General features: G+C 47.1%; 111 protein-coding genes, 1 tRNA gene, 4 pseudogenes and 1 other annotated feature (1 of these 117 running past the window's edge). Of the genes and pseudogenes, 30 read left to right on the top strand and 86 right to left on the bottom strand.

From position 1 onward, the window contains the following. Positions 1-31 precede the first annotated feature (31 nt). Entirely contained in the window at positions 32-565 is a 534-nt protein-coding gene (locus AC1RRX_RS02030; RefSeq protein WP_003151660.1) for a GbsR/MarR family transcriptional regulator, read from the top strand. A 33-nt stretch (positions 566-598) separates the two neighbouring features. Here the strand turns inward: AC1RRX_RS02030 and opuCD are convergent, their stop codons facing one another. The 4 genes from opuCD to opuCA are packed head-to-tail and all read right to left on the bottom strand — an operon-like array spanning position 599 to position 4,035. Continuing rightward, positions 599-1,273: a glycine betaine/carnitine/choline/choline sulfate ABC transporter permease OpuCD gene (gene opuCD / locus AC1RRX_RS02025; protein ID WP_012118473.1), complete on the bottom strand. Its 675-nt coding sequence runs from the start codon at positions 1,271-1,273 to the stop codon at positions 599-601. Positions 1,274-1,290: 17 nt separating this feature from the next. Next, positions 1,291-2,184, bottom strand: a complete 894-nt coding sequence (gene opuCC / locus AC1RRX_RS02020; RefSeq protein WP_088005516.1) for an osmoprotectant ABC transporter substrate-binding lipoprotein OpuCC — start codon at positions 2,182-2,184, stop codon at positions 1,291-1,293. Positions 2,185-2,221: 37 nt separating this feature from the next. Next, entirely contained in the window at positions 2,222-2,875 is a 654-nt protein-coding gene (locus AC1RRX_RS02015; protein ID WP_003151654.1) for an ABC transporter permease, read from the bottom strand. A gap of 20 nt (positions 2,876-2,895) precedes the next feature. Beyond that, positions 2,896-4,035, bottom strand: a complete 1,140-nt coding sequence (opuCA, locus tag AC1RRX_RS02010) for an osmoprotectant ABC transporter ATP-binding protein OpuCA (protein ID WP_003151651.1) — start codon at positions 4,033-4,035, stop codon at positions 2,896-2,898. A 260-nt stretch (positions 4,036-4,295) separates the two neighbouring features. Between opuCA and AC1RRX_RS02005 the strand changes: the two genes are divergently transcribed. Next, positions 4,296-4,853 carry a GbsR/MarR family transcriptional regulator gene (locus AC1RRX_RS02005; RefSeq protein WP_007409974.1) on the top strand — a complete coding sequence of 186 codons (558 nt, stop codon included), beginning with the start codon at positions 4,296-4,298 and terminating at the stop codon, positions 4,851-4,853. 20 nt (positions 4,854-4,873) lie between these two features. Here AC1RRX_RS02005 and AC1RRX_RS02000 read toward each other — a convergent pair whose 3' ends face one another. Beyond that, on the bottom strand, positions 4,874-5,506 hold the full coding sequence (locus AC1RRX_RS02000; protein WP_007409973.1) for an NAAT family transporter: 633 nt from the start codon (positions 5,504-5,506) through the stop codon (positions 4,874-4,876). A gap of 438 nt (positions 5,507-5,944) precedes the next feature. Here AC1RRX_RS02000 and AC1RRX_RS01995 point away from each other — a divergent pair, with 438 nt between their 5' ends. Next, the gene (locus AC1RRX_RS01995; protein WP_032869650.1) at positions 5,945-6,655 is read left to right on the top strand and encodes a hypothetical protein; all 711 of its coding nucleotides are present in this window, start codon (positions 5,945-5,947) and stop codon (positions 6,653-6,655) included. Positions 6,656-6,695: 40 nt separating this feature from the next. Here the strand turns inward: AC1RRX_RS01995 and AC1RRX_RS01990 are convergent, their stop codons facing one another. Beyond that, positions 6,696-8,486, bottom strand: coding sequence for a zinc ribbon domain-containing protein (locus tag AC1RRX_RS01990; RefSeq protein ID WP_144463897.1), 1,791 nt, complete (start codon positions 8,484-8,486; stop codon positions 6,696-6,698). A 131-nt stretch (positions 8,487-8,617) separates the two neighbouring features. Between AC1RRX_RS01990 and AC1RRX_RS01985 the strand changes: the two genes are divergently transcribed. Next, the gene (locus tag AC1RRX_RS01985; RefSeq protein WP_007409969.1) at positions 8,618-9,079 is read left to right on the top strand and encodes a GNAT family N-acetyltransferase; all 462 of its coding nucleotides are present in this window, start codon (positions 8,618-8,620) and stop codon (positions 9,077-9,079) included. A gap of 43 nt (positions 9,080-9,122) precedes the next feature. Here the strand turns inward: AC1RRX_RS01985 and AC1RRX_RS01980 are convergent, their stop codons facing one another. The 17 genes from AC1RRX_RS01980 to araE form a co-directional block, all read right to left on the bottom strand. Next, entirely contained in the window at positions 9,123-10,358 is a 1,236-nt protein-coding gene (locus AC1RRX_RS01980) for an MFS transporter (protein ID WP_144463896.1), read from the bottom strand. Then, positions 10,333-11,253 (bottom strand): sugar phosphate isomerase/epimerase family protein, encoded by a 921-nt coding sequence (locus AC1RRX_RS01975; RefSeq protein WP_053104518.1) that lies wholly within the window; start codon positions 11,251-11,253, stop codon positions 10,333-10,335. The genes AC1RRX_RS01980 and AC1RRX_RS01975 overlap by 26 nt, the downstream gene beginning before the upstream one ends. Before the next feature lie 7 nt (positions 11,254-11,260). Beyond that, on the bottom strand, positions 11,261-11,938 hold the full coding sequence (locus AC1RRX_RS01970; protein WP_053104519.1) for a PIG-L deacetylase family protein: 678 nt from the start codon (positions 11,936-11,938) through the stop codon (positions 11,261-11,263). Beyond that, positions 11,901-12,659: a WbqC family protein gene (locus tag AC1RRX_RS01965; RefSeq protein WP_007409964.1), complete on the bottom strand. Its 759-nt coding sequence runs from the start codon at positions 12,657-12,659 to the stop codon at positions 11,901-11,903. Before AC1RRX_RS01965 ends, AC1RRX_RS01970 begins: the two co-directional genes overlap by 38 nt. Further along, positions 12,632-13,513: a GNAT family N-acetyltransferase gene (locus AC1RRX_RS01960; protein WP_032867000.1), complete on the bottom strand. Its 882-nt coding sequence runs from the start codon at positions 13,511-13,513 to the stop codon at positions 12,632-12,634. Before AC1RRX_RS01960 ends, AC1RRX_RS01965 begins: the two co-directional genes overlap by 28 nt. Positions 13,514-13,524: 11 nt before the next feature. Continuing rightward, positions 13,525-14,781, bottom strand: a complete 1,257-nt coding sequence (locus AC1RRX_RS01955) for an aminotransferase class V-fold PLP-dependent enzyme (protein ID WP_144463895.1) — start codon at positions 14,779-14,781, stop codon at positions 13,525-13,527. Next, positions 14,747-15,676, bottom strand: coding sequence for an NAD-dependent epimerase/dehydratase family protein (locus AC1RRX_RS01950; protein WP_032867004.1), 930 nt, complete (start codon positions 15,674-15,676; stop codon positions 14,747-14,749). The genes AC1RRX_RS01955 and AC1RRX_RS01950 overlap by 35 nt, the downstream gene beginning before the upstream one ends. Beyond that, positions 15,673-16,803, bottom strand: a complete 1,131-nt coding sequence (locus tag AC1RRX_RS01945; protein WP_061581415.1) for a DegT/DnrJ/EryC1/StrS family aminotransferase — start codon at positions 16,801-16,803, stop codon at positions 15,673-15,675. The genes AC1RRX_RS01950 and AC1RRX_RS01945 overlap by 4 nt, the downstream gene beginning before the upstream one ends. A 48-nt stretch (positions 16,804-16,851) precedes the next feature. After that, complete coding sequence (locus AC1RRX_RS01940) at positions 16,852-18,186, bottom strand: nucleotide sugar dehydrogenase (RefSeq protein ID WP_144463894.1); 1,335 nt, start codon at positions 18,184-18,186, stop codon at positions 16,852-16,854. Between the two features lie 265 nt (positions 18,187-18,451). Further along, positions 18,452-19,732, bottom strand: coding sequence for a M20/M25/M40 family metallo-hydrolase (locus AC1RRX_RS01935; protein ID WP_144463893.1), 1,281 nt, complete (start codon positions 19,730-19,732; stop codon positions 18,452-18,454). A gap of 168 nt (positions 19,733-19,900) precedes the next feature. Further along, a complete protein-coding gene (gene eno / locus AC1RRX_RS01930; RefSeq protein ID WP_007409956.1) occupies positions 19,901-21,193 on the bottom strand; it encodes a phosphopyruvate hydratase in 1,293 nt (430 codons plus the stop codon). Positions 21,194-21,220: 27 nt separating this feature from the next. Then, a complete protein-coding gene (gpmI, locus tag AC1RRX_RS01925; RefSeq protein WP_144463892.1) occupies positions 21,221-22,756 on the bottom strand; it encodes a 2,3-bisphosphoglycerate-independent phosphoglycerate mutase in 1,536 nt (511 codons plus the stop codon). Then, complete coding sequence (gene tpiA / locus AC1RRX_RS01920; protein ID WP_003151618.1) at positions 22,749-23,510, bottom strand: triose-phosphate isomerase; 762 nt, start codon at positions 23,508-23,510, stop codon at positions 22,749-22,751. Before tpiA ends, gpmI begins: the two co-directional genes overlap by 8 nt. Before the next feature lie 25 nt (positions 23,511-23,535). Then, on the bottom strand, positions 23,536-24,720 hold the full coding sequence (locus AC1RRX_RS01915; RefSeq protein WP_003151616.1) for a phosphoglycerate kinase: 1,185 nt from the start codon (positions 24,718-24,720) through the stop codon (positions 23,536-23,538). Positions 24,721-25,041: 321 nt separating this feature from the next. Then, the gene (gap, locus tag AC1RRX_RS01910) at positions 25,042-26,049 is read right to left on the bottom strand and encodes a type I glyceraldehyde-3-phosphate dehydrogenase (RefSeq protein ID WP_003151611.1); all 1,008 of its coding nucleotides are present in this window, start codon (positions 26,047-26,049) and stop codon (positions 25,042-25,044) included. 33 nt (positions 26,050-26,082) lie between these two features. Next, the gene (cggR, locus tag AC1RRX_RS01905; protein ID WP_003151607.1) at positions 26,083-27,117 is read right to left on the bottom strand and encodes a gapA transcriptional regulator CggR; all 1,035 of its coding nucleotides are present in this window, start codon (positions 27,115-27,117) and stop codon (positions 26,083-26,085) included. A 264-nt stretch (positions 27,118-27,381) separates the two neighbouring features. Beyond that, positions 27,382-28,776 carry an arabinose-proton symporter AraE gene (gene araE / locus AC1RRX_RS01900; RefSeq protein ID WP_003151605.1) on the bottom strand — a complete coding sequence of 465 codons (1,395 nt, stop codon included), beginning with the start codon at positions 28,774-28,776 and terminating at the stop codon, positions 27,382-27,384. Between the two features lie 256 nt (positions 28,777-29,032). Here araE and araR point away from each other — a divergent pair, with 256 nt between their 5' ends. Next, on the top strand, positions 29,033-30,121 hold the full coding sequence (araR, locus tag AC1RRX_RS01895; RefSeq protein ID WP_007409953.1) for an arabinose utilization transcriptional regulator AraR: 1,089 nt from the start codon (positions 29,033-29,035) through the stop codon (positions 30,119-30,121). A 35-nt stretch (positions 30,122-30,156) separates the two neighbouring features. On the opposite strand, the gene AC1RRX_RS01890 is transcribed toward araR, so the two are convergent. Further along, positions 30,157-31,164, bottom strand: a complete 1,008-nt coding sequence (locus AC1RRX_RS01890) for an LLM class flavin-dependent oxidoreductase (RefSeq protein WP_007613877.1) — start codon at positions 31,162-31,164, stop codon at positions 30,157-30,159. Positions 31,165-31,439: 275 nt separating this feature from the next. On the opposite strand from AC1RRX_RS01890, the gene AC1RRX_RS01885 reads away from it, so the two are divergent. Beyond that, a complete protein-coding gene (locus AC1RRX_RS01885; protein WP_003151600.1) occupies positions 31,440-31,847 on the top strand; it encodes a hypothetical protein in 408 nt (135 codons plus the stop codon). A gap of 33 nt (positions 31,848-31,880) precedes the next feature. Here AC1RRX_RS01885 and AC1RRX_RS01880 read toward each other — a convergent pair whose 3' ends face one another. Further along, entirely contained in the window at positions 31,881-32,759 is an 879-nt protein-coding gene (locus AC1RRX_RS01880) for a LysR family transcriptional regulator (RefSeq protein ID WP_007613879.1), read from the bottom strand. A gap of 97 nt (positions 32,760-32,856) precedes the next feature. On the opposite strand from AC1RRX_RS01880, the gene AC1RRX_RS01875 reads away from it, so the two are divergent. Continuing rightward, positions 32,857-33,774 (top strand): DMT family transporter, encoded by a 918-nt coding sequence (locus AC1RRX_RS01875; protein ID WP_003151595.1) that lies wholly within the window; start codon positions 32,857-32,859, stop codon positions 33,772-33,774. A 33-nt stretch (positions 33,775-33,807) separates the two neighbouring features. Here AC1RRX_RS01875 and AC1RRX_RS01870 read toward each other — a convergent pair whose 3' ends face one another. Next, a complete protein-coding gene (locus AC1RRX_RS01870; protein ID WP_007407366.1) occupies positions 33,808-35,148 on the bottom strand; it encodes an amino acid permease in 1,341 nt (446 codons plus the stop codon). Between the two features lie 61 nt (positions 35,149-35,209). Further along, positions 35,210-35,449 (bottom strand) — a binding site (T-box leader). Between the two features lie 683 nt (positions 35,450-36,132). Here AC1RRX_RS01870 and AC1RRX_RS01865 point away from each other — a divergent pair. Continuing rightward, positions 36,133-37,440 (top strand): amidohydrolase family protein, encoded by a 1,308-nt coding sequence (locus AC1RRX_RS01865; protein WP_032869630.1) that lies wholly within the window; start codon positions 36,133-36,135, stop codon positions 37,438-37,440. A 29-nt stretch (positions 37,441-37,469) separates the two neighbouring features. Here AC1RRX_RS01865 and AC1RRX_RS01860 read toward each other — a convergent pair whose 3' ends face one another. From AC1RRX_RS01860 to AC1RRX_RS01850, 3 genes are all read right to left on the bottom strand, one after another. Further along, the gene (locus AC1RRX_RS01860; protein WP_007407368.1) at positions 37,470-38,444 is read right to left on the bottom strand and encodes a LacI family DNA-binding transcriptional regulator; all 975 of its coding nucleotides are present in this window, start codon (positions 38,442-38,444) and stop codon (positions 37,470-37,472) included. A 68-nt stretch (positions 38,445-38,512) separates the two neighbouring features. Then, positions 38,513-39,181, bottom strand: a complete 669-nt coding sequence (locus AC1RRX_RS01855) for a YczE/YyaS/YitT family protein (protein WP_012118492.1) — start codon at positions 39,179-39,181, stop codon at positions 38,513-38,515. Next, positions 39,178-40,065 (bottom strand): Cof-type HAD-IIB family hydrolase, encoded by an 888-nt coding sequence (locus tag AC1RRX_RS01850; RefSeq protein ID WP_032867017.1) that lies wholly within the window; start codon positions 40,063-40,065, stop codon positions 39,178-39,180. The genes AC1RRX_RS01855 and AC1RRX_RS01850 overlap by 4 nt, the downstream gene beginning before the upstream one ends. 502 nt (positions 40,066-40,567) lie before the next feature. On the opposite strand from AC1RRX_RS01850, the gene AC1RRX_RS01845 reads away from it, so the two are divergent. From AC1RRX_RS01845 to AC1RRX_RS01835, 3 genes are all read left to right on the top strand, one after another. After that, positions 40,568-41,425 (top strand): MurR/RpiR family transcriptional regulator, encoded by an 858-nt coding sequence (locus tag AC1RRX_RS01845; protein ID WP_094032507.1) that lies wholly within the window; start codon positions 40,568-40,570, stop codon positions 41,423-41,425. A 172-nt stretch (positions 41,426-41,597) separates the two neighbouring features. Beyond that, on the top strand, positions 41,598-43,142 hold the full coding sequence (gene gntK / locus AC1RRX_RS01840; RefSeq protein ID WP_007407372.1) for a gluconokinase: 1,545 nt from the start codon (positions 41,598-41,600) through the stop codon (positions 43,140-43,142). 26 nt (positions 43,143-43,168) lie between these two features. Continuing rightward, positions 43,169-44,497, top strand: coding sequence for a GntP family permease (locus AC1RRX_RS01835; RefSeq protein ID WP_007407373.1), 1,329 nt, complete (start codon positions 43,169-43,171; stop codon positions 44,495-44,497). A 35-nt stretch (positions 44,498-44,532) separates the two neighbouring features. On the opposite strand, the gene AC1RRX_RS01830 is transcribed toward AC1RRX_RS01835, so the two are convergent. The 5 genes from AC1RRX_RS01830 to lutR form a co-directional block, all read right to left on the bottom strand. After that, on the bottom strand, positions 44,533-45,255 hold the full coding sequence (locus AC1RRX_RS01830) for a LutC/YkgG family protein (protein ID WP_032869628.1): 723 nt from the start codon (positions 45,253-45,255) through the stop codon (positions 44,533-44,535). Beyond that, positions 45,255-46,685 carry a LutB/LldF family L-lactate oxidation iron-sulfur protein gene (locus AC1RRX_RS01825; protein WP_007407375.1) on the bottom strand — a complete coding sequence of 477 codons (1,431 nt, stop codon included), beginning with the start codon at positions 46,683-46,685 and terminating at the stop codon, positions 45,255-45,257. The genes AC1RRX_RS01830 and AC1RRX_RS01825 overlap by 1 nt, the downstream gene beginning before the upstream one ends. 27 nt (positions 46,686-46,712) lie before the next feature. Next, a complete protein-coding gene (locus AC1RRX_RS01820; RefSeq protein WP_007613889.1) occupies positions 46,713-47,429 on the bottom strand; it encodes a (Fe-S)-binding protein in 717 nt (238 codons plus the stop codon). Between the two features lie 181 nt (positions 47,430-47,610). After that, positions 47,611-48,801, bottom strand: a complete 1,191-nt coding sequence (locus tag AC1RRX_RS01815) for an aminotransferase-like domain-containing protein (protein WP_032867023.1) — start codon at positions 48,799-48,801, stop codon at positions 47,611-47,613. Positions 48,802-48,831: 30 nt separating this feature from the next. Further along, positions 48,832-49,551 carry an L-lactate utilization/bacilysin biosynthesis transcriptional regulator LutR gene (lutR, locus tag AC1RRX_RS01810; protein WP_007407377.1) on the bottom strand — a complete coding sequence of 240 codons (720 nt, stop codon included), beginning with the start codon at positions 49,549-49,551 and terminating at the stop codon, positions 48,832-48,834. Between the two features lie 206 nt (positions 49,552-49,757). Between lutR and lutP the strand changes: the two genes are divergently transcribed. Further along, on the top strand, positions 49,758-51,434 hold the full coding sequence (gene lutP / locus AC1RRX_RS01805) for an L-lactate permease LutP (RefSeq protein ID WP_144463891.1): 1,677 nt from the start codon (positions 49,758-49,760) through the stop codon (positions 51,432-51,434). A gap of 37 nt (positions 51,435-51,471) precedes the next feature. On the opposite strand, the gene rpoN is transcribed toward lutP, so the two are convergent. Then, the gene (rpoN, locus tag AC1RRX_RS01800) at positions 51,472-52,782 is read right to left on the bottom strand and encodes an RNA polymerase factor sigma-54 (RefSeq protein WP_015240629.1); all 1,311 of its coding nucleotides are present in this window, start codon (positions 52,780-52,782) and stop codon (positions 51,472-51,474) included. A gap of 77 nt (positions 52,783-52,859) precedes the next feature. On the opposite strand from rpoN, the gene yvfG reads away from it, so the two are divergent. Continuing rightward, a complete protein-coding gene (gene yvfG / locus AC1RRX_RS01795) occupies positions 52,860-53,078 on the top strand; it encodes a protein YvfG (RefSeq protein ID WP_003151570.1) in 219 nt (72 codons plus the stop codon). 13 nt (positions 53,079-53,091) lie between these two features. Here yvfG and AC1RRX_RS01790 read toward each other — a convergent pair whose 3' ends face one another. The 15 genes from AC1RRX_RS01790 to AC1RRX_RS01720 all read right to left on the bottom strand — a co-directional run bounded on the left by AC1RRX_RS01790 (position 53,092) and on the right by AC1RRX_RS01720 (position 68,806). Then, positions 53,092-54,057, bottom strand: a complete 966-nt coding sequence (locus AC1RRX_RS01790; RefSeq protein WP_032867025.1) for a polysaccharide pyruvyl transferase family protein — start codon at positions 54,055-54,057, stop codon at positions 53,092-53,094. Further along, positions 54,036-55,208: a DegT/DnrJ/EryC1/StrS family aminotransferase gene (locus tag AC1RRX_RS01785; RefSeq protein WP_106079946.1), complete on the bottom strand. Its 1,173-nt coding sequence runs from the start codon at positions 55,206-55,208 to the stop codon at positions 54,036-54,038. The genes AC1RRX_RS01790 and AC1RRX_RS01785 overlap by 22 nt, the downstream gene beginning before the upstream one ends. Positions 55,209-55,212: 4 nt before the next feature. Next, positions 55,213-55,860 carry an acetyltransferase gene (locus AC1RRX_RS01780; protein WP_007407382.1) on the bottom strand — a complete coding sequence of 216 codons (648 nt, stop codon included), beginning with the start codon at positions 55,858-55,860 and terminating at the stop codon, positions 55,213-55,215. Beyond that, positions 55,857-56,465: a sugar transferase gene (locus tag AC1RRX_RS01775; protein WP_007407383.1), complete on the bottom strand. Its 609-nt coding sequence runs from the start codon at positions 56,463-56,465 to the stop codon at positions 55,857-55,859. The genes AC1RRX_RS01780 and AC1RRX_RS01775 overlap by 4 nt, the downstream gene beginning before the upstream one ends. Next, complete coding sequence (locus tag AC1RRX_RS01770; protein ID WP_031378306.1) at positions 56,462-57,979, bottom strand: MATE family efflux transporter; 1,518 nt, start codon at positions 57,977-57,979, stop codon at positions 56,462-56,464. The genes AC1RRX_RS01775 and AC1RRX_RS01770 overlap by 4 nt, the downstream gene beginning before the upstream one ends. Further along, positions 57,976-59,010 (bottom strand): glycosyltransferase, encoded by a 1,035-nt coding sequence (locus AC1RRX_RS01765; RefSeq protein ID WP_108724721.1) that lies wholly within the window; start codon positions 59,008-59,010, stop codon positions 57,976-57,978. Before AC1RRX_RS01765 ends, AC1RRX_RS01770 begins: the two co-directional genes overlap by 4 nt. Continuing rightward, the gene (locus AC1RRX_RS01760; RefSeq protein WP_032867031.1) at positions 59,007-60,083 is read right to left on the bottom strand and encodes a polysaccharide pyruvyl transferase family protein; all 1,077 of its coding nucleotides are present in this window, start codon (positions 60,081-60,083) and stop codon (positions 59,007-59,009) included. The genes AC1RRX_RS01765 and AC1RRX_RS01760 overlap by 4 nt, the downstream gene beginning before the upstream one ends. A gap of 4 nt (positions 60,084-60,087) precedes the next feature. Next, positions 60,088-61,125, bottom strand: a complete 1,038-nt coding sequence (locus tag AC1RRX_RS01755; protein WP_032867033.1) for a glycosyltransferase family 2 protein — start codon at positions 61,123-61,125, stop codon at positions 60,088-60,090. Between the two features lie 18 nt (positions 61,126-61,143). Next, positions 61,144-62,247, bottom strand: coding sequence for a biofilm exopolysaccharide biosynthesis protein EpsG (gene epsG / locus AC1RRX_RS01750; protein ID WP_032867035.1), 1,104 nt, complete (start codon positions 62,245-62,247; stop codon positions 61,144-61,146). A gap of 3 nt (positions 62,248-62,250) precedes the next feature. Continuing rightward, positions 62,251-63,387, bottom strand: coding sequence for a glycosyltransferase family 1 protein (locus AC1RRX_RS01745; RefSeq protein WP_144463890.1), 1,137 nt, complete (start codon positions 63,385-63,387; stop codon positions 62,251-62,253). Further along, the gene (gene epsE, locus AC1RRX_RS01740; protein ID WP_012118512.1) at positions 63,380-64,222 is read right to left on the bottom strand and encodes a glycosyltransferase EpsE; all 843 of its coding nucleotides are present in this window, start codon (positions 64,220-64,222) and stop codon (positions 63,380-63,382) included. The genes AC1RRX_RS01745 and epsE overlap by 8 nt, the downstream gene beginning before the upstream one ends. After that, entirely contained in the window at positions 64,219-65,358 is a 1,140-nt protein-coding gene (locus tag AC1RRX_RS01735; protein WP_136396634.1) for a glycosyltransferase family 4 protein, read from the bottom strand. The genes epsE and AC1RRX_RS01735 overlap by 4 nt, the downstream gene beginning before the upstream one ends. Positions 65,359-65,373: 15 nt before the next feature. Further along, entirely contained in the window at positions 65,374-67,191 is a 1,818-nt protein-coding gene (locus tag AC1RRX_RS01730; protein WP_172587004.1) for a polysaccharide biosynthesis protein, read from the bottom strand. A gap of 221 nt (positions 67,192-67,412) precedes the next feature. After that, positions 67,413-68,093, bottom strand: coding sequence for a protein tyrosine kinase EpsB (epsB, locus tag AC1RRX_RS01725; RefSeq protein WP_007407393.1), 681 nt, complete (start codon positions 68,091-68,093; stop codon positions 67,413-67,415). Positions 68,094-68,098: 5 nt separating this feature from the next. Next, positions 68,099-68,806: a YveK family protein gene (locus AC1RRX_RS01720; protein WP_007407394.1), complete on the bottom strand. Its 708-nt coding sequence runs from the start codon at positions 68,804-68,806 to the stop codon at positions 68,099-68,101. Positions 68,807-69,050: 244 nt separating this feature from the next. On the opposite strand from AC1RRX_RS01720, the gene slrR reads away from it, so the two are divergent. Both slrR and AC1RRX_RS01710 read left to right on the top strand, forming a co-directional pair. Next, positions 69,051-69,506 carry an HTH-type transcriptional regulator SlrR gene (slrR, locus tag AC1RRX_RS01715; protein ID WP_003151541.1) on the top strand — a complete coding sequence of 152 codons (456 nt, stop codon included), beginning with the start codon at positions 69,051-69,053 and terminating at the stop codon, positions 69,504-69,506. 80 nt (positions 69,507-69,586) lie between these two features. Further along, on the top strand, positions 69,587-71,035 hold the full coding sequence (locus tag AC1RRX_RS01710) for a carboxylesterase/lipase family protein (protein WP_136803279.1): 1,449 nt from the start codon (positions 69,587-69,589) through the stop codon (positions 71,033-71,035). 38 nt (positions 71,036-71,073) lie between these two features. On the opposite strand, the gene AC1RRX_RS01705 is transcribed toward AC1RRX_RS01710, so the two are convergent. Beyond that, positions 71,074-71,604, bottom strand: a complete 531-nt coding sequence (locus tag AC1RRX_RS01705; RefSeq protein ID WP_007407397.1) for a dihydrofolate reductase family protein — start codon at positions 71,602-71,604, stop codon at positions 71,074-71,076. A gap of 78 nt (positions 71,605-71,682) precedes the next feature. After that, positions 71,683-72,312: a YczE/YyaS/YitT family protein gene (locus AC1RRX_RS01700; RefSeq protein ID WP_144463889.1), complete on the bottom strand. Its 630-nt coding sequence runs from the start codon at positions 72,310-72,312 to the stop codon at positions 71,683-71,685. A gap of 133 nt (positions 72,313-72,445) precedes the next feature. On the opposite strand from AC1RRX_RS01700, the gene paiA reads away from it, so the two are divergent. Continuing rightward, positions 72,446-72,964 carry a spermidine/spermine N(1)-acetyltransferase gene (gene paiA / locus AC1RRX_RS01695; protein ID WP_007407399.1) on the top strand — a complete coding sequence of 173 codons (519 nt, stop codon included), beginning with the start codon at positions 72,446-72,448 and terminating at the stop codon, positions 72,962-72,964. Positions 72,965-73,005: 41 nt separating this feature from the next. Here paiA and padC read toward each other — a convergent pair whose 3' ends face one another. From padC to AC1RRX_RS01675, 4 genes are all read right to left on the bottom strand, one after another. Continuing rightward, on the bottom strand, positions 73,006-73,494 hold the full coding sequence (padC, locus tag AC1RRX_RS01690; RefSeq protein ID WP_007407400.1) for a phenolic acid decarboxylase: 489 nt from the start codon (positions 73,492-73,494) through the stop codon (positions 73,006-73,008). 21 nt (positions 73,495-73,515) lie between these two features. Next, entirely contained in the window at positions 73,516-73,971 is a 456-nt protein-coding gene (locus tag AC1RRX_RS01685) for a DUF3237 domain-containing protein (protein WP_144463888.1), read from the bottom strand. 217 nt (positions 73,972-74,188) lie between these two features. Next, positions 74,189-74,473 (bottom strand): DUF1433 domain-containing protein, encoded by a 285-nt coding sequence (locus tag AC1RRX_RS01680; RefSeq protein ID WP_144463887.1) that lies wholly within the window; start codon positions 74,471-74,473, stop codon positions 74,189-74,191. Between the two features lie 135 nt (positions 74,474-74,608). Beyond that, complete coding sequence (locus tag AC1RRX_RS01675) at positions 74,609-74,923, bottom strand: DUF1433 domain-containing protein (protein ID WP_098081785.1); 315 nt, start codon at positions 74,921-74,923, stop codon at positions 74,609-74,611. Between the two features lie 55 nt (positions 74,924-74,978). Here AC1RRX_RS01675 and AC1RRX_RS01670 point away from each other — a divergent pair. Continuing rightward, positions 74,979-75,383: pseudogene (locus tag AC1RRX_RS01670) on the top strand (lipase); the annotation flags it as partial. A gap of 97 nt (positions 75,384-75,480) precedes the next feature. Further along, positions 75,481-75,591 (top strand): annotated as a pseudogene (locus AC1RRX_RS01665) (sporulation transcription factor Spo0A); the annotation flags it as partial. Between the two features lie 187 nt (positions 75,592-75,778). Here the strand turns inward: AC1RRX_RS01665 and AC1RRX_RS01660 are convergent. Further along, positions 75,779-76,093, bottom strand: coding sequence for a DUF1433 domain-containing protein (locus AC1RRX_RS01660; protein ID WP_014305887.1), 315 nt, complete (start codon positions 76,091-76,093; stop codon positions 75,779-75,781). 51 nt (positions 76,094-76,144) lie between these two features. Here AC1RRX_RS01660 and AC1RRX_RS01655 point away from each other — a divergent pair. The 4 genes and pseudogenes from AC1RRX_RS01655 (at position 76,145) to AC1RRX_RS01640 (ending at position 79,010) form a co-directional block, all read left to right on the top strand. Continuing rightward, positions 76,145-77,573 (top strand): annotated as a pseudogene (locus AC1RRX_RS01655) (lipase). 16 nt (positions 77,574-77,589) lie between these two features. Continuing rightward, positions 77,590-77,901: a hypothetical protein gene (locus AC1RRX_RS01650; protein WP_144463886.1), complete on the top strand. Its 312-nt coding sequence runs from the start codon at positions 77,590-77,592 to the stop codon at positions 77,899-77,901. 5 nt (positions 77,902-77,906) lie between these two features. Next, a pseudogene (locus AC1RRX_RS01645) lies at positions 77,907-78,063 on the top strand (DUF6262 family protein); the annotation flags it as partial. A gap of 95 nt (positions 78,064-78,158) precedes the next feature. Next, positions 78,159-79,010, top strand: a complete 852-nt coding sequence (locus AC1RRX_RS01640; protein ID WP_015240651.1) for a pentapeptide repeat-containing protein — start codon at positions 78,159-78,161, stop codon at positions 79,008-79,010. A gap of 105 nt (positions 79,011-79,115) precedes the next feature. Here the strand turns inward: AC1RRX_RS01640 and AC1RRX_RS01635 are convergent, their stop codons facing one another. From AC1RRX_RS01635 to AC1RRX_RS01620, 4 genes are all read right to left on the bottom strand, one after another. Further along, positions 79,116-80,159: a tyrosine-type recombinase/integrase gene (locus AC1RRX_RS01635; protein WP_144463885.1), complete on the bottom strand. Its 1,044-nt coding sequence runs from the start codon at positions 80,157-80,159 to the stop codon at positions 79,116-79,118. Between the two features lie 200 nt (positions 80,160-80,359). Continuing rightward, positions 80,360-80,435: transfer RNA gene (locus AC1RRX_RS01630), tRNA-Arg, on the bottom strand. 215 nt (positions 80,436-80,650) lie between these two features. Continuing rightward, positions 80,651-82,120: a glycoside hydrolase family 32 protein gene (locus tag AC1RRX_RS01625; protein WP_144463884.1), complete on the bottom strand. Its 1,470-nt coding sequence runs from the start codon at positions 82,118-82,120 to the stop codon at positions 80,651-80,653. Between the two features lie 14 nt (positions 82,121-82,134). After that, positions 82,135-83,367 (bottom strand): MFS transporter, encoded by a 1,233-nt coding sequence (locus AC1RRX_RS01620; protein WP_144463883.1) that lies wholly within the window; start codon positions 83,365-83,367, stop codon positions 82,135-82,137. 390 nt (positions 83,368-83,757) lie between these two features. Between AC1RRX_RS01620 and AC1RRX_RS01615 the strand changes: the two genes are divergently transcribed. Together AC1RRX_RS01615 and clpP are read left to right on the top strand one after the other, a co-directional pair. Next, the gene (locus AC1RRX_RS01615; RefSeq protein ID WP_095352627.1) at positions 83,758-84,732 is read left to right on the top strand and encodes a LacI family DNA-binding transcriptional regulator; all 975 of its coding nucleotides are present in this window, start codon (positions 83,758-83,760) and stop codon (positions 84,730-84,732) included. 247 nt (positions 84,733-84,979) lie between these two features. Beyond that, a complete protein-coding gene (gene clpP / locus AC1RRX_RS01610) occupies positions 84,980-85,576 on the top strand; it encodes an ATP-dependent Clp endopeptidase proteolytic subunit ClpP (RefSeq protein ID WP_003151513.1) in 597 nt (198 codons plus the stop codon). A gap of 41 nt (positions 85,577-85,617) precedes the next feature. Here the strand turns inward: clpP and AC1RRX_RS01605 are convergent, their stop codons facing one another. Beyond that, the gene (locus AC1RRX_RS01605; RefSeq protein ID WP_144463882.1) at positions 85,618-86,478 is read right to left on the bottom strand and encodes a LysR family transcriptional regulator; all 861 of its coding nucleotides are present in this window, start codon (positions 86,476-86,478) and stop codon (positions 85,618-85,620) included. 173 nt (positions 86,479-86,651) lie between these two features. Here AC1RRX_RS01605 and AC1RRX_RS01600 point away from each other — a divergent pair, with 173 nt between their 5' ends. Both AC1RRX_RS01600 and AC1RRX_RS01595 read left to right on the top strand, forming a co-directional pair. Continuing rightward, positions 86,652-87,782: a 2-methylaconitate cis-trans isomerase PrpF family protein gene (locus tag AC1RRX_RS01600; RefSeq protein ID WP_007407413.1), complete on the top strand. Its 1,131-nt coding sequence runs from the start codon at positions 86,652-86,654 to the stop codon at positions 87,780-87,782. 43 nt (positions 87,783-87,825) lie between these two features. Beyond that, positions 87,826-89,199, top strand: coding sequence for an MFS transporter (locus AC1RRX_RS01595; protein ID WP_144463881.1), 1,374 nt, complete (start codon positions 87,826-87,828; stop codon positions 89,197-89,199). A 243-nt stretch (positions 89,200-89,442) separates the two neighbouring features. Here AC1RRX_RS01595 and AC1RRX_RS01590 read toward each other — a convergent pair whose 3' ends face one another. After that, positions 89,443-90,018, bottom strand: coding sequence for an LOG family protein (locus tag AC1RRX_RS01590; protein ID WP_007407415.1), 576 nt, complete (start codon positions 90,016-90,018; stop codon positions 89,443-89,445). A gap of 115 nt (positions 90,019-90,133) precedes the next feature. Between AC1RRX_RS01590 and AC1RRX_RS01585 the strand changes: the two genes are divergently transcribed. Beyond that, positions 90,134-90,454 (top strand): MazG nucleotide pyrophosphohydrolase domain-containing protein, encoded by a 321-nt coding sequence (locus AC1RRX_RS01585; RefSeq protein ID WP_003151506.1) that lies wholly within the window; start codon positions 90,134-90,136, stop codon positions 90,452-90,454. 44 nt (positions 90,455-90,498) lie between these two features. On the opposite strand, the gene AC1RRX_RS01580 is transcribed toward AC1RRX_RS01585, so the two are convergent. Further along, positions 90,499-92,088, bottom strand: a complete 1,590-nt coding sequence (locus tag AC1RRX_RS01580; RefSeq protein WP_060562581.1) for a SulP family inorganic anion transporter — start codon at positions 92,086-92,088, stop codon at positions 90,499-90,501. A gap of 2 nt (positions 92,089-92,090) precedes the next feature. Then, a complete protein-coding gene (locus tag AC1RRX_RS01575) occupies positions 92,091-92,672 on the bottom strand; it encodes a beta-class carbonic anhydrase (RefSeq protein ID WP_003151503.1) in 582 nt (193 codons plus the stop codon). A gap of 400 nt (positions 92,673-93,072) precedes the next feature. Between AC1RRX_RS01575 and AC1RRX_RS01570 the strand changes: the two genes are divergently transcribed. After that, a complete protein-coding gene (locus AC1RRX_RS01570; RefSeq protein WP_007407418.1) occupies positions 93,073-94,038 on the top strand; it encodes a 2-hydroxyacid dehydrogenase in 966 nt (321 codons plus the stop codon). Positions 94,039-94,242: 204 nt separating this feature from the next. Beyond that, entirely contained in the window at positions 94,243-94,632 is a 390-nt protein-coding gene (locus AC1RRX_RS01565) for a ribonuclease (RefSeq protein WP_223151841.1), read from the top strand. A gap of 60 nt (positions 94,633-94,692) precedes the next feature. Here AC1RRX_RS01565 and AC1RRX_RS01560 read toward each other — a convergent pair whose 3' ends face one another. The 20 genes from AC1RRX_RS01560 to AC1RRX_RS01465 all read right to left on the bottom strand — a co-directional run bounded on the left by AC1RRX_RS01560 (position 94,693) and on the right by AC1RRX_RS01465 (position 114,192). After that, positions 94,693-95,439: an arylamine N-acetyltransferase family protein gene (locus tag AC1RRX_RS01560; RefSeq protein WP_007613997.1), complete on the bottom strand. Its 747-nt coding sequence runs from the start codon at positions 95,437-95,439 to the stop codon at positions 94,693-94,695. 24 nt (positions 95,440-95,463) lie between these two features. After that, on the bottom strand, positions 95,464-95,721 hold the full coding sequence (locus AC1RRX_RS01555) for an HPr family phosphocarrier protein (RefSeq protein ID WP_003151495.1): 258 nt from the start codon (positions 95,719-95,721) through the stop codon (positions 95,464-95,466). Between the two features lie 23 nt (positions 95,722-95,744). Next, positions 95,745-96,695 carry a DNA-binding protein WhiA gene (whiA, locus tag AC1RRX_RS01550; protein WP_007407421.1) on the bottom strand — a complete coding sequence of 317 codons (951 nt, stop codon included), beginning with the start codon at positions 96,693-96,695 and terminating at the stop codon, positions 95,745-95,747. 26 nt (positions 96,696-96,721) lie between these two features. Then, positions 96,722-97,675: a gluconeogenesis factor YvcK family protein gene (locus tag AC1RRX_RS01545; RefSeq protein ID WP_020956396.1), complete on the bottom strand. Its 954-nt coding sequence runs from the start codon at positions 97,673-97,675 to the stop codon at positions 96,722-96,724. Continuing rightward, positions 97,672-98,559 carry an RNase adapter RapZ gene (gene rapZ / locus AC1RRX_RS01540; protein WP_012118535.1) on the bottom strand — a complete coding sequence of 296 codons (888 nt, stop codon included), beginning with the start codon at positions 98,557-98,559 and terminating at the stop codon, positions 97,672-97,674. Before rapZ ends, AC1RRX_RS01545 begins: the two co-directional genes overlap by 4 nt. A 25-nt stretch (positions 98,560-98,584) precedes the next feature. Next, entirely contained in the window at positions 98,585-99,052 is a 468-nt protein-coding gene (locus tag AC1RRX_RS01535; RefSeq protein ID WP_136803276.1) for an 8-oxo-dGTP diphosphatase, read from the bottom strand. A gap of 273 nt (positions 99,053-99,325) precedes the next feature. After that, positions 99,326-100,276 carry a thioredoxin-disulfide reductase gene (trxB, locus tag AC1RRX_RS01530; protein WP_094032595.1) on the bottom strand — a complete coding sequence of 317 codons (951 nt, stop codon included), beginning with the start codon at positions 100,274-100,276 and terminating at the stop codon, positions 99,326-99,328. Between the two features lie 207 nt (positions 100,277-100,483). After that, positions 100,484-101,896: a peptidoglycan DL-endopeptidase CwlO gene (cwlO, locus tag AC1RRX_RS01525; RefSeq protein ID WP_007407424.1), complete on the bottom strand. Its 1,413-nt coding sequence runs from the start codon at positions 101,894-101,896 to the stop codon at positions 100,484-100,486. 396 nt (positions 101,897-102,292) lie between these two features. Then, positions 102,293-103,747, bottom strand: coding sequence for a tetratricopeptide repeat protein (locus AC1RRX_RS01520; RefSeq protein WP_108725287.1), 1,455 nt, complete (start codon positions 103,745-103,747; stop codon positions 102,293-102,295). Between the two features lie 115 nt (positions 103,748-103,862). Continuing rightward, the gene (locus AC1RRX_RS01515; protein ID WP_007614006.1) at positions 103,863-104,924 is read right to left on the bottom strand and encodes a sensor histidine kinase; all 1,062 of its coding nucleotides are present in this window, start codon (positions 104,922-104,924) and stop codon (positions 103,863-103,865) included. After that, positions 104,921-105,598, bottom strand: a complete 678-nt coding sequence (locus AC1RRX_RS01510) for a response regulator transcription factor (protein ID WP_012118540.1) — start codon at positions 105,596-105,598, stop codon at positions 104,921-104,923. The genes AC1RRX_RS01515 and AC1RRX_RS01510 overlap by 4 nt, the downstream gene beginning before the upstream one ends. 201 nt (positions 105,599-105,799) lie before the next feature. Then, a complete protein-coding gene (locus AC1RRX_RS01505) occupies positions 105,800-107,569 on the bottom strand; it encodes an ABC transporter ATP-binding protein (protein ID WP_012118541.1) in 1,770 nt (589 codons plus the stop codon). A 211-nt stretch (positions 107,570-107,780) separates the two neighbouring features. Further along, on the bottom strand, positions 107,781-108,401 hold the full coding sequence (hisIE, locus tag AC1RRX_RS01500; protein WP_007407429.1) for a bifunctional phosphoribosyl-AMP cyclohydrolase/phosphoribosyl-ATP diphosphatase HisIE: 621 nt from the start codon (positions 108,399-108,401) through the stop codon (positions 107,781-107,783). Further along, positions 108,398-109,156: an imidazole glycerol phosphate synthase subunit HisF gene (gene hisF, locus AC1RRX_RS01495; protein ID WP_014418971.1), complete on the bottom strand. Its 759-nt coding sequence runs from the start codon at positions 109,154-109,156 to the stop codon at positions 108,398-108,400. Before hisF ends, hisIE begins: the two co-directional genes overlap by 4 nt. Further along, positions 109,153-109,890, bottom strand: a complete 738-nt coding sequence (gene hisA, locus AC1RRX_RS01490) for a 1-(5-phosphoribosyl)-5-[(5-phosphoribosylamino)methylideneamino]imidazole-4-carboxamide isomerase (RefSeq protein ID WP_144463880.1) — start codon at positions 109,888-109,890, stop codon at positions 109,153-109,155. Before hisA ends, hisF begins: the two co-directional genes overlap by 4 nt. Next, a complete protein-coding gene (gene hisH / locus AC1RRX_RS01485) occupies positions 109,887-110,525 on the bottom strand; it encodes an imidazole glycerol phosphate synthase subunit HisH (RefSeq protein WP_033575197.1) in 639 nt (212 codons plus the stop codon). The genes hisA and hisH overlap by 4 nt, the downstream gene beginning before the upstream one ends. Beyond that, positions 110,526-111,110 carry an imidazoleglycerol-phosphate dehydratase HisB gene (gene hisB / locus AC1RRX_RS01480; RefSeq protein WP_015240671.1) on the bottom strand — a complete coding sequence of 195 codons (585 nt, stop codon included), beginning with the start codon at positions 111,108-111,110 and terminating at the stop codon, positions 110,526-110,528. It abuts the gene before it with no gap. After that, positions 111,076-112,389: a histidinol dehydrogenase gene (gene hisD / locus AC1RRX_RS01475; RefSeq protein ID WP_119026897.1), complete on the bottom strand. Its 1,314-nt coding sequence runs from the start codon at positions 112,387-112,389 to the stop codon at positions 111,076-111,078. Before hisD ends, hisB begins: the two co-directional genes overlap by 35 nt. Beyond that, the gene (gene hisG, locus AC1RRX_RS01470; protein WP_007407435.1) at positions 112,386-113,027 is read right to left on the bottom strand and encodes an ATP phosphoribosyltransferase; all 642 of its coding nucleotides are present in this window, start codon (positions 113,025-113,027) and stop codon (positions 112,386-112,388) included. The genes hisD and hisG overlap by 4 nt, the downstream gene beginning before the upstream one ends. Beyond that, complete coding sequence (locus AC1RRX_RS01465; protein WP_144463879.1) at positions 113,020-114,192, bottom strand: ATP phosphoribosyltransferase regulatory subunit; 1,173 nt, start codon at positions 114,190-114,192, stop codon at positions 113,020-113,022. The genes hisG and AC1RRX_RS01465 overlap by 8 nt, the downstream gene beginning before the upstream one ends. 241 nt (positions 114,193-114,433) lie before the next feature. Between AC1RRX_RS01465 and AC1RRX_RS01460 the strand changes: the two genes are divergently transcribed. Then, entirely contained in the window at positions 114,434-115,159 is a 726-nt protein-coding gene (locus AC1RRX_RS01460) for a C39 family peptidase (RefSeq protein WP_144463878.1), read from the top strand. Positions 115,160-115,179: 20 nt separating this feature from the next. Here AC1RRX_RS01460 and AC1RRX_RS01455 read toward each other — a convergent pair whose 3' ends face one another. Then, on the bottom strand, positions 115,180-115,343 hold the 3' portion of the coding sequence (locus AC1RRX_RS01455; protein ID WP_012118549.1) for an acyltransferase. The gene runs 352 nt beyond the window's last position; only the last 164 of its 516 coding nucleotides appear in the window; the start codon falls outside the window, past its right edge; its stop codon occupies positions 115,180-115,182.

Below are 115,343 nucleotides of genomic sequence, written 5' to 3'. Positions count from 1 at the left end.
TCGGAATTGCTGACTGAAAGGATTGAAACTGTTGGAGAAAGATCCGTTACACGTAATCGAACAAGCTGAAGATCATTTGATAGAACGAATCGCTGAAAATATGCATACATTCGGAATGCCCGCGACGGTGGGGCGCATTTTAGGCATTATTTATATGAACCGCAAGCCGATGACCTTAACTGAATTATCAGAAGCGACCGGCATGAGCAAGACGAGAATGAGTCAGGCGGTCCGTGAAATGCTTGACGTCAATCTGGCGGAAAAAGTGTTTGAAAAAGGCGTCCGCAAAGATTTATACGACGTCGAGCAGGATTATTACCAAACCTTTATTACGCTGTTTACGGCCACATGGAGCAAGGTCGTCAGCAAAAATAAAATGATGCATAAAAAGCTGAACCGCGAACTGACAGCCGTCCTTGAAAACGGCGTGCCGGAAGAAGCTGAGGAAAAAATCAACGAACTGCTGAAAGAATTAAAGGATTGGCTAGATTACTACAATTGGATCAGCCGTCTGATCGAGTTTTTTGAAAGCGAAGAAATTTTCAAGCATGTTCCGAAGCCATAAGAAAAAAACGCCCTGACCCGCAAGGCGTTTTTTTCATGCCGCATTCGGCGCTTTGGTTCGTTTTTTCTTTCTCACCGGACTCAGCGCCCGCTCCAGCCATGCCATCACAAGATCTGCGATAACGGCCATCAGCGCTGTCGGAATGGCGCCGGCCAAAATAATCGCGGTTCCGTTCGTGGCGTTTGAGCCCCTGACAATAATGTCACCGAGTCCGCCCGCGCCGACAAACGTACCGATTGCCGTAATGCCGATCGCGATGACGAGCGCCGTCCGCAGCCCCGCCATGATGACGGAAAGCGCAAGCGGCAGCTCCACCATGCGGAGCACCTGAAATTTGGTCATGCCCATCGCTTTTCCCGATTCAAGATAAGCGTGTTCAATGCTGGCGATGCCCGTGTACGTATTCCGGATGATCGGAAGAAGCGAATATAAAAACAGCGACAATATCACCGTATTGGCGCCGAGCCCCATGACGAGCATCAGCACCGCAAGCATCGCAAGCGCCGGCACGGTCTGAATCACGTTTGTCACCGCGAATACCCAGCCGCTTAATGTTCTGTGCCTGGCAATGAAGATGCCGAGCGGAACCCCGACGATCGCCGCAAATAAAACGCCGTATACCGACATGAGAAAATGGCGGTAAAACTCCTGAAGCACATAGGCGCCGTTTTGAGAATAATAAGTGCCGAGCTGCTGCAGCACTTCCATTTGCCCCACCTCATTTCTTATTCAAAATAATGATGTTTCTCCAAAAATTCTTTAGCGACGACGGACGGTTCTTTCAGCTTGCCGTCCACCTCGTAATTCAATTCCTGCATCGTTTCCGTATCGATTTTGCCGATCAGTTTATTCACAATGCCCTTCAGTTCAGGATGCTGCTTCAGCACGCTGTCGGGAATGACCGGCGAACAGTCATACGGCGGGAAAAACTGCTTGTCGTCTTTTAAAATTTTCAGATCGTACGCTTTAATCCGTCCGTCCGTTGAATAAGCGAGGACGGCGTCCATTTTCCCGTTTTTCACGGCATCGTATACAAGTCCGATCTGCATCGGATAGGTTGTGCCGAATTCAAAGCCGTACGTGTCGGTAAAGCCCTTATAGCCGTCACCTTTTCTTTTCAGCCACGCATTGTCTACACCGAGCTTAAATTGATCCGCATGCTTCTTAATATCGGACACTTTGTCTAAATGGTCTTTTTCCGCAAGCTCTTTCGTGACGGTAAAAGCGTATGTGTTCTCAAATCCGTATGAATCAAACCATTTGTAATGGAAGCGTTTCTCAAATTCTTTCTGTACGATGGATAATGCTTTTTTCGGGTCTTTTTCCGCTTCCATGCCGAGGGTGCTCGTTAAATCCGTTCCCGAGTAGCGCGTCGCGGCGATATCGATTTCACCGCCGAGCATCGCTTGCTGCTGGACATAGTTCGATCCGAGGTTTTTAATTAATGCCGTATTCAAGTCTGTATTGTGCTCAATCATCTGTGCGAGCATATTGGCGATAATTTCTGATTCCGTCATGCTTTGCGCCCCGATTTTGATCGTATCATCGGAAGCCCCGCTCAGGCCGGGAAGGGAACAGCCGCCTAGAAGCAGAGCAGCTGACAGCGCCAGTGCGCACATCCATCTCTTTTGGTTTCTTTTCAAAACAGCCAACTCCTTATGATACTTCCTTCAGTCCTTTCAGCCCTTTCGGCGTCACCTTCCGTTCCGTCGCCGCCAGCAGATAATCAATGATAATGGCTAAAATGGTGACCGGCACGGCGCCGCCGATAATATATTCAGGCTGATAGAGATTCAGGCCGATAAAAATATAGTCTCCGAGCCCGCCGCCCCCGATAAAGGAAGCAAGCGTCGCCCAGCCGATCAGATAAATGGTGGATGTGCGGATGCCCGCCATGATCACCGGAACCGCAAGCGGCAGTTCCACAAGCCTGATCTGCTCCCAGACCGTCATGCCGATGCCTTTTCCCGATTCCAGCAGATTTTTGTTTACGCCTTGAATGCCGGTATACGTGTTCCGGAGAATCGGCAGCACCGAATAGAAAAACAGCGCGACGATCGCGGGCACCTTTCCCACGCCTAACAGCGGGATAAAAAACGCCAGTATCGCGAGACTCGGCAAGGTCTGCACAATGTTGACGGCGCCGATGACGGCGCCTGCGCCCTTTTTCATTCTCGTCAGCGCCACTCCGAGCGGAACGGCGACGACAATGCCTAATATGACGGCGATGATCGAAATGTATAAATGCTCCCACGTTTTATATAACAGTTCTCCGCCGTTCGTCTGCAAAAACTTGATCATTTCATTCATTGTAAGCGTTCCTCCCCTTGTCAGCCTGTCACCAGCTGGTCTTCCTCACCCCAGATTGAATCGTAAACGATGTCGACAAGGCTCGCTCTCGTGACAATTCCGACTAAATGCCTTTGTTCATCAACGACGGGTACATATTTCATTCCGCGCTTTAAAATTTTGCGTACGGTATCGCGCAGCAGTGTCCCCTGCTCGACTGTATACAGATCAGAGCGGAGCACGTCGCCGACAAGGCTCGCTTTTTTCCGGTTCTGATCAATGATTTCGACATCAACATATCCTTGCAGCACATTCAGGTCATCAACGACAAGCAGGGAATCGACACGGTGTTCCCGCATCACCTGTATCGCCTGCGAAAGCGTTTTGTCCGCCGTAACGGTGACAGGCTTTTTATTCATCATCTGCTCGACGCGTTCAATATCCGGTCTTGATTGCAATAACCGTTCTTTGCCGATAAATTCTTCGACAAACTCATTAGCCGGATTCCGGAGGATGTCATCAGGAGTGCCGGCCTGAACGATCTCTCCCGCTTTTAAAATGACGATCCGGTCAGCCAGCTTAATGGCTTCATCCATATCGTGTGTTACAAACACAATCGTTTTATTCAATGTTCTTTGCAGTTTTTTGAATTCTTCCTGAAGGGAATCCCGCGTAATCGGGTCAAGCGCTCCGAACGGTTCATCCATGAGAATAAGGGGAGGTTCCGCTGCAAGGGCGCGCAGCACGCCGATTCTCTGCTGCTGTCCCCCGCTCAGCTCGTGAGGATAGCGGTCTAAATATTCCGGGCCCATATCGACGAGCTTCAAAAGCTCCCGCGCCCGTTCCTTCCGCTTTTGTTCCGGCCATTTCAGCAGTTTCGGCACGAGGGAAATGTTCTGCTGAATGGTCATATGAGGGAAAAGTCCGATCTGCTGAATGACGTAGCCGATTTTCCGTCTCAGCTCCACCGGGTCCTGCTCCATAATGTTTTCGCCATCGATAAAAATCTTTCCGGATGACGGCTCAATCAGTCTGTTAATCATTTTCATCGTCGTCGTTTTTCCGCAGCCGCTCGGCCCGATAAAACAAATAAATTCGCCTTTTTCGATATTTAAATCAATGCTGTTGACAGCTTTTTTTCCGCCTTTATAGACTTTTGATACATTTTCTAATCTCAGCAATCCGTGCACCTCCGAAGGGTTCCGTTATTTTTCTGAAAAGTATAATCTTTATTATAAGATGAAATTTGTAAAATAAAAAGTTTACAATGTGTTGAAATTATATACAATATACGTATTTTTTCATGTTATCCCGCTGACAATGCGGATGTTCTTACAATCGCTCCTGATAGCTCGCATATCCTGCCGCATCATCTTTTTCATCAACTGTAAAAAATATGATATATTGTCAGCATGAAAAGCCAGTGAAGGGATGATCAGCCGTGGAAAAAAACGCTCTTGATATCATCGGGCATGCTGAAGAGCATCTCATTGAGAGAATCGCCGAGAATATGCATACATTCGGAATGCCGGCCACACTGGGACGTGTGCTCGGTATTATTTATATGAACCGCAAGCCGATGACGTTAAATGAGCTGTCAGAGGCGACCGGGATGAGCAAAACGAGGATGAGCCAGGTGGTCCGCGAAATGACCGATGTCAATCTGGCTGAAAAAGTGTTTGAAAAAGGCGTTCGGAAAGACCTTTATGACGTGGAGCGTGATTATTACCAGACGTTTATCTCCCTGTTTACGGCAAATTGGACAAAGGCGGTCAGCAAAAACAAAATGCTCTATAAAAAGCTGAACCGCGAGCTGACTGAGCTTCTGGAATCGGAAAATCTCAGTCCCGATATTGAAGAAAAAGCCCGTCAGCTTTTGGATGAACTGACGGATTGGCTCCATTATTATGACTGGCTGAGCCGTTTGATAGAATTTTTTGAGAGTGAAGAAGTGTTTCAGCATGTGCCGAAAATAGAAAAAAGCAGCACCCGAAGATAACCGGGCGCTGCTTTTTTAAGTCAGGAAACCAATATCGGGAACATGCCTTTCAGACCGGCGCCGATCATGCCGATGGCCACCACCGCCAAAATCAGCCCCATCAGTCGGGTAATGACGTTCATTTCGGTTTTCCCGAGCTTATTGCTGATGAAAGATGAATAGTGAAAGAAGATGAACGTCATCGCGATGACGGCCGCAATGCCGATAAGCACGCTGATGTAATGGAAGATGCCGCCATGGCCGGCCGACAGACTCATCACCGTCGCGATCGTACCGGGTCCGGCGATAATCGGAATCGACAAAGGCGTCACAGATATATCGGCTTTCTCCTTGCTCTCCCCTTTCTCTTCATGATGGAGAGACTGTACATGAGATTTCTTCGCGTTCAGAAGATTATAAGCGATGCCGAAAATAAAAATGCCGCCCGCGATACGTAAGGCATGAATGTTAATGTCAAACAGTTTAAAGATCAGATGGCCGAAGATTAAAAAAGCCGCCAAGATGATAAACGACAGCACGGAAGCCTTGCGCGCGATCGCTGTCCGTTCTTTCTCCGAGTACCCTTCCGTCAGTGAAAGGAAAATCGGCACGTTTCCGATGGGATTGGAGACTGCAAACAGTGAAATGAAGACATGAATGATGAATGAAAACATGCGTACCTCCTTATGACTTGCCGTTATTGAGTTATGTTTTGTTCTCCGCTGTTTCTTATGCATGGTTTTTACCCCGGGGTCTGCTTTTTATAACCTCAGCCGGACGATCCGGAAACAGAAAAAAACCGTCCTTGTAAGGACGGTTTTTTCTGTTTGCTATCTCCATAAGCCTTTTCCGAATTTTAACAGCCGATAAAGCATTTTCAATTTTTTTAGCATGCGTTAATTTCCTTTTTCACTCTGAATCAATGCGCCGAGAGACATGATATCTATCAGCTCCAATAAAATTCTACCATAAAGGGTACTTTTTCTCTATTATCAATTCATAGAGAAGGTGATTTGTATATCTTTAGAAAACTCCGTTACATCCGTCCTATTTTCTTTTATAATGTAAATATTGAACAAAATCCCTATATTACTTGTAAAAGGAGTTTTAGAATGTATTGTTCTCAATGCGGCCATCATACTGATGGCGGAAAATTTTGTGAAAAGTGCGGGGCGCCCCAGCCCGGGCAGGGAGGCGCAGGTCAAACGCAAGGCCAGGCCGCTCAGGCCGGCGCCGCGGCTAAGCAGGCTTCAAAGCAATTTGCCTTATTCGTGCTTGATGTGTTAAAGCGACCGTATCAAACATGTAAAACGACAGGCGGCGAACAGCTTGTCAGCAGCATCATCAACATGGTGCTTTTCTGCCTGGTGACGCCGGTTATGTTTTATATTCTCTTATCAGACGGCTTTCGTGACGTCAGTTTTACCGCGGTTGTGATCAAGCCGGCGCTTACCTTTGCATTATGCGTTTTTTGCCTGTATCTCTTGATTTTTATCGCTTTGAAGGCCGGCGGCGCCCAGGTGTCATTTAAAGATTCGCTGTCCAGATTCGGGGCATTTTTGATTCCGTTTACAGCTATTTTGCTTCTTGCCCTCATTTTTATGCTGCTTCATACAACCGTTTGCTTCACCATTCTGGCTGTCGGTCTTTTAGGAGCGGCGTTTGCCGTGCCTCCGCTCATGCTGGCGAGCTATCAGCATCAGCTCACTACTAAGGCGGATATCATTTATTCTGTTATCGTCATCTATTTGATCATTTGCGTAACGTTTCAATTCACGATCAAGCATTATATAAAAGAACTCATGAATTATTTCTTCTTTTAAAAACGGAAACCCCCGCCGCCTGATTGGCGCGGGGGTTTTTTTATTGAATGGATGTTAAATAAATTCTTCCGTCTTTAACAACGCCGCCATACGTCCAATTGTATGTTCTGAGCTTCGGACTGCCGCCGGCTTTCGTAATATAAAACTCCTCGTACGTGTGAATCGTCAGATGAGAGCCTTTCTGTGAAAAGCTTTTGACATTCACTTCATTAAATACTTCGGTCGTCCCCTCGCTGTGCAGTTTTTTGACCAGTTTCTGCTGATCAGCATACAAAGGGCTTCCCTCTTCTAAATTACCCGCCATGATGGCAAAATTGTTAAGGCTGACGGCGCTTGATTGATTTGTCAGGTAATCAGTCATAAACGATGTGACTTGCTCGTTTGTCACGCTGCCTGAAGCTGTGTTTCCTTTGGAAGATGCCCATGCGGATGTATAGGTTTTCGGCTGGTCGTTTTTTATTTTTTTTACATTTGTCCCAGAAGAATCTGAGGCAGGGTCAGCTTTTTCGAAAACCCATTTTTTATGTTTTGTATCATATGAGAGTACATAGTGAAAGCTCGGCTCAGCCTCTTCCATATCAGGCTTCGTATTCCCGTCGAAATAAGCAGACTCATGAAGCTCTTTACCCGTAACAGTTACTTGCCAGCGGCCGTTCTCTTGAGAAATCGCAAATGAATCCAGATCAAAGCTTGTCTCTTTATACTGATCCTTCAAAAAGGTGCCGGAACTCTTCATGCCGGATACCACTTCTTTCGTCTGCTCTTTCCAGGCGGAACCAGCCTCGGTCATCTGATCGGTATTTCCGTCTGCCATCGCTTTTGTATACTGCTTCGTTGTTTTGACAATCGTGTCCATGATTGTTTGTTGTGTATCTTGATCCGGGATAAGCGTTAAGTCCACATCAGTACTGTTGATCGGGACATCGGCAGTTTTCATTTTCCCCCAAGGAAAATCAGCCTCCACGGCGGCTGTCATGGAACCGTCAGTTAAGAGCGGACCATATGTAACGGATGTAAACGGATCTTTATGGACGGACTTGCCGTTTATCAGCAGATCGCCTTTCGCGCTTTTGAAGCTGTCTGCTTGAGTGAATGTCACATCCTCGGCGTCTAACGGCAGGTCAAACTCAACATTCCGGCTTCCGGCCGCCTCTGCCTCTTGCTTTTTGACAACGTCAACCGTCTCATTTTTAAGCTTGGCTTCCGCCGTGTAGACACCGGGTGCATACGGGCCGAAGATTTGGATTTCATCGGCTTTTTTGACCGTACCTGTTTTCTCGCTGTTGATATAAAGATCGGCGCCTTTATAATTGCTTGTGACGCGGAAATAAACCGGATCGACTTTCAGTTCGTAATGGTCAAACAAAAGAAGGGTTTTTCCCTCTTTTTTAACGTATACCGCATCTGTTTCTGATGAATTGCCGCGAAGCGCTGCCAGCAGTTCATCGTGTTTCTTTGCGTATGCAAGGAGCGGTTTGACATTGGTCTCATTCAGCTTCAGTTTTTTGTCTGAAGGAGTGAGCAGGGCTGCGAGCTTTTTCGTGTCCCCGTCATGAACCGCCTGTTCGAATTGATCCGTGAGCCTTTTTTCAGATGTCAGCCAGGCTCCGGTTTTATATGCGGCAATCAATAAGATCAGCGCTGCGGCAATGCCGCCCCACATGAAGAGCGTTTTTTTAGGGATCGGCTTTCTCATTTGTGAAGCAGGTTCAGCCGCTTTTACAGCCGCCTGCCGCTCCAGCCGGCTTCCTTTCCCGATCGGTTTTCCGCATTCTTTACAGAAATGCGCTTCTTCATTGTTCTGCTGGCCGCAATGCTTACAAAAAAACATGACTTTCCTCCTATTCAATCTGCAAAACTTGTATAACTTTTCCTATGTTTCATATTTTATAATAAAGTAGAATGATTTTGGAGTTATTTTCAAAAATAGCTGTCGATCATAACGGAGGAGGAGAAACGGACATGCAAAAACTGAGCATCCGAAAAGCCGCGGAGCCGGATGAAGCGCTGTATGAACTATTGCTGCTGGCCGATCCGTCGAAAGAGATTGTCGATGATTATCTTGTAAGAGGAGAATGCTATACGGCTTGGACGTCAGACGAGCTTGCAGGGGTTTACGTTTTATTGCAAACAAGGCCTAAAACGATAGAAATCGTAAACATCGCGGTAAAAGAATCGCTGCAGAACAGGGGATTCGGAAAACAGCTGGTGCGGGATGCCATTGAAAAAGCGAGACAATCGGGAGCTGACACGATTGAAATCGGCACCGGAAATTCCAGTATTCATCAGCTGTCACTCTATCAAAAATGCGGATTCCGCATTCAGGCTGTCGACCATGATTTTTTTATCAGACATTATGATGAAGACATTTTTGAAAACGGCATTCAATGCCGGGATATGATACGGCTTTATTTGGATTTATGATAAAAAGGGCGCCGGCTGACATCGGCGCCCCTTCGTTTACCATTCAGACGGATTGATCCGCTTGTTTCTCTGTATTTCTTTGACTCCCTTGTCTGACTGAAAAAATAGCAAAAACGATCGTAAGGGTCAGTCCGACCGCCGCGAAAATATAATCCGCATTCATCAACAGCAGAAGCCCTGTGTAGACAGCGGCCGACAGCGGTTCACCCATTTTGACAATGGAAAAAATCAGTGCAAAGACCCTTCCGAAATATGCGGCCGGAACCGTCTTTTGGAAATACAGCACCGTTTGCACATCAATATACGAGATGATGATGCCAAGCACCAGGAAGATGATGCACTCAAACCCATGAAGGGGAAAAAACAGCAGCATAATGAGCAGTCCCGCTACCGTTAACGTCCGCGGGTACAGCCGGTTCAAGCGTTTTGTATTCCATTTGAAAAATACGGCCAAATTGCCCAAAAGCATCCCCGCCTGAAACATTGAATACATGACGGCAAACCATACAGAATAGTTCTGCTGAAAACGCTCCACAGCAAGAATCGGCCCCATTACTGAAATAAGGCCGGCAATGACGAGATTTACGACGAAAAAGTATCCGACCGATGTCAGCCATGCCGCATTTCCTTTCAGCATTCTGTAACCGGCTTTTACATCTTCAGTTCCGTTGCTTTTTTCATTGGGCTGTTCTGAAATACGAATGAACGCGATAAATGCCGCAGAGATCAAAAAAGCAGTGCCGTTTAGGGCAAACAGCATCCCGAACGGAATAGCCGCAATCATGATCCCGCTGATCAATTTTCCGACGATGAGTCCGATCAAGTCACTCGTATTGATCAGAGATGTCGCCTGATCAAGATGCTGTTTGCGGACGAGCAGCGGAATGATCGCGACTTTCGCCGGCGCAAACAGCATCGATTGCAGAGATAGACAAAAGGCGCACACCCCGGCTATCCACACGGTTAATAAATCGTTCGCGCTGAGCACCGCCAAGAGGATCATAATGGCGGCCCGGCCCGTATTGCACAAATACAAGATCGACTTTTTTCGGAATAAATCAATCAGCGGCCCCGCCAGCACGCCAAATGTCAACGGCACGAGTTCGATAAAAGAAATAACGCCGACTAGAATTTTGCTGCCGGTCAATTCTAACACTAACAGCGGCAAAGCAATGAGCCAGACCCCATCCGCTGCTGAAGAAAACACCTGTGCACACCAAAGCTTTGCATAGTTCGGTGTTCGATATGTCATATCAGACCCTTTTTTGATCCTCGTCATCAGAAACACCGCCGAACCATTCCAGCGTTCTCCATGATTCCCGTCTTTCCGTATAATCCTCTTCCATCACCTCAAATACAATGCCGGTATCTTGAGTCCGATAAAGCTCCTGCAAAGTATCTGCAGCACGTCTCAGCAGCTCCTCAGCGATTGTCCCTTCACTCGGATGGCGGCCCTCAAAACAGCGGACGCCGCCATGCGGGAACGCAAGCTGGCGAAATGAGCTGAAGTGATAATGCTTAATGCTCTCTTTTATCGAAAGAAACTGAAAGAAATCGGGATATTTCAGCTGATCATTTCTGAACATAAGGGCGGAAGACAAGTGAGTCTGATAGGTAATCGCCCAATGGCACAGATCCCACGTAATACCGACATGCTTCAGATCCAGCTCCACCAGCTCTGTAAAATCCTCAGGATAAATGAAAATCGGATCAAAATCCTCTCCCAGATTCCCGATGATCGGAAGGTTTTCCACACCGATCCAAATGTCTGTCCCTTTCAGCCGCTCATCAAACTCCGCGAAAAACTCAACGATTTTTTTACGGTTTCCTTCCAGGTCATAGACTTGAAATTCCTCAACCGTCATAAATTGATTCGCATGAACGGTTATGCCTTTGGCGCCGTATTTCACAGCTAGCTCCGCAAAGTGATAAAGCTGTTTTTTGATGTGATCTTCATGCACATAATCGGCATGATCTGTCGGGAAATGCAGCGTCAATAATGAAGGATCAAGCTGTTTCGCATATTCCAGCGTCTGATTGAATGTTTTGAGATAATCCGTTTCCCCAAAGGAATGGCCGTCAAAAATATTCGCTTCCAGACCGTATCCCGCTTCCACCCATTTCTCATCGATTTGCTTCGGATCAAGTCCGAAAAACGGAATTTGAGCAATCATAGGACAGTCACCATGTTCCTCTCACAAGCATAAACGCTTCCGCAGCCGAAAAACCCGCTTTTGCTCCCCACACACGGGCATTATGTTCGATCGCCTGCAAAGAGCGGGGATGAGGGAAGTCTCTGAGCTCGGAACCGTAACACGCCATCGATTTCAATTTCGTTTCAAGCTCGTTTTCAATATTAACGAAGAAATTGGCATGAAACTGATCCTTCTGACAGTAATTCCATTCCGTCGAAGACAATGTTTCATAGGCAAAAACCCGTTTTACCGTATGACCGGGAAGCGGACGGGTTGCCGTCATGACCGCTCTGAATACGACGGAGTGGTCAATATTAATGTCACCGCCGTACTGGGTATACACAATGTCAGGCTGAAAACGATTGATTTGTTTCTCCGCTTCCTTCACGACATCCAGCAAATCCATTGAATCCATTCTGTTATCAGGAAGGTTCAGCCTGACAAAATCATGGATGCCCAAAGTGCTGAGCGCCTGCTCCGTTTCTTGATTAGAATGCTCCATAACGGAATCTTCAGGCTTTTTGTAATCCGTTTTTCTTGATGACTTGCCTTCCGCCATAATGACTGCCGACACGCTGTCACCTTGGCGGACATGTTTGGCGAGCGTGCCGCCGACGCCGATAATTTCATCGTCGGGATGCGCTGCAAATACCATTACTTTCATCATATTGCCCTCCTTTAACTAACATTTCAGCTGTATCCGCTCCGCAGTTCATCAGCATATCGAGCATGGAGAGGTGAGGGATATGCTCCCCGAATAATTGAGGATAGCCAAAATGTCGGATCTGCTGATACTCAATGACAATTCCGTTTCTTTCAAAATCGCTTTCTATTAAATAGTCGGAACCCTGACTGCCTGAATAATAACGGTCCGCCCCCAGCTCCTGACAAAGCGCTAAAACAAAATCGCTTTTTTTCTCCTTCCGGCATTCAAGCTCAGAGACATAACAGAGCGGCGTTTCAATTCGGAGCTCTTTTCGGAAAAATTCAATGATGTGCATATTCAAATCATGGAGATATTCCCACTCCCGCTGATAGACATCTTGAAAAAAATGCTGGTATCGCTCAAAATAGGGAGCTTTCGCATAGTTCATTTTAATCGCCATCCAATGTTTTTTCCGCCAATCCTGTGTCTGGTCGATTTTCATATGCCGAAGCTCTATGTCTTTATATTGTTTCATCTGCAAAGGCACTGTCAGCCATCTGGGGCCTTGCGGCGTTTTGATTCTGTTGCGGTTGAGGAATCCTTTTTTCTCAAATTGGGCTGTGTCATGAATGGCAAACAGATCCGACTTATACATTTTTTCAAAAAAACCGTACCACGGCAGATAACTGGATTGATGGCCGCTTATTGTTTTCATTCCGGTTTCGTAAAAAGTCGGCATTGTTTTTCTTCAGCTCCCCAATATCGTTTCGGTCTCGCGATTTCTTTACTGTGTGAATAGCCAAAATCAGCCCATTGAAGCTTGCGGCAAATGGCGAATTGCAGGGCGTCACGCATCAATAAGTAAGAGGCCTGCGCTTTTTTTCCCGCCAGGCTGTTTACATTCTGCCAATAATAGAAATGAGAGCGGTCATAGAGAAAAATACTGCTGCTGATCAGCGTCTCATCCTGATATGCTCCGATCCAAAACATCCGGTCCGCAAACGTGTCAAGCAGCTTTTGGAAAAAGCCCTGGCTCAGCACATAAGCTGCGCCGATTGACGCTGTATGCTCTTTGTAGAGGTCATAAAACGCGCCAAGTTCTTTTCGCCCGATCAGCCGGGTGACAATATTCTCTTTTTCAGCGTATCTGACTGCCGTCCGGGCTTTTCCGGAAATGCCCGTCCAAAGCTCGTCAAACGTGTCCGGAAGCGAAAGAATCCGCGTTGCCTTTTCCGTCCATCCTTCCCTGATTTCTTCTGTAAAAGAAGTCTGACCGTACGGCAGCAGCATCCGGGATATGTTCCGACCGAATATGGCCTGGATTTCACTTTGAAGCCATTCAAATGAGATGGGGCGATCTGAAATAACGCCGCCGTATCCGATCATGTTGCCGGATAATACGCCCTTCTGTTCAAAAAGCGGAAGATAGATGACCTGTCCTCCGTCCGTTGTCAGTCTGACAGGGTGAAATGACGTGCCGGGAAGCTCTTCCATGAGGATTCCCCAATCATAGCTTTGAAACAACCCCGCCTGATACATGTCAGCGGCCCGATCCCATGCCTGGCGGGTCGTGCATACTGCTGTTTTTTGCATAGTTATCACCACTATTCAGTCTTATTCTTTTGCTCATAATATGATAAAACGGATTCGGCTATATATCTGACTTGCTCCTTTTGAAGAGGAGGTTTAAAAGGCAGAGAAAGAACTCTCTTCCAAAGCGGGTCTTCCCCGCCTTCCCCCGCGTATGTTTCATAAATCGGAATACGTCCGAGGGGAAGATAGTTCCAGCATGTTTGGATGCCTCTTTCGGCTAAATAAACGGAACACCCGTACCGCTCTTCATCCCGGGGAAATACAATTGTTAAATAATTCAGATGTTCTCCTTCTTGGGGCTGGATCATTCTTATGCCGTTTGTTTCTTCCGCCTTTGCAAAGATTTCTCCCGCCGTCTCTAAGTTTCGAAGCGAAGCTGTTACAAGCTGATCCATACGTGAAAGCTGATCATCAATAATGGCTTCCCTTGCCGGATGCATGCGAAGCACGGGTACAACAGCCGGTTTATCCGGCAGAGCTTCGAGCTTTGTGGCTTTCATGGAAGGCATGGCGCCCGCTTTTATAAACATATATGAAATAGGATGATGCCGTTTCCGTTTCATTACAGCTTGGATTCTTTGATTTCTGATATAGATTCGATAGTCAGCTGCCACTTGGCTGCGCTGTTCCATCGGGAGATTTGCTTTTTGCCGAAGCCATTCTTTCGGCGCGATTAACGCGCCGCCTCCGATACTCGCAAGCGGCTTTGAGGGGCCGAAGCTTAAAATGCCGAAATCGCCCAAACCGCCGGCAAATGTATCCGCTTGTTTTGTAAACATGGCTTGAGCGGCATCATCAATGACAGCAATTCCGTTTTCCTTCGCCCAGTCAATGATGGCGGTATTTTCTCTCCGGCCGTATACATGTGTGAGGATAACCGCACACGTCTGCCTCGTCGCTTTTTTTTTGACATCCTCAAAAGATAAGGATAGATGCTCATCCAGCTGCGCAAACACAGGCGCCGCACCGGATTGAAGCACGGCATCAATGACATTCGGGCAGCTGAAGGATGAGAAAATCACTTCTTTCCCCGGCCCGGCTCCCGAATAAGTTAATGCGAGCACCAGTGCCGCACTGCCGCTGGATGTCAGCACAACCCCTTTTCCGTAACGTTTTTCCAGTTTTTCAGTCAGTCCGCTTTGTCCGGCAGTAAGCAAGTGTTTCACTGCGCGCAGACGGCCGCTGACGGAAAACTGTCCGGGATAAACGGGATATTTGACCACTTCCGGGTTTTTAGGAAAGTGAAAGTTTGTGCTTTTGTCTTTCATCTTTTATGATCTCCAGGCCTTCATTCAGACTTACTTTCGGAGCGTAACCGAGCAAACGTTTCGCCTTCTCGATTGACGGCGCCCGTTTAAAAATCTCGATGTCTTTTCCCCTCACGCCGTCTTCGCCCAGCTTTTTAAACAGATAGTTATCCTTCTCTCTGCCTGAGAGCACATTGACTTTTTCAGCCAGTTCTTTTATCGTGATCGGCTGGTCGTTCCCGATATTGAAGTCTTCAAAGACGGCTCCTTCATGAATGAGAGCGAGATAAGTTCCGGTGACGATATCACTGATGTAGCTGAAGCAGCGTATTTGTCCGCCGTCCCCGTAAAGAGGCAGCTCAGAGCCATTCTCGGCCAGGCTGAAAAACTTGTTGATGACAAAATCCTCGCGCTGTTTCGGCCCGTATACATTAAAGTACCGGACGACCCGAATATGAAGTTCGTCGGAAGCCTGTTCTCTCAAATATTCCTCTGATTGCAGTTTGGCTTTTCCGTAAGCTGATTTCGGAAGCTTTCTGCTTGTCTCGGTATAAGGAAAATCCGGTGAATCTCCGAACACTTCTGAACTCGATGAGAAAAGAAGTGTGCTGATTCCCAATTCACCGCATACCTCAGTGACATTTTTTGTTCCTTCAAAATTGACCCGTATGACGTCTTCTTCATTGCTTCGGCAGCTGTCCACTCCGACCATTGCCGCCAAATGGACAACCGCATCCGCTCCCCGCAGTGATTCGCGGAGGGACGTCCGGTCAAGGATATCCGTTTGGCGGTATTCAGTGTCAAAAGCCGGCTTCTTCTGGTCTGCAATGATGGTGTGATAACCTTTAGCCTGTAATAATGCCGCCAGTTCGCTTCCGATAAAACCGGCCCCTCCGATAATCGCAATGTGTTTCATGATCCTACCTCCTGGCTGATAGTCAAAACTTCTTTTATAGACTTGACAATATAGCTGCAATCCTCATCTGATAACTGGCTGTAAAGAGGCAGTGATACGATCTCCCGGAAAACACGTTCAGTTACCGGAAGCTCGGCAGGAAAATGTTTTTTATAGTAAGGATGCAAATGCACGGGAATAAAGTGCACGCTCAGCCCGATTTGTTTTTCTTTCATTTTCTCAATAAACAGATCTCTGTCCATACCGCCGTTTTCTCGAATCCGCAAAATAAATAAATGCCATGAGTGCGTTATGCCGCTTGGAATGTCAGAAAGCGGAAGCGCCGCTTTGTCAGATTGACCTGACAGTTCACGTACATAAAATTGAGCGATCTGTTCCCGTTTTTCTTGAATGTCGTTTGCGCGCTTCAATTGAACCAGACCGAGCGCGGCCTGAATATCCGTCATATTATATTTAAAGCCCGGCAGTAAAACGTCGTATCTCCAGCTGCCTTTTTCACCGTACCGGTTCCAGGCATTTTTTGTGATGCCGTGCCAGCCGTACAGCCTCGCTCTTTCTGCGGCCTGTTCGTCTTTCATAACGAGGGCTCCGCCTTCCCCCGTTGTAATATTTTTGGTGGCATAAAAGCTGAAGCACACGGCATCGCCGTGAGTGCCGATCATGCTTCCGTTATATTTTGTACCGAGCGCATGAGCGGCGTCTTCAATCAGATACAATCCGTTTTCTTTACAAATGGATTGCAAGTTTTCCAGATCAGCCGGATAGCCGGCAAAATGAACCGCAATTACCGCTTTTGTGCGCGGCGTTATTTTCTTCCTGACATCTTCAGGATCGGCACATAGACTTTTCTCGCATATATCCGCAAACACCGGAACGGCTCCGGCGTGCAGGATGACATTGACACTGGAACAGAACGTAAAGCTCGGCACGATGACTTCATCGCCTTCTCCCACACCTAGCGCCAATAAAGCCATATGTAATGCAGCGGTGCCTGAATTACAGCTGATGACGTGTTCGGCTCCTATACATTCACCCAGCTTTTTTTCAAAATTGATTACCTTCGGACCTTTCGAAATCCAGCCCGATTGAATCGTTTCGGTTACGCTTGCGATTTCTTCGTTTGTCATATCAGGTCTGTGAAAAGAGATAAATCGATTACTAATGACCGTTCCCTCCTATAAAGTGACAACTCTGCAATTGTCGGCTGATTTTTCCTTGCATACATTTCTTGTGTCAAAGATAATCGGTGAGGCATCCTTCAAAATACTGTAGTCGATTACATCGTGATCTGTATGAATGATGATGACGTCGTACTGATTGATTTGTTCTTTTGTGAAAGGGACAGATTGTTTGCGGCTTCCGTCATTCAAGCGGATCTCGCTGATAAACGGATCATGATAATCAATCGCGCATCCCTTGTCCATCAATTCTTCCATTATCGTAAACACTGAGGATTCACGCGGGTCATTTGTATTTTTTTTATAAGCTGCCCCTATTATTAAGATGCTGCATTTGTCTTTGCCCGCCAGTTTCAAAGCATACTCAGAGACAGAAATCGGCATGTTGGAATTGATTTCGTCCGCGAGATCAATTAATTTTGTCTGCAGCCCTTTTTCATTCGCGATCCATTTGAAGTAAAAAGGATCAATCGGGATACAATGGCCTCCGACTCCGGGGCCCGGGATAAATTTTTGAAAGCCGAACGGCTTCGTGTCCGCCGCGCAGATGACTTCCCATATATCAATATCAAGTTCACGGCAATTAAGCGCCATTTCATTGATAAGAGCTATATTGACATAACGATAAGTATTCTCTAGGAGTTTAGCTGTTTCAGCTACTTCGGGTGAGGTGACCGGGTGAATGCTTGTAACAATGGTGCTGTAAAACGCTGAGGCAAGTTCTGTGCAAGTCTGTGTGGTTCCGCCGACTACTTTAGGAATATCTGAAACTTCATATTGCCTGTTGCCCGGATCGATTCTTTCCGGAGAATAAGCCGTAAAAAAGTCTGTTCCTATTTTCATGCCGCGGCTTGCTGCCATTCTGTCGGCAATCTTTTTTTTCGTTGTTCCGGGATAGGTGGTGCTTTCTAAAATTAAAAGCTGATGCTGCCTTCCATAAGCAATCATGCTGTCAACTGCACTGTCGATGTAGGTTAAATCGGGGATCTTGTCTTTTTTGTTCAGGGGTGTCGGCACACATATCACAATGATGTCGCATTTTTGGATGAGCGACATGTCGGCGCTGATTTGAAAGCGTTTTGTTTGTAAAGCCGAGTTCAGTCTGTCGTCCTCTATATCTTGAATATGGCTGCTTCCGGCGGCTAACAAGGAAACCTTTTCACTGTTTTTGTCGAATCCGATAACATTGTATCCTTTATCGACACATTCCAGCGCAAGAGGGAATCCCACATATCCCATGCCTAACACGCCTACAATCGCCTGCTTCGTTTCAATCAGATGTAACAGCCGTTTTTGACCAAGGTTGCTGGCTTCTTTTGTGACAGTATTCATTTTTCGCCCCCTAATAGATAGAAAAGAGTATTGTTTTTTACAATTTAAAACAAATATCGATCGATATCGCAATTATAACAAAAGTTAAAATTTGATAAATGAGTTTTACATCCTTTTATAAATTAGGTATTATCTATTTATTTTTCTTTTATTTGTAAAATAAAATCCTGTCAAATGGTATATATCTGGTAACGAGTGAGAAAATCTCCCTCAATTGAGAGAATATACAGAAAACAATATAAAAAAACAGGCCGAAGCCTGTCTTTTATTCTTTCACTGCCTCAGTTACAGCCGCGGAAACGAGTGCTCCCGCTTTCTCTAATCGTTCTTTGCTGATGTGTTTCATATTATCATTCTCGGTGTGATACCAAGGCCCCGGCTCCTGTGTATCGGGGCTGAGCCAAATCCAGTTAGCCGACGGAATCCCTGCTTCATAAAAAGAGACATGGTCTGAGTAACCGAGCTGAATCAGGTTTGGCTTGACCAAGCGGGATTTTTCAGCGGCTTTTTCAGCATACCGGACGCTCGGGTTTTCCTTGCCGTCAGGAGTCGTGACACACATTTGACTCGCTTCTTCCCAGTCAGTCGCAATCATATCGGCATTAAAATTGGCCTGGCTGTGCTTTCTTTCATTGTTCGTGAGTGTACTGACGTAATAAGATGAACCCGCAGACCATAATTCTTCTGCACCGAACAGGATAAAGCGGATCTCTTTGTCTTTCGGTATGTGTTTGAGTTGCTTGCTGATTTCCAGAACGGCAGATGTGCCTGAGGCGTTGTCATCCGCTCCGGGTGCGCCTTTTACGCTGTCATAATGCGCTGTGACATAAATAATATCAGCATCAGAAGAGTTGGCCTGTGCTGCTTTGCGCGTTCCTATAATATTTTGTGAGGTGCGGTTTTTATAGTTTTTAAATTGAATGACTGCCTGCTTTTCCTTCAGCAATGCTTCACCGTCTTCTTTTTTCATACCCGCCGCCGGTATTGTGATTCCTTTATCGGTATGCGGACGGACGGCGAGCGGTTTTGTTGTCTGATTATAAATAATGACTGCTTTGGCTCCCGCTTGTTCGGCATGTTTGATCTTTTGAGAAACGGGGATCTTTCCTTCGCGTATCACTGCAATCTTTCCTTTGGCTCCTGTTACGTCATCGCGTGATCCGCAGCCGCCGTCAAAAATCCCTCCCTCAATTCTCAGCTCTTTTTCAACAGCGGATTGATCAGCGGAGCGGAGCGGAAATTCATGATCTCCCGCTGTGACTGAACCTGAAAAGTACTTTTTCAATGGAAATGACTGTACTTTGACACTGGCGCCCTGAGCCCGCAGGCGATTCGATATGTATTCAGCCGCTTCCTTTTCTTTCGCAGTTCCGGTTTCCCGCGGTCCGATGGTTTCACTCAGATCATGCATCGTGTCCAATGCCTCATCAGCATCAAAAACCGGCGCGGTCACGGCTGAATAAGCATGAGTTTCGGACAGCGGCCCGGCAGACGCGCCCCATATGACGCTTGCTGCCACCGCGGCTGACATAAATGAAAATTTCATCATAATCCCTCCTCTTATTAACACCTCTTCCCTTTCGATTGAAGAACACTGATTCCTTTAAAAAGGGGAAAAATGAATATTATTGACCAAATGAAAATGATGAAAAAGGAGGGAAAAGCCCGGGAGCATAAAAAAACGCCGGGAGAATATCTCCCGGCGTCCATTCCATTACTTATTCAAGTTATAGAAAGAGTTGATACCGTGGTATTGAGCAGTTTCAGCCAACTGATCTTCGATGCGAAGAAGCTGGTTGTATTTCGCAACACGGTCCGTACGGGACGGAGCACCTGTTTTGATTTGTCCTGCATTAGTTGCCACAGCGATGTCAGCGATTGTGCTGTCTTCAGTTTCACCTGAACGGTGAGAGATAACAGCAGTGTAGCCCGCGCGTTTCGCCATTTCGATCGCATCGAATGTTTCAGTCAATGTACCGATTTGGTTTACTTTGATCAGGATAGAGTTGCCTACGCCGTTTTTGATACCTTCAGCAAGCTTTTTCGTGTTTGTAACGAAAAGGTCGTCTCCGACAAGCTGAACTTTTTTGCCAAGACGCTCTGTAAGAAGTTTGTGGCCTTCCCAGTCGTTCTCGTCAAGTCCGTCTTCGATAGAGATGATTGGGTATTTAGAAACCATTTCTTCGTACCAGTCAACCATTTCAGCAGATGTTTTCACAACGCCTTCGCCAGACAGATGGTATTTGCCGTCTTCTTTGTTGTAGAACTCAGAAGATGCAGCATCCATCGCAAGTTTCACTTCTTCGCCAGGTTTGAAGCCGGCTTTTTCGATCGCTTCAACGATTGTTTGAAGCGCTTCTTCGTTAGAACCAAGGTTCGGAGCGAATCCGCCTTCGTCACCTACAGCTGTGTTCATTCCTTTAGCAGAAAGAACTGATTTCAGGCTGTGGAAGATTTGAGCGCCCATGCGAAGCGCTTCACGGAAGTTAGGCGCGCCTACAGGCATGATCATGAATTCTTGAATGTCTACGTTGTTGTCAGCATGCTCTCCGCCGTTTACGATGTTCATCATCGGTACAGGAAGCGTTTTTGAGTTGAATCCTCCAAGGTATTGGTAAAGAGGAATCTGTAAGAAATCAGCAGCTGCGCGCGCACAAGCCATAGATACGCCAAGGATTGCGTTCGCACCGAGTTTGCCTTTGTTTTCAGTTCCGTCAAGCTCGATTAAAAGCTGATCGATTGCGTTTTGTTCAGTTACGTCAAAGCCGAGAAGCTCTGGAGAAATGATTTCGTTTACGTTGTTAACAGCAGTTAACACGCCTTTTCCAAGGTAACGGTCTTTGTCGCCGTCACGAAGCTCAACCGCTTCGTATTCACCTGTAGAAGCTCCGCTTGGCACTAATGCGCGGCCGAAAGCTCCTGTTTCTGTATATACTTCAACTTCAACTGTTGGGTTGCCGCGGGAGTCAAGGACTTCGCGTGCATAAACATCAACAATGTATGGCATGAGTTTGTCTCTCCTTTTGATTTACGCTTATTTTTGAATTAAAGATGTTCCGGTCATTTCTTTCGGTTTTTCAACACCGAGAAGGTCTAATAACGTTGGTGCGAGGTCGCCTAGGATTCCGCCTTCGCGCAGCGTCACGCCTTCTTTCGTCACAATGACAGGGACTGGGTTTGTCGTATGGGCAGTGTGCGGTTCGCCTGTTTCTGTAATCAGAATGTCTGCATTACCGTGATCAGCGGTAATGATGGCATGTCCGCCTTTAGCGATGATGGCGTCAACCACTTCGCCTAAGCATTCGTCCACTGCTTCAATTGCTTTAATCGTCGGTTCGACCATTCCGGAGTGGCCGACCATGTCAGGGTTTGCAAAATTCAGGATGATCGCGTCGTGCTTGTCAGCCGCGATTTCTTTTACAAGAGCATCCTTCACTTCATACGCGCTCATTTCAGGCTTCAGGTCATATGTCGCGACCTTCGGCGAGTTAATGAGGATGCGCTCTTCGCCCGGGAATTCTTCTTCGCGGCCGCCGCTCATAAAGAACGTAACGTGCGGATACTTTTCAGTTTCTGCAATGCGAAGCTGTTTTAACCCGTGCTGTGCCAATACTTCACCGACTGTATTGTCAAGGTTTACCGGTTTAAAAGCCACATATCCGTCAACAGATTCACTGAAGTGAGTCAGGCAGACGAAATACAGGTTTTTCGGATGATTTTCACCGCGGTCGAAATCGCGGAAATCTTTGTTGGTAAACGTGTTTGAAATCTGGATGGCGCGGTCTGGTCTGAAATTATAGAAAATCACAGAATCGCCGTCATGAATTTTCGCAACGGGTTCACCGTTTTCTTTTGTGATGACGGACGGAATGACGAATTCATCATGAATGCCGTTCGCATAAGAATCGTCGACTACATCCATCGCGCTGCGGTAAGACGGGCCTTCGCCGTAAGCCATTGCGCGGTACGCTTTTTCCACACGGTCCCAGCGTTTGTCGCGGTCCATGGAGTAGTAGCGTCCGGAAATGCTGGCGATTTCGCCGACACCGATTTCTTCGATTTGCTCATTCAGCTGCAGAATGTAAGTTTTCGCCGTTTGCGGACCTACATCGCGGCCGTCGAGGAAACCGTGAATATACACCTTCGTCAGTCCTTCACTTTTCGCAAGCTTCAGCAGCGCGAATAAATGATTGATATGACTGTGTACGCCTCCGTCAGAAAGAAGGCCGAACAGGTGCAGCGCTCTGTCGTTGTCTTTCGCGTTTTTGATGGCGTCAAGGAACGTTTGATTGCGTTCGAATTCGCCTTCGCGGATGGCAACGTTCACGCGTGTTAAGCTTTGGTACACAATACGTCCTGCGCCGATATTCAAATGACCGACTTCAGAGTTCCCCATCTGTCCTTCAGGCAGTCCGACTGCTTCGCCTGATGCCGTCAGCGTCTGATGAGGGTATTGGTTCCAATAACGGTCGAAATTCGGTTTTTTCGCTTGTGCGACTGCGTTTCCGACTGTTTCATTGCGTAATCCGAACCCATCAAGAATGATGAGTGCAGCTGGTTTTTTACTCATATTGACCTTCCTCCAATAATTGAACGAATGACTGCGGTTCAAGGCTTGCGCCGCCGACCAAAGCACCGTCAATATCGGACTCTGCCATATATTCTTTAATATTTGCAGGTTTTACGCTGCCGCCGTATTGAATGCGGAGCTTGTCAGCAGTTTCCTGGCTGAAGCTTTCAGCAACGACTTTACGGATATGCGCGCAGACGTCGTTAGCATCTTTCGCTGTAGAAGATTTGCCTGTTCCGATTGCCCAGATTGGCTCGTACGCAATAACAGAAGCAGCAACTTGCTCTTCAGAAAGACCCGCAAGACCTTTTTTCACTTGATCGGCAACAAGATCATTTGTTTTTCCGGCTTCGCGCTCTTCAAGCGTTTCACCTACGCAAATGATCGGCACAATGCCGTGTTTGAAAGCGGCATGCGCTTTTTTGTTAACTGTTTCATCAGTTTCAGCGAACATTTCACGGCGCTCAGAGTGGCCGATGACGCAGTAATCCACGCCAAGGTCTTTCAGAGCGACCGGGCTGATTTCACCTGTGAACGCACCGTTTTCTTCAAAATGCATGTTTTGGGCGCCGACTTTCAGGTCAGTTCCTTTAACAGCAGAAGTCAGCTTTTCTAAGAAAAGAGCTGGTGCGCAAACAACGGCTTCCGCTTTGTCTGCTGCTGGAATGGAAGATTTCACTTCTTCAACGAAGCTGACAGCTTCGCCGAGTGTTTTGTTCATTTTCCAGTTACCGGCTATAATTGGTTTTCTCATCTGTTCCACTTCCTTATAGCAGTTTTTATTTATCGTTCAGCGCAGCTACACCTGGAAGCTCTTTGCCTTCCATGAATTCAAGGGATGCGCCGCCGCCTGTTGAGATATGGCTCATTTTGTCAGCAAGGCCGAATTTTTCAACGGCTGCCGCAGAGTCTCCTCCGCCGATGACAGAGTATGTATCGTTTGCCTCTGCCAATGCTTCAGCCACTGCTTTTGTGCCTTGAGCGAACAAGTCGATTTCGAATACGCCCATCGGTCCGTTCCATACGACAAGTTTGCTGTTTTTGATAACTTCAGCGTACGTTTCGCGGGTTTTCGTTCCGATGTCGATCGCTTCTAAATCACTTGGGATCTCAGAGATCGGCACGATTTGGACGTTTGCATCGTTAGAGAAATCATCAGCAACGAGAACGTCTTCCGGCATATAGAATTTAACGCCTTTTTCTTTCGCGCGGTCCATGAATGATTTTGCAAGTTCGATTTTATCTTCTTCAAGAAGAGATTTACCGACTTCATAACCAAGCGCTTTTACGAATGTGTAAGCAAGACCTCCGCCGATGATCAAGTTGTCCACTTTATCAAGCAGACTTTCGATTACGCCGATTTTGTCTTTTACTTTCGCGCCGCCGATGATTGCCGTAAACGGGCGCTCAGGATTTGTCACGGCTTTGCCGAGAACGTCAAGCTCTTTTTCCATCAGGAATCCTGCAACCGCCGGCAGATGCTCGGCAATTCCGGCTGTAGATGCGTGAGCACGGTGGGCAGCACCGAATGCGTCATTGACATATACATCCGCAAGCTCAGCAAATGCTTTAGCAAGCTCAGGATCGTTTTTCTCTTCACCAGGGTAGAAACGTACGTTTTCCAATACAAGAACGTCTCCGTCCTTCATATCAGAAATTTGTGCTTTTACAGCATCGCCGTAAGCTTCATCCGCTTTTTTCACTTCTTTGCCGAGCAGTTCGCCTAAGCGTGCAGCGACAGGAGTTAAACGAAGCTCCTCAACCACTTCGCCTTTCGGGCGGCCTAAGTGGCTCGCAAGAAGGACTTTCGCGCCTTGGTCTGCAAGGTGTTTGATTGTTGGAAGCGCAGCGCGGATACGAGTATCGTCTGTTACTTCCCCGTCTTTCATTGGAACGTTAAAGTCAACGCGGCAGAATACGACTTTGCCTTTTACGTCGATGTCTTTTACTGTTTTTTTATTCATGCCTTAGGAGATCCTCCTTCAAAATGGTTTGCATAGCACGAAAAACGTGAAACGTGAAACCGCCTCATGATGCTTCCGCCGCGGGGCAGATTGCAGCTTCCGGGCACGGGGCAGATCGTCTTCTGAGCCAGGGCAGGCGGCTCAGAAAACGAAAGTGCCGCGGAAACTTCAAAACGCGGACGTTCTGCAGCAATCCGGCGCTTTCTGAAAGCCGGTTCTCATGGAAAAAGGGAAAGGGAGTCCGTCCCCTTCCCTTGTCCGCTTTCATTATAGCGTTTCTGTCCGAAAGAACCAAGTCCGGCCCTTTCCGGGAGCTATGAATTAAAGACCTTGTTTTGCGATGTAAGCTGCAAGGTCAACAACGCGGTTAGAGTAGCCGCTTTCGTTATCGTACCAAGAGATTACTTTTACCATGCTGCCTTCCATAACCATTGTAGAAAGAGCATCGATTGTAGAAGAGTTAGCATTGCCGTTGTAGTCTCCGGATACTAATGGCTCTTCGCTGTAGCCAAGGATTCCTTTAAGATCGCCTTCAGCCGCTTCTTTAAGAGCTGCGTTTACATCTTCAGCCGTTACGTCTTTGTTCAGTTCAGCAACTAGGTCAACAAGAGAAACGTTTGGAGTCGGCACACGCATAGCTCCGCCGTTCAGTTTGCCTTTCAGTTCAGGAAGAACAAGGGAAACTGCTTTAGCAGCACCAGTTGATGTAGGAATGATGTTTTCAGCTGCTGCACGCGCACGACGGTAGTCTTTGTGCGGAAGATCAAGAATTTGCTGATCGTTTGTGTAAGAGTGAACAGTTGTCATCATACCGCGTTTGATGCCGAATTTGTCGTTAAGTACTTTTGCAAACGGCGCAAGGCAGTTTGTTGTGCAAGATGCGTTAGAGATAACATGGTGGTTAGCCGCATCGTATTTGTCTTCGTTAACACCCATAACGATTGTGATATCTTCTTCGTTAGCAGGTGCAGAGATGATAACTTTTTTCGCGCCTGCTTCTAAATGTTTCGCAGCGTCTGCGCGTTTTGTGAAGAAACCAGTAGATTCAACTACGATTTCAACGCCTTGTTTGCCCCAGCTGAGTTTCGCAGGATCGCGCTCAGCAGAAACTTCGATTGTTTTGCCGTTAACAACAAGGTTGCTGCCGTCAACTTTAACTTCTGCATCTAATTTTCCGTGTACGGAATCATATTGTAAAAGATGAGCAAGCATGTTAGCGTCTGTTAAATCGTTAACCGCTACTACCTCAACTTCAGGATTGTTTAATGCTGCGCGGAATACGTTACGTCCAATACGACCAAAACCGTTAATACCGACTTTTACTGCCATGATTATTTCCTCCTTTAAATAAGTGAGAGATATTTATATTGAGGGACTGTTATCCCTTAATAACTTCTTTGCGGCTCCTTCGTCCGTGACGAGAACCGTGTTTCGCTGCTTTTTAAAATAAGCTTCGATTGCTTCTGCTTTTGATGATCCGCCCGCTACCGCGATAATGTCGGGAATGGCATCGAGGTCATCAAGCTGCATTCCGACTGAATGCACCTTGTGAACGACTTCTCCGTCCGCATTAAAGTAGTAGCCGAATGCCTCTGTCACCGCATGATTGTCATCTATTTTCTTCAAATCTTCCAAAGGCGTGTTTCTTCGCTCCGCCATTGTTCTAGCTTCGCCGATTCCGTGAACGAGCATACTCGCTGATTTAATCGTGTGAAGCACCTCTTTTACGGAAGGTTCTTCAATAATAGATGAGTAGGCGCCTTGTGACAGCTGTCCGGGAACGAACAAAAGCCGATAAGTGCCTGAAGCCTTTTCCGCCATATGCGCGCATATGGTGTTCGCCTGGTTTTTCACATCTTCGCCTAAACCGCCTCTTGCGGGCACAAACAGGAGCTCGCGGTTTTTTGAATCCGGCGTCATCATATCGGCGACGGCTTCAATTGTCGTACCGCCGGTTACAGCGACGATATTTTTGCCTGAAAATCTCTTTTTCATACATGCAACGGCCGCTCTCCCTAATTCTTTTTTGACCCAAGGAGATTGATCGCTGTCACCGGAAACGATAATGGCGTCTTTCAGATTAAGCCGCTCTTTTAATGTCTTTTCCAAAAGCGTCAACCCTAAAACATCCTTCATCGTATCTTCCAGAATCGAAAGCAGTGAATAGCCCTCTTCCGTCATTGTCATGCCGTTTGTTTTAATATCGATGAGATTCTGTTCTTTCAAAAACTGAACCTCGCTTCTGAGAACGCGCTCGGTCAATCCGAGACTGGCTGCAAGACTTCTGCGGCCGATCGGTTCGGTAAGCCTGATATACTGCAAGATTTCAAATCTTTTCTGCATCACAAGCAAAAGATCAGGCAATAATTTTTTTTGAGCTTGTATTAACTGGTTCATGACTCAAACGTTCCTTCCTATTCATACTGGACAGAAAATGTCCCGCTATGACAAAAAACGTCCCATCATAGCCAAAAAAAATTATGTCTGCTTTCTTTAATTATTTTAACAGGATGACATTGTTAATTCAACTGTTAAAGGTCAATTCCTCGACATTCTTCGCAGGATTTCCCAGTATCTCCTTGATACAGTCATTATATACAGAAACGGAATGAAGGTGACAGACAAAAGCCCGCCGGAGCGGACTTTTGTCGTAAAACGCTTTCATTTTATCCAGAGTTTTTCTATTTCTTCTAATGATTTATTTTTCGTCTCAGGGCAGATCGTCACGACAAACAAGAAACAGAGAATATTAATGACGGCGAATATCCAGAAGGTGTACGCGAGCCCTAACCCGCTGATCATCATCGGCACGAACTGGCCGATCGCCCAGTTCGCCCCCCACAGGAATATCGTCGCGATACCGGCGGCGCGTGCGCGGAGGTGGTTCGGAAAGATTTCTGAAATCATGATCCACGTAATCGGCCCGACTGAAACGCAGAAAGCGGCGACGAATCCCAATATAATGACGACTAAAGCCGGCCCGCTTGCAAGCTGAAAATAAAAGGATGCCCCGATTAAGATCATGAACAGCGCCATAAAGGCAGATCCGACCCCCATCAGCTTTTTCCGGCCTACCTTATCGACCAAAAGAACCGCGATAATGGTGAAAATCACTTCGACGACACCGACGATGCATGTCGTGATAAACCCCGCATTCTGTCCGAAGCCCATCATTTTGAAAATTTCCGGCCCGTAATACGTAATTGCGTTCATGCCGATGACCTGATTGAATAAAGCCAGCAGAATCCCGATCACAAGCGCTTTTCTCAGCCCCGGCTTAAACAGCTGAGACAATGAACCCATTTTTTCTAATTGTAAAGACGTTTCGATTTGTTTGATTTCTTCTTTCGCGGTCTGCTCGCCGTTAATGCGCGTCAGCACGGCGAGGGCTTCATTCCGGCGCCCCGCTTTCGCAAGCCAGCGCGGACTTTCCGGCACGATAAGCAGCACGATAAAAAAGATGACGGACGGAATCATGCCGTAAGCGAGCATCCACCGCCAGCCGGTGTGCACTCCCCATTCATATGAGCCGGATTGCTGGACGGCGAGGTTAATAAAATAAGTGCCGGAAATCCCTAATATCGTAAACAGCTGATACAGTGAAGACAGACTGCCGCGTATGGCCGGCGGAGCGGCTTCGGTAATATACGTGACAGAAAGCGAGGAGCCCATGCCGATTCCCAGACCGCCGATGACTCTGGCGATCACTAAGGAAGACACACTTTGAGAAAGCGCAGAGACAACCGCTGACACCGCAAACAACAGCGCCGCTGCCATCAAAATCTTTCTCCGTCCGAAACGGTCACTCAAAAATCCGGAAATCCCGACGCCGAAAACACCGCCGATCATAATGCTTGAAATCACGAGCCCTTCCATAAAAGGACTTAAGCGGTACAAATCTTTCAGGAAACCGATGGCGCCGGAAATCACCGCCGTGTCATAACCGTACAAAAGCCCTCCCAGTCCGGCCGCGCATGAGATGAGAATGACAAACCACTTGGAATGCTGCCGAGTGACAGGAACATTTGAGCCAATTGGTGCCGGGTGATTCTTCATGAATTTTACCCTCCCGCGAATAATAGAATAAAAACGCTTACAAATCTGAGTGCGGCGCTTGATGTTGCTTTGTTTTCTTCAGAACCGCCACATTTGTACGTACTTATAAAGAATTTTATCTAAAAATAAGGGAAATTAGTACGTACAAATAAAGAATAAGCAGTTTTTCATAATCTGTCAATTATTTTTACAGCTTGATGAAAGGGCTTACTATGTTATACTGGAATTTGTCCGTATACATTTTGGAGGAATTGATATGCTACCGAAATATGCTCAAGTAAAAGAAGAAATTTGTTCATGGCTGAATCAAGGAAAAATACAGCCGGACGAAAAGCTGCCTACGGAAAATGAGCTGATGCAGCAGTTCGGCGTCAGCCGCCATACCATCAGAAAGGCGATCGGAGATTTGGTCTCGCAGGGGCTGCTGTACAGCGTTCAGGGCGGAGGCACCTTTGTCGCTTCACGCACGGCGAAATCAGCCATGCATTCAAACAAAACGATCGGCGTCATTACAACGTACATATCAGACTATATTTTTCCGAGCATCATCAGGGGAATCGAATCTTATTTAAGCGAACAGGGCTATTCCATGCTGCTGACGAGCACCAACAACAATACAGAAAGTGAACGGCGCGGTCTTGAAAACCTGCTGTCCAAAAATATAGACGGGCTGATTGTCGAGCCTACGAAAAGCGCGCTGCAGACGCCCAACATCGGCTACTATCTCAATCTGGAGAAAAACGGCATTCCGTTTGCCATGATTAACGCCTCTTATGCGGAGCTGGCCGCACCAAGCTTTTCCGTCAATGATGTCAAAGGCGGCATGATGGCTTGCGAATACGTCATGTCCCTCGGCCACACGCACATTATGGGAATCTTTAAAGCGGATGACACGCAGGGCGTCAAACGGATGAACGGCTATCTGCAGGCGCATCGGGAGCGCGGGATTTTCCCGTCTCCGGACATGATCGTCACTTACACGACTGAAGAAAAAGAAACCGTGCTTCTCCAAAAAATTAAGCATACCCTTGAGCAAAACAGCGGATCACACCCGACGGCCATTCTTTGCTACAATGACGAAATTGCGCTGAAGACGATTAATCTTCTCAGGGAATTCGGGTTAAAGGTACCTGATGACGTATCGGTCATGGGCTATGACGATTCACATTTCGCCCAGATTTCCGAGGTGAAGCTCACCTCTGTCAAGCATCCGAAATCCATTATGGGGAAAGCGGCGGCAAAATACGTCATCGACTGCTTAGAACATAAAAAACCGAAGAAGGACGACGTCGTGTATGAACCGGAACTCGTCATCCGGAATTCAGTCAAGCGGATCGGCGAATAAAAAAAGCAATGTGCGCGGCACATTGCTTTTTTTGCTCAGCTGTTTTTTAATTCGGCAATGATTTCAAATGATCTCATTCTGTCGGCATGCTCAAAGCTTTCTGAATTCACCATGATTTCATCCGCCTGTGTTGTCCGGATGAAGCTTTCCAGCTTTTCCTTCACACGCTCCGGTCCGCCGACGATCGTTGAACTGAGCTGTTCATTGACCATCGCTTTTTCATACGGCGACCAGATTTGATCCATGTCTTCAACAGGAGGCTTCAGCTGGTTCGGCGTGCCGCGGACGAGGTCTAAAAATCTTTGATAATGCGATGTTGCCAGATGCTCCGCCTTTTCATCCGTATCGGCGGCAATGACGGTGACGCCGACCATCGCGTACGGTTGATCCAGTACGTCTGACGGACGGAAGGAGCTGCGGTACAGCTCGAGGGCGGGCACGGTGTTTTTCGGTGAAAAGTGAGCCGCAAAGGCGAACGGAAGCCCGAGCTCTCCCGCAAGACGCGCGCTGAATCCGCTTGAGCCCAGAAGCCAGATCGGCACGTCCAGCCCTTCGCCCGGAATGGCGCGGACTTGATTGCGCACATTGCCGGACGGTTTGAAGTAATTTCTCAATTCTTCAAGCTGCTCCGGAAAATCTTCCCCGCTGTTTATGTTTCTTCGTAAGGCTCTGGCCGTTAATTGGTCGGTCCCCGGCGCGCGTCCGAGCCCCAGGTCAATCCGCCCCGGATATAACGTTTCAAGGGTTCCGAATTGCTCCGCGATCACAAGTGAAGAATGATTCGGCAGCATAATACCCCCAGAACCGACGCGGATTTTTTTCGTGCCGCCGGCGATGTGGCCGATCAGCACCGCCGTTGCCGAGCTGGCAACTCCTTCTATATTATGATGCTCCGCAAGCCAATAGCGGTTATAGCCCCACTCCTCGGCGCGGCGCGCTAAATCCATGCTGTTGCGGAACGATTCAGCAACCGTTCCCCCCTGTACGACCGGCGATAAATTCAATACGGAAAACGCAGTATCTTTCAATGTATGTTCAGCCATCGTTTTCTCCTTTATGGTTTAGTGTAAGCAGATCTTAAACAAGGTCTCTACCACACACCTTACCACAGCTTTTCCCGTGAGTTAAACAATTTGATTCGATGATATTCGAACAATCAGTCAGCGGTCGTCACTAGTGAACTCTGTATGAATGAATCTATTACATTCAGATATGATGAGCTTTTCATCCTATAAAAGTGAAAATCTATCGTTGAAAGAACAAACCCAATAATGTTAAGATATGTATGATATTGAATAGGAAGGAAGTCATTGTCTATATGCGTAAAAAAATCTTAATGGCACTCACAACAGCTTTACTGGCAGCAATCTTCTTTACAGGAAACACCGATAAGGCATATGCCGCAGACTTTTACTCCGGCACTCAGCAGCATTTAAATGTAAGCGGATTTACCGATGCCTCCTACTACACGAAAAAAGCGAAAAGTGTCGATTTTACTCTCAGTACAGCGTATCCGTCAGATCGAACTTTTAAAGGAAACCTATACTTACAGCGAAAGTCCGGAAAGAAATGGACGACTTGTAAAAAAACAACCTTTTCTTTCTCAGTAAGGGTGACTAAGTCATTCTCTTTAAAAGGATGCAAGACAGGTTATTATCGTGTCAAAGCCACGTTCAGCGGTTCAAAACTTGTCAATACGACAAACTCTTTTAAAATTAACCGATAAGATTCAGGGCCCTATGATTATTAGGGTCTTTTTTTATTCGTTCTTTGTGAGTTCCTGCGCGATTTGAATAAAAAGTTTTGCCGCCAATGAAGCCTCCTTTATAGAAGGAACGGCAAGCAGAACATCTCGGTACACCGCCTGATTGAGTTCTCTTGTCACGACATTTTCCGGCAGCGATATTCCCGACATAGACATTTGTGATAATATCGCAATTCCCAGCCCCTCTTTGATCATGCTGATGGACGTATTGACGTTGTAAACAGTGAATGCGGCAGTCAGCACAGATCCTGCCTCCTTAAACATATCAATAAACGGTGATTCGTATCCTCCGTCACAGATGATCATCGGCTGGCGGTCAAGATCTTTCAGAGTGATTGACTCACAGCTGCAAAGCGGATGATCATTTCTAAGCACGACGGCCATTTTATCTTTTTTCAGCGGCAGATATTCCATGTCTTCCGTAGGAAAAAGAGTGATACCCACATCTATTACCCGGGAGCGGAGCCATTCCTTTACTTCGTTAACCGTTCCTTCATGAAGCACCAACTCAAGCTTCGGATACCGTTTTTTAAACACGCTGATCAGCTTTGGAATGAAATAAGCGGAAGCGGCCGGAAATGTGCCGATGTGAATCGTTCCCTGTTCAAGCCCTCTTTCCGCGGCCGCCAGCTGCTCGGCTTTTTCTATCCCTTTGAGCACCTCTCTGATATGGACGAGAATTTTTCCGCCCGTGTCCGTGAGCCTTACGCCGTTGCGGCGCTCGCGGACGATCAGCTTGATGCCGAGCTCTGACTCAAGCGCAGAGATGGCATGGCTGACGGCGGGCTGCGTCATATTCAGCGCCTGCCCCGCTTTTGTAAAGCTTCCCGTTTCAGCGATTTGAACAAAAACCCGCAGTTGTGTAATCGTCATAACGTTTTACTTATGCTCCTTATAAAAAAGATTCATTTTATTTATCTTACTGATTACCGTATCATATGATGGAATTGTTCTACAAGGAGTGAACGACGTGAAACAGCTTTCGAAAATACAGACGGCTCTTATGCTGGCGTTTCTAGTCACGGTGTGGGGAATTAACTGGCCGCTGACAAAGGCCGCGCTTGCCTATTCGCCGCCTCTTCTGTTTGCCGGAATCCGCACGCTGATCGGCGGACTTCTATTATTAATGGTGGCGCTGCCCCGTTTTAAAAAGCTGCGTTTTAAAGAAACGTGGCCGATCTATCTTATTTCTGCCATTTTAAATATTACTTTATTTTACGGCCTGCAAACGGTCGGCTTGAATTACCTGCCTGCCGGCTTATTTTCAGCCATCGTGTTTTTCCAGCCGGTTTTAATGGGCGTTTTTTCTTGGCTGTGGCTCGGGGAATCGATGTATCCTTTAAAAATAGCCGGTCTTATTCTGGGCTTTGCCGGTGTCGCCGTCATCAGCGCAGCCGGTTTCGGAGGCCATATTTCCATCGCCGGCATTCTTTTGGCCTTAGGCTCCGCGGTCAGCTGGGCGCTCGGCACGGTATATGTGAAAAGAACGGGCGGACGCGCGGACTCTATCTGGATGGTCGCTCTTCAGCTTCTGATCGGCGGCGTGCTGCTTGTCAGCTCCGGCCATTTTTCAGAAAGCTTTTCAGCGATTCAATGGAAAGCTCCGTTCATTCTCAGCCTTCTGTTCATTTCAGTTTTTGTTATCGCGCTCGGCTGGCTCGCCTTTTTTACGCTTGTCGGTTCAGGGGAAGCAAGCAAGGTTGCCTCTTACACCTTCCTGATCCCGCTCATATCCATTGTCGTCAGCTCGATATTCCTGCATGAGCCGCTGACCGTCAGCCTTTTAGCCGGACTGCTTCTGATCGTCACAAGCATTTGTTTTGTGAATATAACACCAAAGAAACTGAAAACACCTGCTCTGGCCGCAGAAAAAAAGGCCGTTCATTAAAAAAACTCTTGCCGCGGGGCAAGAGTTTTTTATTTATTGACGTCTCCCTTTCACGAGATACGCAGCCGTAATGAGGAGATAGATGGCCGCAGTGATGCATGTGATGACGATGGATGTCGTCGCAATTACGCCGATCAGAATGGCCAAAAGCGCAAGCACCGCAAACCATGTCGTGTACGGGAACCATTTGACGTAATAAGCCGGCTGTTCTGTTGAATGTTTTCTTGATTTCAAATGGGCGAATCCGATAATCAGCCAGATGAACAGCACGGTATAGCCGAGGGAACCCATCAAATAGTTAAACGTCTGGCTTCCTGCGAATAATGAAATCAGAACGCCTACATATAAAAATGACGTACAAGTCAGAATCGCATAGACGGGAACCTTTTTCTTCGATAGTTTTGAAAAGATTTTCGGCAGCCGGCCGTCAGAAGCCTGCGTAAACAAGACGCGGGATGATCCGTACAGTCCCGAGTTCATAGACGAGATAATCGCAAGAAGAATGACGGCATTCATAATATGGTCGGCACCCGGAATTCCGATCATCTTAAATACTATGACAAACGGGCTTTCCGGAACGCTGTTGACTTGATTCCAAGGAATCAGGCTGACGATGATGAAAAACGGCAGCAAGTAAAAAGCGACAATCCGCGTTAACGTACTTCGGACAGCTTTCGGGATCACCTTTTCGGGGTTTTTTGTCTCCGCCAGCGTGACGCCGATGATTTCCGTTCCTCCGTATGAGTAGATCACGACGAGCATCGCCGTAATGACGCCCCCCGCTCCATGCGGGAAAAACCCTCCGTGATCCGTTAAATGAGACAGCCCCGGCGCCGTGTGATTGCCGAATGAGAAAAATAAAAGCAGAATCCCGCATAAAATAAAGATGACAATCACTGTAATTTTAATGAGCGCGAGCCAGTACTCCGTCTCGGCAAACAGTTTCACAGAAAGCATGTTTACGACCGTCACCACAATGGAAATGATCAAAGCCAATATCCATATCGGACATTCCGGCAGCCAATATTGAATGAAAATGGCGGCTACGACCGCCTCAGCGGCAATATTGAGCACCCACATTTTCCAATAGATCCAGTCTAAAAAGTATGCAGCGTACGACCCGAGAGACTGCTGAACCAAATCACGGAACGTCCTTGCATGTTTGTTTCTGACTGCCATTTCGGCCAGCCCCTGCATAATAAACAGCAGAATGATTCCGCCGAGGAGGTAGGCCAGCAGCACGGACGGCCCCGCTTCATCAATCGCCGTGCTGCTGCCTTTAAAGAGCCCGGCCCCAATTGCGCCTCCAAGCGCCATCATCATAATGTGTCTGGACGACATCGTCCGTTTTAACGTTTGCTTGTCCTTTTCCATCTATCACACGCCCTCTCGCAAAAAGTGTTCATCACATAAAAAAGCACGCCGCCTCTTTGGGAAAAGAGACGGCGTGCCTCAGGCAGCCGCGGTACCACTCTTGTTGATCCCGAATATCCGGAATCCAGCTTAAAAACCTTTTAACGAAGGTCAGCCGTTAGGACATAGGGAATATTCCGATAATTCCGTTCCGCCCTGCCACTTCCGGGCGAGTTCAAAGAACAATCAGTCCGCGTTGCACCAACCCGCGGCTCTCTTTTTCTGACTGGATTCTTTTACTGCTCCCGTTCACAGTGTTTTATGTTAAATGAATCTCTTGAGTTTTTATTTTCTGAATATAGTAACATAATATACAGTCTTCTATTTTCAAAGTCAATACTAATTTTTGCCGCTGGTTTTCTTATCACCTATATAAGACATTTTGACTGAACATGTTTAAATTCATATGCGGGGTGAGCCGGCCCCTAATATAGCGTAATCAGCACTTTATATATATTGTTCAAACAGAAATTCCGACGAAAGGTTTTCCACGATATATGGACTGAGCGGCAAAAAGTTAGCAGAAATATGAAAGGTTTTACTCTTATGCTGGTATCCCAGCTTAGCAACTGTACACATTTCATTTCTAATCGTTCAACTCCAATGACTCCACAAGGTTCTATACCCCGAATTCATATTCCATTTATTAAAGCTATTGACATGAAACCAATTCCACAAATTAAACTCGTGGAGAACACTAGTTGGCGTAACACGAAACAGTATAGAAGCATTTGTGGCGTTACAGCTAGTGTTTTTGAGTGTTTAAAGGAGATTTTCAGGATACAAATAACAATAACGAGAACATCAGGTGTAGAAAGTTGAATAAAAAACCTATATTTTTACAAAAATTGATAATAAAAGGTTGATATGGTACGGGTTTCATACTTTAAGATGATGATGTGTCTTCACTGAATACTAAATAAACATTTCCAGGAGGCGTTTCCTATGCAGTCTAGCACATCATTTAACAGCCCGGCTTACCTTGAAACAAATGGAGTAATGAAAATCGCTGATATAACCTATAGTAATAATGAATGGTTGAACTTCGATATTGGAGGAGAAGGGATTTTTAAGAAATCAGGTTCTTATTTAGTTCCATCTCTTCCAGTAGAATTTCATTGTCATGGAATCGGTGACTATGATTTTAGCAATTTAGATCAATTAGATATTGAAAAGATCAATACACTAGCTGAAATAGAAGGGATTTTCTGTGTACCCTCTATCTTTCTTCCTCATAATCAATTAGACCAATTTGCAGTCTTTATGAAAGAATTCCATACACAAAAGAGAAAAGGACGTTACCGTAATATTTTAGGTATTTCACTAGAAGGACCATTATTGGCCAGCTTTGCAGGCACACCGGAAAAAGGGAATTGGGCACCCTTAAAAGAAGAATGGGAAAAGATCGCTTCTTGCGGAGAATACGGTCTTATTTATACTGTACTGTCCCCAGATGCTATGACTGAAAACTCTTATCTAAAGAAATATATGACAGAAGAACATCCAAGTTTAGAATGGATTGTGGATACACTTGTGGAGGCTGGAGTAAAACCGGCGCTGGGTCACTTCCAAAAAGCATACCCAGAGGAAACCTCTGAACTTATAATGAAAGTTATAGATACAGCGCAAAAACGCAGCAATTACACTGGATCAGATGCCGTTTTAACAGATCATTTGTTTAATGATATGCCAAACAATTTTAAACACACCTGGAGAACACCCCAAGAAAGAGTACATAGATTAGAGGGGTTAAAAGATGCTCGGTTAGATAAATGGAACATAGATAATATCAACACACTTGTCGGAGAAGTTCCCGGTACTTTGATGAGAGCCGCGAAAGAAGGTTTATTAACCATTTGTATGAATTTTGATAGTGAACATGTAGACTTAGAAGTTGCACGACGGGTTGTAGAACTTGTTGGCTCTAAGGGTATTATAGCAATGACAGATCGCATTGACACAGATTCCATGTGCGGCCAATCACTGGAGAAAATTGAAGGGAATAATCTGTGGTATCAAGGGAAAGGGTATGTAGCAGCAGGGTCTTACACAATTGATCGGCTTATGCATAATATTCGTGCTATAGGTTTTAATGAGAAAGTTGTATGGAATATGACATCATTTGTGCCATTAAAAGCTTGTCATTTCCTAAATGAACTTGAAAACCTATCCATGAAGCCCTTCAGTTTTATAGATGAAACGAAAAAAAGAGCTCATTTCAAAGCGCCTGCCCCAGAGCTGGTTCTACGCTAAGCAAAAAAGACCACCATAAAGTGGTCTTTTTAAGTTGACTTTCTTTTCATAAGTTTTAGGTTCAACTTATTTATATTGGGGACATCTTTGTTATTCATTAAGTTATATAATAAATTTGCTGCTGTTTGTCCCAACTCTTTAATAGGTTGATGTATCGTTGAAAGTTCTATTACCTTAGATATCGGCTGATTATCAAATCCTATAACCGCCAGTTCTTCAGGTATTCGTATTCCCTGTCTTTTCGCTTCATAAATGATCCCCGCCGCAACATAATCACTTCCTACAACCATTGCCGCAGGACGAGGTGACTTATTTAGCAATAGTTTTGCTATTTCTATACCATTCTCAATAGTGTACTGTTCCTCAAAGTACCAATTATCACTCCATTTCAATCCGTATTCATTTTGAAAGTGAAAAAATGATTTTTTTCTGCTTATGCCAACACCGCTCTTAGGATTTCCTATACACAGACCAATGGATTGATGTCCTTGATTTCGCAGATGATCAATTGCCATTTTGATTCCTGACTCATGATTAATAAATATATGTGCAACCTGTTTGCTTGCAGAAGCTTCACAGGAAACAATATTGCCAAACCCAGATATCTCGTCGAGTACGTGAGGGGGGCTTACACAGGATCCCAAAATAAGACCGTCAATAAGTTTGTATTTCAGTCTGTTAAAAAACTCCATTTCTTGTTCAGGATCGTTATTTGATTGGTGCACAAGTAAACTGTAATTATGTTTATTACACTCTTCGCCTATTCCGGCAATCAGTTTACTGAAAAACGGATGGTTGATTTTAGGAACAATGACTCCGAATACATTTGTCTTCCCCCTGGATAGGTTAATCGCGTTGAAATTTGGTACATAATTTAATTCCTTCATAGCTTTTAACACAGCGTCCCGCTTCTCAGGTTTTACATAAGGATGATTATTGAGAACTCTGGAAACTGTTGTCCGAGAAACGTTCGCTTTCTTTGCTATCTCTGTAATGTTTGTCATTACTGTTACTCCTTCTTAGACAGCGTTATCAGGATTTTACACTGAACAACACAAGGGAAAATAAGCATTTAATGAATTGTTTTATCATGGCCTGCATGAATATGTGCGCCTTCCTGTCCCACACTATAGATAGAACGGGGCTTCCCCATCTTGTGTAATAGTTTGTCAAATAAACCTACTAATATCCCCAGACATAGCAACACAATGATGGTTCCTATCCCAATCGGCCCCTGAAGAATGATTGCAAGCACAAAAGCTAAAGCTTCCCCTATCGTCTTTGTAATATTAATACCCCAACCTGTACGTTCAGTAATAGCCAACATTAATTCATCATTCGGTATCGAAGGAAAAGATGCTCTTAAATAAATAGCGATTCCCATAGCCAATATACACAACCCTATCAAAAATAAACTCCATTGAAGAATGACAGCATCTGTTTTTAAGAACGAAAGAACCTTTAGGTTTAAAAGGTCAACAAAACTTCCAATAATAACAATCGGAATAAAACCGGCTAGATTAGGAAACCGCATTTTTATGAGGCTGTTTATAAAGATAAGGATTCCTCCGACAATGAAAACCCATGACCCGATTGTAAGGCCAATGAGTTCTGATAAAGCCACGTTCAGAGCATCCCAGGGGGCAATCCCGGTATTAGATTTAATCATACATACAACCCCCACGGATAAAATAAACAATCCGACAATATAGATTAAACACCTTTTCACAAAATGGCTCATGGCTGTATACTCCGCGGTTTAGGGTCTTCTTCTTTCGTCAGAATGTAATGATCAAAAGCATAAGATACACCACACTCATCATTCGATAACGTTTTAAAAGCAGCCAATTGAATAAGCTTCTTATCTGCATTTCCCATGGCTATCCCTATTCCTGCTGCATGAAACATAGGCAGATCATTTAAATTATCACCTATTGCGATTGCATTCCGCGCATCCGTTCCATAATGTTCACAAAGTTTATTTAATGACGCTCCTTTATCTACTCCTGCACTTGTGATTTCAAGATTGAATGCTCCTGAACTCGTTACGGCACACTCCTTCAGTTGTCCAAAATATTCTTTAGCTTTTTTTAATTTTCTTTGGTTTGGCGAAACGATCATACATTTTATGACATACCGATAATCGATAGGGTCAATTGTACCCGGTATTTCCTCTAACCCGTATTGATGTATTTGAGCTTTAATAGAATTCCAAAATACTTCTTGATTAAAATGAGGTTCTTCCATTACTGTATTGTAAAGTTCTTTTTCAAGCTGCTGAATTCCTTGATTTGATACGGCAATTTTGTCAGATAAGTAAAGCTGATAATAGATTTCCTCTTTATTTAACCATGTTATGATAGGTTGGATTACATCTGAATCCATAAAATGTTCGAATATTACCTGATTTCCCACATCAATTTGAGCGCCGTTTGAAGCAATAATCGGAAAATCCAAACCATATTTATTGATGATGTGTTTTGCATCAAATAAAGCTCTCCCTGTAGCGATTGTTACAAGATGACCTTGTTTTTGTCCAAGCTTTAAAGCTCTTACATCTTGTTCTTGGATAGTTAAGTTCTCTGATAACAGCGTGCCATCTAAGTCAATTGCAATTACTTTCATGTGAATTTCCTCCTCAGAGTTTAAAAATCATTGAAAGTATAATGTATGGTACGCGTTTCAGAGCAATTAGATTATTATATTAATTTGAAGTTTTTCTCCAGAAGCTGATTAGACCTGTGCTTCTCAAGTGTTCTCCTGCTTAATGATCCTTCTCTTTTGATTAATCCAGTTAATAAAGAACTGACTGCTAATGGCGGAACACTAATTTGAAGAAATTCATCTGGAACTTCAAGCGCTGGCAACTCACTAGAAACCGGACTGTAGCAGGACAGCTTTCCATCATGTGTTTGACTTATGGCCGGCGACTTGGGCACCGGCACTTTTCAGAGAACGATCACTTTTTGTAAAAATCGGATGTATGAAGTGTCATTGAGGCGGTGTCCCCGATATACTTTTCTCTTTTCTTTCATTTGCGGTAAAGAAAGCAAAACCTGATTCCCTTATGACAGAACTTGCTTTATCATAAAAGTATGCGTTTACATTCGAGTAGGGAGGTTATAGCATGACCCCTGTGAATTCAAGCAGCATCGGGAAGATTCAGGCGGCCAGCAAAGGTTTGTCGCCAAAATTGAGAGCGATTGCAGACCATATCGTGAAGGAACCGAAAGACGTGGTTCACCTTTCCATCATTCAGCTGGCGGAAAAAACGAAAAGCTCTGAAGCGACGATTTTCAGGCTGTGCAAACGGCTCGGTTTTTCCGGCTATCAGGATTTAAAAATCGCGCTTGCTCAGGAGATCGTTCAGGAGCCGGTGCAGCACATTCATGAAGAAATGAGCCCCGACGACGATATCGAAGTCATCATCCAGAAAGTTTTCCGCACAAACATTTCCGGTCTGACCGATACCTTTCATTTATTAGATCCGGCCGACGTTGAAAAAGCGGTAGAAATGATCCACCGCGCAGACAGAATCGAATTTTACGGAAACGGCGGTTCCGGGCTGATCGCCATAGACGCGTATCATAAATTTATGCGTACGGGTATAAATTGCATCGCGCACACGGATTCTCACTTTCAGGCGATGTCAGCGGGTCTTCTCGGTCCCGAAAGCGCAGTCATCGGCATTTCTCATTCGGGAAGCAACAAGGACGTGCTCGACGCGATGAAAACGGCCAAATCGCTCGGCGCCGGCACGATCGGCATTACAAGCTACCAAAAGTCGCCGCTCACCCAGATTTCCGACGTGGTGCTGTATACGTCAACAAGGGAGACGGCTTTCAGAACGGAAGCAATGTCCGCAAGGCTTGCCCAGCTGTCGGTCATTGATACCCTGTATTTCGCCACGGCCCGGCTGCGGCAGGAGAAAACGCTCGCCAACTTGCAGCAAATCAGAAAAATGATCGCGCACAAACGTTTGTAATATTTATTTTTCAAAAGAGAGAATGCCGATACAGCGGGAATTGAGGCAATTTTATGAAAAAAATTTTCTTCTTCATCGTTGATTTATAAAAAAATTATTCCTATAATTGACTTTGTAAGGGCATACATTATCAATCTATCTTATTATTCAATCAGATTAGGCGGGATATATTATGAAGGAAACCCAAGCTGTTATCGGTCTGGATATCGGCACGACCAGTACGAAAGCCGTTCTGTTCGGACCAAGAGGCAAAGTGTTAGCCAAGCATTCGGTTCACTATGATTTAATACAGCCAAAGCCGGCATGGGCCGAGCAGGATCCTGAGCACATTCTGGAAGCGGTTATCGGAAGCATCAGAGGCGCCGTCACAAAGGCCGGACTGAGCCCTGACAATCTGCTTGCAATCGGCATCAGCACCGCCATGCACTCATTGATAGCTGTCGATCAAAACGGCGGCCTGCTGACCAAAAGCATCATTTGGGCGGACAACCGCAGCGCCGAGCAATCAAAACGTATTTTAAAAGAGATGAACGGTTTTGATATTTATAAAAGAACGGGTACGCCGATTCACCCGATGTCTCCGCTTTCCAAAATTGTGTGGATGAAAGAACAGGACAAGGAGACATTCGCGAAAACCGCCAAATTCATCAGTATTAAAGAATATATTCTGCACGAGTTTTTCGGAACTTATGTCGTCGATTATTCGATCGCTTCGGCAACGGGGCTGTTCCGTTTAGATACGCTTTCCTGGGATGAAGAAGCGCTCCGGATTGCCGGAATCCGGGAAGATCAGCTGTCGGACATCGTGCCGACCACTCATCAGCTGCGCGGCCTTGCGCCGGAAATCGCTGCACGGATGGGCATTCATGCGGATACACCGTTTATTATCGGCGCAAATGACGGCGTGCTCGCCAACCTTGGAGTCGGCGCGATCGGCAAAGGCGAAGTGGCCGTTACGATCGGAACAAGCGGAGCCGTGCGTTCGGTGACGGATGCGCCGATTACGGATGAAAAAGCGCGGACATTCTGTTACGCGCTGACTGACAAGCATTGGGTCATCGGAGGCCCGACGAATAACGGAGGCATTATGCTGCGCTGGCTTCGAGACGAATTCGCTTCTCCGGAAGTCGAAACGGCGAAGCGGCTCGGCATTGATCCGTATGATTTAATGATTGATATCGCTGATAAAGTGCCCGCAGGCTCTGAGGGATTGCTGTTTCTGCCGTTTTTATCAGGGGAGCGCGCGCCGTTTTGGAATCCGAATGCCCGCGGAACGTTTTTCGGCATCAGCCTCCGCCATAAACGGGAGCATTTTATCAGAGCGGTGCTGGAAGGCGTCATCATGAGCGTCTTTTCAATCGGTGTCGCACTGAGAGATTTGGCGGGCCCCGCAAAAGACGTGCGGGCTTCGGGAGGATTTGCGAGATCGCCGCTGTGGAGGCAGATTTTGTCCGATACGATGGGACGGGAAGTCCTCGTTCCGGAAAGTTACGAAGCCTCGGCGCTCGGAGCGGCCGTTCTCGCTTTGCACAGCCTTGGCGAAATGGAACGGATCGAGGATGTTCAGGACTGGATCAGAATTTCTCACCGCCATGAACCGAACGTCAAAAACAGCGAAACATATATTGAGCTGTTTTACTTATACGAGCGGCTGTATGACAAGCTCAAAGATGAATTTGACGTCATCAGTGAATTTCAGCTCAAACAAAGCCGTTAATTCTTCTTTGAAAGGGTGAAAAGGTCATGTTACTGTTTATTGTCATTGCCGCTATTATCGTTTTACTCTTATTGATTACGGTCGCTAAATTAAATCCGTTTATCAGTCTTTTGATTACATCCATCCTTGTCGGTTTCGCAACGGGCATGAATCTGCCGGACATTATCGCTTCGATGAAAACCGGGCTCGGCAATACGCTGTCGCTGCTTGCGATCGTGCTGGCCCTCGGTACGATGCTCGGAAAAATGATGGCTGAATCAGGCGGTGCGGAGCGTATCGCCCACACCCTGATCGGCCGCTTCGGCAAAAAGAAAGTGCATTGGGCGATGATGGCCGTCGCTTTTATTGTCGGCATCCCGGTCTTTTTCCAGGTCGGCTTCGTCCTGCTCGTGCCGCTTTTGTTTACGATTGCGATTGAAACCGGGGTTTCATTAGTGACGATCGGAATTCCGCTCCTTGCGGGACTTTCCGTCGTGCACGGATTGGTTCCGCCCCACCCGGCGGCGATGGCGGCTGTCGGCATTTATCACGCCAATGTCGGAAAAACGATTTTGTTTTCTTTAATCGTTGGGATTCCGACTGCCATCATCGCGGGGCCGCTTTACGGAAAATGGATTGGTAAGCGCATTCATAAACCCGTTCCCGAACTGTTGAAAAAACAATTTATTGAACGGAATGAAAAACGCAAGCTTCCGGGATTCGCAAATACATTGTTTACGATATTGGTACCGGTGATCCTGATGCTTATGGCAACGCTTGCCGAAATTGCGCTTCCGGAAAAAAGCACGCTCTATGAAACTTTTAAATTTATCGGCGACCCTGTCACGGCGCTTTTGATCGCCACGGTTTACTCCTTTTTCAGCCTTGGTTTTTATCAGGGCTTTGACAGAGAAAGCATTTTAAAATTCAGCAATGACTGTCTGGGACCGATTGCTTCCATTCTGCTTGTGATCGGAGCCGGCGGCGCTTTTAACAACGTCCTGATTGATTCAGGCGTCGGCACGTATATCGCTGACATGGCGAAGCATTCAAGCTTCTCTCCCGTTCTTTTAAGCTGGACGATCGCGGCGGTCATCCGTGTCGCCACAGGTTCAGCGACTGTCGCCATGATGACGGCGGCCGGCATTGTTGCACCGATTGCATCTGTCATGCCGGGCGTCAGCAGTGAGCTTCTCGTATTGGCAACGGGAGCGGGCTCTTTGATTCTGTCACATGTCAATGACTCCGGTTTCTGGCTCATTAAAGAGTATTTCGGAATGACGGTCAAAGAAACGTTCCTGACATGGACGGCGATGGAAACGATTATTTCTGTCAGTGCAATCTGTTTTATCATGATCATTAACGCGTTTATATAAAAACAAACCCCGGCCGCAAACCGGGGGTTGTTTTTTTATCGGTCATTCACGAGGATATAAGCGGCTTTAACGGGTCCGTGGACGCCGACAACCAAATCCATTTCGATATCGGCCGAGTTGCTCGGTCCAGTAATATAGTTGATGCAGGAAGGAACGGTGACGCCGTCTCTGATCTGCTGTTTCAGTATATCGCTGGCCTGTGTCATTCTCGGCACAATGGAAGATTTCGGGATGATTGCGATATAGGTGGTCGGAAGCAGGCTGACAGAACGGCCGGCATGCTCTGACGCATACAAAACAACGGTGGCTGATTCCGCAAGCGTGATCTCGCTGAATGTGATGCCCACATTCGCTTGTTCCGCTTTTTCAATATTTTTCGCTCCTTGTTCCGCGTCCCATTCCCAAACGGGAACCCCTTCATCCGGCCACTCTTCTGTCATAAGGGTCTGCAAGCCGTACGTTTCAAACCGGCTGTCCTTCGGAATGATGACAGGCCCTCCTTCAAAGCGGTTCACCTGCGTGCGCAAAGCGTCGTAAAGCCCGGCTGCATCCGTTTCGATCAGTTCGGTATGAATGTTGACGCAGTGGTCTTTCAGCATCGTGACAAGATCGTCTTCCGTACAGCCCGCATGCGTTTGATATTGAGGCTGATACTTCCATTCAGGCAGGGACACGCCTGATTTCCTGCGCTCTCTGCCCAGACTTTCGGCGATCCGGTTTAAAAAGGATTCCTGATGTGTAACCGTCCCTTTCATCATCATTCTTCCCCCTTTTGTTTTTCCCGGTCTTTAAACCAATCTCTGAATCTCGATTTATGCGGCGCCGGGAAGTCCCGTATTGCCGTCCATTCTTTTAACGGCCCCGGCCCTTTTGATATTTTGTCATCTTCCGTAAACGGCGTCATGGCGGCAGGCGCCCATTTCGATCCCATTTTATAAAGGGACGGGGATGACGAGCCGAGCCCGAAGGCTTTCATCGCCAGTTTTTCGCTGATCGGCGCTTTGCCCTCTTTTTCCACGATGTTCTGCCGATGCTTGAGCAGCAGCTCGTGCAACGGAATTTTAACGGGACATGCTTCCGTACAGGCCGCGCATAAGGAAGATGCGTACGGGAGCTCCTTGTATTCGTCATATCCGCCGAGAAGAGGCGATAAGACGGCGCCGATCGGACCCGAATAGATGGACCCGTACGAGTGTCCGCCGACATGCCGGTACACGGGACAGACGTTGATGCAGGCGGCGCAGCGGATACATTGCAGCACTGATTGAAATTCCGTGCCGAGTATGCGGGAACGCCCGTTGTCCACAACCACGAGGTGGAATTCCTCAGGCCCGTCCGCTTCTCCTTGCTGCCGAGGTCCCGTCAGCGCCGTAATGTAACTTGTAAGCCGCTGGCCGACCGCGCTTCTCGTCAGCATGCTGACAAGCACTTCAAACTCAGAAAATGACGGAACGATCCGCTCCATTCCCATCACGGTGATCTGCGTCTTCGGCAGCGCGGACACAAGGCGGCCGTTTCCTTCGTTCGTCACGAGACTGACCGATCCGGTATCCGCGATCGCAAAGTTGCAGCCTGTAATGCCGACATCCGCTTCGAGAAATTTTTTCCGGAGAACGCTGCGCGCGTGCATGACGAGCTCTTCCGGTTTTTCCGTCTGTTTGTATTCGAGTCTCTCTTTAAACACGTCACGGATCTGCTCTTTGTTTTTATGAAGAGCGGGAGCAACGATATGTGACGGCGGATCGTGATCGTCAATCTGGAGAATGTATTCGCCGAGATCCGTTTCTGTGACTTCACAGCCCTCTTCCTCAAGCACTTCGTTCATATTGATTTCTTCTGTCACCATGGATTTGGATTTCACGATTTTTTTGGCGTTTTTCTGCCGGATGACATCGCGGATATAGGAGGACGCTTCTTCCGCCGTTTCGGCGAAAAAGACGTGTCCGCCTCTGTTGGCGACATTTTCGGCGAGCTGTTCCAAATAGAAATCAAGATTGTCCAGCACATGCTGTCTGATTTCTTCCGCATGTGAACGCCAATCCTCCCAGTTTCCCAATTCTTCGGCCGCCTGCAGCCTTCTTGTCCTGAGCCGTTCCTGCGCTCCGGAGACGGCTCCTCTCATAAACTCATTATCTATTCCTTCTGATACCCGCTCTTTAAAAGCGGCGGTACCGATTTTCATCGCCATGATTTTCCCCCCTTGTTGTTTCTCGTGTTATCTGCTGTTCAGCACTTCGGCGATGTGCATGACTCTGACGTTTTTATCCTTACGGTCAAGACGCCCGCCGATATTCATCAGACAGCCGCAATCCGCCCCGATCAGCACTTCGGCCTCCGTGTCTTCCACGCAGGCGACCTTCTCATCCACCATTTGTTCAGAGATTTGAGCCATTTTCACAGAAAATGTTCCTCCGAATCCGCAGCATTGGTGCTTTCCGGGAAGCGCGGTCAGCTCGAGCCCCTTGACATGGCGCAAAAGCTTCATCGGCTCCTCCGACACGCCGAGCAGCCTCGTCATGTGGCACGATGTATGGACTGTCGCTTTTTTATGCAGCACCGCCCCGACATCCTCCACCCCGAGAACGTTGACGATAAAATCCGTTAACTCATATGTTTTGTCCGCAAGCTGCTGCGCTTTTGCCGCCCACTTCGGATCGTCCTGAAACAGATGCGGATATTCACGGAACATCGTCGTACAGGAACCTGACGGACTGACGACGTACTCCGCTTCTTCAAACGCGGCAATCATCCGCTTCATCGCTTTTTTCGCATCCGTCACATACCCGCTGTTGTATGCGGGCTGCCCGCAGCAAATCTGCCCCTCGGGAAAATCCACCTCACACCCGAGCCGTTCCAGCACCTCAACCGTCGCCTTTCCGACATTGGTCTGGAACATATCCACAAGGCACGTGACAAATAATGAGACTTTCATGATGAACCCCTCTTTCATCCTCAATATGTGATCCGGTCATCTGATGACCTGTTTTTGGGAAAGCTCTATGAATATCCTACACTATTCTGAATATGGATTGGAAGGTTTTTCTGAAAAATCCTTTCGTCCGATGCGCTGAAGGGGACAAAAAAAGAGAAGCCCGAAAGCTCCTCAAGCTGCTCTACATCCCGTTTTCCAGCAGACGTCCCAGTTTTTGCACACCCTCTTTTATCGCGGCTTTACCGGCATAACTGAACGACAGGCGAAGATATTCCGCACCGTCTTCCTGATGCAGAAAAAAATATTTACCGGGGACATAGGAAACGCCGTGAGATAGAGCCCTCGCCAGCATTGCGGATGTATCCGCTCCCGGCGCTTTCACCCATACAAAGTAACCGCCTTCCGGCACGTGCCAGGATGCGGATTCCGGAAGATATCGCGCTGATGCGGCGAGCAAAACGTCACGTTTGCTCCGGTATGCTTCCCGCAAGGCGGCGAGCCGTTTTTCAACATTCGTTTGTTCCAGATAGACGGCGGTCACCGCTTGGGAAAACGGGTGGCCTAAGTCTTTTTTTAACCATGACAATGCCGTGATGAATGCGGCGTCTCCTGCAATCCAGCCGATCCTCATACCCGGGGCGATGACTTTTGATAATGAACCGGCGTACAGCACCCGTCCGTTTTGATCCATGGCTTTCAAGGGCGGCGGAATATCGGTGAATCCGAGCTCGCCGTATGCATCATCCTCCAAGATGAGAAAATCATACGTTTCGGCAAGCTGAAGCAGGCGGGTTCTCCGCTTCGCTGACATTACGGTTCCCGCAGGATTCTGAAAAGCGGGTATCGTGTAGAGAAGACGGGGAAGCAGAAGCCCTTTTCGTTTTCTTTCCTCAAGCATGAACGCTAATGTTTCTGTTTGCAGGCCCTCTTGATCTGTCGGAATGCTCATGATATGCGGTGTGTAATTTTTAAACATCTCGAGCGCTTCCATGTAGACCGGAGCTTCAACGGCAGCGGCGGTTTGTTCATCGAGGAAAACCCGTGCAGCCAGATCTATCGCCTGACAGGCGCCGGAAGTCACGAGCAGCTCATCGTCCCGACAGTGAATGCCGCGGATGGCTAACCGTTCTTGAATCTGCTTTTTTAAAACGGCCGTCCTCGGGCTTCCCATATAATGCAGCGGCAGATCGCGCTCCTCATCCAGAAGGCGGGCGGCGGCTTCTTTCAGCTCCTTATCAGGAACGAGAGCGGGATCGGGATAGCCGGAATGCAGGGGGATGCACGCTTTCGGAACTGCCGGCATCCATTCCCCGGGAGGATCGTTTGTCAGAGCTTTCTTTACATGGTCAGAAAAAAAAGATTCGGCCTGCATGTGATGTTATCCCCTTTCACAAGTCAGCTTCTATACATTTTCTTCAAAATAAGCCCCCAGCACGTCTTCCACATTCGTCAGGTGCGCCGTCATCGCGGCTTCCGCTTCATCCGCGTCTTTGGCGGCGACGGCGCTGTAAATGCGTTCATGCTCTTCATACAATCGCTGCACGCTCGTTCGTTTAGAAAACAGCCAAATTTTTCTCGTTTCTCTCATTGTTTCCAAAAGGAGCGCGGAGACATGATTCATGAGATGCTTGAGCAGCCCGTTTTGTGATGCTTCCGCCAGCGCCATGTGAAAGGAGAAATCCGCTTTTTCGCCCAATTCTTCGTCTCCGTCAATGTCTTTCATCTCCAGGAGAGCTTGGCGGATTTTTTGTAAATCGTCTTCGGTGCGTTTTTCAGCGGCCATGGCGGCGACGCCGAGTTCAAGCAGCTTTCTGACTTCGAGCAGCTGTTTGACGTCCTCTTTTTTCATCAAAAGGGCGGAAGAAAGCGGCTGGGAAACATGAGACGGCTCAAATTCTCTTATGTATGTGCCTTCTCCCTGCTTCATGTCGACGAGCCCCATCGCTTTCAAAGCCGACAGCGCTTCTCTGACCGCCGAGCGGCTGACCTGAAAACTCTCAGAAAGCGCCTGAACGGAATCAAGCTTTTCACCCGGCTTAAGCTCGCCCGCTTTTATCTTCTCCAGCAATGCGTCAGCGACTTCCTCGTAGATTTTTTTCGTTTTAATTTGTTTATATTTCAACGCGATCACCCCGTCACTTGTGAATCTTGATGTTTATCGTCTATTATACTTCTTTTTTCGCACCGCCGACAGGTTCAGACAATTTGTTCAAGAAAAGTATTGTACTTTCAAAACTTTCAAAATATAATGCTAATTAACCCGGTCATCAGATGACCTTATCATAAAAAAGTAATCGCTTACATGACATAAGGAGGGGTTTTTTAGGGATGCAATGGACACAGGGGTACGCTCCTTTAGGGGGAAATTTGCTTTTATCGGCAGCTTGCGCGCTCGTGCCGATTATCTTCTTTTTTTGGGCACTTGCGGTGAAACGGATGAAGGGGTACATCGCGGGGCTTTTAACGTTAGCCGTTTCACTTTTAATCGCTGTATTTGTTTACGGCATGCCGGCGGAAAAAGCGGTGATGTCCGCTTCTCAGGGAGCGGTGTACGGGCTGCTTCCGATCGGCTGGATTATCGTCACATCGGTCTTTCTGTATAAAATCACCGTGAAAACGGGACAGTTTGAGATTATCCGGAGTTCGGTGCTCTCAATTACAGATGACCGGCGTTTGCAGGCGCTGCTCATCGCCTTTTCATTCGGGGCGTTTTTAGAAGGCGCCGCCGGTTTCGGCGCTCCCGTCGCGATCTCGGCCGCTTTGCTCGTCGGACTTGGTTTTCAGCCGCTGTATGCGGCGGGAATTTGCCTGATTGCCAATACGGCACCCGTTGCCTTCGGCGCGATCGGCATTCCGATTACCGCCGTCGAAGGTCCGACCGGGATACCGGCAATGGAAATTTCTCAAATGGTCGGCCGGCAGCTTCCGTTTTTATCCGTCTTTATTCCGCTGTACTTAATCATTTTGATGAGCGGGTTTAAAAAAGCTTTTGAGGTATGGCCGGCCATTCTTGTTTCCGGCGTCTCCTTTGCGGCCGTGCAGTACGCAAGCTCGAATTTTTTAGGGCCTGAGCTTCCGGATGTGCTGTCGGCGCTTGTTTCCATGGCCGCGCTCGCTCTGTTTTTGAAATTTTGGAAACCGAAAACGGCCTTTCGTTTCGCGGCAGAACGGGAATCAGCAGCGGCCGCTGACCGGGCGCCGATCAAGTACGGGGGCGCCGCGGTGTTTAAAGCGTGGTCTCCTTTCCTTCTTCTGACAGCCATGATATCCGTTTGGGGGATTCCCGGCGTGAAGACTGCCTTAACCGGTCATTACGAAGGAACGTCAATGTGGCTTTCCTGGCTGAATGCAGCCGGGCGTGCATTGACCTTCACTCCTCCCGTCCCATTTGTAAATCAGCAGATTCTTCAGGCGGACGGCACGCCGATTGAAGCCGTGTACAAACTTGAGCTTTTCGGTTCAGCGGGGACGGCGATTCTGATTGCCGCCGTCATCTCCAAGTTCGCCCTCGGCATGTCGTGGAAGACATGGGGCGAAGCGTTTATAGAAACGGTGAAAGAATTAACGCTTCCGGTCGTCACCATTGTTTCTGTTGTCGGCTTTGCTTATGTGACGAATGCTTCCGGCATGAGCACGACACTCGGTCTTGCGCTTGCCATGACGGGCGCGATGTTTACCTTTTTTTCGCCGGTGCTCGGCTGGCTCGGCGTATTTATTACCGGCTCTGATACGTCGGCCAATCTGTTGTTCGGCGGATTGCAAAAGGTGACGGCGCTCTCTGTCGGGATGGACCCGGTTCTCTCCGTTGCCGCCAATTCATCGGGCGGTGTCACCGGAAAAATGATTTCTCCGCAATCCATTGCGGTTGCCTGTGCCGCTGTCGGTCTGGCGGGCAAGGAAGCCGACCTTTTCCGCTTTACGATTAAGCACAGTCTGTTTTTGCTTCTGCTCGTCTGTCTCATTACATTTTTACAGCATCATCTGTTTTCATGGATGATCCCGTAACACGGAGAACCTCCCCGGGGTTTGGCTCGGGGAGGTTTCAGCTGTACCGTTTTCTCGCCGATGACGGCGGAATATTTAATTGGTCACGGTACTTGGCGACGGTGCGCCTTGAGATTCGGATGTCATATTGTTCATGCAGCAGATCGGCAAGCTTTTGGTCTGAAAAAGGTTTCTTTTTATCTTCTTTACCGACCAATGCCTCCAGATGCGCTTTTACGGCATAATTGGAGGCGCCGCCGTCCCCCGACGATTCAGCTTTCGCCGAGAAAAATGTTTTCATTTCATACAGTCCGTACGGCGTCTGAACGTACTTCCCTTTGATGGCCCGGCTGATCGTTGATTCGTGGAGCTCCAGCGTTTCCGCCACCTCTCTTAAGGTCAGCGGCTGCATTCCGCTTTTTCCTGTGAGAAAAAAGGATTCCTGCCGTTCAGTCAGGACGCCGATAATTCTCGTGATCGTTTGTTTTCTTTGCGACAAAGCCCGGTTCAGCCAGCGCCATTCCTGATATTTTGCCGACAGATAATTTTTCGTGTCACGGCACCCGGCAGCTGACAAGAGCGGCTGATAATGGGTATGAAGCTGGATGTCAGGAAACGAACGGCTGTTGAGCCGCGCTTGAATGATGCCGTTTTTCACCGTGATGAAAATATCCGGTTCCACGTAAAAACCCGGCTCCTCATGCGCATAACGGAGCCCCGGCCTCGGATCAAGGGCGCTGATCATGTCAGCGATGTCCTGAATGTCTTTAAGCGGAATGCCCGTTTTTAGTGTAAGCGCTTTCCAGTTCTTTCTTGCAAATAGCTCAAAATAGGCGTCGGCAATCCATTCCGCCTGTTCGTTCCGCTCGGGAAGACGGCGGAGCTGAAGAAGGATGCATTCCTGCAAAGACCTGGCGCCGATTCCCGCGGGCTCAAGGGATTGAAGCTTTTTCAGAACCGCTTCCGTCTCCTCTTGTGAAGCGGATACATGGTCGGCGGCAGCTGGTATGTCCTCTTTTAAATATCCGTTTGAGTCCAATGAATGTATCAGATAATTGAAAATCTTTTTCTCATCATCGGACAGCTTCATATCTAAGGCTTGCTGTTTGAGCGAATCCTGCAGTGTTTTGCGGGTAAGTCTGATCTGCTGGCTTCCGTCCCGTTCTTTCATCCTGTTTTTACTTGTTTTATGGTAAGATAGTGGCGGCGTGTCTGTTTCCTTTCGTTCAATCAGAGGGTTTTCCAGTGAGAGCTCATCAATATATCCGGCCAGTTCCGCGGAATTGTATCCGAGTAATGTGATAGCCTGTTTAAGCTCTTGCGTTAATTGAGGCTTTAACATTTGTGTTTGCTGAAGTTTGATATCCATCATGCTCACTCCCCTTTTTTCATTGTACATGATTGGTTTCATACCGTATATACTTATTAAAAGGAGTTGCTTTATAGATGTCAGAACTTTTTTCTGTTCCTTATTTTATTGAAAACTTTACACAGCACATTGAAATGAATCCGAATGAAGACCGAATTCATGCGATGAACAGCTATTACCGTTCCGTCGTTTCAACCCTTGTTCAGGATCAGCTGACGAAAAACTCGGTTGTGCTCAAAAGAATTCAGCATTTGGATGAGGCGTACAACAAAGTAAAACGCGGAGAAACAAAATAAACCTTCCGCTCATTCAAAGCGGAAGGTTTTCCTTCGTGCCGGCGGTTTCCCCGATCAGACGGACATCCGGCGCTTCGTGCATCCAGGTGTAATAATAGTTGGCGTTTTTCCCGTATGAATTATCAATGACGGTATTCGGTTTCCCGAGAAGCGAGGACAGAATGTGGCCGTGAAGCCTTGACGTTTCCACCGATTCGTACCTGCTGAAAAACAGGACCGCTTTCTTCGTTAAGAAATCGGAATAGCGTTTCCAAAACCGCGCAATCGGCAGCGGGTTTCCCGCTTTTTTATTCAAAACATTCAGCGTTTGGAAAAAAGCGATTCCCCTGCGGTCGCTTGCTGACAGCACATCCTGCCAGTCGCAGCTTTTAACGGAAGAATTGTTTTGCAGCTTCGGATTGATTTCCCCATCCGTGCGGATAAAATGAAGCCTGCCGCGTGACGGAGCCGCTGACGCCGCCATCGGATACAGCTGATGGGCCATGTCAGGCATAAGCCCGATATGATTCGCCGAAAAGAAGTGTTTTGCAGTTTCGTATGACACATGATCTCTCGTAAACAGGTGGAGATCCTTGTGCTCCGCAAAAAGCGCCGATGTCTTCTCAAGCCGTGTCTCATCCTGATAATAGATGGATTGCGGCAGGATGACGATCCTGTTTTCCGGAAAGGATTTGACGATTTTTTCCCTGAACGTCTGATAGTACGGATAGAGATCCCCGAAATTTCCGCCACCCTGACAGACGATGATCGTCTTTTTGTCCGCCCGGCGCCCGAATGGAAAATTGTCGGGATTCCAGCGCTGTTTCACGCGGATGCCGTGCGCTTTAAAAAACGCCTCCGTCCCTTTCATTATCAATAAATCCCCTACATTTCCGTAGAGGGGATAGTCGGCATATATGATGTCAGATTGCGGCGGTATAACGCTGAGCAGACCCGTCAGCGTTTCTTTTAATCGGCTCATAACATGGCGGCTGTCCATGTTTTCTCCCCTTTCGTTTCAAACAGTTGCGCAAGTGCGTCAATGACACGCTGCTGCTCCTCAGAAGACAAGTCAGACCCGGACGGCAGACAGATGCCCCGGCTGAAAAGGTTCTCAGAGACACGCTCATGTTCGCTGTGAGGATAAAAGACGGAAGATGAGAAAAGCGGCTGCGTATGCAGCGGTTTCCACAGCGGCCGGGCCTCAATGTTCTGTTCCGCAAGACAGGCGACGGCTTCTTCCGGCGTCACGCCGTTATCAAGCGTCAGAGCCGTCAGCCAGCGGTTTGAAACCGTTCCTTCAAGCTCCGGCATCATGCGGATGCCCGGATACGTTTCCAGCGCTTCCCGATACCTGTGAAAGATTTCTCTCCTCGCCCGAACGCGATCTTCGAGCACTTCCAGCTGCGATATCCCCACGCCCGCGAGAATGTTGCTGAGCCTGTAGTTATACCCGAGCTCGCTGTGCTGGTAATGAACGGCGGCATCTCTCGCCTGGGACGCAAGAAACCTCGCTTTTTCAATCGCGGCTTCATCGTCAGACACGAGCATGCCGCCTCCCGATGTTGTAATGATTTTGTTGCCGTTAAAGGAATAAATGCCGAAACGGCCGAACGTGCCGCTCTGCCTGCCTTTATATGTTGATCCTAAGGACTCGGCAGCGTCTTCAATCAGACAGACGCCGTATGCGTCACAAAGGCTCATTAATTCATCCATTTTCGCGCTTTGGCCGTAAAGATTGACGGCGATCACCGCTTTCGGGAGTCTGCCGCGCCGCTTTGCATCCCGCAGCGCCCGCTCAAGCGCATCGGGCGACATATTCCACGTCTCCCATTCCGAATCAATAAAAACGGGCTCAGCCTGCTCATACACAATCGGATTCGCCGTGGCGACAAACGTAAAGGAAGGACAAAATACAACGTCTCCTTTTTTCACACCCGCAAGCCGCAGGGCAAGATGGATGGCGGCCGTTCCCGAGCTTACGGCCGCCGCGCTTTTCACTCCCGCATATTCCGCGAGCAGCGCTTCAAACGAATTGACGAGCGGACCGAGCGGGGCAATCCAATTGGAACGGAAGGCTTCTGCGATGTATTCCTGTTCTTTTCCGCTCATATGAGGCGGAGACAAATAAATCCGTTTGTTTGTTTGCATGAAATCATCCTTTTTCATTATGGATAGGGGAGATGACGCGGGCCGGAACGCCGACCGCCGTCACATGGCCGGGAAGCCGGCTGATGACCGCAGCCCCCGCGCCGATAACGGACCAAGGGCCGATGTCAATCTGCGGTATGACGGACGCGCCGATTCCGAGGTGCGTTCCTTCCCCGACTTTCACTCCGCCGGCAAGCGCCGCGCGCGGTGAAAGATGGACGTAATCTCCGATTGTATTGTCATGATCGGCAACCGCCCCCGTATTGATGATGCAATGGGCGCCGATGTCAGCGCCCGCCTGAATGACGGCTCCCGCCATCACAACCGTTCCGTGTCCGACGGAAGCCGTTTCACTGACGATCGCCCCGGGGTGAATGAGTGCGGCATAATCGTCATCTTCAAGCCCAAGCGTTTCAGCGAACTGCTTTCTGACGCCGTTGCGGCCGATGCATATCGTGAACACGGCTTCGGGGACGAGTTTCCGAAGCATGTGCACGTCTTTCGTCCGGCCCGTATATAAACCGTTCCGAACGGCAAAACCGCTGAATTCGTCATCCAATACGCCCGCAAGCTCCATATCGGAACGGGCCTGCACGATTTCCTTCACGACTTTTCCGTGTCCGCCGTTTCCGATCAGCACGACCTTTTTCACGATGACATATCTCCGCTGCCTGTGAAGCGTTTTGCCGTCACATGGCCGGCTTGATGTATGCCTTCTGACACGAGAACTTTTTTCACTGTTAAAAGCAGAATCTTTAAGTCGAGAAGAAATGTGCGGTTGTCGACGTACCACACGTCGAGCTTGAATTTTTCCTCCCATGAAATCGCGTTTCTCCCGTTAATCTGCGCCCAGCCCGTAATCCCCGGCTTCACCTCGTGGCGCCGCGCCTGCTCCGCCGTGTAAAGCGGCAGATAATCCATCAGCAAAGGGCGGGGGCCGACAAGACTGATATCTCCTTTGAGCACATTAAAAAGCTGGGGAAGCTCATCGATGCTCAGTTTTCTGATCAGCCTTCCCGTTTTGGTCAGACGGAGATGATCCGGAAGCAGCACACCGTTTTCATCACGCGCATCCGTCATCGTTCTGAGTTTATACAACGTAAACGGACGACCATTATGCCCCGGTCTCGTCTGTTTGAACAATACCGGAGACCCGATGGCGCATCTGACGGCTGCCATGGCGAAGAGAAGGATGACGCTCGCGCCGCACAATAACAACACCGCGGCCGCTATATCAAATACACGTTTCGCCTTCAAATCTGAACAGCTCCTTTCACTTTTCGGCATTTCTGTAAAGCAAGCCGCCTTTCTTCTTTCGTACAAATGAAGAAAAAAGCGAATGCGGCATAGCTCATGCATACGGCAAGCCCCGCGGCGATCAGGCCGGCCCAGCTGTCAAGCGGTGAAAACAGCCGGATACCCCGGCAGACAGCCCAGGCAAATACGGCCGCTGCCAACGGGCCGAACATTCCTTTGTAAAACGCGGTTTTCTGAAAACCGGTAATATGCGAAACATACAGCGGCGTGAAGACGGCATTTTTCAAAATGAGAGAGACTGCACCGGCGATGGTGATGCCGTACAGCCCGAGATGTGCCGGTCCGCTGAGAACCACGGCCAATACGACATTCAGTCCGCCTAAACATAAAGTAACGACGGCGGGCGTTTTTTGTTTATTAAAAGCCGTCCATACGTAAAAAAGCGGCATGACAGAGAGACTGACCGCCAAATACCCGGCGTGAATGTATAAAAGCGGCGCCGTCTGCACAAACGACGGGCCCAGCCAAATCGCCAGAAACGGTTCGGCAAGCCCTCCTAATAATGCGGCGGGAAGCGCGAGCAGAAGCCCGTTCATCCGCACAGCCTTATTGGCGTAAGACAGGAGACCTTCCATATCCCCTTTTGAGTAATAGGAAGTCAAAACCGGCGCAAACAGTGAAGCAAGCGTCCCTGCAAGACTTCTGAGCAGAAGCGGGAATTGAATAATCGCCGCATAGACACCCGCCTCAGACGGCCCCAGAACGAGGTTGGCCGTCATGAGGTCAATCTGCAGAAACAGCAGCACGCCGATCTGGTTGACAGAACTCCAGGCACCGGCCGAAAACAGTACTTTGCTCGTCTGTAATGACAAGGTTTTACGGCTGAAAGAAAACCACGGAATCAATTTCTTAAAGAAGAAAAAAGTCAGCACGGCCGCACAGACGGCTCCCGCTAATGCCGAAAGCTGGATCTGCCAGATTTTCGGCGGCAGGCACGTAAACAGAGCGAGCACACACAGCACCCTGACCAGCATTTGCACGGCCTGAATGGAACTTGTGATATAAAGCTTGTTGGCAAAAAACGGCCCCGTTGCGAACCCCGCCATAAAAAACGTCAGCATAAACAGCACGCTGCCGATCACGATAGAGAGCCTCACATCCGTTAAGAGCCCGGCCGGCACATTCATAATCTTGTCAATAAAAAAAGCAGTCCCGGCGAGCGGCACAGCGAGTAATAGAGATATCACGACAGACGCGGCTAAATAATTGCTTACATACGCATTGGCCTCATCCCTGTTCCCCCTGTGGGCGGCGACGGAGAAAAACCTCACAACGACAGAGCTCAGCGCAACGGTAATAATAGAGAAATAGTTAATGATATTCTGTGTCAGATGGACAAATCCAAAAGCCTCCACACCTAATGTTTTCACAATAAAGGGCGTCATCCACACTGATAAAAACACCGATAGTAAAAACGCCGTCACATTGGCGCCGAAATTAATGGCAAATTTCATGCTCCTTCCGCACTGCCTTTCTCTTTCGATTTCCGTTCGAAAAACGCATGCAGAAGAAGAGGAAGGCGCATTTTGCACAGGCCGAGCACCACGCGCTCCCCCGCCAGCAGCTGTTTATGGCGGCACGGCGTCCTGCGCACCGCCGTTTTTACCATGTCATACGTTAAGATTCTGCCGATGTGCGCCGTAATCTGATGTGACGGCTGCGGGGCGGCGCATGCGTTGGCGATCAGCATCGGAATCTGATGCTTGCACAAATATGTATTGATATCGCTCCGGCAGGCGTCCGTCAGCCCGTTTTCCTCATAAAAAGCCATTTTCGCTTTATATTGCTTTTGCAGTTCGTGATCTAAGTGGGGCTTAAACGGTGTTTCTGTAAGACTTTGCGGATTTTCCCGGTAGATATACAGCCCTTCGTCTATCACTTTGATACGCGCGGCTTGGCGGAACGCTGCCAAATTAAACGGAGAGTCTTCGGCAAACCGGATATCTTCATGGAACAACAGCCCTTGCAATGATTCTCGCCGGTATATATAGCGCCACACATACCAAATAAACCGATGTTCGTGCGCACGGGTCAGCAATGCAGTCATTTCATCCGCTGTGAAGACGCGACCCGGCGGAAGGGACGGCGGCATATATGTTCTTTTCTTAGACGGCGTTTCCTTATAATAGCCGCATCCGGCGATATCCAGCCGGTTCTTCTCCGCTTCTTCATAAAGCCGCTCGAACATCGTTTCCGTCACATAGTCATCGCCGTCCACAAAACCGATATAACGGCCGCGGGCGGCTTTTATTCCGGCATTGCGGGCCGAGCTGAGGCCGCCGTTTTCTTTATGAATCACCCGGATTCTCGCATCTTCTGCGGCGAATTGTTCAGCAATCCGGCCTGACCGATCCGGTGAACCGTCATTGACGAAAATGATTTCGATGTCTCTCAGCGTCTGTTTTGTTAAAGAAACCGCGCATTTTTTCATAAAAGGCTCTGTCTTATACATCGGCACGATCACGCTCACAAGCGGCGCGGTCATTGGGCATCACCGCTGATTTTCGAGCGCAGCCCGGCAAAATAAACACTGCGCAAAGAACCGCCTTCCTCATGCTTGCCGCTGAGCAGCCGGTTTACGGCGGCCGTTACGGCTTCAGGGTCTGGACGTTCAAGCAATGTCATGTTCGGTATGTTTTTCAGCCATTGATAGCCTTCCATCACTTTATGATCAAACGAACGAATGACGACACAAGGCGTTTTCGTCAGCGCACAAAAAATCATCCCGTGAAGCCTGTCAGTGACGACGGCTTCCGCGCCTTTCAGCGTATTCCAAAGCTCTTCCAGCTCCTTTTCACGTGTATGGCGGCTGACCCTCCGGCCGACCGTCGTGGTAAAGGAATGCAGCTCGCCGTACTCTTTTGCCAAAGCTTCTTTTACCATCGTTCTGTCCTCAGCCGTCAGCGCACTCTCCTTATCCTCCCGTAAACAGAGGTAGATCCCTTCCCGCGGGATGCGCCGCTCGCTTTTATCCAAATATAAGACCATGTCAGGCTGTTTGAGCACTGTTTTTCCGGGAAAATGACGCTTCATCCATTGATACGTCGTCTCATCTCTCGCCATTAACAAAAGGTCGGGATGCGCATTGTACACTTTTCGGGCGCGCTTCAGTTCCTTCCGTCCCTTTTTTGATTCAGAAAAGTGAGCCGTCGCCGGAAGCTGAACGATCCGATATTCCCGGAATGTTTTGATGATAAAGCGGCGTGTCCATTCCTCATACCGGTACAAATCCCCCATGTTCCCGCCGCCGATGATGAATACCATATCATCGGGGTGGCGCTTTTTGATCAGCGCTTTTGCGGATCTGTATATATCCTTCATATCCACCTCGACAATGTCAAAATCGGGATACTCCCGTTCAAGAAACGTTTTGCTTGCGTAGGCGATGGCGTGATCGCCGAGATTATCGTGGGACGGGAGCAGCGTCAGAATGATCTTTTTTCTTGCCGCTGTAAGCCCCGCCCCATCCGCTGCCGTTCCGAAATGAAATTGGGACGGGTATTTGACCTTAAGCAACAGCCATTCCGCGAGATTGATTTTTAAAGATTGTATCGACATGTCTTCACCCTCTGATTTTCATTTTGTACTCGATTGCCCGCTGATACGCGGCTGATGCCAGCGACACGAACGGAATCAGCTTCAGCTTCGCCAAAAGCAGAAGGCATGAGCGTTTGGCGTCAAACGGCGCCGTTCCGGTTTTGGAAAGGCTCAGGCGAAACACGGGATCAGCGCATATCCGGCTGATATTCTTCCACTTCTCAGAAAACCGGCCGCCGTTATTCCGCTTCCATTCATTCAGCAGGCAGACTGTTCCGTGCTGAACGATGAAAAAATCCAGCTCCTGCCGGTATTCCTGTAAGCAGCCGTTTTCACGCAAAAAAGCCTCGTTCAGCCGATAGAGAACGAGACCTGAGTCAAACAGCTTTTTCTGATAGCTTTGCACAATGGAAGTCAAGTGAATCCGATAATGATAGAGCGGCTGATCCACGTACGAGACCGCACCTGCGAAAACATGCGCCCGGAGGCTGAAGTACTGATCCTCCACGTGCTCCAGCTCATCACGAAGCGGAAAGCGCAGCTGATGATGCTCGATCATGGTTCTTTTGTACAGCTTGTTCCATGAAAAACCGCTGACTCTTCCTTCAAATAAATCTTTCAGGTACCATTGTTTCGGGCGGCCCGCGTACGCTGAAGCGATCGTTGAAACGGCGGTTTTCCCCGTATCCGCAAATTCGGCCGCATATTCGCAAATCACGAGATCAGCCTGATCAGCCTTCGCTTTTTCATACATGCGCAGGCAATAATGAGGTTCAACCCAGTCGTCCGCATCAATAAAAGCGATAAATTCGCCGCGCGCCGCCTCGATCCCCCTGTTGCGGACCGCGCCGAGCCCCCGGTTTTGCTGATGAATGACCCGGATTCTCTCATCCCGCTTCTGATAGGTTTCAAGAATCGCCGGGCTTTGATCCGTTGACCCGTCATTAACGGCCACGATTTCGATATTGGCGAGCGACTGATTGAGCAATGAATCTAAGCATCTTTCTAAATAAGTTTCCGTATTATACACAGCAATTAATAAACTGACCGCGGGTGTTTCCATATAAACCTCCAATGTCCATTACCGGGAAAAAATCGTTCTGTACGGAAGCACAGACGAATCGACCGGCATAAGCAAGTAACTGTAAAGAAAATAACAGACAATAATGGCGATATAAATCAGCGCATTTGATTTTTCATCAAAAATCCTCACAAAATAAGGGATCAGGATCATTTGGTACAGGCCGAAATATATATTAAACCGGGCGAAAATAACATCCTTTGTCGCCAAAAGACCGAAGAGCAGGCCGAGCAGACAGAAATTCACGATGACATCAATGTCAGGCCAGAGCTTCCGCAGCCGCTCCCGATAGCAGAAAGCCAAAAACAGCGGCAGAAGCAGCACCGCGATTTTTACGACGTTCATCCCGTTCGTATTGGTCATCAGCCATTTCTCATAATGGCCGTATGAGCTGTTTTCCAGCACGACGACAAAAAGCGAAATGAACTTCTGATACAGAAACGTCATAAGAAGAAACAATGCCGACAGTCCGAAAATCGCGGGCGACCAGGCTTTTTTTCTGACGAGAAAATAAACCGGAATCATAATCAGCGCTGAGGAATGAAAAAGCGAACACAGCAGCACGATTGACATATAACGCTTCCAGCTTCCGCTGATCACGTAGCGGACGGCCCAAAACAAAACGGCCGCCACCATATACTGCCTGATCCCGTTAAAGGAAGCGTAATAGTGATACGTGCCCAAAAACAAAAACACACTCAGCTCAAACGGACGGCCGAACTCAACGAGCCCCTTTAAAATAAAGCTGCACGTCACGACCGCCACGGTGAAATACATGATTTGCGGATCTTTCGTGATAAAATTCATGAGCCAGATGAGAGCCGTAAACCCCGGATCAACGGCTGCTTTTTTCGCTCCGAACCCGAAGATCTCCCAAATGCTTCCGTAATTTCCCGCCAGCTTGTACATCAGCGCGTACGTCTGAAAATCCGTCCCGACTCTGTAGCGCAAACCGGAGACCAATACGAGCGATAGCAGCGGAACGATCATGACGAGCTGATTCGGCCGGTATCCGGTCGAAAGCGATTGATCACGCCCGCCGCACATTTTCGCGAACCATGACCAAATATACACAATTCCCATATTGACTACATATACAATCATTCGTTACTGTTCCTTTTTCCAATTCATATTGTAAAGCTTCATAACAGCCCCCGCATTTTCTCCCGCGTCATATCCCTGCCGTCTGAGGGTTTCTTTAATGCGCTCCCCGTCAGGCTTTGCCGCCTCTGCTGCCCGTAACACCGCGGATGCCCATTGTCCGGGCGGTTCTTTGAGGCTGAGCCTTTTGACCAGCCCGAGCCCTGCATCGGCTTCTTCCGTTATGCCGTCTGATATTACGCACGGCACCCCGGAGGCCTGCGCTTCAACGAGCGTGACGGGCAGCCCTTCATAAAGAGACGGCATGACAAATACATCCAACGTTTTCAGCAGGGCATGAACGCGGTCTTCTATGCCGATAAAACGCACATCATCATCAAGCCCCAGCTTCGCCGCCAGATTTTCCATGTCGGTGCGAAGCGGACCGTCTCCGGCGAGAATCAGCTGTAAGCCGATGCCCCGCTCTTTCATATCAGCGGCCAGCCGGAGCAGAAATTCGTGGTTTTTTTCTTCTGTAAAGCGGCCGATATGGCCGATCACCAAACGGCCGCCTGCAATGCCCCGCTTCCTTTTTTCAGCTTCTGTGTCCGCGCACCCGCCGGCAAATAAGTCGAGATCAATGCCGTTCGGCAAAAGATGCACGTCTTTTTCTTTCCCGAATAAGAAACGGCCCGCGTCTTCTCCGCAGGCGCACAGTGCCGTGGCGTTTGCCGTGATCAGCCGTCTGAAAACAAACAGCTGCATCCCGGCAAGCCGCGACGCCCGCCCCCGCCACGACGTACTATGCGAATGGCAGATCCGCACCGGGACGCCGGCTAAACGAGCGGCAAGCGCGATGAATCCCGACTGAAAATCGGTATGGGCGTGCACGGCGGCAAACGGGCCTTTTTCATGAATCACCCGCTTGACCTGTTTCACAAATGTAATCGGGTTTGTGCTGCCGATGCTCGGCACATAAAAAAGCCGTCCGCCGAGAGCGAGAATTTCCTCATCATAAGCGCACGGATCGTTCCTATGGGTTAAAAAATCAAACTGCACCTTCGTTCTGTCCATCTTCCGGTACAAATTCATCATCATCGTTTCTGCGCCGCCCCTGTTCATCCCGCTGAAGATGTGCAGCACCCGCATCGGTTTGTCAGTCATGTTCGGCAAGCCCTTCTTTTTGGCGGATGTCCCTGTTTTTATGATAACGGTTCATGACCGCGGGCGGCGTAATGGCGCGGATGAGAGGTTTTGCGATATACGCGTAATGGGAAAGCGGCAGCTTCAACCGTCTGCATGCCTGAAAAACGAGGACCGCGTTATCAATGGAATACGTAAACGATCTCCTTTTAAACGCATCACTGTCCTCTCTTACTTTATACAGCGTTTCTTGGAGATTGTACCCCCGGAAACCCGCTTCAAAAAAGCGCAGCCACAAATCGATATCCTCCATCCGCCGCGTCCGCCTGACTGACCGGTAGCCGCCAAGCGCTTTGTACGCTTCAGCCCGCATCATAATGGTGCCGTGGCAGAACGGTGTGCCTTTCGCCATAATTCCCGGTTTCGGCACGGGCGGCAAAAGCCGGGCGCCCCTTACACCGAATTCGTCAAATACGAGCATCCCCGTGCCTACGACTTGATAGTGGGCGTGCTTGTTTAAGAAAGCGGCCTGTTTTTCCAGTCTCCTCGGGTTGGAGATGTCATCACCGTCCTGCCTGGCGATATAATCCCCCGTTGCGTATGTCAGACAGCGGTTCAGCGAAGCGGCAAGCCGTTGATTTGTCTTATTTTGAATCAGCGTGATCCGGTCGCCGTAATGATCCGCGTAACGGCGCGCAATCTGATACGTTCCGTCAGTTGACGCGTCATCACACATAATCAGTTCCCAATTCTTATAAGATTGGCTCAGGATGGATTCAATACTCTCCGCTAAAGTCTCTTCGCAATTATAAATTCCCATGATGACGGAAATTTTCGGTTGTGCTCCTGCATTCATACGCTTTTCTCCTTTTTATCCATATAACCGGCGTAAATGTGCGCCATTTCCTTTACCGTACGTGTTTCAGAAAAACATTCCGCCGTGCTGCGCCCTTTTTGCCCCATTGCTTTTCGCAGACACGGGGAGCGGTACAGCTTTTCAATCCGATCGGCAAATGCCGCGCTGTCCCCGGCCGGCACGAGAAAACCGTTCACGCCGTCTTCGATGATCTCACGGTGCCCCCTGTTGTCCGCGGCAACGGCCGGCTTTTCGGCAGCCATTCCTTCAAGCAGATTCATGCCGAGTCCTTCACGGATGCTTGAGGCGACAGACAGATCGGCAAGCTGAATCAGTTCATGAATATCGCGGCAAAAACCGTAAAACCGCACCATGTCGGATACACCGAGTGATTCAGCCTTTTTTCTGTACGGCGCTTCCATCACGCCTTCTCCTGCAAATACGAGTTTCAGCTCCGGGATGCGGTTCTTCAGCAGTGCCGCAGTCTCAATGAGAAGTCCTTGGTTTTTATTGCCGTTTAATTCAGCGGGGTATACGAGAATAAATTCCCCGGCGCCGAAGCCGTGTTTTTCTCTCAGACGTTCACTCTCTTCCCGGCTCACAGGGCGAAACCTGTCTGTATTCACCCCGATGCCGTGTATTTTTTTCGCGCCGCAAGCTGTTTTTTTCATTTGCTTGGCCCGTTCGTAATCCTCTTCATTAATCGTAATCAGACAATCCGTATAAGAAGAAAGAAATTTTTCGATCGGGTAATAAAGAAGCCAGTTTTTCAGGGGCGCTCCGTCGCAGAAGTGAAAGCCGTGCGCGGTGTACAGCACCTTTGTCCCTTTTTGGCGAGCTTGTCTCGCAGCAAGGCGTGCAAGCACGCCGCCGACCGGCGTATGACAGTGAATCATGTCGTAGCCGTTGTCCTGAATGAGCCGTTTCAGCCGCCTGTAAACAGAAAGATTTTCGGGATGAAACGGCGAGCGCCGGATCGGAATGGAAAACTTTTCATCAACGAACGGAAGATTCATATTGCCGCCTGCCGCGACGTGCACCTCCCAGCCCATATCCTGAAACCATTGAAAATACGGAAGATGAAAGGCTTTAAAATGATAATCGACAGTGGCGCAGAATAATACTTTTTTCGTCATCTTTCTGTCCTCCCATCACACGCCTGCGGCCGCTTCTTCATGTACTGATTCGATCGCCTCAAACAGCCTTTTTCTCAGCTCTTCTTCAGGCAGACGGCTGAATTCCTCCATAAAACGGATGAGCACGGCCCAATTCCCGTCCACCGCTTTCCCGATATGGATTTTCGGAAAAATCTGCTCCGTATGTACTTCATTATGATTCAGCAATTCTTCATACATCTTTTCTCCCGGGCGGATGCCGGAGAATTCGATGGGAATCTGTTCTGTCGTATAGCCTGATAAATGAATCAGGTTTTTGGCCAGATCGACGATTTTGACGGGTTCTCCCATATCCAGAACGAAAATCTGCCGCCCTTTTGCAAGCGCCCCCGCCTGAATGACGAGTCTTGACGCTTCGGGAATCGTCATAAAATATCTTGTCATCGCCGGGTGCGTGACGGTGACGGGTCCGCCTTTTTCAATCTGCTTTTTGAAAATCGGAATGACGCTGCCGCGGCTTCCGAGCACATTTCCGAAACGGACGGCGGCGAATTTGGTGCGGCTGACCTTTCCGAGGTTCATGATGACCATTTCCGCAAACCGTTTCGTCGCGCCCATGACATTGGCCGGATTGACCGCTTTGTCAGAAGAAATCAGCACGAAGGTTTCCGTTCCGCACATGTCGGCGGCTTCGGCGACATTTTTCGTGCCGATAATGTTGTTTTTAACGGCTTCTTCCGGATTATGTTCCATTAACGGCACATGTTTATGGGCAGCCGCATGATAGACGACGTGCGGCTCGTATTTTTTCATCAAAGCAAAGATTTTATCTCTGTCCTGAATATCGGCGATCTCCGCGTGAAAGAGCACCTCTTTGCCGAAGCGTGCGGACAGCTCGGTATGTACGGAATGAATGCTGTTCTCCCCGTGGCCGAGAAGGACGATTTCCCGCGGAAGAAACGCGCTGATCTGGCGGCAGATCTCAGAACCGATTGAGCCGCCGGCGCCCGTGACCAGAATCGTTTTTCCCTTGATGCTGTCAGAAATTTTGCTCGTATCAAGGGTGACCGGCTTTCTGCCGAGCAGATCTTCGGCTTTTACATCTCTGATGTGTCCGGCAGCCTGCGTTCCGAGCAGGATCTCATCAAATTGCGGCATGATTTTAATATGGGCGCCCGTCTGCACACATTCTTTGTATAACGTCTGAAGCTCATGGGTGCAAAGAGACGGAATGGCAATGATAATATGGTGGATTCTCAGCCTCTGCACCGCCGGCATAATGCTTTCTTTTCCGCCGATGACGGGCAGGCCCATGATTTCGAGCTTATGCTTCGTCTGATCATCATCAATAAAAGCCACAGGCATGATTCCGAGATCGTTTTTCTGGGTAAGCTGACGGACGAGCAGCGTCCCCCCCGCACCTGCGCCGATGATCAGCGCCCTGGAAGAGTCATTTTGCTTCCTGCCGATCGTTTCTTTCAGCACCCGTGAAATCATCCGGCTTCCTCCGATGAACAATAGCTGAACCATCCAGCTGACGGCCAACAGCCGGAACAAAATCGTGTGGAACACCCCGTATTGGACGGCGGCTGTCACAGCTGCGGACAGCGTGATCCCCTTCAGCAGATCAAGCAGCTCGCCTATTCCCGTGTACGTCCATACCTGCTTATACTGGTGAAACATAAAAGCGCATACATGATGGCTGATCAGCATGCTCACGGCAGTCAGCAGCAACGCTCCGGAGTCATAAAAGTGATAAGAATCCTCAAAAAATTGATATCCTATAACAACGGAAAGTAAAACGAGATACGTATCCAATGCAAAAATCATTGAAAGTCTTCTCCGGTAAGTCAATCTTTCCCCTCCTCATTTATCGGTTTAGCTGATACGGTTTTCGTAAAAACAGACATAACAGCTAAGCCGATAACAATGCATCATCTTAAGATAAAATTGGGCATTTAACCCGTCCTCACACCCCGCCACCGACGACCAGCATCTAAGGCAGCGGAAAACGCCGCCCACAGCAGAGCCGAGTGCCTCCGTTGATAAAGGTAAGGAGACATCACCTGCACCGCTCAATATGAGTAGTGCTCTGTTTTTTTGATTTTCTTTTTATTCAGCAGCGCCCCCAAAAGCTTTGCCTTTGACTGCTGGAGCGCATCTCTCGCCTTTTGGACGGTATCCATTTTCGTTTTTCCGCTCAAGACGACGAGAACGCTTCCATCTGTCTGGTTCGCTAAAATCTGTCCGTCCGCCACAGCCAAAAGCGGAGGTGAATCGAAAATAACCAGACTGTACCGGCTGTACATCTCCTGAATCAGCTCTCCCATCGCCTTTGAAGATAAAAGCTCAGCCGGATTCGGCGGCGTCGGCCCGCTCGTTAAGACGTAAAGGTTATCAATCAGCGTTTTTTGCACCGTTTCGCCGAGGGAAGCGTTTCCGACTAACACATTCGTAAGGCCTTGTACATTTTCAAGCTGATAGGTCTCGTGTATCGTCGGTTTTCGTAAATCCGCATCGACGAGCAGCACCTTTTTTTCCTGCTGCGCAAATACCGCGGCAAGGTTGGCGGCGCTGAATGATTTTCCTTCTCCCGGAACGGAAGAAGTGACGAGAATAGAGCGCAAATGGGTCTGAACAGAGGAGAACTCAATATTTGTCCGAATGGTGCGGTATTGTTCAGCCACCAATGATTTGTGATGTAAAACGGATATTTGAGCCAGTCCCCTTCTTGATTTCTTTTTTCTGAATCCCAAACGCCTCACTCCCCGAAATGTTTTTCATCAGACCGTGTCTGCTGATTTTTGATGTCATACACAACCCCTAAAACAGGCAAGTCTGTTTTTTCGCTGAGCTGCCGCTCGCTTTTAACGGTTTCATCAAGAAAGTGGAGAAAAAACGCAAGCGTCACACCCGCCATGAGAGCCGCACCGAACGCCATCATGATATTTCGGATGCGCGAAGGTTTGACCATCGGGCTTTCCGATGCTTTTGCCTCAGACAAAACAATGACGCCTTTTATATTCATCCTGTCACGGACTTCTTTTTTAAATGTCTTCATCAGCGTGTTCGCTATAGCGGCGGCCTGTTTCGGGTTCTCGTCCTGCACCGCTACGGTAATGATCTCTGAATCGGTTTCGCTGCTTGTCGTGATCTTTGCTTTTAAAGCGGATGCCGTCTCAGAAAGATGCAGCGTCTGCTTCACTTTCTCAAGCACTACCGGGCTTTTCATTATCGTTTGAAACGTATTGTTGTAATGAAGATTCAGCTGAACGTCGCTGAGATTCGAATTTTTTTCACCGCTTGTTTCATGAATGAGCACTTGGGTCGATGCCTGATAAACGGGCGAAATCACCCGGAATTGGATGTATCCCGTCACCAGCGTTACAACTGCTGTCATGATAAAAATCAGTAAAAGTCTGTGTTTAATAATGTCAAATAATTCTTTAAAACTCATATTCTCATTCATGTAATTACAGCCTCATCCTTATTGCATCAGGCTTAAACGCCCCCTTCTGTTAATGATTGGATTATAAAAGAAAAGGTCGAAATTTGAAAATTTCAAATTAAGCCATTTGGTTCTTTTTAAAGAACATTATCATGATTTTCCTCTTATTTACTGCACTTACCTTATAATTTTAAATTTTATAAAGAACGAAAAATTTCTTATAATGAACAAAAAAATGCCAGTATACAGGGGAGAATTCAGCACAATGATTGGAAGAATAATTCGTTTATACCGCAGAAGAAAAGGCTACTCTATTAATCAGCTAGCAGTTGAAGCAGGTGTCTCTAAATCTTATTTAAGCAAGATAGAACGGGGGGTTCACTCAAATCCGTCCATCCAATTTCTGAAAAAAGTATCCGCCACCCTGCAGGTCGATCTGACGGAGCTTTTTGATGCCGAAACGATGCTGCATCACATGGGAGGCACGGAAGATGAGTGGCGCATCCACCTTGTGCAGGCCGTGCAGTCGGGCATGCCGAAAGAAGAACTGTTCACCTTTACGAACAAACTGACTGAAAAACGCCCGGAGCCCGCACCCTACCGCAACAGAAAACTGACTGAATCCAACATTGAGGAATGGAAAGCGCTGATGCAGGAAGCCAAAGAACTCGGCTTGTCCGTTCAGGAAGTCAGATCATTTTTAGAACGGAAGCGTTACTAATGATATGCTGATGAAAAGGCTTTTATTCGCTTCATGTCTTCATCTCTGTTTATAATGAAAAGAAAAAAGGGGATGAAATCATGACAAAACTTACCGTTCAAACCCGCTCCGGCGCAATGAAAGGAACTGCCGGCCGCGGTGCCCGCACATGGAAGGGCATACCGTACGCGAAGCCGCCCGTCGGAGAGCTCAGATTTAAAGCGCCGGAGCCGCCCGCACCTTGGGACGGCGTAAAACATGCCGATTCGTTCGGACCGGTTTGTCCGCAGCCGGATGATATGCTGTCTATATCGTTTTCCGGAGATGTACCGCCTCAATCTGAAGATTGCCTTTACCTCAATGTTTTCGCCCCCGATTCAGAGGGCGAAAAAAAGCCTGTCATGGTATGGATACACGGCGGGGCATTTTATTTAGGTGCCGGAAGCGAACCGCTTTACGACGGATCTGCCCTTGCCGCTGACGGAGATGTCATTGTAGTGACACTCAATTACAGGCTCGGACCGTTCGGCTTTTTACATTTGTCTTCTATTCACGACGCGTATTCCGCCAATATCGGGCTGCTCGATCAGATCGCCGCCCTGCGCTGGGTGAGGGACAATATCTCCGAATTTGGAGGAGACCCGGATAACGTCACGATATTTGGCGAATCGGCAGGCGGCATGAGCATCGCCTCCCTTATGGCAATGCCTGACGCAAAAGGCCTGTTTCATAAAGCCATTTTAGAAAGCGGCGCCTCTCATACGATCCCGGCGGACATGGCAAAAGACATCGCGGCGGCATTTATTCATGAAGCCGGCACTGATCAATTGCAGGAGCTTTCCGTTAATGACCTGCTTAAGACTGCGGATAAAGTGCGGCGCTCACTAGATCAAAACATTTTTCAGCTTTTGTTTCAGCCCGCCATCGATCCGGCCACATTGCCTGCGGAACCCGTGAAAGCCATAGCAGACGGGGCCGCAGAAGGCATACCTATGATCATCGGAACCAATCGTGATGAAGCATATTTGTTTTTCACCCCTGATACAGACATTCATTCCGAGAAAAAGCAGCAAGATTATTTGCATTATCATCTCGGAGAGAACTGCACTGAGCAAGCGGCAGATTTATATCCGCATTCATTAAAGGGACAAATCGATATGATGACGGATCTGATTTTCTGGCGGCCGGCTGTCGCTTTCGCACAAGGACAGTCGCAGCACGCACCGGTCTGGATGTACCGCTTTGATTGGCATGGCGAAACACCGCCGTTTCATAAAGCCGTTCACGCTCTGGAATTGCCATTTGTGTTCGGAAACTTTGATTCTTTGAGAAAGACGCTGCAAGAACCGCTCGGTGATGACGCAGAACAGCTTTCCAAACAAATCCAATCCGCATGGCTCGCTTTTGCAAAAACCGGAAACCCGAACACCTCTCACTTCAATTGGCCTGAATATGATACCGATTCACGCAAAACTTTGCTTTTCAACACGGATACCGCTGTCGAAAGTGATCCCGATTCAGCAAAACGCCGCATCCTGTTTCAAGCATAAAAAACGCCAAGGGAGCCGGCTCCCTTGGCGTTTCGTTTTCATCTCACTTCATAATGCAACTCCGCAAATTGCTTATAGCGCCTGACATCAGTCAGCTTCAGACCTGTCTCCCGGTCTCCGGGTTTGAACAAAGAAATTCCGCGGCCGAGCAGAACGGGTGCGATCTGAATGATAAACTCATCGACAAGTTTTTCCTCCAAAACCGGGTGCAGCAGATCACTCCCGCCGACAATCCAAATCCGCTTGCCTTCTTGGCGTTTCAATGCTTTTATAAAATCGGCAGGCTCTTCATGAATAAACCGCACATGTTCAGTGCCCCCGGTCAATGTCCGCGAAAACACATAGCATTCTTTACCTTTGTACGGAAATTCCTCAGGCAATAAAACCAATATTTCCTCGTATGTTTTTCTGCCCATGATGATCGTATCGACAGATTCATAGAAAGCTTCATAATCGGTGCCGTCTTCACCTTCAGTTCCGATTAACCAATCTAAAGAATGATTTTCCCGCGCAAGATAGCCATCTGCGCTGACAGCTCCGTAAAAAACGAGCTTTCTTTGACCGCTCATAGAAATCCCTCCCCCTTTTTATTATACCTTGAACATGCGGATGAAATGAAAAATGATAGAATCGGGTAAAAACCCCTGTTACCGGGTTTTCGTTTCTTCCTGCTTTGGAGATGCTGTTAATATGCCGTCTATCCATCTTCCGATAATCGGCATAAAGAAATGGAGAATGACCCCTCCTAAACAAACGGTTAATAACGTTCCGATGCCTACCGGACCTTTTAGCATCACGGCCAGTATGAAAAATATGAAGTAAATGACCGTTCTTGAAAAAAAGATGCTTCTCCCGGTTAATTCGCGGACAATTAGCGTTAACCGATCAACCGGGATCGGTGCGAAATTTGTGTGCAGGTAGGTTGCGGTTCCTATCCCTATCACAACTAAACCGATTGCAAAACAGCCCGCCTTTCCGTACCATAGTTCAGGCGTTATGACTCGATGCAGAAAAAAAAGCCACATATCAATCCCGATTCCCGTTATAAACGCCGTAATCATCCCTGTAAATTCCGGTCTTTGTCTTTTTAACATTGAATTACAGCAAATTAACAGGAAAGCGATGATGATTTCCCAGCTTCCCACAGTAAGCCCTGCATGGACGGATAATCCCACAATAAGCGCATCAAAAGGAGACGTTCCAAGATCTGATTGAATCGTGACAGAAATACCAAAGGTCAAGATCATGATTCCTAAAACATAAAAAACATATTTCACTTTATCGTCCTCATTTTCTTATTTTATGTTGCAAATACAACAAAATTACAGTATGTTTACTATACGGTATTTTCATTGCAAATACAACAAAAAATCAGCTGATATGATAAATGAAGAAAGGAGCTGTATGACCATGAGTATTCAATTAAAAAAGTGCAGCCTTAACGATATAACAGAGCTTCGGGAGATAAGCATTGAAACATTCAATGATACATTTAAGGATCAAAATTCACCAGAAAATATGAAAGCTTATTTGGAAAATGCATTCCGCTCTGAACAGCTGAAAAAGGAATTATCCAATCTGTCTTCTCAATTCTATTTTGTTTATTATCATGATGACCTTGCGGGGTATGTAAAAGTTAACATGAACGAAGCACAATCAGAAAAAATGGGTGAAGATTCTCTTGAGATTGAGAGAATTTATATAAGAAAAAACCACCAGAAACACGGGCTTGGCAAATATCTGCTGAATGAAGCTGTGAAAATCGCAACAGCACACAATAAAAAGAAAATCTGGCTGGGCGTATGGGAAAAAAACGAAAATGCAATCGCCTTTTATCAAAAAATGGGGTTTGTCCAAACTGGAGAACACTCTTTTTATATGGGGGATGATAAGCAAGTCGACTTTATCATGACCAAAACCCTGTCGTAAAAGGATACAAAAAACCCGGCCAAGCTGCCGGGTTTTTTCTCTTATTTTAATTTTCCCGCACGGATATCATCGGTCATTCCTTCGTACGGCGCTTCTGAAATCAGTGCTTCGTTATTGATTCCCGCATTGTTGAGATACGTAATATCCGCAAACTCGGGAACGACATATTTCGGATACGTTTCATATTTCTCACGTGACTCTTTCATCACGTCAATGTAATCATTTTGGTAGCACACCGTGATTTCCGGATGCTCATGCACCCATTTCGGGAAGAAAATAATTCCGTGCATCCGTTTTTCATTCGGCATAAAGTTTAAGGAAACATCTGTGCCTGTCGGTTCAGTCCATGACACTTTGTATACGCCTTCTGTCAGCTTGACGATATTCACTTCCTGGTCGCGCACCCAGCGGCCGCCCACCATTCCGCTATGAATCCGATAGTCGATGGTATGATCATTTTTAATATAGATTTCATACTCCCAGCCGTTTTCATACGTGTAAATCATATGGCTTCCGATAAAGTTTTCCATGTTGACTCACTCTCCATCTTATTATTGAACTTCATAAATATCTAACCGAATGTCATCCGGCAATCTGACCGCAGCCCCGATAAACAGCCGGTCCTGCAGATGCTGATATGCCTCGCTGCTTGTTTCAAACACAGGCACAGTGCGGAAATACGCGTGCTCGGGATCAATGATGCGCCCCTCTGCAGCCTGTTGGCGGAACGGTTCACTGACTTGGCGGATGCCGTTGTTCTCTACATAGATGACTTCATGCTCCTCCGTCTCCAGCGCATATCTGGCAGAAAGATCGACCCGGCCGTTCGGACGAATGATCTGGGCATCTGCCCCGCCCGGAAGCACACGTCCCTTTACGGCGCCGCTGACCGTTCCGCCTCGTATCGGAATCAACTGCCTTTTCCCTAATCCAGTCTGCCCCGCAACGATCGGTTCATCCACTTCAATCTGCAGAGACATCACTTTTTTTAAAGAAGGTTCATTCAAGACGTATCACCTCCCGAGGTATTATGTTTAATTAAACATGTAACTATTTACACGTTTAATTGTAACGCTGTTAAAATGGACTGTCAAATAATGAGCTGCCTCTGATAATGTTTACCCGGAAAAAGAGGTGTTCAACAAAAAAGACAAGGGCGGCACATGCCGAAACCCTTGTCTTTTTCATTAAGCTCATCTATAAAAAACGCAGACGAGCGTCTTCTTAGTTATCACAATCTTTATCTCTGCATTCATTCTTTCTTACAGCGTCTATTGAGTGCCCCATGATCTTGTCATTTGCCTTATCATAAATACCATCGAATTTATTCGATGTATCACCGTTGTAATAGCCAAATACCTCTATCCCGCCCATTGGATCTATTTCGTATTTATCTTTAAATGTAACGTTATGTATGCCTTCATAATTCGCTTTGATAAATTTCTCCATTCGTTCTTGAGCAATCTTTATCTCTTCAGCCTGAACATTTTTATCATTCATACTCTTCATTATAAAACCTCCGGCTGCTATTAAGATAATGAACATAATAATATATTTTTTCACAGAAACATCCGTCCCATCAGTTATGATGAAGCTCGCGGACTGGAAAAAACGACCGGTGACATCCGGTGCATTTTAGGCGTCTTAAGATTTTTCTTCCGCATCCACAGAGGAGCTCCCTATTTTGTCTCCTACAGGATCATATAAGCCGTCAAATTCTTTAGTTTTATCGCCGTTTAGGTACCCCTCAACTGTAATTCCGCCGGTTGGATCAATAAAATAATCATCATAAGAAATTTTCTCTATATCCTTGTACTCACTACGCAAGTACTCGGTCATTTTACTTTTGGCTTTTTCGAAAAGAGCATTTTCTTCCTTTTTGACATCATATTGATGCTTCATAATCAGCCCTCCAACAGTTATAATTAACACTAGTACAATAATAAGGTATTTTTTCAAAAAAAATCATCCTTTCCTTACCCTATTTTACATGACAAGAAAGGTGCTGTATATCTTGAGCAAGAAAATCAGGACTTCAAACCTGACAGATGAAACATATTACAGGATGAGTCAACGTGCTTATAACTATGACTATCTTAAAAGGAAATTAAAGAAGAACGATTATATACGTATTAATTCTTCCATTTCAAAACCTACTTACTGGTACGTCGATCAAATAAAATCAGACGATAATACAGGACTTGATGCGGTTGTTCTGTCACAAGCTGAAAAGAAAAACGGAAAATGGATAAAATCAAAAAATCCCGAAAACGGGTCGTCGCCATTGCGGGAACCGATATCGCAAAAGGCCCGATCTTTGACTGCGGGAATATTGTTTTCGGAAATGATCCGAAAAAAGAAGTGTATTATTTTGTAAAAGAAGATGCGGAGGATACATCGAACGATCGGAACCTACAATAGGATTTGGTTCATCATAAATGTTTGATAGCTTAATATTGCAGTGCTTCTTTGACTTCCCCTCATGGATTAAGTAAACACAACTACTGAAAACTTGATATGAATATACTTTCAGCATGTCAAAAGCAAAGCTAACCAATTCAGAATTCATCGCGATTGTTGCTGACAAGTTAAGATTGGAACTTAAAGCGAGTAAAATGCTGATCTGACGTTTTCCTGTCGTTGAGTTGTCATGATATTTGTACGCGTTTACCGTTAATATCGGGGATACCTCGACAAATGAGACGGTAGAGGCGATTGATCTCAGGAATAGGTTTGAACTGTATGAGAAACATATCACGAATTTTGTAAGATAATTAAACAAAATAAATACCCACTCATCCTGAGGTGGGTATTTTACCTTTCTTCGGCATTGACCACTGAAATACCTATCTCCTTGTTCGTTGGATCATATATACCGGAAAATTCTTTTTCTTTATTATTATTTATGTAGCCTGAAACTTCAACTCCGCCTGTCGGATCGATATTGTAGTCTTTTGAAAAGTGAACTTCCTGTACATTTTTATAGTCTTTTTTTAAGTAATTCCTCATATGATCTTGCGCCTCAATCACAAGTTTTTCTTCGTTTTTATGTTTATCATATTGATGCTTCACGAAAAAACCTCCCACTGCTATAATTATAACAATTAGGATAATAATGTATTTTCTCATGCGTATCATCCTTTCGGAACTATTTTACAATATAAGAAAGGTGATGTATATATGCCAAAAGGAAAAGAAATAACCGTCTCTGATGTCACAGATAAAGAATATTACCGTTTGAGTCAAGCAGCTTACAATTATAAAATGTTAGCCCTGCATATGAAATATAAAACTCCTTATAAAATAAGTAAGACGTCATATTGGTACGTTGAGAAAGTGAAGCAGGATTCTGATACGGGTCTTGATGCCTTTGTATTCTCAAAAGGCATCAAGTCCAAAAACGGAAAATGGATAAAATCAAAAAACCCCGAAAACGTGGTCGTCGCCTTTGCGGGAACCGATATCGGAAAAGACCCGATCAATGACGGCGTAAAAGCGGACGGCGGCAATATTGTTTTCGGAAATGATCCGAAAACAGAAGTACATTATATTATAAAAAAAGACGCAAAGGATACGTCGAAAACACTTGGAACCTATCACGGAACGCCCTCTCAAGACGCCATGCTCACAACCGGAAAGTATAAGCTGATAACGAAAACATCGCAAATCGATCAGGCCGATCAGCTGGTACGCGGCGTAAAGAAAAAGTATGCCGGAACGTCAACGATTATTTCAACAACCGGCCATTCACTTGGCGGCGCTGAGGCGGAATACAGCGCGGTGAATAATGATGTGTATGCCGTCGCGTTTAACAGTCCTTCCGTCGTGAAACTGCACGATGAAGAAACACAGAAAGAGATCAACAACGGCATATATGATCCTTATATCCGGTCAATTATCAATCCGGACGACATGGTCGGGGCAGGTTATTGGAACGAATATGACCGCCACAACGGGACAACAATTTATACGAAAAACCCCTCACTCTCACAGTTCAGCCGAAAGCAGCGGCTTGATGGGAACTTAAACGAGCAGATCAGCAAGAATCTCGCTTATTTCTTTACTACCGTCATTCTGAGAAATCCGGATACACACGGCTTAAACGAAGCAAATTTCGTGTTCGACAGAAACGGAACTATCGCAAATCCGAACGGAGATGAATTAGTCTTTGACAAAAACCTCGGCGCTCTTCTGCCGGCCGGTGCGATCGGAAGCGGCGACGCGATAAAAGTAACGCCGACAAACGCAAAGAAGCTGGCTGAAAAGGTGCAGGCTATGACTGAGGATTTGCGGACGATGAAAAAAGAAGCGCAGAACGCCTATCAGGAGCACGATGAAAAAATCGCCGAGCTGAAAACGGAATTCTACGGTCAAGTCGGATACGGCTTGTATGATCAGCTTCAAGCACAGGACGTGACCAATACCATTTGAAGATATTGCGCTATCTTACGATAAAGGCCCGATTTTTTATGACACTCAGGCTGAGCAGGCGTTTATTGATTCTTTGCAGGCGGCGATCACGGATCTTGAAGAGATCGGCGGATTCTTACATAAAATAGCAGACGAATTTCAGGAAAAAGACCAGATGCTTGCAAACTGGTTAAGATGATAGAGGTGTATACATAATGCCGACATTAGACGAACTTTTAGAACACAAGGACGACCCGATGAAGAAAATGCTGCAGCGGCAGATGCTGAAAACAGGGATGACGCAGGCAGCGGGGATGAAACTGGAAACAGTCCGCCGAACGCTGAAACCGACATTCGAAATGGATACGTTGAAAGATGAATTATATGAAGTGTATTCAGCACTCTTGAACAGCTTTGAAGGCAAGGCGCAAAAAGCTCTCGCACAGCGGATCAGTGAAAGTGCCAAGCTTATTGTTAATGTGGAGAACGACGGAGAAACTTTCGTTAATAGCTTTAAAACGAGATAAAAAGCCCCTCTGCAAAGCAAGTTAAGTATGAAATGAACGAAAATAATAAAGATGCGATTATCGAGTCATTAAAGCGGAAAGTTAAGCGACTAGAGCATGAGAACAAAGATTTTAGAAACCCAATTAAAAGTAGCGTATGCAGAAGTCTACAAAAAGTTCTAGTTGACAAGGTATTTATTATTTAACAATCAAGATTGTTTAGGAATCTCGTATATTAAACTCAAAAGTTATTTGACTAAAGATAAGAGGGTATAAAAATGGATAATGAAACAGCCAAAAATATTAGAGAAAGTTTAACGGCTGATTGTACGAAGTGCTTTGGACTTTGCTGCACAGCGCTTAATATTGTAGCATCAAGCGATTTTCCAATTAACAAGCCAGCAGGTGCACCTTGTGTTAATTTACAATCTGATTATGGTTGTCAAATTCACAGCAACTTACAAGAGAAAGGTTTTAAGGGCTGTACAGTGTTTGACTGTTTAGGTTCTGGACAAGTTGTTTCTCAAATTACTTTTAAAGGTCAAAGTTGGCGAGATAATCCTGAAATTCGAGAAAAAATGTTCCGAGTGTTTCCGATCATGGAACAAATACATGAAATGATTGCGTACACGGCAGAAGCCTTGTCGTATGATATTCCCCATGCTTTGTCTGATAAATTGAGTGTGCAGTTAAAAGAATTGCAGAACTTAACAAAACTCGATGCTGAAGAATTATTATCTCTTGATCTAGTGGTGTACAGATTTCCATTAAACAAATTGCTTTCGGAAACCAGCGAGTATATTAGGGAAAGCTTAATTTCAAAGTTACCTGACACTAAAAATGCCAAGAATTATAATTACGAAAGAGCCGATTGGATTGGCAAAAAATTAAGAGGTAAAGATTTAAGGGCATTAGATTTAAGGGGAGCATATTTAATTGCTGCAGATATGAGGAATGCAGATTTAAGAGGTGTTGATTTTATTGGCGCTGATTTGCGTGATGCTGATTTAAGGGGAGCAGACTTATCTACGAGTATGTTTTTAACTCAAATGCAAATTAATTCGGCTAAAGGTGATGTAAAGACAACATTCCCCTCTCATATACAACGACCTTCCCATTGGATTAACTAATTTTGTTCAGTTTGTGTATTGAAGGAAACTTTTTGAAGATGGTCTTACTATCAGTCTTAGGAAAGCACATATTAGTCATGAATAATATATGCTTTATGCTTTCCTTTATTTTTGAGGATTTTTATAATTTAGGTCATGATAATACTGTGCCATCCGGTATCTGTAGCATGTGGAGTTCGGGGAATTTAGCTTTCCGATATAATAGACGTAGGCTAGGACGTTCTTTCTTTCGGATTTATTTCCGCTGGATGGCGTTCTTTTTTTTGTTTTTAAATGTAAGGAACGTATATCGCTGCCGTTTCTTAAATAATTAATCGCAAAGGTATGTCGTAAGCTATGAAGGCTCGGTCGGCATTCCTTTTTTAAATCCGCCATTTCCCCGTACTTCGCAGCTCTCTTCCGCAAGTGATCTTTCGCAATCTTCTCTCCGTACTGATTAACGAAGACATGCGTAAATTTACCGAAATACTCCGTCATTTCCGTTAGTAATTGCCGCAACTCTTCCGCGACCTGTTCAGTCATCGGTACCATTCTGTTCTTACGGTTCTTGTTGACGGCGCCCGGCAGCATGATAACGAGGTTGTCAAAGTCGATGTCTTCCGGCTTAAGTCCTTCAAGCTCATTCGAACGAAGCCCACATTTTAACGCAATGAGGAACGCTACATAATCGCGAAAGCCTGGGAACGTATCCTTCTCGATCATTTTAAAGAATCGCCGTACCTGGATATCTGTGAGCATCTTAATCGTCTTTTCATCGACCCGCAGCTTCGTTACTCTTTTCGCTGGATTTTCGTTTAGAAGCCCGCGCTTAGTCATTCGGCTAAGGATCGACTTTATGCCGCCTAAACGGATATTTATCGTTACTGGCGAAAGATCGCGTACGTTGAACATCGTTGATATATAGGACCGCAGATGATCTTCCGTAATGTTCGTTACGTTATCCGTCGGCTGTATGCCGACCACTTCCATAAATTCCGCCCAATACTTCCGATAATCATTGATCGTTCTGTCGCGATAGTTCTCCGTTTCAAATAGCTCGCATACGATCCCTAACGCTTCGTGAACGGATTTCGTCGCTTTGAAGCTCTTTACTATTCCGTCAGTCTCGCGCCGATCCCTGACGCCTTGCCTGCGTTTTAAAACCGCCATAACAAAAAACCTCCCGGATTTATTTATCCGCGAGGTTACGTTTGCTGAATCGAACTATATCGTTTTAAGAGATACGAGCCAGCCGATTAAAGCCGGGCCCGTTCTTTACCGGTTCGCGTCCTGTCGGACACTTTTCGTACACTTGACGCCTTAACGGACCGTCGGAAAGCGTTGATATGACGGGGTTAAAACGTATTGGACGCGCTCGGAGGGATTCGAACCCCCGACAGACGTGGTACCGGAAACCACCGCTCTATCCAACTGAGCTACGAGCGCACGTTTTTTCAATCAGATACCTTTATATTATAATAAAGGAACGCGCAGAAAGCAACTCTTTTTTGATAATGCACAACAGGATTATGCAGCGTCCTCATGCAGCATAATCCTGCATCGTTTACCGGCATTGATTTTCACAAAAAACCCATTTCAGGCGGACTGCCCCCGGCTCGGTTCATTTTCAATCACTGCAGAAAAAGCAGTAATCACCCGTTTCAGCTTCTTTTCCAAATGTCCTTTAACGTCCAATAGGTGAATTCCTCAACCTTTACGGCGCCTTTCTCAGAAAACAGCTCAATCCCCAATCTGCCTTCATTCGGATAGATACGGCTTGTCATCGTTGTTTCTCCATGATTGGCGAATACTTCAATCGAGGATCTGTCAATAAAGATACGCAGCGCCAGCTTGCCGTTTGTATCCGTCTGCACCCTTCTCACACCGTCTTTCGCTTTCCCCATCTTGGTGCAATCAAGTGTCAGCTTTTTATCCGTTAGATTGTATGTCAGCACAAGTTCTTCTTCATCAAGGCCTCGAATCTTAAAACCTGCCGTTTCGGCATCAGAATCGTTTACATCAAACACGGCTCGGACTTCAAGCAGGTCTTCGGACGTCTTTGCCAAGTAACTCCCTGAAAGCGATCGTCCGGCACATTCCCGATATTCCATTTTCCGCAGCTGCTTGGTTTCTTCCACGGGATTCATCAAAAGTTTATGATCATCACGCAAAGTCAGTTCTCGCGGCAAAGTCAGTGCACCGCACCATCCGTCCGCTTTTGTCGGCATCTCAGATTCCCACATATCCATCCAGCCGATGGCAATTCTGCGTCCTTTATCATCTAATAATGTTTGCACGGCGTAAAAGTCATGGCCGTGATCCAGTTCTTTAAAAGCGCCGTGTGTAAATTTGTTTGTTTCATCATGATAGTCACCGATTAAATAGCCGGTTTGATGTAAATTTTGATAGGAATCACCGTCCGCCTCGATACCCTGGGGCGAAATCAGCAGAACATGTTTGCCGCCTAATTCAAAGAAATCAGGACATTCCCACATATAGCCGAGATTACCGTCACTTTGGGCGAGAACCCCCGCGTATTCCCAATCATGCAAATCAGGTGAACGGTATAAAACGACCCGTCCGACGTTTTCTTTTGAAGAGTTGCCGATGACCATATACCAAACATCGCGATGCTTCCATACTTTCGGATCGCGGAAATGACGGGCGCTGTCTTCCGGCGGTTCCGCAATAACAGGGTTTTTCTGAAGCTTTTCAAACACGATTCCATCTTGGCTGACAGCGATATTTTGAGTTTGATAGAATAGGTCTTTCTCTTGATCAATTATATTATGTCCTGTATAGATGAGGGCTAATCTTCCATGATCATCGACCGCGCTTCCCGAAAAACAGCCGCTTTGGTCGAATTCATCCCCCGGAGCTAAGGCAACCGGAAGGTGCTCCCAATGAATGAGATCTTTACTTTTTACATGTCCCCAATGCATCGGCCCCCAATGCTCATCATACGGATGATGCTGAAAAAAGACGTGGTATTCTCCTTTAAACTGAATAAGCCCGTTCGGATCATTGATCCAATTCGCCCGGGGCATAATATGGTACCCCAATCGATATCTTTGTTTCACTTTACCCTCGGCTTCCTTCAAAGCTTCTTCCGCCTGCTGAATTCTATCCATTTATAACATCCTCTCTATCCGATTTTTTGCAGACGCTGGACACGCCTGCTGTTTTGTTTCGGGCCCAATAAAGTAAATATGGAGATGACGGTAAAACCGAAGACGACGATTCCCATGATGAGATAGGTTTGACGGAACCCCGCACTGTCATATAACCCTCCCGCAAGCGGCGACAGAATCGACGCGCCTGCCTGAGATGCGAATTGAAAACCGACGAGATAAAGGACGGACGACAGACGCGTATCAAAATTGGCAGCCAAATATTTAAAAACGGCGATCAGCATAATCGGCAATTCCAGTGCGTGGATGAGTTTCATTGATGAAATGCCTACAGGCTCAACTGCAATTCCGGACCCGACGATGCGGAAAGCCATTAAGAACCCCGCTAAAATCAAACTGTTTTTCGCCCCGAACTTATTGACGATAAAAGGCGCAAGAAACATCATGCCGGCCTCCAAAAACACCTGGAATGAATTAAGATAGCCGAATACTTGGTTACCCGTCGACACTGAAGGAAACAAAGACGCATAGTAGATCGGGAACTGCTGATCATATACGCCGTAAATGCAAGTCACCCCGATAATGTACAGCATAAAAAACCAGAAATCTCTTAGTAAAAAGAGCCGCCCCACATCTTTTAACCGGACCGAATCCGCTCTGTTTTTCTCATGATCGGTCATTTCTATTTTCACAGACATGATAATGACCGTTAATATGATGGCTGAAACAGACGCGATCCAGAAGTTGATATTGGGATTGATATTGAAAAGCTGCCCTGCAAAAAATGCAGCCGCCGCCCAGCCCAGCGAGCCCCACATTCTTGATTTACCATACTCGAAATCATATTTTCGGCTGACCTTTTCAATGTACGTTTCAATCGCGCCTATCCCCGCCAAAAAAGCGGCTCCCAAATATAAGCCTCCGACAACGGCGCCAAGAAAGACGTTGTATTGTAAAAGCGGCCCATAGACGAAGATATAAAACGGACCCGTGAATATGAGAAGACAGCTGATCATAAATAATATCTTTTTCTTCAGCCCCAATTTGTCAGAGATAAAACCGTAAAGAGGCTGCATGCATAGGGCAAATACGGCGTTTACAGAAAAGATAATGCCTGTCGCTGATCCGTTTAAATTGATTTCCTGCCCTAACCAAATCGCAAATAAAGAATAGCTGGAAGACCAAGTAAAAAAGAAAAAGAAGAAATAAGCACTCAGTTTCCAATACAGACTTTTTGAGCTTTTCATTTGCACCGCTCCTTTAAGAGGACCTTTTAATAGCCGTTTTAGAGCCGCATACTTCCTTCTTCATTTTCATCACATACATGCGAGCCCTGAGTAAGCGCTTACTTTCTATCGCTGCTTAATTCTTTCACTTTATTGCCGCCAGCCATCTCTCCATACCCGTCACTTCCCTTCACTCTGCGAATAAAGCGCTTTCAAAAAGAATTGTATGTCAACCGGTTCCATATGTCAATCGGTTGACATACAATTTTCTGATTATTTTAATCAAACAAAACGCACCCTCTTTATATGAAAACAGAAACACGGAATGTCCTTGCACATGTCAGCCTGATTCTCTAAAATAAGTGCGTGACGGAAATTGTAAGCCATTTCAGTAAGCAGGAGGGCACGGGAATGAAGCCTAACATTCATGATGTTGCGAAAATAGCGGGAGTTTCATCTACAACCGTTTCGCGGGTATTAAATAACCGCGGCTATATCAGCGAAAAAACAAAAGAAAAAGTGTACAAGGCGATGGAAGAAATCAATTACTTTCCAAACGATCTGGCCCGCTCTTTATTCCGAAAACGAACCAATTTAATAGGGCTTATCATCCCAAACTCCAGCAATCCGTTTTTCGGCGAACTCGCCTTTCATATTGAAAGCATTTGTACGTCCATGGGCTACAAACTGCTGCTTTGCAACAGTTTACATCGAAAGGATAAGGAAGAAAAATATTTGGAGATGCTGATAAGAAACCAAGTGGACGGCGTGATCGCCGTGACTTACAACCGGGGAATTCTCAATTATCACAAGCAAAATCTGCCGATTGTCGCCATTGATCATTACTTATCGGACACGATTCCCGTCGTCGGCTCAGACAACTATGACGGCGGAAAAAAGGCGGCAGAACTGCTGATTGAAAAAGGGTGCCGGCACATCGTCCATCTCAACGGCCCGCTTGAACTCGAGACACCGGCAAACCTCAGAAGAAAGGCATACGAAGACGTCATGCATGAACACTGCCGGAAGCCTATTACATATGAAGTACCCTTTTATCAGCATTACCATGACATTATTTCAACATTATTCGATGAACAGCCTGACACCGATGGAATTTTTGCCAGCGATGATATCATGGCGGCTGCAGTGATGACCGAGGCCAAAAAACGGGGAATAGACATCCCGAATCAATTAAAAGTGATCGGTTATGACGGCACTGAAACCGTTCAATCGGTTCTGCCGGACTTGGCAACCATCCAGCAGCCGATTGAATTGATTTCCAAAACAGCCATCGAGATTTTAGCAAAAGAAATTGAAGGCGAATTTGATGATTTGCCGCTGGAAACATATTTGCCGGTACGGCTTTTGGAAGGGCGGACAACGTAGTCAGACCGTTCAGCCGTACGTAGCGACGCGATTGCGGTCTATTTTGAGCGCTCCGGCCATATCATTTTCTCAAGGCTCCGGCATTGATCATCCTCATTTCCACTTTGCTGTTTGAACTTTTTGTTTTATGGGAAAAATGGTGTTAGAAGAAAAGGTTGGCATTTTGGTCAGCGTTTTGTTTGACCTTTATTGACCAAAAATGTATCATGTAAATACATACTTACCTAAAAGGTGAAGGAGGAGCATTATGAATTTAATACCTACAGTCATTGAACAAACGAACCGCGGAGAAAGAGCTTATGACATTTACTCCCGTCTTTTGAAGGACCGTATTATCATGCTTGGATCTGCGATTGATGACAACGTTGCGAACTCCATCGTGTCACAGCTTTTATTCCTTGAAGCGGAAGACCCTGAAAAAGATATTTCCATTTACATTAACAGCCCTGGCGGATCAATCACTGCCGGTATGGCAATCTATGATACAATGCAGTTCATTAAACCGAAAGTATCCACGATCTGCATCGGTATGGCCGCTTCTATGGGAGCATTTTTACTTGCAGCCGGAGAAAAAGGCAAACGTTACGCGCTTCCTAACAGTGAAGTTATGATTCACCAGCCGCTTGGCGGAGCGCAAGGACAGGCGACAGAAATTGAAATCGCGGCAAAACGCATTCTCTTGCTTCGCGACAAATTAAACAAAGTGCTTGCTGAACGTACCGGCCAGCCGCTTGAAGTCATTGAGCGCGATACAGACCGCGACAACTTCAAATCAGCTGATGAAGCCTTAGAATACGGCTTAATCGATAAAGTGCTGACACGCAATACAGAAGACCAGAAGTAATGCCAAAAAACCTGCAAGAGCTGATGTCTCTTGCAGGTTTTTTATGCTTTATTCCCATTCAAAAAAGTAATGAATGCTTTGACGACAGATAATTCTAACGCTGAAGAATCATACATAAGCCAAGTATCGCGTATCACAGGCTCGTTATTTTTATAGGATAGCGCCAATGTGTATAATTCATCAGAAGGCTGAAGACAGATTTCCGGCACAACAGAATAACCGAGACCGTTTTTCACCATCTCTTTACAGGTTTCCTGCCTGTCTACCTCCATCGCAATGAAAGGCGGTTCAGTAAATTGGTTATTCCACCATTTTTGAATCAAACTTTTCAAAGAAGCATCAGTTTGATAATAAATCATCGGCAATTTGGGAAGGTCCTCACTGTTGATTTCAGTTTTTGAAATAAGGTACAGTCTCTCTTCATTTAGCAGTTGTTTTTCCCCTTGCCACTCATAATTTCCCCTCATAATCCCAAGGTGTACCCCCGAATGATGAAGCAGATCCATCACCTTCGCACTCCATCCCGTATTGACGTGGAATTGAACAGACGGATACTGATCAGAAAACCGTTTTAGAATCGCCGGGAGCTTATACTGAGCAAAATTGCTTGAGACTCCTAATCTGAGAACCCCGCTGACTTCATGGCTCATATTGAGCATATCATCCTTCACTCTTCTGAATTCCTGCAGCATCTCTTTCGAATAATCAACCAGATGTTCACCTTCTGAAGTGAACTCCATCCCTTTTTTTCTTTTATAAAAAAGGCGCACTCCGAATTGTGCTTCCAGGTTTTTGAGCCGATAACTTAACGCCGGCTGTGTCATATATAATCGCTCTGCCGCCTTCGTCATATTTTTTTCTTCGAATAATGTAATGAGCACAATCCAATCCTTTTCATCCATATGAAATCCCCCAAAATATTTTTCTGCTATAAAATTTCCTCCTATTATAAAAGTTTTTTATTCAACTTTATAAAAATTATATGTTTTACTTATAATCCTTATTTATCATACGATATTTTCCAAAGGGACCGGTACCTTTTTATCCACACAAAATGATGTAAGGATGAGACAGCATGGAAAAAGTTCCTGTAACCGTCATGAGAGGCGGCACCAGCAAAGGCGTTTTTATTCATCAAAAAGACATGCCAGACGATACAAACCTATGGAGCGATTTTCTTTTAGACATTATGGGGAGCCCTGACGAGAGACAAATTGACGGTCTCGGCGGCGGCCATTCTCTCACAAGCAAGGCAGCCATTATTAAGAAATCCGCCAGAAAGGATGCGGATGTTGAGTATACGTTTGCTCAGGTCAGTTTGACTGACCATTTTACGGACTTCAAAGGCAATTGCGGAAATATCTCTTCTGCCGTAGGCCCTTATGCTATTGAGAAAGGGCTCGTTCAAGCTGAAGAGCCGGTTACAAAAGTCAGAATGTTAAATACAAACACTCAAAAAGTGATCGTAGCAGAAGTTGAAGTCAGAAATGGAACATTTCATTACCAGGGGGACTGCTCTATCCCCGGGGTTCCAGGTACAGCTTCTCCTATTTATCTTTCATTTCACCAGGCTGAAGGAGCGGTGACCGGTAAGCTGTTTCCCACTGGTCAGCCTATTGATGTTCTCGATACACCGTATGGAAATATCTCGGTCTCGATTATTGATTACGCTAATCCGCTTGTCTTTGTAAAAGCAGAGGACACGGGGCTTACCGGCTTAGAACTTCCGGATGAATATACTCCGGATATATTGGAAAAGCTCGAAATGATCCGATCGATTGCAGCCGAGAAATGCAGATTCGCTCCGAGACATGAGGCTGCTGCAAAATCACCGGCCGTACCAAAACTAACATTAATCTCATCTCCAGCGGATTATATCGATACAAAAGGGATAAAGAGACACGCAGAAGAGATGGATCTTGTCATTCGTATGATGTCCATGCAAAAACCGCATCAAGCTTTAGCCATTACAGGGGCGGTTTGTACGACTGCCGGTATGCTATTGCAGGATACAATATTATCTGAATTTTCATTCTATGGCAGAACGATTCGATTGGGACATCCAAGCGGCATTTTAGAAACCGAGGCAGATGTTGATCCGGATGGAACAACGATTAAAGTAGTACGCACAGCAAGAAAAATCTCTGAAGGCTATGTGTTTACAAAGCAAAGTTACAACCTGAATACGCTGAATCACATTGGTTAATACCAGTCTTCAGACAAGTCAAAGATAAACGGAGGAATGCGAGATGATCAATGTAAATGCGTCTAATCGATTAAACAGACTGCCTTTTTCAAGGGCCCATCAAGCAGTGCTCGTTATCCTTTCATTCGCTTACTTTTTTGATTTTATCGATTTAAATACGTTTTCATATGCGGCGCCTTCACTTTTAAAGGAATGGAACATTTCGACTCATACCATCGCTTTTATTACGTCTGTCTCCTATTTCGGAATGTTTATCGGCGCCTCTGCCGGAGGATGGTTTTCAGACCGTTTCGGAAGGAAAAAAGGTTTAATTCTGGTTGTCACTTTTTTCTCTTTCTTCTCCCTCCTCTCTTCTCTGGCTTGGAACCCAGAAATACTCGGTGTTTTTAGATTTCTTACGAGTTTAGGTATCGGCGCCACAACGATTGTGGCAAGTACGTATATCAGCGAATTTTTCCCATCCGCAACTAAGGGTAAGTACCAGGCAATCTGTATTACAATCGGCATATGCGGAATTCCTGCAGCCGGCTGGGTGGCTAAATTGGTCGTGCCGTCCGCCTCTTACGGCTGGCGGTTTATCTTTCTATTCGGCGCGGTCGGTATTTTTTTTCCGCTGATCGCCAGAAAACTGGAAGAATCACCGAAATGGCTGGACACGAAAGGAAAAAGCGAACAAGCACACCGCATTCTGCTTGAACTGGAGGCAAAAGCAGAAAAAGAAAAGGGTGAACTGCCTGAACCAGCTCCGGCTCTGCGAAGCAGACAAACCGCTGTAAAATCCGTTCCATATCGGACGTTATTTCAAAAGCCTTTGGCAGGAAGAACTTTTGTTTTAATGACGATGTGGGCAGCTTCCACGATTGCAATTCAAGGCTTTGGCACGTGGGTTCCCACCCTTTTGGTAAAAGAAGGCGTATCAATGGATGAGTCTATCGTATACGTCACTCTGGGAACGATCGGTGCCCCGCTGGGCGCTCTCATTGCGTCGCAAATCTCTGACCGTGTGGATCGAAAGTGGGCCATTTCTGTTTTATCGTTAATTATTATGGCGCTTGGATTCTTTTACGGCATCAATCCTTTGCCGATGGTCATTGTCATATGCGGATTTCTCATGCATATGTTTGAGCGTACTTTCAGTTCAATCGCATATGCCTATACGCCGGAATTATATCCGGTTGAAGCCAGGGCATCTGGAAATGGTCTCACTTACGGCGTAGGACGTCTTGCGAATGTAGCCGGTCCCTTTGTCGTCAGTTTCCTGTATTCAGGCTACGGATTTTTAAGTGTTTTCTTGTTTTTTACAGGCTGCTGGTTTCTTTGTGCACTGACAGTCGGTATATTTGGAATCAGTTCAAAAAAACAAAAGATGCAGCAGGATTTCATATTGGAGGAAACATTCGTGCAACAAAAGTTGTAAACGCATACAGTCTGCAAACCGCAAAACATCCATCTCCTCTGAGGAAATGGATGTTCTTCTTTCAACCCCAACAGCATTCTCTTTCTCATCTTATTCTCATACATATGTCTTATCCTGAAGAAAGGTGTGATACGCATGAGAAAGAGAAAACGATTTCCAGAAAGAAAAGGTATTCTATAGGCGGAGAATTTTCCATCAGAATAGATTAGATGCAACCGCCGAAACATATTTCAGACCTCTGACTTACAATTCCCGCCATTTCTTATCTAAAATCGGGTATGTATACCGATTCATCTGCTCAATCAGCTCATCCGGCCGGGAGGAACTGTGTATCAGCTTCAAATGAGACTCATTCGAAAATCCTTCCTGAATGCTGTACTTGACCATCTTCATCATCGGCTCAAAATACCCGTTCACATTGTACAGTCCGATCGGTTTTTGATGAATGCCGATTTGCGCCCAGCATAGCACTTCAAATAACTCTTCATATGTTCCGAAGCCGCCGGGCATGGCAATGTACCCATCGGCAAGTTCACTCATTTTCGCTTTCCGCTCATGCATGCCGCTGACTTCAATCAGCTCCGTCAGATTCTGATGAACAACCTCTCCGCTGAACAGCCCGCTCGGCATGACGCCGACAGCTTTTCCGCCGCCTGCCATTAACGCGTCGGCGACGGTTCCCATCAGACCGATCCGTGAACCGCCGTAAACAAGGCCGATTCCCTGCTCCGCCATATATTCACCCAGTTCGGCCGCTTTGCGTTTGTACTCTTCATTTACCCCCGGGTTTGACCCCGCAAATACACAAATGGTTTTCATTTTTTCATCTCCATATCTATATATGTACATCAATAAATCAAAATACACTATATATTGTCCCATCTCTATATGATAATATCAATAAGAATCATACAGGACATAAGGAGTGTTTCACATGCAGATGGCTGAAGCAGAACAATGGACGAAAGATTTTTACGAAAAACGAGGATGGACGGCGTACGGGCCATTTATCAGAATCGGTTTTTTAATGGAAGAGGCGGGTGAGCTCGCCCGAGCGGTAAGAGCATATGAAATCGGCAGAGACCGGCCGGATGAAAAAGACGCGACCCAGGCTGAACGCAGGCAGGAGCTGATTGAAGAAATGGGTGACGTCCTCGGAAATCTGGCTATCCTTGCTGATAAGTACGGAATCACGTTAGAAGATGCGATGAAAGCCCATCAGGAAAAACTGATCAAGCGCTTTGAAACCGAATAAAAACACGGCCTGTCCGCTTTTTCATGGACAGGCCGTATCTGAATTTATCCCGTTATCTCGTCCTGATGCTCAAAGAAATGCTGTTTCCCGATTTTATGAAACAGCCCCGTCTTTCGGATCAGCTCTCTCGGCTGTGATTGCAATCCGACGATCATCAATCTCCCGTTATGCCGTTTGATCCGGTTCATCACATTCCCCAGCACCGCTTCTGCGGAGGTATCCATGTAATGTACATTATTCATCAGCAGAATAAGCGTCTTCGGCTTTTCCTGAAGCCTCTCCAGCAGCGATGATTCCAGTGAATCAATTGAACCGAAAAACAGCGGCCCTTCAATGGAATATGTGCTGACGGACGAATCATTTTTAACCGATTTGACAGCGGCATGCGGTGTTTTGATGCTTGTTGATTCGCTCATTTTTCTGATAAAGAAAACAAAAGCGAGCACGAGACCGGCAGAAACGCCGATGATTAAATCAAACAGAACCGTCAGCAAAAAGGTTGCCGCCAGTACGAATGAATCAGTGTTTTTCAGCCGCATCATATTGGCGACTTCCCTCCGCTCACTCATGTTCCAAGCCACAACCATCAATACCGGCGCCATGCTTGCCAGCGGTACGTGAACGGCAAGCGGGGCGAAGACGAGCAGGACGAGGAGGACGGTGACTCCGTGGACAACACCGGAAATCGGAGAAACTGCGCCGTTTTTAATATTTGTTGCGGTCCGCGCAATCGCTCCCGTTGCCGGTATACCGCCGAAAAGCGGCGCTGCCATATTGGCGATACCCTGCCCGACAAGCTCCCTATTGCTGTCATGCCGTGATCCTTTCATATTGTCCGCGACCATCGCCGATAATATGGACTCAAGTCCGCCGAGAAGCGCAATGATCAGAGCCGACGGAAACATCATGATCATGTTATCGATTGAGAAATCAGGAAGCTGGAAAGCCGGAAGCTGCCGCGGGATTTCCCCGTAAGCAGAACCGATTGTCGCCATTTTGTCAGGAAAAAACACGACCGCCGCGGCTGTAGAGACAAGCAGCGCCACAAGCGCGCCCGGAATCTTCGGCATCAGCCTGGCTGATAACAGCAAAATGGCCAAAGCAATTCCCGCGATGAGGATGCTGTATAAATTAAGGGTTCCGATCTTCTTGCCTATTTCCGCAATGTTGAGGATAAAGCTTTCATGCTTTTGGATATCGCGCAGACCGAGAAAATGGGCAATCTGCTCCGAGAAAATCAGCACCGCGATTCCGGCCGTAAATCCGACGATCACCGGCTTCGGCACGAATTTCATAATCTTTCCGAGCTTAAATACGCCAAACAGGACGAGCATGACGCCTGCCATAAAACCGGCTACGAGTAAATTCTCAAAACCATACTGCATCACAATGGCAAATAAAATGGGAACAAACGCCCCCGTAGGCCCGCCGATCTGATATTTAGAGCCGCCCAACAGCGAAATCAGAATTCCGGCCACAATAACGGTGTAAAGCCCGTATTCCGGACCGACCCCCGAGGCGATGGCAAAGGCCATTCCCAGTGGAATCGCTACAATTCCGACCACAATTCCCGCGATTAGGTCTTTCTGAAATTTCTGCAAATTGTATCCCTGATATCTGCCGGTAAATTGCATCGTCAGCTGCATCCTCCTTTGACTGTTTCATAACCGTCAACGACTACATCCAGCGTCCCCGTCCCCGGATCGATCACCAGCCCGTGCACCGGCACCTCTTCAGGCAAGAGCGGATGATGCCTGACCATATTCACGCTGTGGGCCACGCTTTCTTCGACGCTGTGAAAACCGGTCAGCCATGTTTCCAAATCGACTCCCGCATGCTGCAGAAGGCTGAGACATTTGTCTTCCACGCCGCGCTCTTTCGCTTTATTTAATATGGAAGCTGCATTTAATCCCGACATTCCGCACTCGCGGTGACCTATGATGCAGACTTCCTCTGCCTGCAGTTCATAAACGGCAACCAAAATGCTCCGCATGACACTTCCAAATGGGTGAGAAACAATGGCTCCCGCGTTTTTTATGATTTTGGCATCGCCGTTTCTGAGTCCCATCGCCTGCGGCAGAAGCTCCGTCAGCCTTGTATCCATACAGGATACGATGACAAGCTTTTTTTTCGGGAATTTTGTCGTTTGGTAAGGTTCATATTTCCTTTCTTGGACAAACTGCTGGTTGTGCTCCAAAATGCTTGATAAAGAAACCATTTTTCTATTCATCTCCCATCCGATTGTATTGCAAGCCTTCTTACCCAGCTTACAGTAAGGAATTATAGCACAGAAAAAGGCCTCAAAAGCGCTTTCAAAAAAAGACACGATAATTTAACTGTAAATTCAGATTATGTTCATTTATATCTTTCAAAAATAATAAAATTTATCTTTACACCAACCTATAAAGCTTTTAAAAACAGCGGTTCCGCTCATTTTGCCTTCAGAAATATAGGCGGATTCTGTTATTGTTTGGAGAAATCAAGCATGTACATTTCTTTTTCTTTCATTTTAAGTTCAAAAGAACCAGAAATTTATCGTGATGCGTTTGAATATTTCTCACGTTACCGCTTCTCTTATATAATAAAATAGAGAAGAAAGACAAAGGAGGAGAAGCCCGTTGAAACCCTATGTATTCATCGCGAAACCGGTACCGCCGGAAGTCGAGCAAATGATAGGCGAGCATTGCCGCTATGACATCTGGAAAGAAGATACCATTCCAAAAGAGGAACTGTACGAAAAAATGAAAGATGCTGAAGGGCTGCTGACATCCGGAACGGCGATTGACAGTGATTTACTGGATCACGCGCCGAAGCTGAAGGTCGTCAGCAATAATTCTGTCGGCTATGATAATTTTAATATTGAAGAAATGAAAAGACGCGGGGTTGTCGGTACGCATACGCCGTACACCTTAGATGACACTGTCGCTGATCTGGCTTTTTCATTAATTCTGTCTTCCGCCAGACGGGTTGCCGAATTGGATCGATTCGTCCGCGCCGGCAAATGGGGAACCGTTGAGGAAGAATCTCTTTTCGGTATGGATGTCCACCATCAGACATTAGGAATTATCGGCATGGGCAGAATCGGTGAACAAGCTGCCAAACGGGCAAAATTCGGCTTCGATATGGACGTGCTGTATTATAATCGCAGCAGAAAACCGGACGCTGAGAAGGAACTCGGGGTTACATATGCCGACTTAGATACACTGCTGAAAACATCAGACTTTGTGCTGTTAATTACGCCGCTTACTGACGAAACGTATCATATGATGGGAGAGCGGGAATTTAAATTGATGAAAGATACGGCATGTTTCGTCAATATTTCCCGGGGAAAGACGGTTGATGAGAAAGCGCTCATCCGCGCATTGCAGGAGGGCTGGATAAAAGGCGCCGGTTTAGATGTGTTTGAAAAAGAGCCGATCGCCGAAGACAATCCGCTCCTGCAGCTGGAAAACGTCACATTGCTTCCGCATATCGGGTCAGCAACGGCAAAAATCCGTTTGAATATGTTCAAGCAAGCCGCACAAAACATGATTGACGCCGTATACGGAAAAACGCCGAAAAACCTCACGAAGGAATTTCAATGAGATGAAAAATCCCGGCCGTTTCAGCCGGGGTTTATTTTTTGCTAGATCAAAAGAACTATTTTTAAATTCTTTCTATTCCTTTCTCTCGATGCTGATACAATGAAAAGGAATCAGCTTCACATGATAAAAATGGGAGGTATTGCTTTGAAAAAACGATTATCGTGGATTTCCGTTTGTTTGCTGGTGCTGTTCTCCGCGGCGGGGATGCTGTTTTCCACGGCTGCCAAGACGGATACATCTTCTCACAAGGCGCACACTGAAGCACAGGTTATCAACACGTTTGACGGGGTTGCGGATTATCTTCAGACCTATCATAAGCTTCCTGATAATTACATTACAAAGTCAGAAGCGCAGGCCCTCGGCTGGGTTGCATCAAAGGGGAATCTTGCAGACGTTGCTCCGGGGAAAAGCATCGGCGGAGACATCTTCTCAAACAGGGAAGGCAAACTCCCTGCCAAAAGCGGACGGACGTGGCGTGAAGCGGATATTAACTATACATCAGGCTTCAGAAATTCAGACCGGATTCTTTACTCAAGCGACTGGCTGATTTATAAGACGACAGATCATTATCAAACCTTTACAAAAATGAGATAAACACATACAAAAAACGGCTTCCCTGCGGAGGCCGTTTTTTTTGCAGAGAACCTGCGAGCTTCATATAAAATGAGCAGTGAATTTTTCTTCAAACTCTGACCGGTCTATTCTGCTGTTTTCCGCCGTGCCATCGTGTTTTTTTATTGTTATATTGCGTTCAGACAGAACCATGTGCCCTTCCGGTGTCCGCTTAGAAGCAAGCAGGCGTTTGTTGAAAGGAGAGCGTTCATGTTCAAAGATTGTTTGTTTCATAGACTTGAGGTCCTTTTCATCGATTTCTTCAAGCGAAAATGCGTAACCTGTCTGCCAGCCGTCCCCTTTGTTCATTTCAAGCAGGTATGTCCCGAATTCCGTCTCTTCTATCTTCACGCGGAACGCTCCGGCCGCTGATACCGTCTCGTCTCCCGACATCGGCACAGGCTGCATGGCGAGATTGAGGCCGAAGCCTGCATCAGCGATGTACTCATTCTCCCCGGCGGAAAGAAGTACGGCCGCATGTGTGCCGGGCAGAGCCCAGCCGTTTTTCCAGACCGTTCCGCGGATCAATTTGACATCAAATCCGGCATCTTTCAGGATGAAATAAAGCAGTCCGTTCAAGTCATAACAAAGGCCGCCATGAGGTTCCTTCACCATGTGCCGCCACAGTCCTTCTTTCGTGACGTCATATTCTTTTTTGGACAAAACAGCGCGATTTTCAAACGGAAACCGATACGCGAGCGCCTTTAAAAACTCCGGCAGGTTGCTGAAATCGAGGGAATCCTTTTCCCAGCCTATCGTCTGATAACAATCTTTCAGAAACTCATTCATCGTTCCGTCCCCCTTACAAAGTGTTTACACTTCTTCCTGCACATAAGCGGACAACTTTTCCAGCGCTTCCTTTTCATCGTCGCCTTCAGCGATCAGAGTGACTTCCGTCCCCGTGCTGACAGCCAGACTCATTAATCCCATAATGCTTTTGGCATTCACTTTCTTGCCGTTTTTCTCAAGAAACACATCTGATGCAAAACGATTTGCCTCCTGTACAAACAATGCAGCGGGGCGCGCCTGCAATCCCGTCTTTAAACGCACTTCCACTTTCCCCTGAACCATAAGATCTCCCCTTTTCTGTACGGTTATTTCAAAGTGATGCTTTGTCCTGTACGCAGCTGTTCTGCGATTTCATCGAGCTTTCTCAGCCTGTGATTGATGCCGGATTTGCTGATTTTCCCGCTTGCAACCATTTCCCCCAGTTCTTTCAGCGTGACCTCCTGATAATCAATCCGCAGCTGCGCAATTTCGCGAAGCTTTTCCGGCAGCGCTTCAAGACCGATCCGTTCATCAATGTATTTAATATTTTCCACCTGTCTGAGCGAAGCCCCGATGGTTTTGTTTAAGTTTGCTGTTTCACAATTGACGAGGCGGTTCACTGAGTTTCTCATGTCTCTGACAATCCGCACATCTTCAAAACGCAGCAGTGAATTGTGAGCGCCGATGACATTCAGAAATTCAGTGATTTTTTCCGCCTCTTTTAAATACGTAATATAGCCTTTTTTCCGTTCAAGCGTTTTGCTGTTCAGATGAAATTCATTCAGCAGCGCGCATAATGAATCGTTATGTTCCTTATAAAGCGAGAAGATTTCCAAGTGGTATGACGATGTTTCGGGATTATTCACAGATCCCCCCGCCAAAAACGCCCCTCTCATATAAGAACGTTTGCAGCAGCGTTTCGCCACCAGTTCCTCAGAAATATTCCGTTCAAATACAAAGTTCTCTCCGAGGATTTTCAATTCCTCTAAAATCAGCTTTGCATTTTCAGAAAAGCGCACAATATAAACATTGTTTTTTTTCAGCCGCATTTTTTTTCTGACTAACAGTTCGACCGATACATCATATTGTTTCTTCAGCAATGTATAAATGCGGCGGGCAATCGCCGCATTTTCGGTTTGAACGTCAAGCACGAGATGGCGGTTTGAAAATGACAGGGAACCGTTCATCCGAATCAGCGCGGACAGCTCAGCCTTGGCGCAGCAGTCCTTCACTTCCAGATTCGTCAGTTCTTTTTTTGTTTCCGATGCAAATGACATATTAGCCACCTCATTTCAAAAGGCCTCTAGTCCCTTAATAAATCGACAAGAAGAGAAGCCACTTTATGTGTATCGTGACGGATTACGCCATTTTTATACGTGATAATCTGATCCCTGATGACCTCAAGCCCCATGGATTTCAGCTTTTCAACATTGAAGTCGACGGGCCGGGCCAGCTCTTTCGCATATTTGCTTTTGATTTCGTCAGGGATCTCCTCATTGTTGATTAAGATCGTGTCGATAAACGGCTGCTCCATATGATCGTTCAGCGCCTTGACATGGTCGGCCGCACTGTATTGCAGCGTCTCTCCGGGCTGCGTCATGACGTTGCATATATATACTTTTTTGGCCGCAGCCTTGACGACTTCCTCTCCGATTTTCGGTACGAGCAGATTCGGAAGAATGCTTGTGTACAGGCTTCCCGGACCGATAATGATTAAATCGGCCTGACGGATGACGTCAATCGTTTCCGGGAGCGGATCAATTTTTTCAGGCGTAAGAAACACCCGTTTAATCCGCTGGCCGTAAGAAGGGATTGTCGATTCTCCGGAGACGACCTGCCCGTCCTCCATTTCAGCGTGAAGAACGACACTGGTGTTGGCAGCCGGCAGCACTCTGCCGCGGACATTCAGCACCTTGCTCATTTCGGTGACAGCGTGAAAGAAATCACCGGTTATATTTGTCATCGCTGCCAAAATCAAATTGCCGAGCGAATGTCCGGTTAAGTCGCTTCCTTTGTTGAAACGGTGCTGAAACAGATTTTCAACGAGCGGCTCAACATCTGACAAAGCAGCCAGTACGTTACGGATGTCACCCGGCGGCGGAATTTGAAGTTCATCCCGCAGACGGCCTGAACTTCCGCCGTCATCAGCAACTGTCACAATCGCCGTAATATCAACGGGCTTTTGCTTTAACCCCCGAAGCAGCACGGACAGACCCGTTCCGCCGCCGAAGATTGCGATTTTCGGCTTCTTATTCATTTCCGGCTTCTCTTTTCAATGTCCCGGTGAGTGACATGAGTATAGAAATCTTTTTTAAAATAGTCAGCCAAATACTCAGCGAGCGTGACGGAGCGGTGCTGGCCGCCCGTACAGCCGATCGCGATGACAAGCTGGCTTTTACCTTCCCGCTTATAAGACGGAAGCATAAAGCCGAGCAGATCAACAAGCTTTTCAATAAACTTTTGTGTTTCGTTCCACTTCATCACATAGGATGACACTTCCTCATCTTTCCCCGTAAGCGGCCTCATGCTTTCAATGTAGAACGGATTCGGCAGAAACCTTACATCAAACACGAGGTCGGCATCTATCGGAAGCCCGTATTTGAACCCGAATGACATTACGTTCACTGTAAATGTTTCACCTTGGTTCGTGGCGAAATGCGCCACGATTTTTTCACGCAGATCACGCGGTTTCATATCCGATGTGTCATAGATCAGCTGAGAGCGCCCTTTCAATTCTTCAAGCAGCTGGCGTTCCAGCGCGATTCCTTCGAGAGGAAGCCCGGTAGCGGCCAGCGGGTGAGAACGCCTCGTTTCTTTGTATCTCGTCACAAGGATGGAATCCTTAGCGTCTAAAAAGAGAATGCGCGGTGTAATCCACGGATTTTCCGCCATTTCATCCAGCGCCTCAATCAGCCTGTCAAAAAATTCACGTCCCCGCAGATCCATGACAAGCGCGACCTTGCTCATTTTTGAACTTGATTCTTTCATCAGCTCCAAAAATTTCGGCAGCAAGGAAGGCGGCAGATTGTCGACGCAAAAATAGCCGAGATCCTCAAAGCTTTGAATGGCGACGGTTTTCCCCGCTCCAGACATTCCCGTAATGATGACGAGCTGAATATCATGGTTTTCATTCATACTCATCTTTCTCCCCCCTGCGGTCTTTCTTTTATTTGATAAGCTGCGGATCTAAACGATAGCTGAGCAGCTCGAAGTCCGGCGTATACGTAAAGGTGCCGTGCAAAAGCCCTTGGCCCTTGATCATAAAATCAAGGATATGCCCGTCTCCGGGGGCCATCGGAAGGCTGTGGATATCTTTTACGTCATGCCACTTCAGAACGCCTTCCTCTGATTCAACGACATTTCGCCCCGTGTACGAGTCGGCGACGAAAGTAAACATCATCCACTCTGACACGATTTGTTCCTGTTCCTTAATAATAAAGGTAAACACGCCTTTTAACTGCGGATTTAGTATATAAATGCCCGTCTCTTCTCTGTACTCTCTGATGACGGAATCTCTGACGGATTCGCCGCTTTCCATCTTCCCGCCGGGCGCGACCCACCAGCCCCGTCTCGGCTTTTGGAGAAGGAGAACCTGATCATCTGTCTGCAGCACACAATTTGTCACTCTTTGCACAAGTACGTCACCTAACCTTCTCAACAAATCATCGTCTCTTCATTATACCGTTTCGGCATGTCTCTCACAATGCAGAGACACCGACATCCTTTTCTTTTATTTGACAGAAAACAGAAAATCGCAAAAAAAGGGCACGGATACTGGAATCCGTGCCAAAGTGTATTCATTAAAAAGGGGGTCAATTACTACATTCATCTTAAGACATCAGTGTTTCACCCGTGTTACAGCGTAATTAAAACACAGTAACGATTCAAAAACTGAACATTACAGTGATTATTTAACGGTTTTGAGCGTTTCCTCAAGCTCTTCCACATAATGCTGAACGCTTTGAGCCGCAATACTTCCGTCGCCTGTCGCCGTTACGATCTGGCGGAGCGTTTTTTCACGGATGTCTCCCGCGGCGAAAATGCCTGGAACTTTTGTTTCCATTTGAGCGTTTGTTTCAATGTAGCCTTCTTCATTTGTGATGCCCAAGTTTTCGAACGGTTTAGAAAGCGGAAGCATACCGATATAAATAAAGACGCCGTCAGCTTTGAATTCTTCTTCTTCTCCCGTCACGGTATCCACAAGAGTAAGTTTGCCGACTTTTCCGTTTTCCTCATGGATTTCTTTTACGGTTTTGTTCCATTTGAAGTCAATTTTCTCATTGTCAAAGGCACGCGCCTGAAGAATGCTTTGCGCCCGCAATTTGTCACGTCTGTGAACGATGGTGACTTTTGAAGCGAAGCGTGTCAGATAGACGCCTTCTTCAACGGCGGAGTCTCCGCCGCCGACAACGACAAGCTCTTTATTTTTAAAGAATGCGCCGTCACAAACCGCGCAGTACGATACGCCGCGGCCGCCCAGTTCTTTTTCGCCGGGAACACCGATCTTTTTGTATTCCGCTCCGGCAGAAATGACGATGGCACGCGCTTTATATTCTTTTGAACCGGCTTTGACCGTTTTATATTCTTTGCCGTCAACGATTTCTTTAATATCGCCGTACGCATATTCCGCACCGAATTTTTTCGCATGTTCAAACATTTTATTAGAAAGTTCAGGGCCGAGAATGCTTTCAAAACCCGGATAGTTTTCAACATCCTCCGTGTTGGCCATCTGGCCGCCCGGAATTCCTCTTTCGATCATTAATGTGGATAAGTTCGCTCGTGATGTGTAAACAGCAGCGGTCATCCCCGCCGGACCCGCGCCGATAATGATCACATCATAAATTTTTTCTTCTGACACTATGATTCACTCCTTTTCGAAATGGGGCGCACCCTATATGACTAAGAATCCCCATCAATCGTATTCCTTACCCATATCCTATTAAATCTGAAGGCAATTCGCTATTTTTTTGCTCATTTTTCTGAAAAACCGTGATTAGGCAGCTCCTGAGCGGGTATACAAATAAAGTAAAGAGCCTTCCGGGATAGAAGGCCCTTGTCTTATTCATTATTGCACGACACGTCTTACATTGCCGTTGAATGCTTTCTTCCAGTAAGGGTTGCTCATAGAATCAATGGATACACCGTGTGATGTATTATCGTTCAGGAACGTTCCGTTACCTAAGTAGATGCCGACGTGGCCGTTTGTTTTATACGTGTTGAAGAATACTAAGTCTCCGCGTTTCATGTCAGACGCGCTTACTGCCTTACCTCTTCCGATTAATGTATCTGTGTTTGTGCCGCTTGCAGGTCCGAGATTAACGCCTGCGTTAGCATAAGCCCAGCGTACGAATGAAGAGCAGTCAAAAATACGGTTGTTAATATCAGATTGAGTGCGTCCGCCGCCGAATTTGTACGGGGATTGACCCACAAGGCTTGATCCTACGCTGATCGCGCCTTCAATACCGCCTGAATTTGAAATAACAGATCCGCCGTCAGAATCATCTGAACCGCCGCTGTTATGAGATGATCCGCCTGAAGTGCTCTTCGGTTTGCTTGAGCTGTCAGATGAATCAGATGATGTTGAAACAGCCGCTTTTTTCACAGTTTTAACCGCCGGTGCCGGCTGGCTGTCATCTTTTTGGTTTTGGTCTTCAGAAGCTTTTTGCGCTTCTTCCTGTTTTTTGATCAGGGCAGCCGCTGCAGCCTGCTCAGCTTTAATGCGCTTCTGTTCTTTTTCAGTGTCAGCTTTTTCGTTTGCAAGCTTTGATGCTTCTTTTTTCAGATCAGAGATAGCGGAAGCCGCTTTTTTCTGACCGTTTTTCGCTTCGTCGAAAAGCTTGTCTTTCTGATCAAGCTGTTTGTTCAGGTCTTTTTGCATAGACTCGAGTTTCGCAAGATCATCTTGAACTTTTTTCAGCTTCACGTTAAGTTCAGCTTCTGCGTCTTCGAGTTTCGCTTTATCCTGCTCCTGCTGTTTGATCAGCTCTTTATCCGCATCAACGATAGAAGATACCGCAGTCGCACGGGAAATGAAGTCTCCGAAGCTTGTCGCCCCTAAAAGAACATCTATGTATCCTTGAGAACCGCCGTTTTCCTGTAAAGAACGAACGCGTTTTTTCAGGATTTCATTGCGTTTTTCAATACGCGCTTCTGTTTCTTTAATTTCTTTTTTCAAATCAGCGATCTGCTTTTTCGTTTTTTCGTTTTCAGCTTTTTTATCTTCGATTTTATTGCTTGTATCCAACGCTTTAGCGTTAATGTCTTTCAGTTCTTTTTCAATCTTAGCCTGCTTGTCCTGAAGCTTAGACAATTCTCTTTCTTTTGCTTCAAGGCTTGAAGCCACCTCAGATTGCTTGCTTTCAATTTTTGCTTTTTTGCTGTCTAATGTTTCCGCCGATGCAGTTTTTGTAAACGGGATCAAAAAACTGCTTGTCCCGATGACGGAAGCCAAACCAAGTGTTAATAAACTCTTTTTCACTTTTTCTTTCCTCCCTTTTACTTTAAACCTGTTCTCATTTGGAATTCTATTATGAACATCAAAGTTACGCTCCCTCACATACCCGTGAGGCTGATGATTTTTATGTATGAATCTTTAAATCTTTTAAATTGGTATAGATTATACAGCACATGTAAAATAAACTAATCTCTTATGTACGAGACTCATTATACCATCATGTTTCGACAATTTTTATTACAGTTATATTTCAATGTGATTGCAAATCTCATATTTTGCAAAATAAACGGTGATTACGGCCTGGTTTCGATTCGAAAAGCAAAAAAATACGTATGAATACCTCTTTTTTCGGCGGTAAAGTTCTGTTTTGCCCCTTTCTGATAAAAAAAGAACCGACTCTTTATATAGAAAGAATCGGTTTTATTCTAATATATCATCTATTTGTCTGATGTATTTCGAAAGTGTTGCCGGGGTTATACCGTAAACGGCGGCCGTTTCTTTTTTCGTCGTTTTTTCGCCGTTTGCTTCTTTCCATACATATGCGATGGCTGCGGCCCATGCCCGCTCATTCTGTACGGCAGCGGCGGCGCGGATGTGCTGAATGACGTGAAAAACCCAGCAGCTCATGACGTCAGTTTTTAAACTGTCGGCTTCCGCTTTCTCCAGAAGCTTGACCGTCCGATACGTGAACAGCGCATCACCGGAGACGCCTGAAACGCCTTTTTCACCGGAAAGCAGCAGTCTGACGAAATCTTGTTCAAACGGTGAAACGGCGCGTTTTGCCGTCAGAACTTTTTCAAGCTGGTTCCGCTCTCCTTCAGCGCTGCTGATATAATAGGCGGCAAGCCGCTGTTCAAGTGAAGCAGGCAGCGGTTCCTGCCGCTCCGCCCAAGGCGCGGGCCGATCTGATTCGGGAAATTCGGCTTCGGCCTTTTTCCAAATGGTTTCCGCAAATTCTGTGCGGCCTGTCCCGTAGGCTGAAGCGGCAAGCCAGTAATAAAACGTTTCGTCGCCTTCAAACCCGCTTTTGTAAAGAGAACGGAGCCATTTATAACCGAGATCATGTCTGCCGACAAGCGCAAGCGTCGCCCCCAGCTTATAGCGCTGTTCGAATAAAATCGGATACACATTGGCGAGTTTTCCGCTCAATTCTCCGACTTTTTCATCTTCCCTCTCGTAATAGCAGAATACAAGGAGGTTGCACAGGGCATGGAGATTGCCTTCATTTTTCTCAAGCACTTCGAATACCGTTTGTTTCGCTTTTGTGACATTGCCTGAGTAAAAGTAAGCGAGCGCCAGGTTGTTGTATGCAGACCAAAGCTCGGGGTAATCGGCCGTAATCTCTTCAAGCATGACAACCGCTTCATGAAGCTGGCCGCTCTCAAGAAGCGTTTTTGCCCGATCCTGCCTGATCAGCAGTTCATCCTGGTCATAGAGCGATTCGTTTTCACCCGCTTCGCCGAAATCCAATAGCTCCATCAGATTTTCAATTTCTTCGCTGAATTCACCGTCCGGATCGGCATCTGAATAAGCCGCCGCTTCTTTGTATGCTTCCTGAAAGAGCCCCAAATGCGCGAAATTATTCGCTTTAAAGTAATGACACTCGGGCATTTCTTCTTTCAGGTTCACCAAAATAAAGTCGAACAGCTCATTTGACTGCTGGTAGTGGCCCATTTCAGAATAAATGACGGCCAGCCGGGACAGCATTTCGGAATCATTCGGCTCGAGGTGGACGGCCCGCTGAATCAGTTTGCTGGCCCGCTTTAAATTCCGCTCTTTATATGCTTTTAAGCCTTTATGAAAAAAATATTGTCCATCCTGAAGCAGCTGGACAATTTGCGCGTGCTTTTTCTGTTCAGAAGTGTGTTTTCCCACAAATATCCTCCGTTTTATACGTATTACCGTCAGTAGTATACCATAAAACGGTTTCACCTCAATAGTTCAAAAGACAGGATCGACTTCGTTTTTTACTGGCTGGTTCGACCAGATTTTAGCTGTTTTTTTCACGAGGCTCGGCTGGAAGAATGACGCGGAAAAGGGTTCCTTCGCCCCGCTTGCTCTCAACCTCTATCGAACCGCCGTGCAGCTCTGCGATTTTTTGGGCGATGGACAGGCCGAGCCCGCTTCCTCCTTCGTTTCTCGCCTTGTCCGCTTTATAAAACCGTTCAAATACACGCTCCGCCTGTTCAGGCTCCATTCCGATTCCGTCGTCGGCGATTTCGACAGCCGCCGCTCCCGGCAGATCTGCAATTTTAACGGAAATGCGGCCGCCTTCACCGGTAAATTTTACGGCATTGTGAATCAGATTCATCCATACTTGGCTGAGCAGCGCTTCATCTCCGTACACATACGACTCCTGTAAATCAATGAGAAACTCAATCTGTTTGGCGGACCATTCAGGCTCACAGGTCAATATGGTGCGCCGCAGCTGTTTGTCAATGCGGAACGGTTTTTTTTGTATCGGTTCGGTTTGGCGTTCGAGCGCAGTGAGCTTCAGCAGATTTTCACTGATTTTTGATAATCGTTCTGTTTCTGTTTCGATGATGTGTAAGTAGCGCCCCCGCTCCTCATATGATAAATCCGGTTTTTTCAGAAGATGCGCGTAGCCCTTTAATGAAGTGAGCGGGGTTTGGATTTCATGGGAAACGTTCGAAATAAATTCTTGTTTCAGTTTTTCCATTTCACTCAGTTCCGCGGCGAGTGTCGACAGTTCATCAGCCAATTTCGTCACGGGATGGTTCCGCTCAATCTTCTCCATTTTCCGGGAAGCGGCCGCTGTGAAGTTGCCGCTCGACATTTGCTTGATCGTGGCGGTCAGCGAATCCCAGATCGCATGATGCCTTTCACGTGCTGACTTTGAAAAAATAAACATTGTTACGAACAGCAGGCCGAAAACAAGCCAAAGCGTCAGAATCTGCTCGGCGTACGGCACAAGCAAAATCGGCCATATGAGACCGAATCCCTGAACAATCAGGTGAGCCGCCAGCCATAAGAATGCGGTGACGGTGAGAAGGATGATGATTTTTCCAGCCGTTCTGAAGATCCGTTTCATCCTGTCACCACAAACCGATACCCGAGCCCCCGCACCGTATGGATGGCAAACGGATAGTCTTTTTCCGGAAACCGTTCTCTCAGCCTTTTAATATGCACATCAACGGTACGCTCGTCACCTTCATAATCAAAGCCCCAAATATCTTCTATTAATTGTTCTCTTGAAAACGTCTTATTCGGATAACCGGCGAGCTTAAATAAAAGCTCAAATTCCCGCCGGGGCAATGTCAATCCCGCTCCGCCGCCGCGCGTTACAGTGCGGGATTGCTTATCTAATGTGACCGTTCCGATGGTCAGCAGTTTTTCAGCGGTGATCCGGTACCGTTTCAGCAATGCTTTGACCCTTGCTTCCAGCTCAAGCGGCTCAAACGGTTTGACGAGATAATCATCCGCTCCGGAAGTAAAACCTTGAACTTTGTCCAGCGTTTCGCCTTTTGCCGTCAGCATCAAAATCGGAATGTCCGTAAAGCTGCGGACGGCTTCACTGACTTCAAACCCGTCCATTTTCGGCATCATCACATCCAGTATGATGAGATCTATAGGTGCTGATTCGATCAGCCGCACCGCCGCTTCCCCGTCTTCCGCTTCTGCGACGTCAAAACCGCTCTGCTCCATCATAAGGCGGACAAGCTCACGGATATGGCGGTCATCATCCGCAACCAATATGACAGCCATGAAAATCCCTCCTTCTGCTTTTTTCTTTTCATGAATCGACATGATGTCTATAAACCGAATTTTTTCATTGTCTCCTGTACCGGCATACACGCTTATGGCTTGGCTCTTCATCGTTACCGACCGTACACCCGTAAGAACAGGACTCCGGCTGCAAAATAAAAAGCAGCTTTTTCAGCTGCTTTTGATTCATAAAGTCTTGCTTTACACAGCTTTGTTTTCTAAGTCGGCATTCAGCTTCAGCTGCTGCTCCGCAAAATCGCGGTACAGCGAATGGGATGCCATTAATTCATGGTGTGTGCCCCGTCCGGTGATTTCACCCTGTTCGACAAAGAGAAGCTGATCTGCATCCACAACCGTGGATAAACGGTGGGCAATCACGATGGTGGTGCGGCCTTTCATTAGAACTTCCAGCGCCTGCTGCACCCATTTTTCAGATTGGCTGTCCAGACTTGATGTCGCTTCATCAAGCATCAGAATGCTCGGGTTGCGAAGGAGCGCTCTGGCAATGGCGATGCGCTGGCGCTGTCCGCCTGACAGCATAATTCCCCGCTCACCGACCTCTGTTTCAAATTTCTTCGGTAAGTCTTCAATAAATTGCAGAGCGTAGGCCATGTCAGCCGCTTGCCTCAGTTCCTCATCGGTCACCTCGCGTTTTAATCCGTAGCAGATATTGTCGCGGATGGTGCCTGACATTAACGGGCTTTCTTGCGACACGTAGCCGATATGCTCCCGCCATGACTCAAGGGAATACGCATCAATCGGTTCATTTCCGAGCAGGATGCTGCCCGCAGTCGGATTGTAGAATCGTTCAAGCAGCTTAAATAACGTTGTTTTTCCGCCGCCGCTCGGTCCGACGATCGCGGTGACTTTGCCGGCTTCAATCGTAGCCGTAATGTCTTTTAAGATGGTTTGATCTGTTTTGTAGCCGAATGAGACTTGTTCAAGCTTAATCGGCTGATCTGCGTTTTCAATGGCTTTTCCGGTTTGGATATCTTCTTCTTTTTCTGCAAGAATATGAATCATCCGTTCCGTTGCGCCGACGGATTTTTGAAGCTGTGTGAAAAATGAAGTGATCTGGCCCATCGGCATAATGATCTGAAACAAATACAGGATAAAGGCAACGAGTGCGCCGGCTGTCAATTCACCGGATGACACCTGCATCCCGCCGTACCCGATGACAGCGACCAGCGCCGCCATTAATACAAGTGTAATAAGCGGACCTACGAGCGACTGCACCTTCGCTTCACGCAGCCCGAGTTTAAAGAGTGCCATGATGCCTGCTTTTCCGCGTCCGTATTCCGCTTCTTCAGCGTTTGACGCTTTTACAAGCCTGATTTCCGGGAGGATGTGGTTTAATAATCCGGTGAATCTCGCCGTTTCATCCTGTGTTTCCCGAGAAATTTTAAACATTTTCCGGCCGATCGGCACTAAAATCACCGCAGCCAGCGGCACGACGATCAGCACGAGCAATGTGAGCTTCCAGTTCATGAAAAATAAGATCGTCAGTGACCCGATAACGGAGATGATTCCGGTAATAAATCCGCTGATATTGTTTGTGATCAGCTCTTTTACCACCATTGTGTCATTGGTGACACGGCTGATCGTTTCTCCCGTGGCGTTTTTGTCAAAATAAGAGACGGGCAGTTTAATTAATTTCTGCCACAACAAATCACGCAGGCCCGAGATGATTTTCTGGCCGCTGTAGTTCAGGGCGTAGGTGGCGTAGGCGCTTAATGCGGCCTGTACGATAAACACGGCTGCGATGATTCCGATTTGCACGCCTGACAGCGACGACATGGAAAAGCCGTCAACGAGCTGCTTTGTCAACAGCGGAATCAGCAGGCTGACGAGCGTTGTCACAATACTGAGAGACAGCGCGAAGGCCAGCATACCGTATGATGGTTTTGTTTTTTTGACTAATGAAAAGAATGAGCTGAATTTCCCTTTAGGTTTTGGTTGTTTATTCGGCATAAGTTTTCCTCCTATATCACTGTTTATACTATAACGGATGTGCATGAACGGAATATGAACAAAACGTATATTTTTGATAAAAACCAAAATAAACTCTATTAGTCAATATTATCAAATTCATCTGCCTCCGGTTGCGGAAATAAGGAATATTTAATTGAATGTTTAAGTTTGACAGATTAAAAACCTCACGGATCTCTCCGTGAGGTTTGTTTTACTCAGATGCTGAATGGCGTTTCGCAAGGACGTCAAGCACGTCGTCCAAAGGAAGCGACTGCTCACGCAGAAGAACGAGCAAATGATACAGCAAATCCGCCGCTTCCCATTTTAATTCTTCATGGTCCCGGTTTTTCGCGGCGATAATAACCTCTGCGGCTTCTTCGCCGACTTTTTTGAGGATTTTATCGACGCCTTCCCGAAACAGATACGTTGTGTAGGCTCCGTCAGGCATCTCCGCCTGCCGTTTGGCGATTACGCTTTCCAGTTCATTTAAGATGCCGAAACGATCCTGCGCATCCGCTTTTTCCGGAGAAAAGCAGCTGTAGCTTCCCTTATGGCATGCGGGTCCTGAAGGCTCCGCAAGCACGACAAGAGCATCTTGATCGCAATCATAGCGGATGGCTTTCACCTTTTGGGTATTCCCCGACGTCGCTCCTTTATGCCACAGCTCCCCGCGTGAACGGCTGTAAAACCAGGTTTCTTTCGTTTCTATCGTTTTTTCGTAGGATTCACGATTCATATAAGCCAGTGTCAGTACTTCTTTGCTTGCCGCATCCTGCACGATGGCGGGAATCAGTCCGGCCTCGTCAAACCGCAGTTCATCTGCCCGTTTCATCTCACATTCACCCCGTGTTTCTTCATATAATCTTTCACTTCTTTTATAGATGTCTCTTTGTAATGGAAAATGGAAGCTGCAAGCGCGGCGTCCGCTTCACCGATCGTGAAGGCTTCAAGCATATGGCGCGCGCTGCCGGCTCCCCCTGACGCAATGACGGGCACCGGGACGGCACGTGTGACAAGCTGTGTGAGCGTATGATTAAAGCCTGTTTTCTCTCCGTCTGCGTCCATGCTTGTCAGCAGGATTTCGCCCGCTCCCCGGCTGACGGCTTCTTTTGCCCAGGCCGTGACTTCCCAGTCGGTTTTCTGTCTGCCGCCGTGTGTGTACACTTTATAGCAATCCGAATCTTCGTCATACTTTGCGTCAATCGCCGCTACGATGCATTGCGAGCCGAAAAAATCCGCTCCTTCCGTAATCAGCTCGGGGCGGAGAACGGCCGCTGTATTAACGGATACTTTATCAGCGCCGGCGCGAAGCATTCGTTTCATATCGCTTAATTGATTAATTCCGCCGCCGACCGTAAACGGAATCGCCAGTTTTGCCGCAACCTGTTCTACGACGTCTGTCATCGTCTTGCGGCCTTCGTGAGAGGCGGAAATGTCGAGAAAAACAAGTTCGTCAGCGCCCTCCCTGTCGTAAGCTTCGGCCAGCTCGACAGGATCGCCCGCATCTTTCAGCCCGAGAAATTGAATGCCTTTGACGACGCGTCCTTCTTTCACATCGAGACACGGAATGATTCGTTTCGTGATCATGCGTCCTTCACCCCGCTAAGCGCTTCGGCTAATGTAAATTGTTTTGTATACAGCGCTTTTCCGATAATCGCTCCCGATACGCCGGCGTCTTTGAAGCGGGCCAGTGCTTTGAGGTCGGCGACTGAGCTGACTCCGCCTGAAGCGATGACGGTTTTTCCCGTTGCTTTTGCGAGCTGAGCGGTGCTTTCGATGTTCGGTCCTGACAGCATGCCGTCAGTTGCAATATCCGTGAAAATGAAGGTTTCCGCTCCTTCGGCCGCCAATTCACGGCCCAGATCGGCCGCCCTTACCGAGGATGTTTCCAGCCAGCCTTCCGTCGAGACATATCCGTTCCTTGCATCAAGGCCGATCGCGATTTTGCCGCCGTATTGTTTCAGCATGCTCTTCACAAATGCCGGATCGGAAACGGCCGAGCTGCCGAGAATGACGCGATCAACACCTTGTGATAAATAACCGTACACATCCGCTTCAGAACGGATCCCGCCGCCGATCTCGACTTTGGCATCAAGCTGCCGCGCAATGTCAAGAACATGCCTGTCGTTTACTTTCCTGCCTGCTTTCGCGCCGTCAAGGTCCACGAGATGAATCCATTCGGCACCTTCTTGTGCAAATTGCGCCGCCATGTCTAAAGGAGAGTCACCGTATATCGTTTCCTTGCCGTAATCGCCTTGGATGAGGCGGACGCATTTGCCGTTTCTCATATCGATTGCCGGATATAATGTAAAAGCGTTCATTTCTTCACCTTCTGTTCCGCTGCCATTTTTGTAAATTGCGTTAAGATCGCCATTCCGGCCGTACCGCTTTTTTCCGGGTGAAACTGTGCACCGAAGACATTGCGTTTCCCGACGACCGCCGGAACACGAACGCCGTACTCAGCGCTTGCCAGAAGATCGCCGTCTTCCATCCCGTCTATATAATAGGAATGGACAAAGTAAACGAAGCCTTCTTCCGCTTCCGAAAGCAAAGGAGACGTTTGGTGAACCGTCAGCCGGTTCCAGCCCATATGCGGCACCTTCAGCTTATTTCCTTCGGCATCCCTGTCTTTGAGTCTCACAGCTTTTCCGGCTAATAAACCGAGTCCTTTTGCAGAGCCGTTTTCGGTGCTTTCTTCGAAAATGAGCTGCATACCGAGGCAGATGCCGAGGAGCAGCTTCCCCTTGTCAACCATACGGTGTATGAATTGATCAAGCTTCGCGCTGCGTAAATTGTCCATGGCGTCACTGAATGATCCGACACCGGGGAGAATAAAAGCATCCGCTTTTTCAAGCTCTTCCGGCCGGTCTGATACGACATACGGGACGCCGACGCGTTCCAGCGCCTTCGACACGCTGAATAAATTGCCCATACCGTAATCAATTACACCGATCATTTACAGCATTCCTTTCGTAGATGGCACGCCCTTGACGCGCGGATCAATGGATGACGCTTCGTCCAGCGCTCTGCCAAGCGCCTTAAACACGGCTTCTATCATATGATGCGTATTCGTGCCGTAATGAACGATGACGTGCAGATTCATTCTCGCTTCCAGCGCCAGTTTCCATAAGAATTCATGTACCAGCTCGGTATCAAACGTTCCGACTTTCGCTTGCGGAAATGCGCCGCGCATCTCAAGGTGCGGCCGGTTGCTCAGGTCTACGGCGACTTGGGCGAGCGCTTCGTCCATCGGTACTAGCGCTGATCCGTACCGTTTGATCCCTTTTTTATCACCGAGCGCCTCCAAAAAAGCCTGCCCTAAGCAGATGCCGATATCTTCAGTCGTGTGGTGATCATCTATCTCCGTATCGCCTTTTGCGTCAACAGTTAAATTGAATTGCCCGTGCTTTGTGAACAAATCAAGCATATGAGTCATAAACGGCACATCCGTGCTGATGTCGGCTTTTCCTTCTCCGTCTATTTCGAAAGCCAGCTTAATATCCGTCTCATTTGTTGTTCTGGCGCGTTCCGCTTTTCTCATCGGTCATTCCTCCGTTTCTCGCTTCAATCGATCTTGCGTGCGCTTCAAGCCCTTCCAGTCTCGCGAAGGCGGAAATGCTGTCCGCGTGTGTTTCAAATGCCTTCCGGCTGTATGAGATGATGCTCGATTTCTTTTGAAAATCTGTTACATTCAACGGGCTTGAAAACCGCGCCGTTCCGTTTGTCGGCAAAACGTGATTCGGTCCGGCAAAATAATCGCCGACCGGTTCAGCGCTGTATCGCCCTAAGAAAATCGCCCCCGCGTGTCTGATGCTTCCAAGCAAAGCCTCCGGCGAATGCGTCATGATTTCTAAATGCTCGGGTGCCAGCGCATTCACCGTGTCCACCGCATCTTCCATCGATTCCGTAATATAAATGCGGCCGTGATCCTTGATCGACGCTTCGGCGATTTCTTTGCGCGGCAGCGTCTGAAGCTGTTTATTCACCTCATCTGATACCGCTTCGGCAAGCTTCCGTGAGTCGGTGACAAGCACGCTTGAGCTGAGCGTATCGTGTTCTGCCTGTGAAAGCAGGTCAGCAGCGACTTCTTTGGGCACCGCCGTATCGTCTGCAAGGACCACGATTTCACTGGGCCCAGCAATCATGTCAATATCCACAACGCCGAAGACTTCGCGCTTCGCGAGTGCTACAAATATATTGCCGGGGCCCGTGATCTTATCAACAGGCTGTATCGTTTCGGTTCCGTAAGCGAGCGCGGCAATCGCCTGCGCGCCTCCCGCTTTGTAAATTTCCTTTATGCCGAGCTCAGACGCCGCCGCCAGAACGCCCGGTGAAAGGCGGCCGTCTTTTCCCGGAGGACTGACGAGAACGATCCGCTCCACTCCCGCAGCGAGAGCGGGGATGACATTCATTAAAACGGAAGACGGATAAGCGGCCGTCCCGCCCGGCACGTATACGCCCGCGGAATCGAGCGCCGTTATTTTCTGCCCGAGCATCGAGCCGTCTTTGCGATGGTAAAACCACGAGGATTGCAGCTGGCGTTCGTGATATTCTTTAATATTGGCAATCGCCTTTCTGATCACTTCCAGCAGCTGATCATCAAGCAGACGGTACGCCTCGGTGACTTCCTCTGCACTCACGGCCATTTGGTTCAGGCTGATGCCGTCAAATGTTTTTGTATAGGCCAAAACGGCTTTGTCACCGTTTTGTCTGACGTCTCCAATAATCCCCCTGACGGTTTTCCGCTGCTCTTCGGTTCCGCTGTCGATGGAACGCTTCAGTGAGAACCGCTCGCTTCTTTTTACTGCGGTTATTTTCATTGTGCCGTTTCTCCTTCCACAACCCTGGCCAGCCTGGCCGCCATTTCGTCGATTACATCATCCTTCATGCGATAGCTGACCGGATTGACGATAAAACGCGATGTGATGTCACAAATATGTTCTGATTCAACGAGACCGTTTTCCTTTAATGTCCGCCCGGTTGATACGATATCTACGATTCTGTCAGCAAGCCCGATTAAAGGCGCCAATTCAATGGAACCGTTCAGCTTAATGATTTCCACCTGCTCGCCCTGCTCTCTGAAATAACTTGACGCAACATTCGGATATTTCGTCGCAATCCTCGGAGCGACTCCGTTCCAATCCGCTCCGGGAAGCCCCGCAACGGCGAGATGGCATTTGCTGATTTTTAGATCGAGCACCTCATACACGTCACGCTCTTCCTCAAGCATGACATCCTTTCCGGCAATACCGGCATCAGCGACGCCATGCTCGACATAAGTCGTCACATCCATCGGCTTTGCCAGAATAAAGCGGAGATTTTCTTCAGGAACGTCAATGATCAGCTTTCTCGATTCTTCAAACTCCTCGGGCAGCCTGTACCCGGCCTGCCGCAGCAACCCGGCCGCTTCTTCGAATATCCGTCCTTTTGGCATTGCCATTGTGAGTACCTTATCCATTCTGCTCTTCCTTTCTGGCACCGATAAAGTATGTGACGTTTGCAAATGATTTTGTCATATGATCGATATTTTCAATGCCCGCCAGATCCTGCAGGACGACTTTTCTGCCTCTCGCCCTTTCTTCCTCCGCGAATAAAATGGCCTGCGCCCGCTGCTCCTTGCTGAAAATCACGGCGTCCGCTTCACTAGTTTCTTCCTGGATGCCGAGCGCTTCAATCAGCCTGTCGATACGGAGCCCGAAACCCGTGGCGGGAGCGGGACTGCCGAAATGGCCGAGAAGATTGTTATAGCGTCCGCCGCTTCCGATGACAAAACCGACATTTGCCGCATACACTTCGAATAAAATTCCCGTGTAATAACTCATATGGCTTACCATATTCAGATCAAGGCGAATATGCTCGGCACATCCGTAATCCTCAAGAATGTCCCACAGGTCTTCCAGCTCCTGAATCAAGCTTTGTCCGGAGATGCCGATGATCTCCTCCGCTTTGGCGCAGATCTCTTTCCCGCCTCGCAATTCCAGAAGTGTGAGCAGCCGGCTTTTATCTATTGAAGAAAGCGGAAGCGATTTGACATGTTCCCTGTATCCCACGTAATTCTTCTCAAAGAGAAAGCGTCGCAGAACATCCGCCCGCTCAGCATTGCCCAGAACCTCGACAAACAGCTCATCAGCGAGTCCGGCATGGCCGATCGCGATTTTAAACCGGTGCAATCCCGCGTTTTTCAAAGCGCCGACCGCCAGCGCAATCACCTCGGCGTCCGCGCTTGTTGATCCGTCGCCGATCAGCTCCGCGCCGACCTGTTCGAATTCGGCCGGACGTCCGCCTTCCCGCTCTTGAGCGCGATAGACGCTTGCCGCGTACCCCGCTCTGAGCGGATGATTGTGTTTGTGCAGCTTAGACGCCGCCACCCTGGCAATCGGTCCGGTCATATCAGGCCGAAGCACAAGCGTTTTCCCGTCCTGATCGAGAAGCTTAAACAGCTGCTGTTCTTCAATGGCTGACTGGACGCCTACTGTTTCATAAAATTCAAGGGTCGGCGTCTCCATAAACTGATAACCCCATTTATCAATTAAATCCGTCAGTGTGGTACGGACTTTTTTCTTGGCTTCGTATAAACCGGGCAGCGTATCTCTCATGCCATGCGGTTTCTCAAACATAAACATTTGCCTTTTACACCTCCGCTTTGTCTGAAGGAAAATTCCGAATCCTTTAGTTCGCTAATATGATAATATGTTAGCAGATAAAAGAATGAATTGCAACGCCCAATGTCCGCCTATTCTTTTCCATAAACATGGCTAAAGAATGAACAAACCTGTAAACATATCGGAACGATCGAATCATATTGAGCAGAAGTGCTATAATACATAGAATAGCTTCAACAGAAACAAGGGAGAAGAATTGATAATGAAGACGCTTGGAACATTATGTGTGGTGATTCTGACAGCCGTCCTTGTCTATCTGGGATATAACATCTATACAAACGATATTCATTTGAATTTTTTCAATCAGCAGTCCGACGAGCCTGATGAGAAAACACCGTTAAAAGGGAGCGCGTCACCGCTGAATGTCGTTCTGTACAGACAGATGGATTCTCCCAGACTGTACAATGGATGTGAGGTGACAAGCCTTGCCATGATTTTGAACAATGCCGGATATCATGTGTCAAAAAATACATTGGCGGATAAAATCAATAAAGTTCCGCTCACATACAGCAGCGGGCTGAAGGGAGATCCGAATGAAGGATTTGCCGGAGATATGGAAAACGGCCCGGGTTTAGGCGTTTATCATGAGCCGATTGATAAACTTGCTAAAGAATATGCGGGAAACAAAGTATACGATCTGACGGGAAAAGACATTTCTTCAGTGTACCGCCAGCTTGAAAAAGGGCGGCCGGTCTGGGTGATTACCACCACATCCTTTAAGCCGGTTGATAATATGCAGACTTGGAATACGCCGAACGGAAAAATCGACATTACGTTCAGCATGCATAGCGTAGCCGTTACCGGTTATGATCACGATTATGTATACGTTAATGATCCTTACGGCTATAAAAACAGAAAAACAAACCGATCTGACTTTGAAAAAGCCTGGAAGCAGATGGGCAGCCAGGCCATTGTGATCAAGTCATAAAAAAACCCCGCTGACGTTAATCAGCGGGGTTTTCCCATTCGTTCTTTCATTTCTTCGTCCGTATAGATCACCTGCATCGGATTTCCTCCGACAAACGCCCCGGCCGGGACATCTTTATGCACCAGCGTGCCGGCTGATACAACGGCTCCGCTCCCGATGGTGACGCCGGGCAGAATGGTTGTGT

The sequence above is a fragment of the Bacillus sp. GW821-FHT11D08 genome (assembly GCF_058808515.1).
This window is presented reverse-complemented; position numbering and strand designations above follow the sequence as displayed.

Bases quoted from the DNA above. Each gene is read 5' to 3' on its own strand.
- opuCD (WP_012118473.1), bottom strand. From the start codon at position 1,273: ATGGAAGTGCTGCAGCAGCTCGGCACTTATTATTCTCAAAACGGCGCC.
- opuCC (WP_088005516.1), bottom strand. From the start codon at position 2,184: ATGTGCGCACTGGCGCTGTCAGCTGCTCTGCTTCTAGGCGGCTGTTCC.
- AC1RRX_RS02015 (WP_003151654.1), bottom strand. From the start codon at position 2,875: ATGAATGAAATGATCAAGTTTTTGCAGACGAACGGCGGAGAACTGTTA.
- AC1RRX_RS02000 (WP_007409973.1), bottom strand. From the start codon at position 5,506: ATGTTTTCATTCATCATTCATGTCTTCATTTCACTGTTTGCAGTCTCC.
- AC1RRX_RS01995 (WP_032869650.1), top strand. From the start codon at position 5,945: ATGTATTGTTCTCAATGCGGCCATCATACTGATGGCGGAAAATTTTGT.
- AC1RRX_RS01990 (WP_144463897.1), bottom strand. From the start codon at position 8,486: ATGTTTTTTTGTAAGCATTGCGGCCAGCAGAACAATGAAGAAGCGCAT.
- AC1RRX_RS01985 (WP_007409969.1), top strand. From the start codon at position 8,618: ATGCAAAAACTGAGCATCCGAAAAGCCGCGGAGCCGGATGAAGCGCTG.
- AC1RRX_RS01980 (WP_144463896.1), bottom strand. From the start codon at position 10,358: ATGACGAGGATCAAAAAAGGGTCTGATATGACATATCGAACACCGAAC.
- AC1RRX_RS01975 (WP_053104518.1), bottom strand. From the start codon at position 11,253: ATGATTGCTCAAATTCCGTTTTTCGGACTTGATCCGAAGCAAATCGAT.
- AC1RRX_RS01970 (WP_053104519.1), bottom strand. From the start codon at position 11,938: ATGAAAGTAATGGTATTTGCAGCGCATCCCGACGATGAAATTATCGGC.
- AC1RRX_RS01965 (WP_007409964.1), bottom strand. From the start codon at position 12,659: ATGCCGACTTTTTACGAAACCGGAATGAAAACAATAAGCGGCCATCAA.
- AC1RRX_RS01960 (WP_032867000.1), bottom strand. From the start codon at position 13,513: ATGCAAAAAACAGCAGTATGCACGACCCGCCAGGCATGGGATCGGGCC.
- AC1RRX_RS01955 (WP_144463895.1), bottom strand. From the start codon at position 14,781: ATGAAAGACAAAAGCACAAACTTTCACTTTCCTAAAAACCCGGAAGTG.
- AC1RRX_RS01950 (WP_032867004.1), bottom strand. From the start codon at position 15,676: ATGAAACACATTGCGATTATCGGAGGGGCCGGTTTTATCGGAAGCGAA.
- AC1RRX_RS01945 (WP_061581415.1), bottom strand. From the start codon at position 16,803: ATGACAAACGAAGAAATCGCAAGCGTAACCGAAACGATTCAATCGGGC.
- AC1RRX_RS01940 (WP_144463894.1), bottom strand. From the start codon at position 18,186: ATGAATACTGTCACAAAAGAAGCCAGCAACCTTGGTCAAAAACGGCTG.
- AC1RRX_RS01935 (WP_144463893.1), bottom strand. From the start codon at position 19,732: ATGAAATTTTCATTTATGTCAGCCGCGGTGGCAGCAAGCGTCATATGG.
- eno (WP_007409956.1), bottom strand. From the start codon at position 21,193: ATGCCATACATTGTTGATGTTTATGCACGCGAAGTCCTTGACTCCCGC.
- gpmI (WP_144463892.1), bottom strand. From the start codon at position 22,756: ATGAGTAAAAAACCAGCTGCACTCATCATTCTTGATGGGTTCGGATTA.
- tpiA (WP_003151618.1), bottom strand. From the start codon at position 23,510: ATGAGAAAACCAATTATAGCCGGTAACTGGAAAATGAACAAAACACTC.
- AC1RRX_RS01915 (WP_003151616.1), bottom strand. From the start codon at position 24,720: ATGAATAAAAAAACAGTAAAAGACATCGACGTAAAAGGCAAAGTCGTA.
- gap (WP_003151611.1), bottom strand. From the start codon at position 26,049: ATGGCAGTAAAAGTCGGTATTAACGGTTTTGGTCGTATTGGACGTAAC.
- cggR (WP_003151607.1), bottom strand. From the start codon at position 27,117: ATGAACCAGTTAATACAAGCTCAAAAAAAATTATTGCCTGATCTTTTG.
- araE (WP_003151605.1), bottom strand. From the start codon at position 28,776: ATGAAGAATCACCCGGCACCAATTGGCTCAAATGTTCCTGTCACTCGG.
- araR (WP_007409953.1), top strand. From the start codon at position 29,033: ATGCTACCGAAATATGCTCAAGTAAAAGAAGAAATTTGTTCATGGCTG.
- AC1RRX_RS01890 (WP_007613877.1), bottom strand. From the start codon at position 31,164: ATGGCTGAACATACATTGAAAGATACTGCGTTTTCCGTATTGAATTTA.
- AC1RRX_RS01885 (WP_003151600.1), top strand. From the start codon at position 31,440: ATGCGTAAAAAAATCTTAATGGCACTCACAACAGCTTTACTGGCAGCA.
- AC1RRX_RS01880 (WP_007613879.1), bottom strand. From the start codon at position 32,759: ATGACGATTACACAACTGCGGGTTTTTGTTCAAATCGCTGAAACGGGA.
- AC1RRX_RS01870 (WP_007407366.1), bottom strand. From the start codon at position 35,148: ATGGAAAAGGACAAGCAAACGTTAAAACGGACGATGTCGTCCAGACAC.
- AC1RRX_RS01865 (WP_032869630.1), top strand. From the start codon at position 36,133: ATGCAGTCTAGCACATCATTTAACAGCCCGGCTTACCTTGAAACAAAT.
- AC1RRX_RS01860 (WP_007407368.1), bottom strand. From the start codon at position 38,444: ATGACAAACATTACAGAGATAGCAAAGAAAGCGAACGTTTCTCGGACA.
- AC1RRX_RS01855 (WP_012118492.1), bottom strand. From the start codon at position 39,181: ATGAGCCATTTTGTGAAAAGGTGTTTAATCTATATTGTCGGATTGTTT.
- AC1RRX_RS01850 (WP_032867017.1), bottom strand. From the start codon at position 40,065: ATGAAAGTAATTGCAATTGACTTAGATGGCACGCTGTTATCAGAGAAC.
- AC1RRX_RS01845 (WP_094032507.1), top strand. From the start codon at position 40,568: ATGACCCCTGTGAATTCAAGCAGCATCGGGAAGATTCAGGCGGCCAGC.
- gntK (WP_007407372.1), top strand. From the start codon at position 41,598: ATGAAGGAAACCCAAGCTGTTATCGGTCTGGATATCGGCACGACCAGT.
- AC1RRX_RS01835 (WP_007407373.1), top strand. From the start codon at position 43,169: ATGTTACTGTTTATTGTCATTGCCGCTATTATCGTTTTACTCTTATTG.
- AC1RRX_RS01830 (WP_032869628.1), bottom strand. From the start codon at position 45,255: ATGATGAAAGGGACGGTTACACATCAGGAATCCTTTTTAAACCGGATC.
- AC1RRX_RS01825 (WP_007407375.1), bottom strand. From the start codon at position 46,685: ATGGCGATGAAAATCGGTACCGCCGCTTTTAAAGAGCGGGTATCAGAA.
- AC1RRX_RS01820 (WP_007613889.1), bottom strand. From the start codon at position 47,429: ATGAAAGTCTCATTATTTGTCACGTGCCTTGTGGATATGTTCCAGACC.
- AC1RRX_RS01815 (WP_032867023.1), bottom strand. From the start codon at position 48,801: ATGCAGGCCGAATCTTTTTTTTCTGACCATGTAAAGAAAGCTCTGACA.
- lutP (WP_144463891.1), top strand. From the start codon at position 49,758: ATGCAATGGACACAGGGGTACGCTCCTTTAGGGGGAAATTTGCTTTTA.
- rpoN (WP_015240629.1), bottom strand. From the start codon at position 52,782: ATGGATATCAAACTTCAGCAAACACAAATGTTAAAGCCTCAATTAACG.
- yvfG (WP_003151570.1), top strand. From the start codon at position 52,860: ATGTCAGAACTTTTTTCTGTTCCTTATTTTATTGAAAACTTTACACAG.
- AC1RRX_RS01790 (WP_032867025.1), bottom strand. From the start codon at position 54,057: ATGGACAGCCGCCATGTTATGAGCCGATTAAAAGAAACGCTGACGGGT.
- AC1RRX_RS01785 (WP_106079946.1), bottom strand. From the start codon at position 55,208: ATGCAAACAAACAAACGGATTTATTTGTCTCCGCCTCATATGAGCGGA.
- AC1RRX_RS01770 (WP_031378306.1), bottom strand. From the start codon at position 57,979: ATGAAATTTGCCATTAATTTCGGCGCCAATGTGACGGCGTTTTTACTA.
- AC1RRX_RS01765 (WP_108724721.1), bottom strand. From the start codon at position 59,010: ATGACCGCGCCGCTTGTGAGCGTGATCGTGCCGATGTATAAGACAGAG.
- AC1RRX_RS01760 (WP_032867031.1), bottom strand. From the start codon at position 60,083: ATGTCGATACAATCTTTAAAAATCAATCTCGCGGAATGGCTGTTGCTT.
- AC1RRX_RS01755 (WP_032867033.1), bottom strand. From the start codon at position 61,125: ATGGAAACACCCGCGGTCAGTTTATTAATTGCTGTGTATAATACGGAA.
- epsG (WP_032867035.1), bottom strand. From the start codon at position 62,247: ATGATTGTATATGTAGTCAATATGGGAATTGTGTATATTTGGTCATGG.
- AC1RRX_RS01745 (WP_144463890.1), bottom strand. From the start codon at position 63,387: ATGACTGACAAACCGATGCGGGTGCTGCACATCTTCAGCGGGATGAAC.
- epsE (WP_012118512.1), bottom strand. From the start codon at position 64,222: ATGAATGCAGGAGCACAACCGAAAATTTCCGTCATCATGGGAATTTAT.
- AC1RRX_RS01735 (WP_136396634.1), bottom strand. From the start codon at position 65,358: ATGACGAAAAAAGTATTATTCTGCGCCACTGTCGATTATCATTTTAAA.
- AC1RRX_RS01720 (WP_007407394.1), bottom strand. From the start codon at position 68,806: ATGAATGAGAATATGAGTTTTAAAGAATTATTTGACATTATTAAACAC.
- slrR (WP_003151541.1), top strand. From the start codon at position 69,051: ATGATTGGAAGAATAATTCGTTTATACCGCAGAAGAAAAGGCTACTCT.
- AC1RRX_RS01710 (WP_136803279.1), top strand. From the start codon at position 69,587: ATGACAAAACTTACCGTTCAAACCCGCTCCGGCGCAATGAAAGGAACT.
- AC1RRX_RS01705 (WP_007407397.1), bottom strand. From the start codon at position 71,604: ATGAGCGGTCAAAGAAAGCTCGTTTTTTACGGAGCTGTCAGCGCAGAT.
- paiA (WP_007407399.1), top strand. From the start codon at position 72,446: ATGAGTATTCAATTAAAAAAGTGCAGCCTTAACGATATAACAGAGCTT.
- padC (WP_007407400.1), bottom strand. From the start codon at position 73,494: ATGGAAAACTTTATCGGAAGCCATATGATTTACACGTATGAAAACGGC.
- AC1RRX_RS01680 (WP_144463887.1), bottom strand. From the start codon at position 74,473: ATGAAGAGTATGAATGATAAAAATGTTCAGGCTGAAGAGATAAAGATT.
- AC1RRX_RS01660 (WP_014305887.1), bottom strand. From the start codon at position 76,093: ATGAGAAAATACATTATTATCCTAATTGTTATAATTATAGCAGTGGGA.
- AC1RRX_RS01650 (WP_144463886.1), top strand. From the start codon at position 77,590: ATGCCGACATTAGACGAACTTTTAGAACACAAGGACGACCCGATGAAG.
- AC1RRX_RS01640 (WP_015240651.1), top strand. From the start codon at position 78,159: ATGGATAATGAAACAGCCAAAAATATTAGAGAAAGTTTAACGGCTGAT.
- AC1RRX_RS01635 (WP_144463885.1), bottom strand. From the start codon at position 80,159: ATGGCGGTTTTAAAACGCAGGCAAGGCGTCAGGGATCGGCGCGAGACT.
- AC1RRX_RS01625 (WP_144463884.1), bottom strand. From the start codon at position 82,120: ATGGATAGAATTCAGCAGGCGGAAGAAGCTTTGAAGGAAGCCGAGGGT.
- AC1RRX_RS01620 (WP_144463883.1), bottom strand. From the start codon at position 83,367: ATGAAAAGCTCAAAAAGTCTGTATTGGAAACTGAGTGCTTATTTCTTC.
- AC1RRX_RS01615 (WP_095352627.1), top strand. From the start codon at position 83,758: ATGAAGCCTAACATTCATGATGTTGCGAAAATAGCGGGAGTTTCATCT.
- clpP (WP_003151513.1), top strand. From the start codon at position 84,980: ATGAATTTAATACCTACAGTCATTGAACAAACGAACCGCGGAGAAAGA.
- AC1RRX_RS01605 (WP_144463882.1), bottom strand. From the start codon at position 86,478: ATGGATGAAAAGGATTGGATTGTGCTCATTACATTATTCGAAGAAAAA.
- AC1RRX_RS01600 (WP_007407413.1), top strand. From the start codon at position 86,652: ATGGAAAAAGTTCCTGTAACCGTCATGAGAGGCGGCACCAGCAAAGGC.
- AC1RRX_RS01595 (WP_144463881.1), top strand. From the start codon at position 87,826: ATGATCAATGTAAATGCGTCTAATCGATTAAACAGACTGCCTTTTTCA.
- AC1RRX_RS01590 (WP_007407415.1), bottom strand. From the start codon at position 90,018: ATGAAAACCATTTGTGTATTTGCGGGGTCAAACCCGGGGGTAAATGAA.
- AC1RRX_RS01585 (WP_003151506.1), top strand. From the start codon at position 90,134: ATGCAGATGGCTGAAGCAGAACAATGGACGAAAGATTTTTACGAAAAA.
- AC1RRX_RS01580 (WP_060562581.1), bottom strand. From the start codon at position 92,088: ATGCAATTTACCGGCAGATATCAGGGATACAATTTGCAGAAATTTCAG.
- AC1RRX_RS01575 (WP_003151503.1), bottom strand. From the start codon at position 92,672: ATGGTTTCTTTATCAAGCATTTTGGAGCACAACCAGCAGTTTGTCCAA.
- AC1RRX_RS01565 (WP_223151841.1), top strand. From the start codon at position 94,243: ATGCTGTTTTCCACGGCTGCCAAGACGGATACATCTTCTCACAAGGCG.
- AC1RRX_RS01560 (WP_007613997.1), bottom strand. From the start codon at position 95,439: ATGAATGAGTTTCTGAAAGATTGTTATCAGACGATAGGCTGGGAAAAG.
- AC1RRX_RS01555 (WP_003151495.1), bottom strand. From the start codon at position 95,721: ATGGTTCAGGGGAAAGTGGAAGTGCGTTTAAAGACGGGATTGCAGGCG.
- whiA (WP_007407421.1), bottom strand. From the start codon at position 96,695: ATGTCATTTGCATCGGAAACAAAAAAAGAACTGACGAATCTGGAAGTG.
- AC1RRX_RS01545 (WP_020956396.1), bottom strand. From the start codon at position 97,675: ATGAATAAGAAGCCGAAAATCGCAATCTTCGGCGGCGGAACGGGTCTG.
- rapZ (WP_012118535.1), bottom strand. From the start codon at position 98,559: ATGAGTATGAATGAAAACCATGATATTCAGCTCGTCATCATTACGGGA.
- AC1RRX_RS01515 (WP_007614006.1), bottom strand. From the start codon at position 104,924: ATGAAACGGATCTTCAGAACGGCTGGAAAAATCATCATCCTTCTCACC.
- AC1RRX_RS01510 (WP_012118540.1), bottom strand. From the start codon at position 105,598: ATGGCTGTCATATTGGTTGCGGATGATGACCGCCATATCCGTGAGCTT.
- AC1RRX_RS01505 (WP_012118541.1), bottom strand. From the start codon at position 107,569: ATGCCGAATAAACAACCAAAACCTAAAGGGAAATTCAGCTCATTCTTT.
- hisIE (WP_007407429.1), bottom strand. From the start codon at position 108,401: ATGAAACGGGCAGATGAACTGCGGTTTGACGAGGCCGGACTGATTCCC.
- hisF (WP_014418971.1), bottom strand. From the start codon at position 109,156: ATGATCACGAAACGAATCATTCCGTGTCTCGATGTGAAAGAAGGACGC.
- hisA (WP_144463880.1), bottom strand. From the start codon at position 109,890: ATGAACGCTTTTACATTATATCCGGCAATCGATATGAGAAACGGCAAA.
- hisH (WP_033575197.1), bottom strand. From the start codon at position 110,525: ATGATCGGTGTAATTGATTACGGTATGGGCAATTTATTCAGCGTGTCG.
- hisB (WP_015240671.1), bottom strand. From the start codon at position 111,110: ATGAGAAAAGCGGAACGCGCCAGAACAACAAATGAGACGGATATTAAG.
- hisD (WP_119026897.1), bottom strand. From the start codon at position 112,389: ATGAAAATAACCGCAGTAAAAAGAAGCGAGCGGTTCTCACTGAAGCGT.
- hisG (WP_007407435.1), bottom strand. From the start codon at position 113,027: ATGGATAAGGTACTCACAATGGCAATGCCAAAAGGACGGATATTCGAA.
- AC1RRX_RS01465 (WP_144463879.1), bottom strand. From the start codon at position 114,192: ATGTTTATGTTTGAGAAACCGCATGGCATGAGAGATACGCTGCCCGGT.
- AC1RRX_RS01460 (WP_144463878.1), top strand. From the start codon at position 114,434: ATGAAGACGCTTGGAACATTATGTGTGGTGATTCTGACAGCCGTCCTT.